Below are 98,934 nucleotides of genomic sequence, written 5' to 3'. Positions count from 1 at the left end.
TTTTGTGAACTTATCGTTCACTAAGAATCATTTCTGATTCGGAATTAACTGGTTTTACCTTTTTCTCTGTTTAATTTTCAAAGACCAATTTTGCGCTACACTGTAGCGTTGTCACCATCTGGCGACTTTTATATCTTATCATCATTTAAAATCTTTGTCAACACTTTTTTTATTTTTAATATTTCTATCAATAATTTAAAAGTTGTTTTAAGTTTTAAGTGTTTTTCGTCCGTTCTTAAGGACAAGACATATCTTATCATAATTAATACCCTAAGTGCTGGTATAATATTTCTTGTAGCTTAAATACTATGATAATATCTAGAAATTCCTTTAAAATCCTCTTTATTTCAACTATTGATACACTTGGAAGTGTTTAGCTTGATATTTTTGTGTTTATATAAAAATAGAGACTAAAATAGATCTTTTCTATCTTAGTCTCTTGAATTTATAAGCTGTTATTCATTTGAAATATTATACTTTGTACTATATTTCATCTTCTAAATCTTTTACTTCTTCTTCAATATCATCTAGATCCTCTACTAAATAATCCTCTGTAACATCTTCACCTTCAAATTCTTCACCATTATCTAGTTCTAATGCCACATCTGATTTATCTTCTAAATTATTTTTAGATTCTTCTAGTTCCATTTCTTCATCTTTTGCATCAGTGTAATTAATCTTAGCTATAGCAACTATATTTACATCTTCACCAGTTTTCATTAGGGTAACTCCCATAGCATTTCTACTAGTTGTAGATATGTCACTTACATTAATTCTAATGATTATTCCATCACTGTTTATAAGCATCATTTCATCTAAGTTTCTAACTACTCTGGCTCCAACTAATCTACCAGTCTTTTCAGTAACTTTATAAGTTTTAAGTCCCTTTCCACCTCTTCTTTGTAGAGTGTACTCAGAAATATCCGTTCTCTTTCCAAAACCTTTTTCACTAATTACTAATAGTTCTTCATTAGGTTTTGCAATAATCATAGAAACTGCAATATCATCTTCTCTTAAGGTAATAGCTTTAACACCTGTTGCCGTCCTGCCCATTTCCCTAACATCTTTTTCATTAAAGCGTATAGAATACCCACATTTAGTTACGAATACTATTTCACTATTTCCTGTAGTAATTCTTACACCAATAAGCTCATCATTTTCCCTAAGGTTTATGGCATTTAATCCATTTTTTCTTATATGTTCATACTTATCAAGGGAAGTCTTTTTAACAACCCCCTCTTTAGTACCCATTACAAGATAGTTATCTTTATCAAAGGTTCTTAAAGATATCACTGCTTGAATAGATTCTCCTGCCTCTAAAGGAAGTATATTAACTATATTAGTTCCCTTAGATGTTCTACTACCCTCTGGAATTTCATAAGCTTTAAGCTTATAAGATTTACCTCTATTAGTGAAGAATAGAATACTATTTAAAGTTGGAGTTATTAATACATGTTCAACAAAGTCATTTTCCTTTGCATTAATACCTTGTATTCCTCTTCCCCCTCTTTTTTGTGCATTATAAGTATCTGCTGGTAATCTCTTTATATATCCAGTGTGAGTTAATGTAATAACTACATCTTCCTCATCTATTAGGTCTTCATCTTCTAAGCTATTTAAGCTTTTCTCAATAACAGTTCTTCTTTCATCACCATACTTAGTTCTTATTTCCATTAACTCATCTTTGATGATTCCTAAAAGAATTTCCTCATTTTCAAGAATTGATCTTAGATACTTTATAGTCTCTAAAACATCTGCATATTCTTGCTCTATTTTATCTCTCTCTAAACCAGTTAATCTTTGAAGTCTCATTTCAAGAATTGCTTGAGATTGTCTTTCAGAAAGGTTGAACTTACTCATTAATCCTTCCTTAGCTTCTTGAGTTGTTTTTGAACCTCTAATTAAAGCTATAACTTCATCGATATGATCTAGTGCTATTTTAAGTCCTTCTAAGATATGAGCTCTTGCCTCGGCTTTATCTAATTCAAATATAGTTCTTCTTCTTACAACATCCTTTTGATGATTTAAGTAATGAACTAGCATTTGTTTTAAGTTTAAAACTTGAGGTTCATTATCCACTAATGCAAGCATAATAACACCAAAAGTATCCTGCATTTTTGTATGCTTATACAATCTATTTAGAGTTATATTTGCATTGGCATCTCTCTTAAGCTCTATGACAATTCTCATACCTTCTCTATCAGATTCATCTCTAAGGTCTGAGATTCCATCAATTTTCTTATCTTTAACTAATTCTGCAATGTGCTCTATTAGATTTGCCTTATTAACTTGATAAGGAATTTCAGAAACTATTATTCTGTTTCTTCCGTTATGTTCTTCAATTTCACACTTAGATCTTACAAGGATTTTTCCTCTCCCTGTTTCATAAGCACTTTTTATTCCTCCCCTACCTAGGATTATACCTGCTGTAGGAAAATCTGGTCCCTTTATTTTAGTCATTAAATCACTTACTGTTACATCACTGTTTTCTATAAGCATTATTACTCCATCTATAACTTCACCTAAGTTATGTGGAGGAATATTTGTTGCCATACCAACAGCTATTCCTGATGAACCATTAACTAAAAGGTTTGGAAATCTTGATGGTAGCACTAACGGCTCTTTTTCCTCTCCATCAAAGTTTGGCCCGAAATCTACAGTCTCTTTATTGATGTCACGAAGCATTTGAGTTGTGATTTTACTCATTTTTGCCTCTGTGTATCTCATAGCTGCTGCAGAGTCTCCATCAACAGAACCAAAGTTACCATGGCCATCTACTAGTGTATATCTTATAGAGAAATCCTGTGCCATTCTAACAAGAGCATCGTATACTGAACTATCACCATGTGGGTGATACTTACCTAAAACGTCTCCGACGATTCTGGCACATTTTCTATAGCTTTTTTCTGGTGTTATTCCAAGTTCATGCATGGAAAACAATATTCTTCTATGAACAGGTTTTAAACCATCTCTAACGTCTGGTAAAGCACGACCTACTATAACACTCATAGCATAGTCTATATAAGATTTTTTCATTTCATGTCTTATATCAACGGGTAATACCCTATGTTCATTATTCATGTACTACACCCTCACTTTATTTCCTAAAGGTTAAATATCTAAATTCACAACCTTTTTAGCATTTTCTTGTATAAATTCTCTACGGGGTTCAACTTTATCTCCCATTAGTATCGTAAATATCTCATCTGCAGCCATAGCATCTTCTACAGTAACTTGAAGCAATGTTCTAACCTCTGGATTCATTGTAGTATCCCAAAGCTGCGTTGCATTCATTTCTCCAAGACCTTTATATCTTTGAATATCAGTATTACTATCTTTACCACCAAGTTCCGCAAGTAATTTTTCTAGTTCTGAGTCACTATAGGTATAATAGTCCTTTTTCGCCTTTGCCACTTTATATAATGGTGGCTGTGCAATAAACACATGACCTTGTTCTACTAGCTCTCTCATATAACGATAGAAGAAAGTTAGCAGTAAGGTTCTAATATGAGCTCCATCTACGTCCGCGTCTGTCATTATAATAATTCTATTGTATCTAAGTTTTGATACATCAAACTCTTTACCTATTCCCGCTCCAAAGGCAGTAATCATAGACCTTATAGTCTCTGAATTTAAAATTTTATCTAACCTTTGCTTTTCGATGTTCATGATTTTTCCTCTTAAAGGAAGTATAGCTTGGAATTTTCTATCCCTTCCTTGCTTTGCAGAACCTCCCGCAGAGTCTCCCTCAACAATGTAAATTTCACATTCCTCTGGATCCTTTGATGAACAATCTGCAAGTTTACCTGGAAGAGTAGTACTTTCAAGAACAGATTTTCTTCTTGTAAGCTCACGAGCTTTCTTAGCAGCTTCTCTTGCTCTTGCTGCATTTAATCCCTTTTCAATAATACTTTTACCTATAGCTGGGTTTTCCTCCAAGAATGCACTTACTGTATCTGAAACTATAGTTTCTACTATCCCTCTAATTTCACTATTTCCTAGCTTGGTCTTAGTTTGGCCTTCGAATTGTGGCTCTGTTAATTTTACAGATATTACAGCTGTCAATCCTTCTCTGACATCTTCTCCAGATAGGTTCTTATCAGTTTCTTTTAAGAATCCAAACTTTTTAGCATAGTCATTTAAAACTCTGGTTAAAGCCGTTTTAAATCCAACTAAGTGTGTTCCACCTTCAACAGTATCTATGTTATTTGCAAAAGAAAATAAATTTTCAATATACGTATCATTGTACTGTAGTGCTATTTCTACGGATGTGGAATCCTTCATTCCCTCTACATACAAAGGTTCATTATGAACTTTTCCTTTATTTCTGTTTAGGTACTCAACAAAGGATTTTATTCCTCCTTCGTAATGAAACACTTGCTTTTTATCATTTCTTTCATCACTTATAGTGATTTTAATGCCCTTATTTAAAAAAGCAAGTTCTCTTAATCTTTGAGATAAAGTATCATAGTCATAATCTACTTCTTCAAAGATTTCTGGGTCTGGTTTAAAATGTGTGGTTGTTCCATGGTCTTCAGTATCTCCAAGGCATTCGAAAGGAAAAGTAGTTTTTCCTCTTGAAAAACCCTGTTTCCAAATATGACCATCTCTTTTAACAATAACCTCACATAATTCAGATAGGGCATTTACAACAGATGCACCTACTCCATGAAGTCCCCCAGATACCTTATATCCTCCACCACCGAATTTTCCTCCAGCATGAAGAACTGTCATTATAACTTCGATAGTAGGAATATTCATTTTAGGATGTATTCCTACCGGCATACCTCTTCCATTATCACTTACTGTAATTGAGTTATCTTCATGTATTACAACGTCTATTTGGTCACAAAACCCTTGCATTGCTTCATCTATACTATTATCAACTATTTCATATACTAGGTGGTGAAGCCCTCTTAGGCTAGTGCTACCAATATACATTCCTGGTCTTTTTCTTACCGCCTCAAGACCTTCAAGCACCTGTATCTGACTCTCATCATAAACTTCTTTATTACTCATTGGCTATCCTCCTAACTTAAACTAAGGTATCTAAAATAACACTTGAAGTATTCTATAGGTACTTTGCATTGACAAAATTAATTGTTTTGTAAGTAAATAGTCCTAATTAGTAGTTGTACTATTAATGAGTCCTATTAACCTAGTTTAATGCCAAACTACACTATGGATCTTACTAGTTATTTTAAAGATACCTAAAGCTCACAATATGCAATATCTGTTCTTTTGCTTAAAGTAGTTGAAGAGATTGGAGAAAGATATATTTTACTCTTTTTATCAACCTCTGCTATTACGAAGGATTTAGGTTTATCCTTTGTGATTCTCTCCACAAACCCATCTTCTTCTGCCATTCTTAAAAACTGACTTGTATCTGGACTATACATAGTGGCTTCTATATCAAAAATTCCTATAACATCTTTAACAGGAACCACTACATTTTCACCTAAATGCAGAAACATTGTAACCCTCCTTAGTTTATCCTTCTTCTATGGTACCATTATTAACTTTAAATATCTTAAATACTTCACTCTTTAAATTCCCTTTAATATCATTAAAGCCCGTACAGGTAATTAAAGTCTGTACATTTTTAATTGAACTTAATATATATTCTTGCCTTTTTGTATCAAGTTCAGACAATACATCATCTAAAAGAAGAAGAGGATATTCACCAGTGAGCTCCTTAATAATATAAAGTGACGCGAACTTAATTGAAAGAACAGAGGTTCTTTGCTGTCCCTGAGAACCAAATATCTTTACATCCATTCCATTTATAAGAATAGATAAATCATCTCTATGTGGACCCACAGAAGTAACTTTTCTTTCAATATCTCTTTTTCTATTATTAATTAATGAGCTATAAATTTCACCTTTAACATCTTCCACTAACTTTAAAGCTGTTATATATTTAAATTCTATACTCTCTCTATTTTGAGTAATATCCTTATGTATGCCACTTCCATGGTGATTTAGCATTTTAATATAGCTTAATCGCTCTCTAACTATATAAGCACCTAACTCAGAAAGTTGAACATCATATATGTCTAGCATATCTGGATTGCTATTATACCTTTTAAGTACCATATTTCTCTCATTAAGAACTTTTTTATACATGGATAAACTATAATAATACCTTGAATTTAACTTACAAAGCTCTATATCCAAAAATTTTCTTCTATGTGAGGGTGAATCTTTTATTATACTTAAATCCTCTGGGGAGAACATAACCACATTTAGTACTCCAACTAATTCTTGAAGCTTAGTTATTTTAATTGAATTTATATTAATCCCCTTTTTTCCCTCTTTGAAAATTTTGATTTGAATTTTTTTATCTAGTCTCTCTTTGGCTATATATGTTTTAATATACGCCTCTTCTTCATTCCATTTTATAAGTTCTTTATCTTTATTTGTTCTATGAGACTTCCCAATACTTGTGTAATAAAGTGCTTCTAAGATATTTGTTTTTCCTTGAGCATTATCTCCTACAAATATATTTGTTCCATTACAAAATTCAAGATTTAATTCTTTATAATTTCTAAAATTTATCAAATTCAAATATTTAACATACATAAAAACACCTATTAAAATTATATCATAATATATTAGTCAAGTGTGCAAATTTGTGGAAAATAACTATATTTAGCTACATGTACTATTTTACTACAACAATTTTAAGTTTCAAATTATTTATATTATATTCATTTAATTTCTTAAAAATCCTAAAGTACAATGAAATTTAAAAGAGGCTGTAACCTTGCAGCCTCTTTAATTTTTTATTTTACTTTATAAGTTTCACCTTGAAACTCTATTTCATCGCCTTTATATAACTTTTTTCCTCTTTGGGTTTCAGGATTACCATTTACTTTAACATCACCATTTTGTATATAAAATTTAGCTTCCGATCCTAAGGTGGCAGCTCCTGTAAACTTCAAGAAAGAATCTAGTTTTATAAATTCAGTGTTTATTTCAACCTCTACCATGTAATCACATCCTAATTATTATTTAAAAGCCTTACTGGTAACAATAAATAAGTGCTATTATCTTCATTTTTATTTTTAACAACGCAAGGAGTTACGGGAGATGTAAGTTCCATTATAACCTCATCTTCCTCCATAATTTTAAATACATCAATAAGGTATTTTGAGTTAAATGCAATTTTTATTCCTTCACCTTGCAAGTTTATGTTTACTTCTTCTCTTGCCTTTCCCAATTGAGAATTGGACGTAACAACCATTACATCATCTTCAATATCTAGCTTTACAAGATTTGTGTTTCCATCTTTGGCCATTAGGGATGCTCTTTCAACACAGCTTAACATATCTTCCCTTCTCACTGCCAATCTTAATTTATACTCTTGAGGAATAATTGAGCTATATTTAATGAATTCTCCTTCTAAAAGTCTAGAAATAACTTTAGTATTTCCAAAGTTAAATAAGATTTGATTACTAGTAAAGGTAATTTGAACCTCATCATCACTATCATTTAGTATTTTAGAGATTTCATTTAAGGTTTTTCCTGGAATAACAGCTTCTCTGTTGTTATCACAATCTATATTTTCGCTTCTAAAGGCTACTCTATATCCATCAAGAGCAACTAAGTTTAATCTTTTTTCCTTTATTTCAAACAAAACTCCTGTAAGTATTGGCCTAGTATCATCCTGAGAAATAGCAAAAATAGTTGATTTTATCATATTCTTTAGGTTTTTTTGAGATATTGACAATACTACATCCTCATCAACTACTGGCAAATTTGGATATTCATCTGCATTCATATGTATTAACTGAACAGTAGATTTCTGGCAAATAATTTCAATATTATTATTTTCTATTGAAGTAACTTCTATTGGAGCATTAGGTAGCTTTCTAACTATTTCTCCAAAAAGTCTAGAATCTAAGACAATTTCTCCTTCTTCTATAATATTTGCTTCTATTTTAGTTTCAATACTCACATCTATATCTGAACCTATTAGTGTAAGTGTATTATTTTTTGCTGAAATATAAATTCCTTGAAGTATAGGCATTGTAGACTTTCCAGTAATTGATTTTTGTACAGTAGATATTGCATCTTGTAATAAACTCTTTTCGGTAATAAATTTCATAAAAAAGATCCTCCTTTATACACATGAAAAAATTCTCAAAGATAGACTAGATAATAATAAAAAAATAGTAGTAATAGTAGTAGGGGCTGTGGGTTTGTGGATAAGTGCCTCAACCCTATACAAACAAACAAAATTAGTATAAAAATAATTGTGGATAAATTCCTATGCAAAATTTACATTTATCCACAATGTTAACAAGACATATATATTAACTTTTTTATTAACAGTACTGATTTGTAAATGTATCAACAGTTGTTAATTAAAGCACTTTTATTTTTGACTAATTTTTTTCGTAAGTTCTGCTACAGTAGCTTGAAGGCTGTCGTCCTTCTTTAAGCTTTGAGAGATTTTCTCATAAGCGTGGATTACTGTAGTATGATCTCTTCCACCAAATTCTTCACCAATCTTAGGCAAAGAGGTATCTGTAAGCTTTCTTGATAAGTACATGGCAATTTGCCTTGGAAAAGCTACATTTCTAGTTCTTCTTGAAGATTTAAAGTCATCTATTTTTAGTCCATAATAAGATGAAACTATATCTTGAATTAGTTCTATTGTAATTTGTTTTGCATTTTTATTTGAAATAATATCTTTAAGTGCTTCAGAGGCTAACTCTACACTTATTTCCTTGTTAGTTAGTGAAGAATAAGCAACTATTCTTATTAATGCACCTTCTAATTCTCTAATATTGGACTTTATATGAGTTGCAATATAAACCATTACTTCATTTGGTACATTAAGATTTTCTACGTCGGCTTTTTTCTTTAGTATTGCAATTCTAGTCTCAAAATCTGGTGCTTGTATATCAGCAATAAGTCCCCATTCGAATCTTGAACGCAGCCTGTCCTCTAATGTATGAATTTCTTTTGGGGGTCTATCACTGGATAGAATTATTTGTTTACTTGCCTCATGTAAAGTATTAAAAGTATGGAAAAACTCCTCTTGAGTACGCTCTTTTCCAGCAATAAATTGAACGTCATCTATTAATAGTACATCTACATTTCTGTACTTACTTCTAAACTCTTCATTTTTATCGTCTTTTATAGAGTTAATAAGCTCATTTGTAAATTTCTCTGAAGACACGTAAACAACTTTAGATTTTGGATTTACGTTTTGAATATAATGTCCTATGGCATGCATTAAGTGAGTTTTTCCAAGTCCAACTCCCCCATAAATAAATAAAGGATTATAGGCCTTGGCTGGAGATTCAGCAACGGCAAGGGATGCAGCATGAGCAAATCGATTGCTATTACCGATGACGAAGGAATCAAAAGTATACTTTGGATTTAGTGTAGCAGACATTTCATCATTAACTACTAATGTAGGTTTTGATCCAGGTGGCTTTTTATTAGGCTCCAATTCAACAGCTTCTTCTGATAAAATGAAAAATTCAATATTGTAAGATTTATTAAATACTGCTTGTATAGAATTCTTTATTAAGTCTTTATATCTATTTTCAAGTATATCTTTTGTAAAGTTGTTAGGAACACCTAATTTTATAGTAGTATCACTTATTGCTACTGGCTCGATGCTTTTTATCCAAGTATTAAAACTTACTTCGGTAAGCTCGCCCTTAAGTGTATTTAAGGTTTTGTCCCATATTTCTCTTACCTGGGTGTTCATTTCACATCCTCCCGTTCTATGAAAAAAATTATTTAAATAAGTAGAAAAAAATATTAACATAAAACTAACAACAAATAAACAATAATATCAACAATTTTATGACACATTTAGAGTTGTTGACAAATGGCAAAAAAATTATTCACATGTTTATAATTTTATGGATAACTATAATTGCAAAAAGTTATTAACATATGTACTAATAATAATTACTAACATTATTAAGTTGCATAAAATCAAGGAATTTAGTCTATAATATCTTAATGAAAATGAGTAATATACAACAAAGAAACAAGTTATACACAGAATTATCAACAAGCTGTGCATAACTTTTTCTAGTATAAGTTATTAACAGTTATGATTACATGATATCAAAACTTAAAAGGCTATTCAAGAAGTTATCCACAAAAAAACATATAACTTATATATTTTATCAACAAATTTCTGTAAAAACTAACAATTATTTGTCACAACAGGTGTCTTGACATTAACAAACCTTGACTATATAATCTAATAGTAAAACGATAAAATAGTAATAACATATTGCTATAAATATAGGAAAAAACAGAAGGGGGTGGAGCACATGTTCATGACATACCAACCTAAAAAGAAACAAAGAAAAAAAGAACATGGATTTAGAAAGAGAATGAGCACTAAGTCTGGAAGAAACGTTCTTAAAAGAAGAAGACTTAAAGGAAGAAAAAGATTGACAGCATAAGGGCCGCAGATGTGGCCTTTTTCTGCAACTTAAAAAGTTACCTTAAGAAAGTAGGACGCAACTTAAAATGAAAGAAGATAGATTAAGAAAAAATCCTGAATTTAGATTAGTATATAGAAGAGGTAAGTCTTTTTCAAATGCTCTATTAGTACTATACATTTTTAGAAATAACAAGAATATAAATAGAGTAGGAATTTCCGTAAGTAAAAAAGTAGGTAAAAGTGTAGTAAGAAGCAGAGTGAAAAGGTTAATAAGTGAAAGTTTCAGATTAAATAAACAAGGATTGAGACAAGGATATGATCTAGTTTTTGTTGCAAGAACTGCTTCTAATAGTAAAGCTTATAAAGAAATAGAAAGTTCAGTAAGGGACTTATTGAGGAAATCAGGTCTTAATAATGTTGAAAAAAATATTACTAAAAGTAATTAAAATTTATAGAAAGTACATATCACCACTGAAGGCACCTTGTTGCATTTATGTGCCTACTTGTTCTGAGTATGCAGTAGAAGCAATAGAAAAATATGGAGCTATAAAAGGTGGTTTTATGGCAATGAAAAGAATTTTAAGATGCCATCCATATCACAAGGGTGGTTATGACCCAGTAAAATAAAATATTAGGAGGGTTTTAATTTTGACAAATTTCTTATCTGGTATTTTTATACAATTTTTTAATGCCATTCATAATTTAGTTGAAGGCATTATAGCAAATCCAGACATTTCCTTCGGTGTGACTATAATAGTGTTTACTATTATCATAAGAGTATTATTATTACCATTAAGTTTAAAACAAACCAAATCCACAGTAAAGATGAGTGCTATTCAGCCAGAAGTAAAGAAAATTCAAGAAAAATATAAGAAGGATCCTCAAAAAGCACAACAAGAAGTTATGAAAATTTATAAAGAAAATGATGTAAGTCCAATGGGTGGATGTCTACCTATGCTTATTCAGTTTCCAATATTAATTGCTCTTTTTTATGTATTTCAACATATCGACTATCAAGGAGCAGGATTTTTATGGCTTACTGATTTAACAAAATCAGATCCGTTATATATATTACCAGTACTTTCAGGAATAACTACCTATTTTTCTACTAGATCAATGCAAGGTAGTGCGGATGAGGCTGCTGCTAAGCAAGCTTCAACAATGAATATAGGTATGTCTATATTCTTCACCTTTATGTCCTTTAAGTTTGCTGGAGCATTAGTACTTTATTGGGTTATTAATAATGGAATTCAATTACTACAAAATTTATTGTTAAAAAAAGAATATAAAAAACCAGAAGTATTATAATTTATAGCCTATTTAAATAGTGGAAAGGCGGTGCCTAGGGTATGAAAACTATAGAAAGCATGGGGAAAACTACTGAAGATGCTATTAAAAATGCATTATCAGAGTTAAAGGTTACTGAAGATAAAGTTACTATTGAAATTTTAGAAGAAGGTAGCAAAGGATTTTTAAATATAATTGGTGTTAAACCAGCTAAAGTTAGAGTCACTGTTAAGAGAGATTATATTTCAGAAGCTAATAATTTTTTAAGAGAAGTTTTAAATTCTATGAAAATTAAGGCCGAAATAAAAATCAAAGAAGAAAACAATGATATAAAAATCAACTTAGTTGGTCCTAATATGGGGATTTTAATAGGCTATAGAGGAGAAACACTAGATTCTCTTCAATATTTAGTAAGCTTGGTTGTAAATAAAGACCATAACATTGAATATAAGAGAGTAATTCTAGATACAGAGAATTATAGATTCAATAGACAAGAAACTTTAAAGAAACTTGCATCTAAAATGGCGTATAAGGTTAGAGTTGGAGGAAAAACTTTAAAATTAGAGCCTATGAATCCATATGAAAGAAGAGTAATACATTCTACATTGCAAAGTGACCCTTATGTTAAAACATATAGTGAGGGTGACGAACCTTATAGAAGAGTTGTTATTGAATTAAAGAAAGCCTAAAGGCTTTCTTTTTATTATGTTTGGATAATAAAAGTGATAATTTGGGAAATTTCAGATTAATTATGGGTTATTACCTATGAAAGAATGCAATAAATTAATGACATAGTTAAAAGGATAATTTATAATAAGTTTTGTATAAAGCAAACTAGCAATGAATATGCATATTGCTAGTTTAATTTATATTTTTATAAGGAACTTATAGGATATAAGTGGAAATAAGGGACAAAATATGAGTAGCTAGTATTTAAGTGTGTAGTAGGTTTTAACTATACATAAAATGAAAAATAAATAGTAATCATGTAGTTGACCTAGATCCAAAAGGTATAAGGATATAGAGATATAAATATATCTTTATAAGAATATATAGTGTTTAAGCGGATTACAGCCTATTAATAAGATGTAAGTATATGAAAATAAGGAAGTGATTAATGCTTAAATTATTGAGCATAATTAATTTAACTTAACCTTATAGGCTTGAATAATGAAGAGATATAACTACAGTATAGATATTTTCACAAATAGGAGTGATAAGAATGAAGGATTTTGATACTATTGCAGCTATAGCGACTAGCTTAGGTGAAGGTGGCATTGCTATTATTAGGGTATCAGGAGATAAGGCATTATCAATTGTTTCGAAGATTTTCAGAGGAAGAAATGATAAAAGTATTGAACATATTAAAACTTATACAATGAGATATGGATATATTGTTGATGAAAACAATGAACATATCGATGAGGTTATAGTATCCTTTATGAAAGGTCCAAGAAGTTTTACAGCAGAGGATACAATTGAAATTAATTGCCATGGTGGAGTAGTAGCTACAAATAAGATTTTAGAACAAGTAATTAAAAATGGAGCTAGACTAGCAGAGCCAGGGGAATTTACTAAGAGAGCATTTTTAAATGGAAGAATAGATCTATCTCAAGCAGAGGCTGTTATTGATATTATCAGAGCTAAAACAGATCTTAGTATGAAATCAGCACTTATACAAAGTGAGGGTGGAGTATCCAAGGAAATTAGAAGGCTTAGAGAAACTTTACTTTCTACCATTGCTCATATTGAAGCTACTGTAGACTACCCAGAGGATGATTTAGAAGAAGTTACTGCAGAAATGGCTGCTAAGCACTTAATAGAAATTAAAAGTGAAATAGAAGAGCTTATTGATACTTCAGAGGAAGGTAAGATACTAAGAGAAGGATTAAGTACAGTAATAGTTGGAAAGCCAAATGTAGGTAAATCCTCCCTATTAAATGCTCTAACAAAAGAAAATAGAGCTATAGTAACAGATGTTCCAGGTACTACAAGAGATGTTATAGAAGAATACATAAACATATCTGGAGTTCCAATAAAAATAATTGATACTGCAGGTATTAGGGAAACAGAAGATGTAGTGGAAAAAATCGGAGTTGAAAAATCAAAGGAAAAAATAGATGAAGCTGATTTAATACTTCTAATATTAGATACTAGCAGACAGTTAGATGAAGAAGATAAGGAAATAATGGGATATATTAAAGATAAAAAATATATAGTGTTATTAAATAAATCTGATTTGGATGGTAAAATAAATAAAGAAGAGTTAAGTGTTCTTAACCCTAAATATATGATTAATATTTCAGCTAAAACTGGAGAAGGAATTAAGGAAGTAAAGGCTGCAATTAAAGAATTATTTTTCAAAGGTGAAATAAACGCAAACAATATTATTATAACTAATACTCGTCATAAAGAAGCTTTATTTAGAGCTAATGAAAGTATAGCTAGTGCTATAGAGGTTTTAAATAATACTTTTGCCATAGACTTAGCTTCTATAGATATTAGAAATGCTTGGTCCTATTTAGGTGAAATAACTGGAGATTCTCTTGAGGAGAATATAATAGATAAGATATTTAAAGAATTTTGTTTAGGAAAGTAGGTGAATCTATGAAGTATTTTGCTGGAGATTACGATGTAGTTGTAATTGGAGCAGGTCATGCAGGATGTGAAGCTGCTCTGGCTACTGCTAGAATGAACTGTAAAACTCTAATGTGTACTTTAAATTTAGATAGTGTAGCTTTTATGCCATGTAACCCTAATATTGGGGGAACAGCTAAGGGTCATTTGGTGAGGGAAATAGATGCATTAGGTGGGGAGATGGGCATTAATATTGACCAAACCTACATTCAATCGAGAATGCTAAACACCTCTAAGGGACCAGCGGTACATTCTTTAAGAGCTCAAGCAGATAAAAAGAGGTACTCTGAAAGAATGAAGCATGTGATTGAAAAAGAGCCTAATTTGTATTTAAAACAGCTTGAAGTTGTAAGCATAGATGTAGAAGACAATAAAGTTAAAGGTGTTCTCACAAGGCATGGAGCTTATTTCAATTGCAAGGCAGTAATTTTAACTAGTGGTACATATTTAAAGTCTCAGGTTATTATTGGAGAAGTAACTTTAAATGAAGGACCTAGCGGATTATTTCCTGCCAATGAGCTTTCAAGCTCCTTAGAAAACTTAGGAATTTCTCTAAGAAGATTTAAAACAGGAACACCAGCTAGGGTCAATAGAAGATCAGTAGACTTTTCAAAGATGGAGGAGCAAAGAGGCGATGAAAAGGTAGTGCCTTTTTCCTTTATTAGTGAAAATATTGAAAGACCTCAAGTATCATGTTATTTAACTTACACTAATGAAAATACTCATGAGGTTATAATGAAGAATATCCATCGATCTCCTCTATATAATGGATCTATAAAAAGTACAGGACCAAGATATTGTCCTTCCATAGAGGATAAAGTAATGAGATTTAGGGATAAGGAAAGACATCAGTTGTTTGTTGAGCCAGAAGGCGAGTATACTGAAGAATTATACCTTCAGGGAATGAGTAGTTCCCTTCCAGAGGATGTTCAAATTGAGATGCTTAAAACAATTCCTGGCCTTGAAAATGTAGAGATGATGAGAACAGCTTATGCTATAGAGTACGACTGTATTGATCCAACTCAACTAAAACTATCCTTAGAATTCAAACATATTGAAGGTTTCTTTTCAGCAGGGCAGGTAAATGGAAGTTCAGGATATGAAGAAGCTGCTGGACAAGGAATATTAGCTGGAATAAATGCAGCTCTTAAACTTCAAAATAAAGAACCTCTAATTTTAAGTAGATCGGATGCATATATTGGTGTTTTAGTTGATGATTTGGTTACTAAAGGCACTAATGAGCCTTACAGAATGATGACTTCCCGATCAGAGTATAGATTGCTTTTAAGACAGGATAATGCTGATTTAAGGTTAACTGAGGTTGGATATGAGGTTGGACTTGTTACAGGGGAAAGATATAAAAGATTTATAGAGAAGAAGGAAGCAATAGATAAAGAACTTAGCAGAATAAAAGCTCTACAAATCACAAATAAAAAAGAGGTAAATGAATTTTTAGAAAGCAAGGGTTCTGTGGCATTAAGAAAACCAATAAGTCTATATGAACTAATTAAGCGTTCAGAGTTAGATTATTATAGTGTAGCAGATTTAGACCCAGAGAGAAGAGAACTTAATGATTCAGTAAAAGAGCAAGTTAATATAACCTCAAAATATGAGGGTTATATAACAAAACAATTAGAACAAATTAATCAATTTAAAAAGTATGAGGAAAAAATCATACCTGAAGACTTAGATTATAACCAAATTAAAGGTTTAAGAATAGAAGCAATCCAAAAGCTACATAATATTAGACCAATTAGTATAGGGCAAGCATCTAGAATTTCAGGAGTTTCTCCTGCAGATATTTCGGTTCTTCTTATATACTTAGAGCAAAGAAATAGAATTATTAATGAGAATAATAAAGAGAAGAGTGAGTAGGCCGCTTTGGAGGTATTTATGAAGTATTATGATATTTTAAATGAAGCTAGTAATAATGAAGGATTAGAGCTTAATGAAGATAAATACAATAAGTTTATTAAATATAAAGAGCTTATTAAAGAATGGAACGAGAAAGTTAATTTAACTGCTATTACAGAAGATGATGAAATAATTCAAAAACATTTTATTGATTCAATTAAGGTTTTTAAGTGTGAAGAGCTTAAGAATGCAAGGAAAATTATCGATATAGGTACTGGAGGGGGATTTCCGGGAATACCTATGAAGATAATTAATCCAGCTTCTAAAATTGTACTTTTGGATTCATTAAATAAAAGAATAAACTTCTTAAATGAAGTTATTAGAGAATTAGGTCTAGAAAATATAGATACCATACATGGCAGAGCAGAAGACTTTGCACAAGAAGCAAAGTATAGAGAAAAATTTGATGCGGCAGTTTCTCGTGCGGTAGCAAATTTAGCAGTGCTTAGTGAATTCTGCTTACCTTATGTAAAGGTTGGGGGATATTTTGTGGCTTTGAAGGGTCCAGCTATAGATGAAGAGATGAAGGATGCGAAAAATGCTATAAAGTTACTAGGTGGAGAAGTAGAAAGAATTCTAAAGGTGGATATTGAAGGAAGCGACTTAAATCACAATTTAGTCGTAATTAAGAAGATTAAGGAGACTCCTAAGAAATATCCACGAAAAGCTGGAATGGTAACTAAAAATCCTCTAAAATAATGTAAAATAATATTTGTTAAATTATAAGAAAAAAGAAGGGATTTTGAAGTTTATATAGAATTGTAAATATAAGGAAATATACAGAGGGATGGTACATTATGGAAAAAAATGTTAATTTTATATCTACAGAGTTAATAGCTCCAAATACTTATCAACCTAGGAAAGTATTTAATGACAACACTATAGAGGAACTTGCTCAATCCATTAAGGTTTATGGTATAATTCAACCACTTACAGTTAGAAAACTTGATGAGAATAATTATGAGCTTGTAGCAGGAGAAAGGAGACTTAGAGCGGCAAAACTTGCTGGTTTATCTGAAGTTCCTGCAATAATTGTAGATATAAGTGATAAGGATTCAGCTGCCATTGCACTTTTAGAAAATTTACAAAGAGAAGATTTAAATTTTTATGAGGAAGCCTTAGCTTATTATAATTTAATTCAAGATCATTCTTATACTCAAGAGCAATTAGCTCAAACCATTGGAAAAAAGCAATCTACTATTGCTAATAAGTTAAGAATTTTAAAATTACAACCCGATATAACAAATACAATAATTGAAAATAAACTAACTGAGCGTCATGCAAGAGCATTATTAAAGTTACCTACTGTAGAACTACAAAAAGAGGTATTAGAAAAGGTAATTGAAAGGTCTTTGAATGTAAAAAATACTGAAGACCTAATTGAAAAAGAACTTTTAAAGCTAGCAAATGGAGAAGTAGCTGCAGATGGAAAGAAAAGAATAAAAGGAATTTTTAATGCAGCAATATATGTAAACACTGTAAAGCAAGTGTTCGATAAATATGGAATTGATGCTAAATATAGATCAAAAGAATTAGAAGATAGTATTGAAGTTACTATTACAATTCAAAAAAAATAAGTAAAAGACATATGTTTCATGTGAAACATATGTCTTTTATTATCTTTTAAAATAAATTTTTGTAATATTATATAATAAGTACTTTAATAAATTTTATTAAAAAGATATAATAATTAATATAAACTATAATTATATTAATTTTAGTAGTAAAAAAGGGCAACGGTTAACCCTTTTTATATTTTAGATACTAACTTAAGGATGAACAGTTTATACAATTCAAATTAATATGAACTTTATATGAAAGTTGCAATAGTAGTTTTATATAATAGTATCTAAAGCAACTTATATTAAGTAGAATGCAAAAATCTATATACTTGGTATAATACTATGCATTCTATAAAAGTTTAAAATATGATTGGGGGTTAGGGTTGTGAAGGTAATATGCGTTTTTAATCAAAAGGGAGGAGTAGGTAAAACTACTACCAATATTAATTTATGCTCATATCTTGCTATGAATGGGTACAGGGTTTTGGTTATTGACATTGACCCTCAAGGGAACACTACTAGTGGGTTAGGATTCGATAAAAGAGCCTTAGATTCCTCTATGTATGATGTACTCACATCAGATACACCGCTAAAGGAAGTTATAAGAAAATGTGAGGTTGTAGAGAACTTTTATATAGCACCCTCAACCATGCAACTTGCAGCGGCAGAAGTAGAATTAATAAATACTAAAAACAGAGAAACAATTTTTAAAAGAAAGTTAGAAGAGCTTGGGGAGGAATATGATTATATATTTATAGATTGCCCTCCATCATTAGGGATACTAACTATTAATGCATTAACAGCGGCTCATTCTGTTCTTATACCAATTCAGTGTGAATTTTATGCACTTGAAGGAGTAAGCCAGTTAGTTAATACTGTGCAGCTTATTAAGAAGTCTTTAAACAAATCCTTGGAAATTGAAGGAGTTGTAATGAGTATGTACGATGCAAGAACAAAGCTTTCTAATGAAGTGGTAAATGAAGTGAAAAAGTACTTTAAAGAAAAGGTATATGATACTACTATCCCTAGAAATATTAGGTTAGCAGAGTCTCCTAGTTTCGGACTTCCAATAATGCTTTACGATGATAAGTGTAAAGGTGCTGAAGCTTTTGAGGAACTTGCAAATGAATTTTTAAAAAGACAAGGGGGAAAGTAGTATGATGAAGAAGTCTGCTTTAGGCAAAGGGTTAGCATCTTTAATACCTGAAGACAATTTTGATAATGACGATAGTAATGCAGTGCTAAAGATGTCAATTAACTCAATAAGACCAAATGAAAATCAACCAAGAAAGTACTTTGATCCAGAAAAAATAATGGAACTTGCGGAATCAATCAAAGAACACGGAATAATTCAACCTATTGTTTTAAAGAAGGATGGAGATATATATACAATTATTGCTGGTGAGAGAAGATGGAGAGCAGCAAAATCTATTGGGCTAAAGGAAGTTCCGGTTGTTATTATGGACTTATCTGACAAGCAAGTGCTGGAAGTTTCCCTTATTGAAAATATAATTAGGGAAGATTTAAATCCTATTGAAGAAGCATTAGCCTACAAAAAATTAATTAAGGACTTTGATTTAACTCAAGAGGAAATAAGTAAGAAGGTTTCGAAATCCAGAAGTGCTATAGCAAACTGTATGAGGTTGTTAAATTTAGATAAGAGAGTTCAGGATTACTTAATTGATGGAGTAATATCTGAGGGACATGGTAGAGCTATACTTGGTGTGGAAGATAACAATACTCAGTATGAAATTGCTCAAAAAGTAATTGATGAAGATCTAAATGTTAGGCAAACCGAAAGATTAATAAAAGTTTATGGGAATAATAAAGTAAAAAATGAAAAGAAGAACACATTAAATCCTTATCACAAAGATATTGCAAGTAAATTAGAAGGATATTTTAATACTAAGGTTGTATTAAGTGAAAAGAGTAATAATAAAGGTAAGATTGAGATAGAATATTATTCTGAAGATGATTTACAAAGAATATTAGAATTACTAAAGCTGTAATGTTTCACATGAAACAAAAGATAGGAAGGATGAGAAATAAATAATGGACAATATATTAACCTTTATTAGCGAGTTTCAAATATACATAACAATTGCATTGTGTGCATTGGTTTTTGTTTTAATTATAATAGTAATTATATGTTTAACAGCATTAAATAAGGTAGAGCGAAAATATAAAAAGCTTATGAGAGGAACTAATAGTAAGAATTTAGAGGACTTATTAATTAACTATTTAGAAAAAGTTGATGAAGTAAAAGCGATTTCAGATGAGGTAAAGGCTGTTTGCGATGAAACTGCAAGGGTAACAACAAACTGTATTCAAAAAGTTTCTATGATAAGATACAAGGCCTTTGAGGATATTGGAAGTGATTTAAGCTATTCTATAGCATTACTTGATGGAAATAACAATGGTGTTCTTATAACAAGTATTTATGGAAGAAATGAGAGCACAACTTATGCTAAGCCAGTAGATAAAGGAATTTCTAGATATGATTTGTCTGAAGAAGAGAAAAAAGTTTTACATCAGGCAATTAATACAAGGTAGAAATTGAAGAATCAAATTATTTTGTATTCATTTAAGTAAATTCATTGGTAGATCATAATAGAGCGGTTATAAAACATTAATAAGAGTTCACAAAACAAAACTCCTATCAGTTTAAATGATAGGAGTTTTGTTTTAGAATTTTATAGTATAAAAAGAAAGTAATTTCAATAGAATTTAATAAAATAGCTATTACTTTAAGATAAACAAACAGTTAATTAGTTTAGCATTATAGGGTTTCATGATAGAAATTTAACTTATTCATCTTCATAACCCCTTAAGGAAATTAGGGTAAGACTCAGGTATAAGCTAAGTTTTAACTCTGGTTCCCTATAGATTTACCACTTGAAACGTTAAAGTACTTTGCTATCGAAGCATTGAAAAAACTTAATTTTATTTAAAGCTATGTCGTGGTTTATCTATACATAGACACTGCACGAAAAATTAAAGCTTTTTCCCTCTCAAGCACTGCAAATACTTAACTTCATTTAAATCTATGCTGTGGCCTATCTATAGATAAGAATACCTAAAATCTTATATAACTTTAAACATAGAAAGCTCTTCAAATTAAGAGCAACTTAGATATTTATAGTACATTCAGGTTGAAAAGAATCAAATATTCCTTGTGATCATATTTTAAGAAAAGTCACTTTTAAAAAGATAGATTAAAAGTTAATGTTGATTCTTTATAGACTTACAAGGTAAAAGTGCATTTTATTCATTTCTAAAAATCCTTAAGGTAGCCAAAGTAGTGTTAATCTATGGGTTAAGTGTTGACTTAGGCTCTTATAAATCAAAGGGAAGTATATAAAGGATTAAATAACTATATTTATGTTAATACTGAGTACTAAGGAGGTCATAAATATGAAAATTGCGGTTTCACGAGAATATAATAATATTGCAAATGAATTATCTAAAAAGGGATATGATGTATATTTGGAAAACGAAAAATGTGGAAACTACGATGTTATTATCTGCGATTTAAAGAATGATGACTTAATTAAATACAATTTTGGAAGTACATATAAAAAGGATGGTACTTTAATTATTGATAAAGGAAGTAAGTCAACTAATGAAATAGAAAATATAATCAAGATGAGAGAGTATAATTTTAAAGATGTGAGTGTTCAAGAGGAAAATACAATATATACATCAGGAGAGCTATAGTGTTTCATGTGAAACATTTAAGAGTTTTGTAGTATTTCAAATAATAATATATTACTTATTGTTAAAAGAATTAATGCCATAGGTATAAGATGAGAGTTTAATAATTAGTAATAGCCCTCTTCTAAAGTTTAACTTTAGAAGAGGGCTATTTTAAGTTTAAAATCATTCTATAAATAATTCTTAAGGTACTTTTATTACTACAAATAAGATTCTAAATATATAAGTTGCAATATTATTTCTACATCATAAAATAATTTCAGGTAACTTATATTAAAGAGAATACAAAATACAATTAGAAATACTTATGCAATATCTTTATTACATTATATATAAGTATTTCTCTTCTTAAATTAGAAGAGAAATACAATAAGAATATTGTGATTTCAGTGACTTATTTGCTTAAGCTATGATAAATAAGTCACTTGATATGTTCTAATTCAATAAGCAATTGAATTAAAAGTATCTTATTTAGAGAAATGATAGGTTGCATATAAAAAAATTATAATTTCTTAATATAGATAGATATAATAGTTAAATAGATAAATTTGATTTTGATAAACTAAGTAAAGGTAGAAGGTATAATCATCTAGCTTTCTAAGTTACTAACTAAATCAGCAACTACATCTTTAGATAAATGGACGGAAGATTTCTTTCCACCAATAGTTTTTAATACAGTATGATAAATTCCAGTTGATATAGCCTCGGCAAGCTTCATAACAACATAAAGTCTAGTATTTTGAAGTACCATGAATTCTAGTGACCCAGATATGTTAACAATTCCAGTTATACTTAAGTCACCTACTTTAGGTAGGTCCTTATTTAATGCAGCACCAGGACTTAGTGGTTTTGATTCTATAACAACTTTTCCTACGTTTTGCAAAGCACCTAGGGAAGCATCAACTGCAATTACAAATGGATCTGTATGTTTTTTATAAATGTTATCTATTATATCTCTTATATTTTTAGCATGAACAGGATTTTCTAAGTTTCCATAAATGTGAATTTTATCTCTTACTAAGAATTTTAATTTATCACCTACTAGGGGACCTAAACTATCACCAGTGGATCTATCAGTTCCTATACATAAGATTACTATGTCTTTATTTAACTTAATTATAGGTAGTAACTCTTTGGATAAAGCTTCTCTAATGTTATAAGCACAATCATGAGATAAAGAATCAAAAGTTAGTTTATTAATCATAAATGAACCCCTCCTATATGAAATTATTGACATAGAAGAGGGGTTGTATACTTTTTAATATAAAATTTTTAAAAACACTTAAATTAACTAAGATATAATTACAAAATGAACAAGTTCATTTTGTGGAGCTGCTTTGGAGCAAATTTAAACTACCACCAAAGCAACTTCCACTTAAAAAAGATGGCAGACTTGAAACTTCCAAGATGTTGTTAAAAGGTTATAGAGTGTTAATTATCTTGTTAATAGAAGAAAGAGCATATTCTACATCCTTTGAATCATTAAAGTAACCAAAACTAAAACGTAGAGCTCCATTTGGATAGGTACCAATAGCTTTATGAGCTAAAGGGGCACAGTGAAGGCCAGTTCTTGTAGTTATGCCATACTGTGAATCTAAATAAAATCCAAGTTCGCTATTATCAATTTTACTTGAGTTCATAGATATAGTAGAAGTTCTATGAGAAGTACCCTTAGAATTATAAATATCTTTATGGCCATAAACCTGGATTGTAGGAATATTTAAAGCACCTTCTATAAACTGCTTAGTTAGGTAATCTTCATGTTCTTTTATTGTAGTTAAGCCCTCAGAATTAATAAACTTAATTCCTGCTAATAATCCTGCAATTGCAGGTCCGTTCATTGTACCACTTTCAAACTTATCAGGTAAGAAATTTGGCTGAAGTATATCTGAGGAAACACTTCCAGTACCACCCTCAATAAGTGAAGTACAAATCTCATTAAACTCATCACTTATTAAAAAGCCACCTATACCCTGTGGTCCAAACATACTTTTATGACCAGTAAATGCAAGTGCACTACAATTAAGTTCATGAAAATCTAAATCTAGAACTCCAGCAGTTTGAGCACTATCTATAATTAAATGAATTCCTCTTTCTTTACATATTTTACCTATTTCTTTCAAGGGTTGTATAGTACCAGTAACATTTGAGCCATGAGATAGTACTACTAGCTTTGAGTTTGATTTAAGTTTTTCCTTGAATTCATCTACACTAATTTCACCTAGATTATTAGCCTTTAGAATATCTAGTTCAATAGTTCCAGAGTTAGATAGGTTATGTAGAGTTCTTAAGGTACTATTATGATCCATAACGGAAGTAATAACGTGCCAGCCAGGCTTAACAGACCCCTTTATAAGCATATTTAAGGAATAAGTTATGTTAGGCGTGAAAATTAAGTTTTCAACTTTTTCAAAGTGAAAAAAGTTTGCTAAAGTATTTCTAGCTTCAAAAATTACCTTATTACCCTTAAGGGATGAACTAGATGCCCCTCTACCAGGATTTGAACCTATATTTGTCATATAGTTCATCATAGCATTATATACAGAAGTTGGTTTAGGAAAGGTTGTAGCAGCATTATCTAAATATATTTGCATAAAAGTAAGTCCTCCTTATTATGTTATTCCAGTTAATAGATTATTTAAATAGATATAAGTTATCTATTCATAATCTAAATAGTTATTACTCAATACCTTTGATATAATTAAATAATACACTAATAGAAATAAAATATATATGTATTAGTATAAGTATTATAGAGTAAAATTTCACTATTTTAAAATTTATTTAATTTAACACGTTAACAATTTAAAGTAGTGAGTTAAGTATTTCAAAAGCATTAGTTTAACATAAGTTTGTTAGTTTATGGTTAGAGTATTTATCTGTTTTGTATATAAGTTATTTATAAATGATTATAGTCTAATAAGGTTATAACTTATATAGTTAGTTATGTGCAAAAATTACTAATATATATAATAGAATAATAACATAATATTAAGGTTAATAAAAATATTTAAAATTCATAAAAACAAAGGGGGAAGACGTTAAGTCGATATTATGAGTAATATAATAAATTGTAAGGGAATGAATTGTCCACTTCCAGTAGTAAATACAAAAAAATATTTTGACACAATAGAAAGTGGAGCTAGCACTACTATAGTAGATAACGAGGTAGCTAAAAATAATATAGTTAAGTTTGCAGAAAACAGTGGATTTAAATATGAGATAGAGGAAAAAGATGGACTTTATCACATAACAATAGCAAAAGGTCAGATACAAGAAGAAGAAAAAGCTGTAGTTAATGAAAACTTAAGTAATGAAAAGTTTACAATTGTGATTGGCTCAGATAAATTAGGAAATGGTGATGATGACCTAGGAATAGCTCTTATGAAAAGTTATTTATTTGCTCTTTCAGAAGCAGATAAAATTCCAAGTAATTTAGTTTTTCTAAATAGCGGGGTAAAGCTTGTTGTAGAAGGTTCTCTAGTGCTAGAAAGCCTTGAAAAACTACAAGAAAGAGGCGTAAAAATCGAGAGTTGCGGATTGTGTCTTGATTTTTATAAGATTAAGGACACAATAAAAATTGGTGAAATTACGAACATGTATGCTATAATAGAGCTTATGAATAGTTCAAGGACAATAAAACTATAGATACATAGCAGGAGAGATGAGAATGAACAATTTTTATATTTTAACTTTTAATAATACTCATGAAGCAATGAAGGCGGAAAGCGCTTGTTTAAGTTCTCAAATTAAAGTTGTTATGATGCCAACACCTACTTATATAACAAAGAGCTGTGGAATAAGCCTTAGGATTGGTCAAAGTGATATCCAAGGTTTGAAAGAATTAGTAAATGATAACAAGTTAACCTATAAAGGTGCATTTCAGTTAAATGAAAATGTACTTAAGCAGATTGAGTTATAAAATATAAGTGATTAAAATAAGTAATATCTTTCATAGGTATTACTTATTTTTATATTTTTAAGTTATAATATTATAAACGTTATAACTTAGTTTTGATTATTTATAGTGGAATAGCTATAAATATAGCTAGATACTTATAGTTTAATCACCATAGATTATGTTAGAGTGAACAATTGAAAATATAAGACGTATGACTTACTATAAACTGAATTTATAACTTATGATAATGCACTTTCCTTTAGGAAACTGATATAATATAATGGAATAAAATAATTTAGCAAAGACCAAGTTCAGATATTTACTACTTAATTAAGGCATCTGAAAATAAATAACAAGTCAAAGATGAGAAGGATATTTTGAGTTAGACACGGAAATAGGTTCCTTAGATAGTAGAGCTATCTAAGGGTTCTGTTGACACAGTATAACACAAAATAGACGAGCATACTGACTTATTTATTTTTGAAGATGCCTAAAGCTACTATAAAAAGTACTTAATTATGTAATTCATAAATAGAGGGGAGAATAGTTAAATGAAAGAGTTTGATTTACATGATGTTGTTGAAACAAAGAAAACTCATCCCTGTGGAAGTAAGCAATGGGAAGTTATAAGAGTTGGAGCAGATGTTAAGATAAGGTGCTTAGGTTGTGATAGAATAGTTATGCTACCTAGAAATAAATTTGAAAATAGCATTAAAAAAATAATTAAAAAGGGCGAAGAAACTAAGGAAGTTAACTAGGCAAGCAGGGCAGTTTAGCTCTGCTTATTTTGTTATGAATAAGAGGAAATACCTGATTATTAAAGAAAGTGAACTCTCTTAAAAAGATTAGCCAATATTTTTAAAAGAATTGGCTAAATAGTGAAAATAAAGAGAATAACTATCTTCCAGTTTTAGGATAATACAAATAGAGAATTAAAATTATAATATATCTTAATTTATAAGTATATGTAATAATGTAAATATATAGTATAATAAGATATATCCATTTATTGTAAAAATATTAACCAGTTGATTTTTCTAATATTGCATAAATATATAAAAATAACTAAAATAGATTTATAGCCTCTGAGAAAGGGTGGTTTAGGTGAGAAAAGAAGATTTTAATATTATGTCCAATGTTAAAGTGGTAGAAGGTTTAAAAGCTGAGCTTCTATGTGCTATAGGAGACATTTTTAAACTTTTAAGTAAGGGCAGTAATATAGCACATGATGCACTACTAGACTGCATATCCGGTGCAATAATAATGTTATATATATTAGCAGAAAAATTAGGATATTCCCATCTAGCCGTTGATGAAAGTATGAAACGTAAGTTGAAAATTGGTATGGTTGAAGATGATCCGATGGAAAGAGAGGGAAAAAGTTTAAGTAAGCTTTACAATCACATAAGAGAAAGAAGTTAAAGGAGGGAATTATGGAAAAATCAAAATATAATACAAATGCCATGGTAGAAGCAGCATTTATGGCAGTATTTATTATTGTTATTATAATTATAACAGGATATGTGCCAGTATTATCTTACTTTGGAACATTGATTTTGCCTATACCCATTGCTGTATTATTTTTAAGACAAAATTTTAAAATCACCATAAGTTGCATAGTAGTAAGCACTATAATTACAGCACTTATGTTTAATCCAATAGTATCAATAAGTTCAGCAATAAGTTATTCTTTAGTTGGATTAACACTAGGGTACTGTATTAAAAATAAGAAAAGTTCTTATTTCACTATAATGCTACTAACTTTAACTTGCATTTTAACAACTATTATCACTGCGGCATTATTTCTTGTATTCGTAGAGAAAACCAGCTTAGTAGCATCATTAAAAGAATCAATGGATATGATTATAAGTAATTTTCAAGCTTCAGCAGAGGAAATAAAAGGTTATTATGCGAATATGGGAATTAGTAGTAAACAACTAGAACAGATGGATAAGAGTTTAGCACTAATAAATATAGAAAATATGTTAATTTTTTTACCTTCAAGTATTTTGGCTTATAGCTTTATATCAGCTTATGTAAATTATGTAGTTTCAATGATGATTTTAAAAAGGTTGAAATATGAGGTAAAGGAAGTTTTACATTTTAGTGAGTTTTATGTTTCTAACTTAATAGGAGCATTTTTAATAGGGATTACTTGTATTGGTATAATACTAAGTGGAAAGAATGTTCATGGAGCACAATTTTTTTATAAGGCAGTTTTTGCAGTAATGGGAGTTGTTTTTCTTTTAAATGGAATTGCAGCAACAGTATATTTTTTACGAAGAAAGAGACTATTATCTAAGAGAGTTACTTTTTTATTAATATTCCTTTCTTTTATCTTTGGATTAGGATATGTATATTTTACCATTGGTTTTGCAGAAATGATATTAGACTTTAGAAGACTAGACCCTTATAGAATGAGAAAGGTGTAGTTTATGGATAATAAAGAATTGAAATATAGTTTTTTTAACCTGGGTAGCAGTAAAGTTTACATGATGTTAATTGCTATATTAATAGGAATAATTTTTTACTTTAAACACTTTATAGTTGGTATTATGGCTTTAGTTTTTTATATTGTCCTCGTAGTTTATAATGTAATAACTATAAAGAATAAGAAATCTGAATTAAAGAAGTTTATTGAATCAGTATCTTCTAAAATGGATATAGCCACAACAAGTACTTTTGTTAAATTACCTTTTCCTTTAATAATGGTTGGTAATAAAGGAAATATACTTTGGTATAATCCTAACTTATCTTCAAAGCTTGAGGGAGAGCAAATCTTAGGAAAAAACATTAAAGAAGTAATAAAGGAATTTAATATAAAGCAGGTAATTGAGGGGAAAAGGGAAGTATATAATAATATCCAAATAAGAGATAGTTTTTATGATATATATATTAATATTATAGATATTGAAATTTCAAGTGATGAAAACGATAAGATAATATTATTATATTTTTATGATGTTACAGAAAAAGTAAAGCTATTAAAAAATATTAATGAAAATAAAGAAAGTATAATGCTCATTGAAGTAGACAATTTGGATGATGTTATAAAAAGTTCTACAGAGGGTACAGCTCCACAGTTAGTAGCAGATATTGAAAGAACTATAAACAGTTATGCTCAAAGCCTAGATGCAATGATTAGAAAATATGCATCTAACAAATATGTACTAACCACTAAAGATAAGCACATTGAGAAAGAAATGGAGAAAAAGTTTGAAATTTTAGACACCATTAGAGAGATTAATGTTGGAAATAAGTTAGCTGTAACATTAAGTATGGGTATTGGTCGTGGAGGAGAAACTCCAGCTCAAAACCATGACTTTGCAGTAATTGCTAAAGACTTAGCTTTGGGCCGTGGAGGAGATCAGGTAGTAGTAAAAAGTTTTGAAAAATTGTCCTTCTATGGTGGCAAAACTAAAGAAGTAGAAAAGAGAACTAAGGTTAGAGCAAGAGTTATAGGTCATGTATTACTTGACCTTATAAATGAAAGTAGTAATATATTTATAATGGGACATAAAAATCCTGACATAGATTGTCTTGGCTCTGCTATTGGAATGTATAGCATAATTAAATCCTTAAATAAGGAATGTTATGTAGTTCTAGATGGTCCTAACAATGCAGTTAAGCAGATGCTAGATATACTTGATGAGGATGAGAATTATGTTGATACCTTTATTAACATTGAAAAAACTAAATTGTATAAAAATGAAAAGAGTCTTCTAATATTAGTAGATGTTCATAATGAGGGGTATGTGCTTTCTATGGATGTGGTTAATTCCTTTGATAAGGTAGTAGTAATAGACCACCATAGAAAAGCTAAGGATTTTATACAAGGAACTTTACTTAGCTATATAGAGCCTTATGCATCCTCTACAGCAGAGCTAGTAACTGAAATGATTCAGTATATGGTAGAAAAGCCAAAACTAAGAAAAATTGAAGCTATTGGATTACTGGCTGGTATTTGCGTTGATACTAAGGATTTTTACTTTAAAACTGGTGTAAGAACTTTTGAAGCAGCAGCATTTTTAAGAAGACTTGGTGCAGATACCATAGACGTGAAAAGAATTTTCACAGATGATTTAAAAGTTTATTTAATGCGTGCTGAAATAATTAAGGCAGCACAGGTGAAAAATGGAATAGCAGTGGCAAAATGTCCTCCAAATATAGAAGATACTGTATTAACTGCCCAAGCAGCGGATGAATTGCTAAATATTACAGGTATCCAAGCATCCTTCGTTATTGTTAAAATGGAAGGAGACGCTTATATTAGCGGAAGATCACTTGGTGATATTAATGTGCAGGTAATACTAGAATCCTTAGGTGGGGGTGGGCATATGACCATGGCTGGTGCAAAGCTTAAATCTATGAGTTTAGATGAAGCTACAGACAGGTTAAATGATGCCATAGATAAATACTTAAGGGAAGGTGAAAAGTAATGAAAGTTATATTATTACAAGATGTTAAGGGAGTAGGAAAAAAAGGAGAGGTGATTAATGCTTCAGATGGATATGCAAGAAACTTTTTATTTCCTAAGAAATTAGCTCAAGAAGCCAATGATGTTAATATGCACATTTTAAATAAAAAGAATGAAGCAGATAGAAAGAAAAAACTTGCTGAAATTGAAGCAGCTCAAAAATTAGCTGGAGAACTTAGGGATAAAATTGTTAAGCTTACGGCTAAAGCAGGAGAGAATGGAAGGCTATTTGGAGCCATAACAAGCAAGGATATTGCTCAGGAACTTAACAAACAACATAATGTAGATATCGATAAAAAGAAAATTGTAATGGATACTATAAAGACTATGGGAACTTTCGATGTAGAGGTTAAACTATATCCAGAAGTATCTACAAAAATAAAGGTTGTTGTTTCAGAGTAATAGTTGCTAATTTTAAGAGCCGAAGGGAGGAAATGCATTAGGGGGCTTACGGTGCCTTCTAATGCGACTTAATTTTGAGATTACAATCTATTAATGAATTTAATACCTTTGATTTTGATAAAACAATATCTGTAGACATGCAAGTAGAAGTAATGTTTGAACTTATGCATAAGGTACTAGACGAAGGAACTATAAAGGCTAGGGTGGTTAAGTATAAGCTACAAAAGTATATTAATAGCAAGGATATTTATAAAAAACTATATGCCTTAAACAAAATTGTTACTAATGGCAAAGGAATAGAAATAACTCCTAACAGTAGTAATGCCTTAGAGGTTTTAGAAGCAACAAGTAAGGCTTTAAGTGATTTGGTAGCTAAAAGATATGTTCAAAATAAAATCGAAACTCAAGTGGAACAATACTTAATTGAAAAGCAAGATAAGTATGTAGAGGAACTAAGATTAGGCATCCTTAAAAAACAAAAAGGACCAGAGAATGCTAAGACATTAAAAAAATATGCAGAGTTAGAAGTTTTAGACTCTAAAAAACTTACAAAAAACATCATGTCCATGCTAAGACCTGAAGGTTTTTCAGAAATTATTGGACAAGATAGAGCTATAAAATCTTTAATTTCAAAAATGTCTTCTCCATACCCACAACATATTATTTTATATGGACCTCCTGGGGTTGGGAAAACTAGTGCAGCAAGACTTGCATTAGAAGAAGCTAGAAAGCTAAAATATACTCCTTATGATAAGGAAGCTAAGTTTGTGGAAGTGGATGGGACAACCTTAAGATGGGATCCAAGAGAAATCGCAAATCCACTTTTAGGCTCAGTACATGACCCTATTTATCAAGGAAGTAAAAGAGATTTAGCGGAAACAGGAATACCAGAACCAAAGCCAGGTCTTGTTACAGAGGCCCATGGCGGAGTATTATTTATAGATGAAATTGGAGAGTTAGATTCAACACTTCAAAACAAGCTATTAAAGGTTTTAGAAGATAAGAGAGTAGAGTTTTCATCTTCTTACTATGATCCAGACGATGAGAATACTCCTCAATATATAAAGTTTTTATTTGATAAGGGAGCTCCAGCGGATTTCGTTCTTATAGGAGCAACCACTAGAGAACCTGGAGAAATAAATCCAGCCTTAAGATCAAGATGTACTGAAGTATATTTTGAGCCACTTTCAACTAAAGATATAGAAAATATTGTATTAAATGCTGCTAAAAAGTTAAACCTTAAGCTAGAGGATGGTATTGCTAGGGAAATCAGTAGATATACCATAGAAGGAAGAAAAGCAGTTAATTTATTAGCAGATGTATATGGATATGTTTTATATAATAAAGGCTATAATGAAGATAAGGATACTCTTATAACTTTTGAGGACTTAAATGAAGTTATCTCAATAAGTAGGATGAAGCCTTATGAAGAGACAAATAACAATAGTGAAAAAGAAGTTGGACAAATATATGGACTTGGGGTTGCAGGATTTTTAGGCTCTACCTTAGAGATAGAAGCCGTAGTGTTTGAAGCTAAGGAAAAGGGAGCAGGAACTGTAAGGTTTAATGAGACTGCTGGATCCATGGCAAAAGACTCTGTATTTAATGCAGCTTCAGTTATAAGAAAAATAACAAATAAAGATATTAAAGATTATGATATACATGTAAATATTGTAGGTGGCGGAAAAATTGATGGACCTTCAGCAGGAGCTGCCATAACAGTATGTATAATCAGTGCGCTACTTAATAAACCTATAAGACAAGATATTGCAGTAACAGGGGAAGTATCTTTAAGGGGGAAGGTTAAACCAGTAGGAGGAATCTTCGAAAAAGTCTATGGTGCTAGAAGAAAAGGTATAAAAACCGTTGTTGTACCAAAGGATAATGAGAAGGAAGTTCCAGTTGGTCTTGAAGATATAGAAGTTCAGGTAGTATCAACTATCGAGGAATTATTAGATATAGTGTTTTAAAATATATTTTATAAATTTTAAACCCTGCTATAATTATATGGCAGGGTTATAATTTATAATTAATTAGACTTATATATTTTAATTTAGAAATACTTTGCAATTTATACATATTACTAGAAGGGAGATGATTACATGGAAGAACCTATTAGAAGTATGCCTCAAAATCTGGATGCAGAACAATCAGTGCTTGGGTCTATGCTTATAGATAAAACAGCTATTGCTCAAGCAGTAGAGGTATTAAATGCAGAGGATTTTTATAGAGATACCCATAAGGTGATTTTTAGTGCTATAAGAGACCTGTATCAGAAGGATACACCAGTAGATATGATAACCCTACTTGACTATTTACGATCCACAGAGAAGCTGGAGGAAGCTGGAGGAATAACTTACATAACAGAGATAAGTAACTCAGTACCAACCACAGCTAACATAAGTTCTTACATACAAATAGTGGAGGATAAATCTACCTTAAGAAAGCTTATAAGAACTTCTACAGAAATAATAGAGCAGAGTTACAATAAACAAGATAATGTTGAAGCAGTAATGGACTTAGCAGAGAAAAGAATATTTGGTCTTTCTCAAACGAAAAATTCAAGTGATTTTGAGCCAATGAATGTAGTGCTAGAAAGAGGATTTTTAGAGATTGAGAGAATGTTCAATAATAAAGGGGATACTACAGGAGTGCCAAGTGGGTTCAAGGATCTTGATGATAAAACTTCCGGTTTTCAAAGTGGAGACATGGTGCTTATTGCAGCAAGACCTTCTATGGGAAAAACTACCTTTGTTCTTAACTTAGCTCAACATGCAGCACTTAGAGCAGGAAAAAAGATAGCTATCTTTTCACTAGAGATGAGTAAAGAGCAGCTTGCCTATAAACTCTTGTGTGCAGAAGCTAATGTAGATATGTTAAGGCTTAGAACAGGTAATCTTGAAGATAAGGACTGGGAAAATATTGCAAGGGCTTCAGGTCCACTTGCAGCTGCTAAAATTTTCATAGATGATACTGCAGGTATTTCGGTTATGGAAATGCGTTCAAAGTGTAGAAGATTAAAGCTTGAACATGGTATAGACATGATAATTATTGACTATCTTCAGCTTATGAGTGGAAGTAATCCAGATAATAGACAACAAGAAGTATCTGAAATATCAAGAAGTATTAAAGCTATAGCAAAGGAAATGAAGTGTCCAGTAATTGCACTATCACAGCTTTCCCGTGCGCCGGAGCAAAGGGCAGATCATAGACCAATGTTATCTGACCTAAGGGAGTCTGGATCTATTGAGCAGGATGCTGACTTAGTTATGTTTTTATATAGAGATGAGTACTACAATAAGGAAACAGAAGAAAAAAATGTGGCTGAGTGTATAATTGCAAAACAAAGAAACGGCCCAGTTGGAACAGTGAGGCTTGCATGGCTTGGTCAATTCAGTAAGTTTGGAAATCTTGATGTGGTACATCAACAATAGATTTTTTCTATGGCTTGAAGCTATCTTAATATAGGAATTAAGTTTATTATTAACTTTATTAATCTTAAATTAAAAGTAATATAAAGATACAAATTAACATAAGGATATATATATAGTTTGATAAGTGAGGTGTTATCCTTATGTTATGTACTAAGTGTAACTTTATTAATGACAGTGGTGCACTTACATGTTCTAATTGTGGTCATAACCTTTTGGAGGAAGATGGACTTAATGAATTTAACTCTAAGGGTCAAGAGGTAAAAAAAGAGGAAAATGATACAATAGACTCATCAGAAAAAGAAGATGTAAGTAATAAAAAGTGGTCCGTAGTATTAATTTTATGTATCCTTTTAGGGTTAATTGGATTCCATAGGTTTTATGTAGGAAAAGGTGGCACTGCAATTCTAATGCTGTTAACCCTTGGTGGGTTTGGAATTTGGACTTTGGTAGATTTAGTGATTATATCCTTAAGTGAGTTTACAGACGAAGATGGAAGAAAAATAAAGAGAAGTAAAAGTTCTATTGAAGAGGCAGCATAGAAAGATGTGATTTTTAGTCACATCTTTTTCTCGATTATTATTGTATATTTTTTTTGAATTTGATAATATTCATTTATGTGATTATGTTTAAGAATATTTTATAATATGATTCTTTAAATTTTGTACTATTAATAGGAAGGGTAATAAAATCTTATTTACTATTTATTGTACAAAGGAATAAATATATTATAATTATAGGTACATAGTAATAATAGCACATAGACTCATTAAATCCAGGTTTGAGGAGAGATTACATGGTGTATAAAAAAATAGTAGATTTTAATAAAAACGATAAGATAGAAGGGTATTTCTTAGTAAAGACTGTAGATTGTAAGGTAACAAATAATAGCAGTACAAATAAATATTTAGACTTTAACCTTACAGATTCTACTGGAGAAATAAATGCAAAACTTTGGGAGTGGAGCAGTGAACTTGAACAAATGTTTAAGGATAACATGGTAGTAAAGGTTAGAGGAGTGGCTAATGAATATAGAGGTAAACTGCAGTTAAAGATTGAAAAAATAAGAAATATAACCTCTGAGGATAAAATTAATATTGATGATTTCGTACTGTCAGCACCCTATAAATCAGAAGATATGTTTGATACTATATTAGAGTTTATAGAGAAGATAGAAAATAAAGATATAAGAGGCATTGTAGAAAATATAATTTTACAATGTAGTAATAAGATGATGCACTATCCTGCAGCAAAATCCAACCACCATGCAATAAGGGGAGGTCTTTTATATCATACAACTACTATGCTAAAAGCAGGAGAAAAGCTTTTAGAAATTTATAGTCACTTAAATAAGGATCTTTTATATGCTGGAATTATTTTACACGACATTGCAAAAATTTATGAAATGGACTCTAGTGAATTAGGTATAGTTTCTCAATATACTACAGAAGGGCAGCTTTTAGGGCATATAATTCTTGGAATTAACCTGATAGATAGAGCTGGTAAAGAGTTAGAGGCAGATACTGAAGTTGTAATGTTACTTCAACATATGATTCTATCTCACCATTACGAACCTGAGTATGGAAGTCCTAAAAAGCCTATGATTCCAGAAGCTGAAATGCTTCATTATTTAGACATATTAGATGCTAGAATGTATGATATGCAAAAAGCATTACATGATGTAAATGAAGGAGATTTTTCAGAGAAAATTTATAGCTTAGAAAACATAACTTTATATAAGTCTAAGGTTAAATAAAGAACACCGTTTAAATTGCTTTTAAAGACAGTTTAAACGGTGTTTTCTGATTTGATAGACTAAAGTTATTTATAAGTATAGGGTTCCATGATAGAATTTCAACTTATTCATCTTCATAACCCCTTAAGGGAACCAGGGTAGGACTCATGTATAAGTTAAGTAATTAAATTAATTGAGCTTGCATATCTCTCTTCGAGAAAACACTGCTTGGCAGAGATAAATTAAATGTTGAAGTGGTTTCTCTATAAAGAACTATAGGTAATTTATAAGAAGTTTATTGTTAATAATTCATATATAAGAAATCACCTTTTGAATTGTTTACAAATTTAGCATAAATCTACGGAAGTAAGTAAAAAATTTAGATAATAACAGGATTTTTTTCACGAATTATTTAATTGTATTAAATATAAATATTCGTGTTTTCATTGACTAAAGTAAGTGAATTTTGTTAATATAATTATGGGGTGATAATAATGAATAACTTATATGATATTATAATCGTTGGCGCAGGCGCTAGTGGAATATTTTCAGCTTATGAGCTTACAGTTTTAAATTCTAAGGCAAAGGTTTTGATGATAGAAAAAGGTAATAGCTTAGAAAAGAGAAGATGCCCTATTAATGGAAAGACTATAAAAAGCTGTATCCATTGCAAATATTGCAATATAATGAATGGATATGGTGGAGCAGGAAGTCTTTCAGATGGAAAATATAATATTACAAACAATTTCGGTGGAGATTTATATAAACATATTGGTAAGGAAGAAGCTTTAGATTTAATGTATTATGTAGATAAAGTCCTTTGTGACAATGGTGGCAGTGATGCAAAACTATATTCTACAGCTAATAGCATGTTAAAAACTAAGGCGCTTCAACATGATTTGCATCTATTAGATGCAAAGGTAAGACATCTTGGTACAGACAGAAATCTTAAGATATTAGGAAATATGTATAATCACTTAAAAGAAAAAGTAGATATGATTTTCAATACAGAAGTCAAAGATATTTGTAAGGATGGAGAAGATTTCATAGTTGCTACTGATAATGGAGAGTATAAATGTAAAGACTTAATAGTAGCAAGCGGACGTTCAGGTTCTAAATGGATATCTAAGATTTGTGAGAAATTAGGAATAGAAACTAGAAGTAATAGAGTTGATATTGGGGTTAGAGTTGAACTTCCAGCTGCAGTGTTTGAACACATAACTTCAGAGGTATATGAGAGTAAAGTAGTTTATAGAACTAAGAAGTATGGAGATTTAGTTAGAACTTTTTGCATGAATCCTCATGGAGAGGTAGTAAATGAGAATACCAATGGAATAGTAACAGTAAATGGTCATAGCTATTCAAATCCAGAACTTCATACAGAAAATACAAACTTTGCACTGTTAGTTTCTAATAACTTTACTGAGCCTTTTAAAAACAGTAATGAGTATGGAGAGTCTATTGCAAGACTTAGCAATATGCTGGGTGGAGGAGTATTAGTTCAAAGATTTGGTGATTTGGTTAAAGGAAGAAGAACTAATGAACATAGGCTTAGCAAGAGCTTTACAAATCCAACTTTAAAGGCTACACCAGGAGATTTGAGCTTAGTAATTCCTAAACGCCAATTAGATGCTATAATAGAGATGATTTATGCTCTAGATAATATTGCACCAGGTAGTGCTAATGAAGATACTCTTTTATATGGTGTTGAGGTTAAGTTCTACAACTCAAATGTGGAAGTAGATAATAATTTAGAGACAAAAATAAAAGGTTTATACGTTCTTGGAGATGGATCAGGAGTAACTCACTCCTTGTCACAAGCTTCAGCTAGTGGAGTGTATGTGGCTAGAATTTTAGGCAAAAAGTATAATTAGTTTTTACCATTAATTTGTTTAATAATATATGATTTAGTAAAAGAAAGAGAGGAATTTTTATGTCATCATACGTAGTATTAGGAGCTCAATGGGGAGATGAAGGAAAGGGGAAGATGACTGATTATTTAGCAGAAACTGCAGAAGTAATTGTTAGATTCCAAGGCGGAAATAATGCAGGTCACACTGTTGAAGTAGGAGATAAACAATATAAGCTTCATCTTATACCTTCAGGCATATTATATAAGGATAAGTTGAATATTATTGCTAATGGTGTAGTGGTAGATCCTGAAGCGCTTTTTAAAGAGGTTGATTACCTAGGAGCTTTAGGTGAAGATATTACTCCAGAAAGATTATTAATTAGTGATAGAGCACAAGTTATCATGCCATATCATAAGTTACTTGATGGACTAAAAGAAGAAGCAAGAGGTAAAAATGATATTGGTACAACTAGAAAAGGCATAGGTCCTTGTTATACAGATAAGGTTGAAAGATGTGGAATTAGAATTTGTGATTTAATAAAACCTGAGGTGCTTAAGGTAAAGCTTGAAGAATATTTAGAGATGAAAAATACACTAATAGCAAAGGTTTATGATGGAGAGCAGCTTAATTTTAATGAAGTTTATGAGGCTTATGTTAAGTATGGAGAAAGAATAAAGCCATATGTTACAGATACTTCAGTTAAAATTTATGATAGCATAAAGGCAGGAAAAAAAGTGTTATTTGAGGGTGCTCAAGGAACACTTCTTGATATAGACTTTGGATCTTATCCTTATGTAACATCTTCTAATACTGTAGCTGGAGGCGTTTGTACTGGTGCAGGAATAGGGCCTACTATGGTTGATGGCGCAGTAGGAATTGTTAAAGGATACACTACAAGAGTAGGTAAAGGACCATTCCCAACGGAATTAAATGATGAAACAGGGGATTGGATTAGAGAAAAAGGCTTTGAGTATGGTACTACTACAGGAAGAAGTAGAAGATGTGGATGGCTTGACCTAGTAATACTTAAAACTGCAGCTAGAATTTCAGGATTAACAAGCTTTGGTATAACTAAGATAGACACTTTAGCTGGTCTTGAAAAACTTAAAGTATGTGTTGGATATAAGTTAGAGGACAAAGTTATAGATTACTTCCCAGCTAGCTTAGAAGATTTAGCTAAATGTGAGCCTGTATATGAAGAGTTTGATGGATGGGATGAAAGCATTAAGGATGCAAGAACCTATGAAGAACTACCTGAGAATGCAAAGATATACTTAAAGAGAATAGAGGAGTTTACAGGTGTTAATATTTCAATTATATCTGTGGGCCCAAGAAGAGATCAAACTATGATGGTGAATAAGTTATAATTAATTAAAACAAAAAAATATATAAAAAGGGCAACTGTTTAAGATAAAAAGTAATTTTTATAGCAGTAGCTCTTTTTGTGCTTAAGATTTATTTTATAATTCTGTGAAGTAATAATCCATTTATAATATTTAAATATAAATTAAGTCTTATACCTAAACCCTTGAATAAACTAAAGTAATTTGCATTTAAACTAAGGCTATAAATAAATTTTATCTATAGAAAAATAAAATGAATCTTGTAACATAAGTTACACTAATTATTTCTCCTTAGTGCTATAATAAGTTCATAGAGAATATTAAAAATACATTATAAACATAATATAATTAAAATAATTTATGAGGTGATATATATGAAAATAGCAAAAACAATGACAATTGGTGAAATAGTTAGAACTTACCCACAATCTCCAGAAATATTAATGAGATTTGGAATGGGTTGCGTAGGTTGCCCATCAGCTCAAGCTGAAACTTTAGAAGAAGCAGCTATGGTTCATGGAATTAACTTAGAGGAACTTTTACAAGAATTAAACAAAGCAGTTGAATAGTTTAATATAAATAATAAAGGTAAGAAGGATCCTTCTTACCTTTATTATTTTAAGTTAATCATTAAACTATAGGTAATTTGCGGTTAGATTTATATAAAAGTTTTAGCTTCAGATATATAGTTAATTAACTTTAGGGTTATAGGATTAATGGATACTTACTTTGAATTTAAAGCATTGTAAATGCTTTTTACTGCTAGATTAGCGCTACTCCAAGCCCATTGAAGGTTAAAGCCACCACAATCCCCATCCACATCTAATATTTCTCCCCCAAAGTAAAGCTTAGAAACTAATTTTGATTCAAGGGTAGTCTCACTCACTTCAGTGGTGTCAATGCCGCCTAAGGTCACCTGAGCGTTGTCAAAGGAGTTAGTTCCACATACACTAAAGTCCCACTCTTTTAATAAATTATAAAGCTTATATCTTATATCATAGGTAACATTATAAGTAATTGAGTGAATATCTTCCACACCAGCTTCTTTAAGAATAATGGGGATGAGTTTTTTATTGATAATGCCCACTAAATTTTCTGAAATGGAACGATGGGAGAACATAGCAAAATGACTTTCTAAAAAATCTATTAAGCCATCCTTAGAATAATCCTTCATCATATCCACTTTAATAGTGACACTTTTTTTATTCAATACCCCTTTAGAAGCAAATCTACTAAGTTGAAGAATAGGAGGCCCAGAAATGCCATAGTCAGTAAATAAAATTTCTCCAGTTTCTACTCTCTTTAAGGTTTCATCTAAAAATATTGACACAGAACCATCAAACTTTATTCCAGATATAGCTTTAAGTCTATTGTATTGAAGCTTTAATTGTACAAGACCAGGGGCCGTGGGAATAATATTGTGACCTAAAGCTTTAGCTAGGTTATATCCAGAGCCATCAGAGCCGGTCTTAGAATAACTTTTGCCCCCAGTACAAAGTAGGACATACTTACTAGTAAATACCTCTCCATTTTGGGAAACTATCTTAAAACTTTTATCTTTCTTAATTTCTTTAACCTTAGTATTAACATAAATGGGAATAGCCTTATCCTCAAGGTTCATTCTAAAAATATCTAATACAGAGGAAGCCTGTAAGGACATTGGGTACATTTTGCCCTCCTCTAGAGTAATTAGATAAAGGCCTAAAGAATTAAAATAATTTATAGTTTTCTCTAAAGGGAAAGCATTTAATGTATATTTAAAAAACAAGTTATTGTCACTGTGATATCTTAAATAACTAAGGCCAGAGTTGGTTATGTTACATCTTCCATTACCAGTAGTGAGAATTTTTTTACCAATTCTATCAGTGCCTTCAATTAAAGCAACGTTTATACCTAGGTCTTTAGCCATAATTGAAGCTGTAATACCACAAGCCCCACCACCTATAATAATTAAGTCATAATTCAAGATTAACTCTCCTTTCTTAATTTGAAGCATAAGTATATATCTAAGAATAATGTTTTTTAGTATTTTTTTCAAGAAATCCTATAGGAAACTTCTCATGTATCGTAGTTTATATTATTTTACAATGCAAATAATAGGTATAATTACTTAAAAAGTTTTCATAAAAACAATATAAAATAGGGAAGAATTATTGATACAGTTATTATTTCTATTTGATAAAAGTAAGGTATGAGAATCCATAAAAATCTTAAAGTGTACAATATAATTATGAGCAATAAATAAATCAATAAACCTATAAAACTTCTTAGGGAAAAAATTACAAAGTGAAAAAATAAAAAAACTTTTAAAATGTTGTTGACATAAGGTGAAATATTTTGTATTATAATACATGTCGGGTGAGCCGGAAGGCAGCAAAATAATCCCGATGAGCAAAAGATAAATGACATATGGCTCCTTGGTCAAGCGGTCAAGACACCACCCTTTCACGGTGGTAACAGGGGTTCGATTCCCCTAGGAGTCACCATTTGCGGTCGCATAGCTCAGCTGGGAGAGCATCTGCCTTACAAGCAGAGGGTCACAGGTTCGATCCCTGTTGCGACCACCACATATGGCCCAGTGGCTCAGTTGGTTAGAGTGCCGGCCTGTCACGCCGGAGGTCGAGGGTTCGAGTCCCTTCTGGGTCGCCATATTTTGCTGGCATGGCTCAACGGTAGAGCAGCTGACTTGTAATCAGCAGGTTGTAGGTTCGATTCCTATTGCCAGCTCCACTTTTAAATTTAATATGGCTCCTTGGTCAAGCGGTCAAGACACCACCCTTTCACGGTGGTAACAGGGGTTCGATTCCCCTAGGAGTCACCATTTGCGGTCGCATAGCTCAGCTGGGAGAGCATCTGCCTTACAAGCAGAGGGTCACAGGTTCGATCCCTGTTGCGACCACCACATATGGCCCAGTGGCTCAGTTGGTTAGAGTGCCGGCCTGTCACGCCGGAGGTCGAGGGTTCGAGTCCCTTCTGGGTCGCCATATTTTGCTGGCATGGCTCAACGGTAGAGCAGCTGACTTGTAATCAGCAGGTTGTAGGTTCGATTCCTATTGCCAGCTCCACTTTTAAATTTAATATGGCTCCTTGGTCAAGCGGTCAAGACACCACCCTTTCACGGTGGTAACAGGGGTTCGATTCCCCTAGGAGTCACCATTTGCGGTCGCATAGCTCAGCTGGGAGAGCATCTGCCTTACAAGCAGAGGGTCACAGGTTCGATCCCTGTTGCGACCACCATATGGCCCAGTGGCTCAGTTGGTTAGAGTGCCGGCCTGTCACGCCGGAGGTCGAGGGTTCGAGTCCCTTCTGGGTCGCCATACTTTGCTGGCATGGCTCAACGGTAGAGCAGCTGACTTGTAATCAGCAGGTTGTAGGTTCGATTCCTATTGCCAGCTCCAAAAACCTTGAATTATATTCAAGGTTTTTTCGTTTTTTGATATATTTAAATTATGAAACTAAGTTATGAAAATTATAATTCAGGAAATAAAGCTAAGACTTAGCTTATCATTATTTCTACCTTGTGTACCCTAAGGCTTCAGGAAGATGAGTAAAATAAGTGTTCACTTTTGAATCCAATAAAAAAAGACAAGGAAGCCCTTGTCTTTTATGCCATCTTCTTTTGTAATCTAATATCATTTCCATAAAACTTAAATAAGTCAAAATTCCCTATAAGTCTTGAAGTTATTCTTTCAGAGTACATGTTTGTAAGGCCATCTAGTGAATAATTAGTGGATACAAGCATCTTCTTTCCCTTTAACAACTTTCCATTTAATAAATTAAATAGTTCAGTCTTAGAAAAATCTGAAGACATTTCAGTTCCTAAGTCATCAATAATTAATAAATCGCAATTTATAAGATGCTCTTCTAATTCTAAGTTACCGTTAAATTTTATGTCCTTTAAACTCTTAATTAGCTCTTCTGATGTTTTATACACTACGAAGTATCCCTTATCTAATAATTCTTTAGCAATGCAATGAGATAAAAAGGTTTTCCCAGTTCCAGAATTGCCGTAGAAAAGAAGATTTTCATCAGTATCTTTAAAGTTTTTTATAAAGCTCCAAGTTTTACTTACGATTTGTTCGATGTTTTCTCTTGGGCTAAACCTTTCTGGGCCATTATTTGAGGTGGAATAGTAATCTAATTTAAAGTTATCAAAATTGTTTTTTTGCAAAAGCTTTGATAAATCTGCATTATTATAATAAATTTTAACTAATTTTTGTTTATAGCAGGCACACTTTGCTTTACCTAAAAAGCCAGTATCCTTACATTTGGGACAGTTATAGTTTAACTCAAGGTAATCCATAGAATATCCGTGAGATACTAGAAGCTCAGATTTTTTAATCCTAAGAGTTGTTATGTTTTCCCTTACTTCATTTAAATACTCATCTCTACTTTCTAAATTTCTAAGAGCATTCAAAGACATTTGAATACATAGCTTACCTATATTATTTTCAATTTGAATCACTTCAGGAAGTTTAGCTTCAATTTCAGCTCTTCTTTTTCTTAGATTATCCTGTTCTTTAGTTCTAATATCTTCATAAATTTTCATTATTTCAAGGTGATGACTGTTAATCATTATTATCCCATCCTAATAGTTTTCTTTCTAATTCATCAAAATCATAAGTACGCTGTTCATAGTTGTTGAAGTTGCCTTTGGAATTAGTGGAATTATTTATAATAGGCTTATGAGTAAGTTTTTTTCTATCTTTTTTCTCAATATCTTCTAAACTCTTGATATTGTCTTTAAACCAACTATTTAATATACCATCAATATATTTAAAGTCTGCCCTGTTTAGTCTTTCAAAACATATATCGCAGGCTTTATAAATAATATTAATAGGAAACTTATAAACACTTAGCCATTTCTCAAGGATTTCTTCTTGAGGCTTCATTATATCAGCATTTTTAACTCCTAAGTATGTAAGTATCTTTCTTATATTAATCCACTTATCCTCATGTTTTTTTATGAAGCTTTGGGCGCCTTCAATGTCCTTTATTTTAGAATCATGCCATGCCATTGCTATTTTTTCTATGTATCTATAATCATTTTTTCCTTTAGATACACAATACTGAATCAATAATAAAATTAACTCAGGGGAAAAATTAAAATCCTTTTGCCAACCTAAGTAAAGGGTCATTTCCTTAGGGGATAGAGGACGGCCAATTAGTTTTTCTATATCTTGTAACATTCCTTTTACTGAAGAATTATCTAGTTCTCTTAAAAGATTTAGATTTTTCTCTCCATCTTCTTGAATATTGCTTAGATTTAGAAATTCAATATTGAAGTTTCCCATATTATCAATAGCAGACATTTTCACTATGCCCTCATCATGCCAATAATTCCAGGCATTTAACACATCTGTCTCTAAAAGAGAAAGAGTTGAAGCAATTAGACCGGAGTTTGCACCAAGTTCTCCACTTATGCAATACTTAAGCCCAAGGAGATAAACCTTGACGTATTCACCTCTAGCCTTTGCCATGTACCTATCTATGAACACATTACTTACAGGAGTATAATCTAAAGTTTTATTCTTAAACATAAAAGTGCTCATGGAATCTCTACCTTTCTCATTATAATGTTAATACTAAAATATTATAATGTTAAACATTATTAATATCAACAGGAAGTATTTTATAATAATTAAACACTTCCATTAGTATTTTATCCATCTAAAACAAAATAAAAAGTTTCTGATATAACTTATATTTTGTGGCTATAAGTATGAATTTGCCAATGAAGAAACAGGCTCTTTCATCACTATAGAACACAAAATAAACTACCCTACTAACTAGTTATTTTTAAAAAGATGACTTAATCCTAGTATAACATATACTCAGAAAACAAGGGAAAAAAATTAAGAATATATGACTTATGTTTAAAATTACCTCATGAAGGGAATATTATCACTAGAGATATGGAGGTATAATATGGTAAACATTAAATCAATAAGTAAGGAAATATTTATAGTAATTGTAACTATAATCTTTATTACTCTTATGATTATGTCAAATAGTAACAAAATTTATACTGGAGCTGTAAGTAATAAAGTGACAAGTAATGAAGTGGATGGACTCATTATGAAGTCTGATGGAATAGAAGTTGGAGTTGTAAATAATGAGGAGGTTGGAAATAAAGCCATAGAGATAGTAAAGGAAAGATATCTAGCTAAGGCAAAAATAAGTGAAATAAAAACTGTGATTATAAATAATAAGATAACTTATGAAAAGATAACTTGTGATGAAAATCAGTTAAATACTGCTGAAACTTTAAGCAATAAAATAGTAGAGTACAACAACAATAATAAAAAAAATATAATATCTTTTACAATTGTTAAAGAAAGCAAGGCAGTACCAGTAATAAGTTCTGGAGGAAATAAAATGGTTACTTTGAATAGTGCCTTACACACTCCAACAATAGGGTGGCTAACCTCCTCCTTTGGGGTGAGAGATGGTGTTATGCATAAGGGCATAGACTTAGCTGCGAATTTAGGAACACCTGTAGAAGCAGCTCTTGATGGTAAGGTTTCCTTTTCAGGAATACTTAAGGGTTATGGTAAAGTTGTAAAAATAAATCATGGTAATGGAATGGAAACAATTTATGCTCACTGCAATAAACTTTATGTTAATAGTGGAGAAGAAGTAAAAAGAGGGGATCATATCGCAGATGTAGGCAGTACAGGAGATAGTACGGGACCACATCTACATTTCGAAGTAAAGATAAATGGAAACCCTGTGGATCCACTTAAATATGGAAATAACAAACAATATTAATTATACATATTGTAACATAGGTTACGGATAAATTTTTAAATTTAGATTATCATATAACTATAGGAAAAATTACTAAGTATATTTACTAAGTAAGACTTTAAACCTTTATTAGAATGAATTTTATAAAATAATATAAGCGAAAAGGAGAATAGTTATATGAGCGCATTTTTAGCACCAATTCATAGTTGGTTATTTAATAAAATACTTATGTTCCAAGATATAGAAATGGATTTAAGAAATAAGTACCTTGAAGTTTATGGTGAAGAGGCAAGAGAAATAGTTGAAAAAACAAAGGAATTTGGAGAACTTATCGACAGAACTAAATCTATTGAAGAATTAATAGATTTAGGAAATATTCATGGATGGCTTCAAAACAAGATTCAAAATGGAGAAAGCAGAGTAGCTATTATTTTAGCAAGATTTATTGATAAATATGGAGATGATGCACTAAAAATCGCAGAAGACATATTTTACAATAATGGAGTTAAGCAAGGTGAAATAGCAAAGCACAAGGAAAGTCCTGAAAATGCTAAGGATATATTTTCAACTTTAAACAACTATATTCTTGAGGGAATGCCATGTGATAGAGTGCAAAAACTAATCCAAGCAGATGAAGATGTAGTGAGATGGATAAACACTTCTTGTGTTCATAGAGGCAATTTCGATAGAGTGGGTGCAGATATAAACTTGTTTTATAGCTTAAGATTTATATATTTAAAAGGATTTGTAAGTTCAGTAAATGATGGGTATAAATTCTATGAAACAAACAATGAAGATGACTATATATACAATATAGAAAGAGCATAATATAAGTTTAGGATAAAGTGTTAATATTCTAAGAAGTAAAAGCTAACAAGGAACCAAAGAAAATTTATACAATAGTAATTTGGTTACCTATAAATATAAACCCTTACCCCTTACCCCTAAAAATAGACTATTAGTAAATACTGATAGTCTATTTTTTTTCTGAAAAATTAGGATTTCAACCAAACTTATTGGTGGTAAATATGGAAAAGGAGTTTAAGGATATAGATCATGGGAAATAATAGGGAAACAGTTAATGCTAATAAAATAGTAGTTAAGTACAGAAATTTTTATGTAAAATTATTACAAAAAAATTTCTGTACTAATAAAAACCATATTGACATATAGTTTTATTAGTTATATACTTTGATTATCAAAATATTTGATTGTCAAAGTAAAGGAGAAGATTAAAAATGTTATCAACTTCTTCAAATAAAAAAGTGTTAAATGAATTATTGGTAGAAACCTTTAATGATATCCTTCAGATAGAGCAAAATGCTCTAAAGGAAGGAGTTCTTAATGATTTGTCAATAACAGAAATACATACAATAGAAGCTATTGGAATGTATGGATCAAGAACTATGAGTGAGGTTGCCCAAGACTTAAATATTACAGTAGGTACTTTAACCACTGCTATAAATAAACTTGTGAAAAAAGAATATGTTGAAAGACAAAGAGGCGAAGAAGATAGGAGAGCAGTAATGATTGCCCTCACTAGAAAAGGAAAACTTGCATATAGAATTCACCAAAAGTTTCATCAAACAATGGTTGAGGAAACTATAAATGGATTAAGTAAGGAAGAAGAGGGGATTTTAATTAAATCCTTAGAAAAGCTAAATTTATTTTTTAAATCTAAGTATCACTTAGATGGCAAGTAAGGAGGCAGAGATGAGAAATATAGAAATTATAGGAACAGGCTCTTATACTCCAAAACATATGGTTACTAATGAAATGTTAGAAACTATAATGGATACCTCTAATGAGTGGATAGTATCCAGGACTGGAATAGAGAGCAGACACATCTCAACAGGAGAGGAAACTTCAGACCTTGCAACAAAAGCCGCTTTAGAAGCCTTAAAGGATGGCAATTTGCAGGCTGAAGAAATTGATCTTGTTATTGTAGCTACTTGCAGCCCTGACTCTTTAGTTCCCTCAGTAGCTTGTAAAGTTCAAAAAAATATTGGAGCACATAATGCTATGGCTTTTGATATTAATGCTGCTTGTAGTGGTTTTGTTTTTGGATTAGATATTGCTAGAGGTTTTATGGCCTCTGGCAGGTTTAAAACAGCATTAATTATTGGGGCTGAGGTTTTATCTAAGATAATAAATTGGGAAGATAGAAGTACTAGCATACTATTTGGAGATGGGGCAGGTGCAGCAGTACTAAAGGAAAGCACTGTTGATGGACTATCTTATATTAATTGTAAAAGTGAAGGCGAGAAGTGGGAAGCACTAACCTGTGGTTCAGTAGCCTTAGAAAATCCATTTATTATGGATACAATACCTGTAAATAGTAAGGTAACTATGGAAGGAAAAGAAATTTATAAGTTTGCTGTAAAAGTTATGGAAAGTGAATTTAATAGAATTCTAAATGAGGCAAAATTAAATAAAGAAGATATTGATTTTATAGTTCCACACCAAGCTAACATTAGAATGATAGAAGCCTTTAGCAGGAAGATAGGTGTATCTTTAGAAAAGTTTATTATTAATTTAAATAGATTTGGAAATACCTCTGGAGCAAGTATACCAATTGCTTTAGATGAAGGTAATAAAAGTGGAGCCTTTAAAAAGGGTAATAAAATTGTAGTTATAGGATTTGGTGGTGGGCTTACTTTTGGAAGTGCACTAATAACTTGGAATAAAGACCTTTAAACCAAATAATAGGTAAATGTATATAATTGATAAAAACAAAACTTAATCATATATAAACAAATTTGAGGAGGAATTTAAAATGGTATTAGAAAAAGTTAAAAAGGTTATAGCAGATCAGTTATCTATGGAGGTAGAGGAAGTAAAAGTAGAATCAACTTTCACAGAAGATTTAGGAGTAGACTCTTTAGAAATATTTGAAATTGTTATGAGCTTAGAAGAAGAATTTAATATTGAAATTCCAAATGAGGATATTGAAAACATTAAAACAATAGGAGATATAGTAAATTACGTGAAGTCTAAGGTTGAAGAATAAGAATTAACCTTAGCTTAGAAAGAGAAACCTCTAATTCTCTTTAAGTAGAGGTCAGTAGCATAATATTAATTTTGAAAGGATTCATTATCCTTTCAAGGTTAATGAACAAAATGAACTTGTTCATTATTTAAGGTCAGATGGAAATACTATCTGACCTTAACCATAGGAGGTAAACATGATTAAATCAGATATATGCTCAATACTTGGAATAAAATATCCTGTTATTCAAGGAGGAATGGCCTGGATTGCAGATAGCAGTTTAGCTAGTGCAGTGTCCAATGCTGGAGGGCTTGGAATTATTGCAGCAGGTACTAATATTCCAGAAAATATAAGAAAAGAAATTAGAAAGGCAAAAGAACTTACTGATAAACCTTTTGGTGTGAACATTATGCTACTAAGTGAAAATGCAGATGAAGTAGCAAAAATAGTTTGTGAAGAAGGGGTAAAAGTAGTTACAACAGGAGCTGGAAATCCTGGAAAGTATATGGATATGTGGAAGAGTCATAATATTAAGGTAATTCCTGTAGTTGCCTCAGTTGCCTTAGCAAAAAGAATGGAAAGAAGCGGTGCTGATGCTGTTATTGCTGAAGGTATGGAAGCAGGAGGTCACATTGGAGAATTAACTACTATGTCATTGGTTCCACAAATCGTGGATAGTGTAAATATTCCTGTAATTGCGGCTGGTGGTGTTGGAGACGGAAGAGGTATGGCAGCAGCATTTATGTTAGGAGCCCAAGGAGTTCAAGTTGGAACTAGATTTTTAGTAGCAAGAGAATGCAATGTCCATGAAAACTACAAGAAAAAAGTTATTGATGCAAAGGATATAGACTCAATGGTAACGGGTAGAAGCACGGGGCACCCTGTAAGAGTCCTTAGAAATAAACTTTCAAGAGAGTTTGTTAACCTAGAGAAACAAGCAGCATCCTTTGAAGAAATTGAAAAGTTAGGATCAGGGGCTTTAAGAAAGGCCGTTGTTGAAGGAGATATAGATAATGGTTCAGTTATGGCAGGACAAATAGCTGGATTAATAAAAAAAGAAGAAAGCTGTGAAGAAATTTTAAAAGACTTAGTAGAAGGTGCTAAGGAAGTTTTAGAAAAGATTTCTTCAGTTAATTTTGGAGGATAATATGAGAAAAGTTGGATTTATATTCCCAGGACAAGGAGCTCAATATGTGGGCATGGGAAAGGAATTATATGATAATTTTTCTGAGGCGAAGGAAGTATTTAATAAGGCTGATAGGATTTTAGGAAGAAATATATCTAACCTATGTTTTCAAGGTCCAATGGAAGAGTTAACGAGTACAAATAATACTCAGGTAGCAATTTTAACTACTTCTATAGCAGCTCTAGAAGTTTTGAAGAAACATGGGATAAAACCTATGATGGTAGCAGGACTAAGTCTTGGTGAGTATTCAGCTCTTGTTGCCAGTGGAGCACTTTCTCTTGAAGAGGCTTTAGTATTGGTAGAAAAAAGAGGAAGCTTCATGAAAGAAGATAGTGATAAGTATAAGGGTGAAATGGCTGCAGTTTTGGGTGTTTCACAGGAAATTATTCAAGAAATTTGCAATGAGTGCAAGGACTTAGGGGTAATTTCTATAGCAAATTATAATTGTCCAGGACAAATTGTAATTGCCGGGGAAATAGAACCTCTAAACAAAGCTATAGAGCTTTTGAATGAAAGAGGTGCTAAAAAGGTAATTAAACTCCCTGTTAGTGGTGCCTTTCACACTGAATTGTTAGAAAATGCTTCTAATAGATTAAGAGAAGAATTAGGTAAAGTAAACTTTAGTGATTTTAATATTAAGTTTATACCCAACCTAACTGGTGAGACTTTAGAAGGAATAGAAGATTTGAAAGATATACTGAAAAATCAAGTTAAAAGTTCGGTACAATGGGAAAAATCTATAAATACAATGATAAGTGAAGGTGTTGATACCTTCATAGAAGTAGGTCCAGGAAAAGCTTTAAGTGGATTTGTAAAGAAAATAAATAGAGCCTTAACGGTATATAATGTAGAGGATTTAGCTTCCTTAAGTAAAGTTTTAGAAGCTTTGCAATAAAAGTCCCAACAACTTTTATAGGATAGCTTTAGCTTTGACTCTCACTGAAATTAAGCATATACCATAGGACATAGTGGGAGTCATATAATAAAGTTCATTAAAAATTTTCAGGTACAGTTAAGTCCTAATGAATTCTTTAAGATTTAACTGCCTATAATTACATTAGGGGAGAGTAGAATATGTTAAAGGGAAAAAATGCAATTATAACAGGAGCAAGTAGAGGTATTGGTAGAGCAATAGCATTAGCCTTTGCCCAAAATGGAGCTAATGTAGTTATTAATTATAGAGGCAATGAAGAACTTGCAGATAATTTAGTTAAGGAAATAGAAGCCTATGGAGTTAGGGCTATAAAGGTCAAAGGTGATATTAGTAATTTTAAGGATGCAGAAAACTTAATTAATACTACTATAGAGGAGTTAAACTCTGTAGATATTTTAGTTAATAATGCAGGAATAACTAAAGATGGACTGTTTATGAGAATGAAAGAAGAAGATTTTGACTCAGTTATAAACACAAATCTTAAAGGAACCTTTAATACGTCAAAGGCAGTAATTTCTAAAATGATAAAAGCTAAAGGTGGAAGGATCATAAATATTTCTTCCGTAGTAGGGGTTATAGGAAATGCTGGTCAGGCAAATTATGCAGCTTCTAAAGCTGGAGTAATTGGATTTACGAAATCTCTTGCTAAGGAAGTTGGTTCAAGAGGAATAACAGTAAATGCCATTGCCCCTGGATTTATTGAAAGTGATATGACTGAGGTTTTAAGTGATAAAGTTAAAGAAGCAATGCTAAATGGCATACCTCTTAAGGCTTTTGGAAAAGGCGAGGATGTAGCAAATCTCGCTGTATTTTTAGCATCAAACATGGCAAGTTATATTACAGGTCAAGTTGTTCATGTTGATGGCGGAATGGTAATGTAGGATTAGGAGGGAATTTAAATGGGAAAAAGAGTTGTAATTACAGGAATGGGAGCTGTAACTCCTATAGGTAATGATGTAAATAAGTTTTGGAATGGAGTTAAAGAAGGAGTTTGTGGTATTGACTTTATTAAGACAATAAACACAGAAAACTTCAAGGTAAAATTAGCAGCAGAAATAAAAGACTTTAATCCAGAAGTTGCAATAGATAAAAAAGAAATCAAGAGAATGGATAAATACACTCAATATGCAATGGTAGCTAGTGAAGAAGCTATAAAGGATGCAAAGCTAGATATTAATTCAGTGGACTCAGAAAGATTTGGTATAGTAGTAGGCTCAGGAATTGGGGGACTATATACTTTAGAGAATGAGCATAGTAAGCTTCTTGCCAAAGGACCTAATAGAGTATCTCCTTTTATGGTACCAATGATGATTGCTAATATTGCCAGTGGACATATTGGTATAAAATACAATGCCAAAGGACCTTGTTTATCAGTAGTAACTGCTTGTGCTACAGGTACTAATAGCATTGGAGAAGCTTTTGAAATGATTAAGGCAGATAGAGCAGATATAATGATTGCTGGGGGCTGTGAAGCACCTATTACTGAAACTGCAGTGGCAGGATTTACATCCCTAACAGCTTTAAGCAGAAGTGAAGATCCTAAAAGAGCTTCTATTCCTTTCGATAAAGAAAGAAATGGATTTGTAATGGGTGAAGGAGCAGGAATATTAGTTATTGAAAGTTTAGAGCATGCTCAGAAGAGAAATGCAAAAATATACGGTGAAATTGTTGGATATGGAACTACTTGTGATGCTTACCATATAACTCAACCAGCTAATGATGGTGAGGGAGCTAGAAAGGCTATGGAGATTGCTGTGAAAGAAGCAGAAATTAACTTAGAGCAGGTTTCATATATTAATGCTCATGGAACAAGCACTCCATATAATGATAAATTTGAAACCATAGCAATTAAAAATCTTTTCAAGGAAAAGGCTTATGACATTCCAGTAAGTTCTACAAAGTCAATGATAGGACACCTTTTAGGAGCTGCAGGAGCAGTAGAGGCTATTGTTTGTGTTAAGGCATTACAGGAAGGGTTTATTCCTCCAACTATTGGACTTATAGAGAAGGATGAAGAATGTGATCTTGACTATGTACCTAACGTGGGAAGAAATGCGCAACTTAAATATGCTATGTCCAATTCTTTAGGATTTGGTGGACATAATGCTACATTATTATTTAAGAAGTGGGAGGAATAATCATGGATTATAAATCTATAGAGCAGCTTATAAAAGCACTAAGTGATTCTACAGTAAAAGAACTAGAAGTTGAAACTAGTGAAATTAAGATAAGAATGAGTAAGAATTCAACAAAGGTAGTTTTAAGTGAGACAACAGTAGATAAATCTAGTTTGGTTGAGGAAAAAGAAAGTTCTGTTGGTGTAGATTGTAATCATATTGTGAGTAAGGAAGAAGTAAATACTTCATCAAGTGAAAAAGAAGTTCCTAAAAAAGAGGTAGAAGATGAGAATTTATACATGGTTAAATCTCCAATGGTAGGAACTTTCTATATTTCTCCTAGCGAAAACTCAGAGCCTTATGTAAAAGTGGGAGATGTAGTTGGAAAGGGAACTGTACTTTGCATAGTTGAAGCTATGAAGCTTATGAATGAAATAGAAAGTGAAGTAGAGGGAACTATAGTAGAAATTTTAGGTAAAAATGGTCAAATGATAGAGTATGGTGAGCCCTTATTCAAAATAAAGCTTTAGGAGATAAGTTATGAAAAATATTGCTTTAGATATAAAACAAATACAGGAAATTATTCCTCATAGATATCCTTTTTTATTCGTAGATTATATTGAATCCTTAGAAAGTGGTAAAAGTGCAGTGGGATATAAAAATGTAACCATGAATGAGTATTTCTTTCAAGGTCACTTCCCGCAAGAACCAGTATTACCTGGAGTAATAATAGTAGAGGCACTAGCTCAAGTAGGAGCAGTTGCCCTTTTACATTCAGAAAAATTCAGAGGAAAGATAGCCTATTTCGGAGGAATTAAGGAAGCTAGATTTAGAAAGAAAGTAGTTCCAGGAGATACATTAAAATTACAGGTTGAAATAATCAAGATGAAAGGACCTGTAGGAATTGGAAAGGCATTAGCTACAGTAGATGGAGAAGTTGCTTGTGAGTGTGAACTTACCTTTGCTGTAGGAATGTAATTTTAATTTAGGATGGTAATAGTATGTTTAAGAAGATATTAATTGCAAATAGAGGAGAAATAGCGGTTAGAATAATTAGAGCTTGTAGAGAAATGGGAATACAAACTGTTGCAATCTATTCAGAAGCTGATAAGGATGCACTTCATACACAATTAGCTGATGAAGCAGTTTGCGTAGGTCCTGCCCCATCAAGAGATAGTTATTTAAATGATAAGAATATATTAAGTGCTACAATTTTAAAAGGTGCTGAGGCTATACATCCCGGCTTTGGATTTCTATCAGAGAATCCCAAGTTTGCAAAGATGTGTGAAGAATGTAATATCAAATTCATTGGACCATCTTCAGATAATATAGAAAACATGGGAAATAAGTCTAAGGCTAAAGAAATAATGATAGAGGCTAAGGTACCAGTAGTACCTGGTTCAAAAGGAATTGTAAAAGATGAAAAAGAGGCCTTAAAAATTGCAAACTCCATAGGATATCCCATAATGATAAAAGCTTCTGCAGGTGGCGGAGGAAAAGGTATTAGAATTGTAAGAGATTCAAAGGATGTTATAAAGGAATTCAACACTGCAAGAACCGAAGCAAAAGCTTCCTTTAATGATGATTCTATGTATATAGAAAAATTTGTTGAGAGGCCAAGGCACGTAGAAATTCAAATAATAGGAGATAGCTACGGAAATGTAGTATATCTTGGGGAAAGAGAATGTTCTGTGCAGAGAAAAAATCAAAAGGTACTAGAAGAGGCTCCTTCTGTAGTGCTAACTGAAGCTTTAAGAAAAGAAATGGGAGAAACTGCAGTTAGAGCAGCTAAGGCTATAGGATACAAAAATGCAGGTACCATAGAATTTTTAGTTGATAAGAATTTAAACTTCTACTTTATGGAGATGAATACAAGGATACAGGTAGAACACCCTGTAACAGAAATGGTAACAGGAATAGATTTAATTAAAGAACAAATTAAAGTAGCCTATGGTGAAGCTTTAAGTTTTACTCAAGAAGATATTGTTTTAAGAGGGCATGCAATTGAATGTAGAATTAATGCAGAAAACCCTTATAAGAACTTCATGCCATCCCCAGGAGAGATAAAAAGTTTATTAATTCCTGGAGGAAATGGAGTAAGACTAGACTCAGGAGTATATCAAGGATATAAAATACCTCCAGTGTATGATTCCATGGTAGGAAAGCTTATTGTTCATGGCAAAGATAGAAATGAAGCAATAAATAAGATGAAAAGAGCATTAAGTGAGTTTATTATAGAAGGAATTCACACTAATATTGATTTACATCTTGAGATTTTATCAAATGAAAAGTTTATTAGTGGAGACTTTGACACAAGTTTTATAAGTAGTGAACTAAAATTATAATGTATATACTTTAAAATATAGAGTCATAATTAGGGATAGGTTATCATAAAAATTTTAAAGTGTAATATTATAAACTTATAAGATAAAAAATTAACAAGTAATGTTAGGAGAACTATGTAGATTTACTTAAAGATAGTTCTCTATATATAACCTAAGAGAGGTATTAATATGTTGGAACTTAAAAGGTTATTTAAGAAGAATGTATACATTGAAGTGAAAAATAATCCACAAGGTGAAGAGAATAAGCCCACAATTCCAGATGGATTGTGGGTAAAATGTGAAGGCTGTGGAAAGATTCTTTATAAAAATGATTTGGAAGAAAATCAGAAGGTATGTAACCTTTGTAACTATCATTTTAGATTAACAGCAAGAGAAAGAATTGAACAAATCATTGATAGTGGAACTTTTATAGAACTTAACAAAGAACTTATTAGCTCAAATCCACTAGATTTTAATGGGTATGAGGAAAAGTTAGAAAAACTAAAAAAGTCAACAGAGCTTGAGGAAGCTGTAGTTACAGGTTATGGCAGAATAAATAATAATAACACTGTAATAGCTGTGATGGATAGTAGATTTTTAATGGGAAGTATGGGTAGTGTAGTAGGTGAAAAAATCACTAGAGCAGTAGAATTTGCTACGGAAAAAGAACTCCCAATAGTTATTTTTACATGCTCAGGAGGAGCTAGAATGCAAGAAGGAATATTTTCTTTAATGCAAATGGCAAAAACCTCAAGTGCTATATCAATCCATAATAAGAAGGGACTTCTTTATATTACTGTGATTACGGATCCAACTACAGGAGGAGTTACTGCAAGCTTTGCTATGTTAGGGGATATAATTTTATCTGAGCCTAATGCATTAATTGGTTTTGCAGGTAGAAGAGTAATAGAACAAACTATTAAAGAGAGTCTTCCAGCTGATTTTCAAAAGGCAGAGTTCCTTCAAAAGAAAGGTTTTGTAGATAGAATAGTAAAGAGAAATGAACTTAAGGAAACCTTAGGAAAGCTACTAAGGCTTCATAGAAGTTAATATAGCATTTGCTATAGGAGTGGTGAATATGGAAAACAACATAAAAATAAAGCTTACAGCTTGGGATAAGGTGAATATTGCAAGAGCAATTTCTAGACCAACCGCCCTAGATTATATAGAAAAAGTATTTGATAATTTCATAGAATTAAAGGGTGACAGAAACTATGGAGATGACGCTGCCATAGTAGGTGGAATTGGAGAATTCAAAGGAATACCTGTAACAATTATTGGTATTCAAAAGGGAAATAATACAAAAGAGAATATTGCTAGGAACTTTGGAATGCCTAAAGCAGAAGGATACAGAAAAGCTTTAAGGCTAATGAAACAAGCAGAAAAGTTTAAAAGACCAGTGATCACTTTTATAGATACACCGGGTGCATTTTGTGGAGTTGAAGGAGAAGAAAGAGGTGTAGGAGAAGCCATTGCTAAAAACTTAATGGAGATGAGTACCTTAAGGTGCCCAATTATTTCTATAGTTATAGGTGAAGGCGGAAGCGGTGGGGCCTTAGCCCTTGCTGTGGCTGATGAAGTATGGATGCTCGAACACTCTATTTATTCAATTCTTTCTCCAGAAGGATTTGCAAGTATTCTTTATAAGGATGCATCTAAGGCAAGAGAAGCGGCAGAAAAGATGAAGATAACATCAAAGGATTTATTAAACTTTGAGATAATAGATAGAGTGATTAAAGAACCTTTAGGTGGGGCACAAGCAGATTTAGAAAAGGCATCTAAGGCTATTAGTAAAAATTTACAGGAATCCCTAATAAGGCTAAATAGTGAACCCATAGATTCCTTACTTACTAAACGCTATTATAAATTTAGGAAAATAGGAGAATTTATAGAGGATAAGATCTAACAAAATGGACTTATTCATTATTTGATCCTAAGATAAAAAGAAAACTTTGAGGAATTAAAATTCCTCAAGGTTTTTTATTTTCTTATTGGGTTAATCTAGTATAGGCAAAAGGTAATTGTAAAAGATAAGTATTTTATAAAAAAATTAATTATTATAAGTTAAATTTTACTTAATATGGAATTCATGATAAAATAAGAGAAAATAAATTAAAGAATAATCATAGTTGAATATAAGATAATTATGTTGAGTTTGAGGAGATGGATTAATATGAATAGGAATATAGTTTTAGTGGTGGATTCAGCTTCCGCCTTACCATTAGAATTTATAGAACAAGAAAACATTATAGGAGCGCCTATAATATGTCACTTTAAAGGGAAAGATGTAGAAGATGATTTTGGAAAAACTTTAAACATAAAAGAATTTTATGAGGGGTTAAGGGCGGGGGAAATGCCTACTACTTCTCAAATTAATGTGTTTAGATTTGAGGAAATTTTTAGACCCTTAGCAGAAGAAAATAAATCGGTTATTTATATAGGACTTTCTTCTGGACTTACAGGAACTGTTGATAGTGCAAAAAGGGCAGTACTTAATATAAAAGAAGAATTTCCACAAGCAGATATTAACGTTATTGACTCCCTATGTGCAAGTTTAGGTCTTGGTTTATTGTGTTATTTAGCTTACGAAAAAATCAAAGAAGGAAAATCAAAGGAAGAAATTATAAGTTTTGTTGAAAATACGAAGATGAAAGTTAATCACTATTTTACAGTTGACGATTTAAATCACTTAAAAAGAGGAGGAAGAATTTCATCCTCTGCAGCAGCAGTAGGTACTTTACTAAATGTAAAACCTGTACTTCATATGGATAAGCAAGGGAAACTTGCGCCATTGATGAAGGTAAGAGGACGTAAGAAGGCAATTGCAACTCTAGCAGAAAAGTTTATTGAAAGAACAGATAAGAAGGAAATGCAAACTATTAGCATAGTACATGGAGATTGCCTAGAAGATGCACTTCATCTTGAACAGTTATGTAGAGAAAATGGCAATGTGGAAAAGTGCTTAATAAATTTTGAAGGACCAACGGTTGCAAGCCATACAGGAGCAGGGTTAGTGTCTTTATATTTTATTGCTAAGGAAAGAGAATAAAATATAAAAAAAACAACAAAAAATGCTATCAAATATAATAAATATGCATATATAGTTAGTAAACTAATTATTTTTTAGGTTTTATAGATATGTTTTTATAAGTAATTATATTTAAGGTAGGAGGGGAATTATGAAAAGAAAAAAACTTTTAACGCGGATAAAAGATGCCATAATTACGCCTCTACTTAATGATGAAATAATCAATAGGCAAATTACTGTATATAATCGAAGTGCTGCTAAGGCTTATGCAGAGGCCTATGCAGAATCCCCTAACATTAAGGAATATCCTCTTTTTAAGGAGGATGATTGCACTAATTTTATATCCCAAGTACTAAAAGCTGGGGGAATGATAATGAAGGGGCGGGATTATACAAATTTTAACCATTGGTTTTGCTATACAAAGGATGTAAAAAATTTGAGCAAGATATCCTTAACTTGGAGAAGTGCTAGGTACTTTAGAAAATACTGGGGAAATGAAAATGGAGTTGGAAGAAATGCGGCAAGGGAATACAGGGAATTAATTGTATTAGATGCACTTACAAATTTTCAGGATTTATATGATTATTTAGAAATAGGTGATGTAATTCAGTATGGAGATCCTAAAAAGAATAATTATCCATATCATTCCCAAGTGATACATGCAAAAGAATATAATGTAGCTCTTAACAGGTATGATTTATTTATAGCTCAGCATACTGCAAATAGGAAAAATGTATCTTTATATGAATACTTAAAGTTATTACAAAATAAAGCTAATAGATATATTTATATATATCACTTCTAAAATATAAGATGGGGTAACTACTCCATCTTATATTTTTGTTTTTTCCAATATTTTATACTATAATGAAAATGAAGAAATTCTTAATATTACCTAAGTCAATGAAGAATACTATATTGCAAGTAATAATATGTAACAAAATCAATATTGGAGGAATTAGTATGGATAAGATAAATAGAAATGATTTATGTTGGTGTGGAAGTGGCAAGAAATATAAAAAGTGTCATATGGAACAAGATGAATTTATAACAAAATTAGAAGCTAAAGTGGGATACCAAATCCCAAGAGAAAGCATAAAAACAGAGGAAGACATAGAGGGAATAAGGAAAAGTTGCAAATTAACCCATGAGGTACTGGATATGGTGGGAGACCGAATTAAGGCTGGAATAACTACTGAAGATATTAATAAGTGGGTTCATGATTATACTGTAGAGCATGGAGCATATCCAGCACCATTAGGATACCATGGTTTTCCTAAGAGCACCTGTGTATCAATAAATGAGGTGGTTTGTCATGGAATTCCTAGTGAAGATAGGGTTATAAAAGATGGAGATATTGTGAATGTAGATGTAACTTGTATCTTAAATGGGTACTATGGTGATGCTAATAGAACTTACATAATAGGAAATGCAACAAAAGAAGCAGAAAACCTAGTTAAAGTAGCTAAGGAATGTTTAGACTTAGGAATACAGCAGGTTAAACCATACAATACCTTAGGTGATGTTGGTTATGCTATTCAAACTCATGCTGAAAGTCATGGATATTCTGTAGTATATGATTACGGTGGCCATGGAATTGGAAATGAGTTTCATGAAGAGCCTTTTGTACCACACCTAGGCAAAAAGGGTGAAGGAATGATATTGCTTCCAAATATGATTTTCACTATAGAGCCCATGATTAATATGGGAAGGCCTGAAACTACCGTGTTAGAAGATGATTGGACTGCAGTTACTGAAGACGGGTCTTTATCTGCTCAATGGGAGCATACTATAAGAGTAACAGAAGATGGGTATGAAATTCTCACATAGGTAAAAGGTAAATAATAGAAAAAAATGGTAATTTAATTTGTTTTTTTACAAAGCTGTGTTACAATATTCTTAAGGTATTATATGGGAAGGGTTGAGATAAAGTGGAGATTATTAATAATAGATACAGAATTGTAAATAATTTAAAACAAAATAGATTATGCTCAGTTTATGAAGCTATAGATATTCAAAAAGGCTTTAGCACTGTAAAACTTTATATTCTCAATTCTAAGCATGTACCTAAGGAATTTATTGATTTTTGCACTGTAAATTTTGAAAGCTTAGGAAGTTTAAATAATCCATATATGATAGAGGTTCTTGAGTTTGGTATAGTAAAACAAATAGATAATAAAAAGTCTTATTATAGAACTTATTATTATACTACTGAATTTATAGAAGAAAGCGAGAAGCTACTAAATAGCACTCATATAATAAAAGATATAAACCTGCTATATTATTTTATTAATATATGTAAGGCTGCAAATTACTTTTGGATATCAGGAGAGCCATACAATGGACTTAATATTGATAATATATATATTAAAAATAAAGATTTTAATATTAAGTTAAAGGATATTATAACCACAGAACTAGAGAAAAGTGAATTTAGTTCAGAAGTAGAACTAATTAACTTATTTAATGCACCAGAATATATAAGGGGTGAAAGCTTAAGTCTTTCAGCCCAAATATACTCTTTAGGTGTAATTCTTATAGTATTAGCTTTAAAAAGTAAGGGGTTATACAAAGATAATAGACAGATAATTGAGATTATTAACAACTTTCAGAGTTGTAGTTGCAATCAGTACAAAGAAGTATTCACAAAAAAGCTTTATACAATAATACTAAAAATGATAGATTTTCAACCAGAAAATAGATATAAAAGTATAGAAGAAATTATATTTAGCATAAACAGTATTTATGGAACAAATTATAAGGTATATGATAAAAATGAATTAGAAAAATTAAATTTTGATATAAGAATTATTGGAAGAGAGGAAGAGATTTCTTCAATTTTGTCCATTAAGGATTCTATATTTAAATATGATTCATCGAAAAAAGTTACTACAGTACATGGGGAAGTAGGTATTGGAAAGACAAGGTTACTAAAACATATACAATATATACTGTCTTTAAAAGAAGACTATGTATTTAGTTCCTTTGATAATGTGAAAATTAATAATCAGTATTCTAACAAACCTCTTGTGGATATACTAAAACAAATGGTTCCTTTGGCTAATAAGGAGCTAATAAATAAGTATGCTCAAGAGCTGGTAAAGTTTGTACCAGAGATTGCAGATAAGAAAAATGCAGTAACTGTTAATCCGTTAAAGGGAAACAAGGAGAAATATAAGATTATCAGCAAGATTGCTTCTTTTATAGGAGAATTTTTTGCTGACAAGCAGGGCATTATTATAATAGATGATGTAGATAAAGCAGATGAATTTACCATAGATTTTTTCCTATATGTGATTAGTAAATATAATAAAGTTTCAAAAATTATGATTTTACTATCATATAGGGATGGTGAATGTTTAGAGAATAAAAAGTTTATAGAATTTTTGAAAAAAGTTAGGGACAATGTTAAACTTGAGTTTTTACTTAAGCCCTTAAGTAGCGAACAAATAGGACTTATGTTGAAACAAGTTTTAAATACAGGAGAAATTTCAACTAAGTTTCCAGAAGATATATATAGTCATACTAAGGGAAATCCACTATTCATAGAAGAAACCATAAAAGATATATTTGCAAGAAAAATGATTTATATAAAGGAAGATCAGGGAAAATGGTATAGAGTAGATGATGACAACTTTTTTCTTCCTCAAAATATGTACGAAGCTTATAAGAATCAAGTGGACAAGCTAGATTTTGTATCTTGGGAGATCCTTTCTACTATTGCTATATTTGAGAACCCGGCTTCTATAGAAGTTATGAGGGAATTTATTAGTGAAGATGTGCAAAAAATCACAGCTATAATTGATAACCTTATAATAAAGGGATTGTTATGCAGAAAAATTGAGGATAGAGGCTTTGTTTATGATTTCTATAATAGATTTTTAAAAGCTTATATTTATGAAAGCATAGAGAAAGAAGAGAAAAAGAAAAAGCATAGGCTAGCATCAGAAATACTAGGCAAGTATTACGAGGAAAATAATAACGGCTTTATTAGCGAACTTATTTATCATTTAGAAAAATCAGAACAACACAACAAGCTCTTATACTACTATATGGAAAATGCTGAAATAATGATAACTCTAAAAAATAGAGAGGAGGCTATAAGAAACCTTTCCAAAGCTGCGAGATTGTTAGATGAAGAAAACCTAACCTATGAAGGCCATTGTAGCACAAATAAGTTGAACTTATTATTAAAAATTGGAGATCTTTATTTAGAGGATGGTAATAGAAATGAAGCTTTAAAGCACTATGGTAGAGGAGAAAAAATAGCTGGAGAATATAAACTTTTAAAGCAACAAATAGATATAATTTTTAGAATTCTAGATATTATTATTTCTACTAGTAACAAAGATAGAGTTAACTTCTATATAGAAAAAGCGAGAAACTTATTAGAGCACATTGATTATAAAGAGGGGCAGTTAAGCTATCTAAAAGTTCTTTGTCAAAGATATTTTTCACAGCAAAGGTATGATGATGTTTATAAAGCTTGTATGGAGGGAATATCCCTTTGTGATGGAGAACATATAAAGCATAAGGTGATATTTAATACTTTTCTATGTAACTTACTTATAGTTAATAGTGAAGCTCATGAAGCACTAAAGAATATCAATCGCTGTTTAGAGCAATGCTATGAGACTAATTATACCAATGGGGTAGTTAGATGCATGAACAATTTAGGGGTAATTTATAGTGATTACCTCCAAGACAATCAACAGGCACTTACTTACTTCAAGCAAGTATATGAATTAAGTAGGGAAGACAATGATATCTATAATGAAATAATAGCTTTAAGCAACATAGGGTTTACTTACTATATGTTACAGCAATATAATACTGCCTATAACTATTTTATTAAATCTATTAATAAGGCCAAACAATATGATTATAGTAATATGATTTTTTATGATTATACCTACCTAGCAAGTATATATTATAAATTTGGTAACTACGGAGAGGCATACAGATATTATGTTCTTTGTAGTGAACAACTAGAAAAGTGGCCTAGCCATGGGCAAGAAGTAGTGCCATACTATCTTTTAGCTTTTAAGATAAATTTATCATTTGGTGATAAGGAAAAGGCAAGTAGCTATATAGAAAAAGCAAGAAAAATCTATGAGTACTCCGATTCAATATTGAAGTGGGAGCTAGAGGTATTATCCTTATTTAATGAGTTTTTAATTAAAGAAGATTATAGTCTGGATATTTCTCAGAGGATAATAGATATTAGCAAAAATATTACAAATACCAATGAAAAACTAAGTATTTTATATGAAAGTGCAATCATTCTAAATGATACTAATCATATAAAGGAAGCAAAAACTATCCATGAGTATATTGAGGAAGAAAACTTTAACAGCGATAGTAGCAGAATTATATGTAATAGAATATATATGGAAAGTACTCTTTACAACAAGCTAAATATTGAAAATTTAACTAAAGCCATAGAGCTTTGTAAGAAGTATGAACAAGCTCAAATACTATGGAGAATATATTCAGAAATAGGAAATTATTATTTTAATGATAAGGAGTATTCCTATGCTGCTACTTATTACTTTGAGGCTTGTGGATTAGCTTCTGACTTAGTACTTCAAGTGCCAAAAGAGTATAGAGTAAATTTTATCAATAACAATAATATGACTAAGCCTTTCTTGAGATTTATGGATATAGAAAACTACTTTGAGAGTGGAAAGTTATTCTCTAAAATAAATGCAAGTTCAATCTCCTTAACCAATGAAGGGGATATTGAAGTGCTATTTAATTACTTAAATAATAACAAAATTTTAAAGAATAAAAGTTTTATAAAGTCTTTAAAGAAATTGTGGTCTTTTTCTTCTGGAGAGGACATTCAGGGTATAGAAGGGTTAGTCAATAGACTAGGTTATAATAATATAAACAATATGGAGCTTATTATTGAATATATCAGCTATACTACCTTAGCGACAAAAGCGAGTATAATTATAGAAAAAGATAAAAAGTTTGAGGTTTTAGCAAGTAGCAACAAAGATAATGAGTTACCAAAGGATTTAAGCATCATTCAAAGGTGTAGAGACTCCCTAAAACCCATTATCAGTAAAGAAAATTTCTTAGAGGGACTAAATTTGAAAAGCTGCAAAATATCGAGCAGCAATACTAGAGCGACTATGTGCATTCCTATAATCATAGACTCTAAAGTGCAGGTGATTAATGAAAATAGAAGAAACTCTGATATATATCACTATAGTGATAGCGTTCTTGGATATGTTTATGTGGAATCAGAAAGAATTCTTAATAATATTAGTGAAGACTCTTTAGAGGAATGTATAAGAATTAGTAAATTATTAGGGATTATAATAGACAAGCATAATATTAAAATTAGTTCTACCATTGATAAGTTAACTGGGGCCTTTACAAGAAAGCACCTTGAGAAGTCTATTCAAAATCAAATAGAAAGATCTAGTGAGGTTAATTCTCAATTTTCTTTAATTATGTTTGACTTAGATAAGTTTAAAGATGTTAATGATACTTTTGGACATAGGACAGGAGATAAGGTGTTGCAGAGGGTTTGTGAGGTAGTAATAAACAATATAAGGCAAACAGACCTTATTGGAAGATATGGTGGAGAAGAGTTTATTGTAATACTTCCTAGTACTGATATAGAAGGTGCAAAAGAAGCGGCAGAAAAAATTAGATTCAAAATTCAGCAGGAGAGGATATTGGGGGATAAGAGGGATGTTACCATAAGTCTTGGAATATCAAACTACCCTTATCATACAGTGATTTATGAAGAGTTGATTGAAAAAGCTGACCAAGCCCTTTATGCTGCAAAAAACAGTGGAAGAAATACTTTTAAGGTATGGAATGAAAGTTACTCTCTAAAAGGTAATACAACTAATAAGTTGAGTGGAATTTTAACAGGTAGTACTAATGGCGACTTTAGAAATGTTTCTACCTTAATAGAAGTTGTAGACTTAGTAAATGAAAGTAATCCTTTCGAAGATAAAATATATAAAATTTTGGGAAAGGTAAGTGAAATAGCAGAGGCTGAAAGCATAGGTCTATTTATAGTTGATGAGGGTAATATAGCTAAAACCTTTGTAAGAAAACAGTTTTCTCAAAACTGGGAAGTTTTAGAGAACTTTAATGAAAATATAATCTATAACTCTATAGCTTCAGGAGAAAATATTTGTTCTATAGATTGGGATAATATAAGTGAGTATGATTCCCTAACGGTAATACCAGAATGGAAATCTCTTATGGTAATTCCACTCAAAAAAGGGGATAAGGTGTTGGCAGTTTTATACTTATCTGTATCTTCAGAAGTGAAGGAGTTTAATGGAGATGAGCTTAACTTTGTGAGCACTCTAGGGAAAATTATTACCACAATACTATAGATAATATTTAAAGTTTTTTGAAGAGATTAGCTTCATCTATATAAAGAGGCTTTAAGGAATTCAAGTGAGGTTTGGGCATTGGTTGATTTTAATTACCTAAAAATAGGACACTAAATGTCCTATTTTTTATAAGCCAATGAGGATTTTCATAAGCTTATATGGAGGAATAGGTAAACTTGAATAGGGTTAACCTACTTAGGTAATATATAGATATATAATTTAATAAGATACTAGTAGTTTTAAAGTATACAAGGAGGAAAATTATGGAGTATAAAATAGGTGGTCTATATCATGGTTTTAATCTAAAACATATAGAGCATATCAATGAAATTAATTCAATAGCTAGGGTATTTGAACATGAAAAAAGTGGTGCAAGGCTTTTACATTTAGAAAATGATGATGATAATAAAGTGTTCTCAATAGGGTTTAGAACACCGCCACAGGATAGCACGGGGGTAGCTCATATTATAGAGCATAGTGTACTTTGTGGCTCAAGAAAGTTTCCAACAAAAGAGCCTTTTGTAGAACTTATAAAGGGGTCTCTTAATACTTTTTTAAATGCTATGACTTTTGGTGATAAAACTATTTATCCATTAGCAAGCAAGAATGAAAAGGACTTCTTTAATTTAATGGATGTGTACTTAGATGCGGTATTTTATCCTAACATATATAGCCAATCTGAAATATTAATGCAGGAAGGATGGCATTACGAATTAGAGAATAAAGAGGATGATTTAAAATATAAAGGTGTTGTATATAATGAAATGAAGGGCGCATTCTCATCACCAGAGGGCGTGTTAATGAGAAAAATTCAAGAAACTCTTTTCCCTGACAATACCTATGGTTTTGAGTCTGGTGGAGATCCAGATTATATACCAGATTTAACTCAAGAGGAGTTTTTAGGGTTCCATACAAAATATTATCATCCATCAAACAGTTATATCTTATTATACGGAGATTTGGATTTAAATAATGCATTAACCTTTATTAATGATAATTATTTACGCAATTTTGATTTAAAAACTATAGAGTCATCCATAGAAATTCAAAAACCTTATAATGAAATGAAGGAATTCACTGAAGAGTATTCTATTTCTAGCGAAGATAGTGATAAGGAAAAAACCTTCTTAGCTCTAAACTTTGTTACAGGAAAAGCTACTGATCCAGAAATACATTTGGCTTTAGAAATTATTGAGTACTTACTTCTTGAGACTCAGGGAGCTCCACTTAAAAAGGCTCTTTTGGATGCAGGTATAGGTAAGGATGTTTACGGAAGTTTTGACAATGGAATTCTTCAACCTGTGTTTAGTATTGTAGTAAAAAATAGTGAAGAAAGTAAAAAAGAGGAGTTTAAAAACATAGTTTTTGATACTTTAAATAATTTAGTTCATAAGGGCATAGATAAAAAACTCATAGAAGCTTGTATTAATATTACTGAGTTTAAGCTAAGAGAAGCTGATTTACAAGGATTTCCAAAGGGATTATTCTATTATATAACAGCTATGGACAGTTGGTTATATGATGAGTGTCCATTAATTCACTTGAAGTATGAGGATACTATAAAGAAAATGAAAACAGCCCTTACTTCAAACTATTTCGAGGACCTAATTAAAGAATATATTTTAAACAATAGTCATTCTTCTATGTTGGTGTTAAAACCTAGAAAAGGCCTAGCAGAGGAAAAAGAAAAAGCTCTTTCAGAGAAGCTTAAGAAGTATAAGGAAGGGTTAAGTGAAGAGAGTATAGAAGATATAATAAAGAAAACTAAATCTCTTATGGAGAGACAAAACACTCCAGATACAGAGGAAGTCCTAGAAACTATACCTATGCTATCTTTAGAAGATATAGATAAAAAGGTTGAGAATCTGGAAATCATAGAAACTATGATAAGTGATGTTAAAGTTCTGCATCATGAAACTTTTACAAGCAAGATTGCATATATAAGTTTTATGTTTAAAACTGAGGGAATAAAACAAGAAGATATACCTTATATTAGCCTTTTATCAAATTTATTAGGAAAAGTAGATACAAAGGAGCGTAACTATATAGATCTTTCTAATGAAATATTAATTAATACAGGGGGAATATACTTCAAATCGGAAGTTTATGGTGATGATAAGGATGTACTTAAGTATCATCCATTCTTAGAGGGTCACTGCAAAGCTGTTATAGATAAAGTTCCAAGAGCTTTAGAGTTAGTTGGGGAAATTATAAAAAGTACAGTGCTTGAGGATAAGAAAAGAATAAAAGAAATAGTTCAAATGTTAAAATCTAGAATAGAAGGAAGACTTATTGAAAGAGGACATATTGTAGCATCCTTGAGACTTGCTTCATATTTCTCACCTGCATCCTTATATCTAGAGCATACTGTTGGATATGACTACTATAAATTCTTAGAAGATATAGAAGAAAATTATGATGATAGAATTGATGGGGTTATTTCTAAACTTTACCAGGTTATGAAAACAGTGTTCAATAAGGATAACCTAATTGTTACTGTAACTGGTGAAGAGGAAGAGTACAATGTACTTAAAGATAACATGGATATAATACTACACTCTGTTAACAATAATAAAATTTCTAAGGAAGAATATACTTTCACAGAAGTTCCTAAGAATGAAGGATTACTAACTCCTTCTAATGTTCAATATGTAGCTAAAGGCTATAATTTTAGAAGACTTGGCTATGAGTATAGTGGTAAACTGCTAGTATTAAAAACTATTATGAGTCTTGACTATCTTTGGAATAGAGTACGTGTTCAAGGTGGAGCTTATGGGGGATTTGCAAATCTAGTGAGAAGTGGTAACCTTGCCTTTGTGTCTTATAGAGATCCAAACTTAAAAGAAACATTAGAAGCCTATGATAAGGTTGTAAATTATATAGAAACCTTTGATACAACTGATAGAGAAATGACTAAGTATATCATAGGAACTATTAGTGAGCTCGATTCGCCTCTTACACCTTCAATGAAGGGAGAAAAGGCTGTTAGCATGTATATAAGAGGAATTACTAAGGAAGATAGACTAAGAGAAAGAGAAGAAGTGCTTCAAACTACAACAGAAGACATTAAGTCTTTTGAGCAATTACTAAAGGATGTTATGAATAAAAATTTCTTTGCTGTTCTCGGAAATGATGCTAAAATTAAAGAAAACAAGAATATTTTTAATAGTTTACAAAGTGTGTTTAAATAAAAATTCAAGCTCTAATCCCTAAGGATTAGAGCTTACCTTTATATGGGAGGAATAATATGAGATGTGAAATATTAGCAGTTGGTACTGAAATATTACTTGGGGATATTGTAAACACCAATGCTCAGTACATAGCAAAAAGATTAAGTGATATTGGAATTTTTGTTTATCACCAATCTGTGGTTGGTGATAATCCAGAAAGACTAAGAGAGGCCTATGCTCTTGCATTTTCTAGAGCAGATTTAGTCATTACTACAGGAGGACTTGGACCTACTAAGGATGACTTAACTAAAGAGACTGCTTTTAATTACTTTGGAAAGACCAGTGTACTACATGAAGAGTCTTTTAAGCATATTGAGGATATTTTTAAAAGATCTAATAGGACTGTATCTGAAAGTAATAAAAAGCAGGCATTTTTTCCAAGTGATGCTATAGTTTTAAAAAATAATAATGGTACTGCCCCAGGATGCATAATTGAAGAAGGCAAAAAAATCCTTGTAATGCTACCAGGACCACCAAGGGAAATGAAGCCTATGTTTGAAGAAAGTGTAATTCCATATTTAAAGGAATTTAGTAAGGATATACTGGTATCAAAGGTTTTAAGAGTCATTGGCATCGGTGAAAGCGCAGCAGCGGACATGCTAGGAGCCCTATTAGATAACGAGAATCCAACAGTGGCGCCTTACGCAAAAGAAGGGGAAGTAACTTTTAGAATAACAGCAAAGGCAGAGAATGAAGAAGAAGCAAGAGCACTCATTAGGCCTATAGAAGAGCGTATAAGAGAAATTCTAGGTGACAATGTATATGGAGAGGGAAATACCTCCTTAGAAGAAGTCTTAGGAGACTTATTATTGGAAAATAAGCTAACTATAGCTACAGCAGAATCTTGCACAGGAGGAATGGTAGCAGCTAGATTGATAAATTATGGAGGAATATCAGCAGCCTTTCTTGAAGGTGCAGTAACTTATAGTAATGATGCAAAAGTTTCTAGACTAGGAGTAAAAGAAGAAACTCTAGAAAGCTTTGGGGCAGTTAGTCATGAAGTAGCCGAAGAAATGGCTATAGGTATTTGCAGAACTTCTGGTGCCCATATTGGGTTAGCCACTACAGGAATAGCAGGGCCAGGTGGGGGAACGAAAGAAAAACCAGTTGGACTTGTTTATATAGGGATTTGCTATAAGGGTCAGGTAATTACGAGAGAGTTAAATTTAACTGGGCATAGGCAAAAAATAAGAGAAAGAGCTACTATAACCATTTTGGATATGTTAAGACGTGAATTACTTAATAGCAAATAAAATAATGAAATAATAGAAATAGCAAGGAAATATTCCTTGCTATTTTAGTTTTTTAGGAAGTATATTATCTAAGTTAATATGTCCATTTCCTTGCTTATATTTCTTATCATTAATTAAGGTAGCACTGTGTTTTAAAAGACCATAAATATCAGCTGCCTTATAATCCATATTATGCTCATAAAGTAGAGCACAGACCCCAGCAATGAAACCACAGGCTAAAGAAGTACCACTGGTATCTTTATAAAGATTTTTCAAATGGGAAGGGTAAATCTTCAAGCCATTACGTTCGGAAATGTAACTTGTATCACAACATAAACTAATAATATTTTCACTGGCTGCTATAAAATCAGGTTTTTGAAGGGATTTAGTTGAGCCACAGGAAGAATAAGAGGGAACCACATATTCTAGGGTGGTATCCATTCCCCCTACGGTGATTGCACTAGACAAAGTAGCAATCCCTTTAATAGAATCCTCATCATTACCATTGTGACCAGCAGGAACAATGGTAACTACATTTCTGTCTTTAAATTTTTGAAAAAGCTTATTATATAAATAAAGTATAAATTTAGACATATTAAAGGTTTCAAAAGGAAGGCATAAAACTTTTATGTTAAATTCTTCCATATCATTGTATAAGGATTCAAGAGCAAGTAAAGTAGTTGAGATATATGCTCTTCCTAGCTTATCAAAAGCCTTTATCATTACTATGTGGCTGTTAAGTGCAATTCCTTTATTCTTGTCCTTAGACCCATAACCACTACCACAAATTTCACCAGCCATAAGAGTACCATGGCCATTATCATCGTAAGGATAATTATAGCCATTAATTAAATCCATAAATTTCTTTATTTTATTTTTAGGATTTAATAGGTCAGGATGGGGGTAAACACCACTATCGATAAGCCCTACACCTACTCCATTTCCACTTAGGTTATATTCGCCTTTCAATATTGTAGAACTACTTTGAAGAGAGATTCCATTAGCTGATAAAAGATTTCTACTGCAAAGTTGTGCAAAGTCATCTAAAGCAACATAACGAATTTCAGGCAATTCAACTAATCGCTTAATGGAATTACCATTCATTATTGCAGTAATACACTTTACTGAAGGAACGGTAAAGATTACTTTACCTCTAAGAGATTTAATTTTCTTTTCTATGTTTTCTCTAAGAGATTTGTACTCAATAATTATTCTATAGCTATTATATAAACTACATGAAATTGCATGTTTTAGTGTAGGATCAAGTTTTCTACCAAAAAACAACATGAGAGCCTCCAAATACATTGTTACACTAGTATTATTATATGAAGGAGACTCTCAAATGTTAAACAATTATTTTAAATTATATATTTCCTTACACATATTGAAAAATGCTGAACCAATAGGAGATAGGGTTCTCTTAGAACTAACAACTAAATAAATACTACGCTTAAGAGCGATATCTTCTAGGGAAGTAGATTTTAGTAAACCACTATGGAAATACTCCTCACAAAGACCACGGCTCATAATAGAGATTCCCATGCCAAGCTTAACAAACTTTAGTTGAGCATCTAGAGTATTAACTTCACAAAGCACCTTAATTTTATTTAAGTCCACATTAGAATGAGCTAAAGATAATTCTAATGTTTGCCTAGTAGCAGATTCCTTCTCTCGAATTATAAAATTATATTTTAAAAGTTCATCAATAGTCACTTTATCGGGCAAGTTTAGTTTAGGGCTTGAAACTATAACTAACTCATCCTCCATGATTTTAAAGCTTTTAATTTTTGCATTTTCAATGCTTGTACCAACAAGGCCTATCTCACAGTTTAAATCAATAATGTCCTTTATTATTCCAACAGAACCTTGTTCCTTAACATTAAACTTTACGTTAGAATGAAGTTCGTTGAATTTATTGATAAGAGTGGGCAAAATGGAATTACAGGGAGTTGTACTAGCTGAAATATTCAATTTTCCTGAGATATTATTATTAAAGTTTGATAGCTCAGTTACTGCATGATTTCTAGTGTTTATTATGTCATTGGCATACTGAAGGAAAGACTCTCCAGCAGGGGTAAGGTTAACTTCCTTAGAAGTTCTATCAAAAAGTTGAATATTTAGGTCTCTTTCCAAGCTAGAAATATGAGAGCTTATCGTTGGTTGAGAGAGGTAAATAGCGTTTGCTGCCTTAGAAAAACTTCTAAGTTTAGCAACACTTATAAAAGCCTCTAATTGCTTAAAATCCATATATGTCACTCCTAACACTAATTTAAAATTCATTATAATTATCTCTTTAAGTATTATAAATTTCAATAGGAAATATTTAAATTTATAATAAAAATGTTTTTTGTGCAATAATTTCTAGTAAAAGAAAGGAAGCAAGTTGAATTTTAAGCATAGAAGATTAGATACTAAAGACAGCTATAACCCAAACAATTTATAGCATGAATCTCTTTATGTTGTAGGCTTTCAAAAAATAAAAATGGAAAAGCATTAATTAGCTTTTCCACTTAAAAATAATAATTCCAAGTATCATTATCGCTACACCCAAAAATTGTCTAAATCCACAACGTACACACTGTGCACCAAACCACCCAAAGTGATCAATCGCAGCTGCAGCAGTAAGTTGAGCAACTAAAATTATAGCTATTGCCAGAGTAGTACCTAGAGCACCTATTCCACGCATAACTGTAAAAGTTATAACTGCACCGAGGACACCACCTAATAGGTATAACTTATTAGCATCCTTAATAGCCCTAAAGCTGCCATCACCCATAGCAAAGGCTGCAACTAGTGAGGATATAAGAGCTATACCTTGGACAAACACGCTAGTTTCCCAAAGTCCAATTTTTTGGCCTAATCTTGTGTTAAACACTCCTTGAAGGCTCATGGCAGCACCTGCCACAATGGAGAAAATAATACCTAACATAAAATCACCATCCTAAAGGATAGTTTAACCAAGAAATATAACAAATATTTATTAATTAATAACCTTGATTTTGTCTTTCATGATTAATTTCATTTTTACTTACATAAGCCTTTTCTATATCTTCTTCATTGAAGCCTAACATATTTCCTAAGTTTAGAAAGTTATTAAATAGGTCTATGTAGTTTTCTCTAGTTTTATTGCCTAGAAAATTAGAAATAAGACAACTTAATTTTAGAAAGCTATCAGTGGCATCATCATGTGAACTTTCAGGAGCACTTAGCAAAATATCCTTAAAGTTACTGGTAATTCCTATGCTTAAAATGAAATGAAGGCAATCTACATATTCTTCTAAAATTACTTCCTTGGGAGAAGCAGTTTTTTTGCTCCAAAACTTAAAGCATCTTGTTTCGTTTGCAAGTTCACCAACCTCCACAAAAAGAGCTAGAACCTTCTTATTAATTAAGCATTGATTTTCAAGGTTATGTTCATTTTCAATTCTTTTATCTAAAACTTCCTGCATTGAAAAAAGTTTATTTAAATCCATTAGTTTTCCTCTCTTTTAACTTAAGTTTATTTCAAAGTTTAAGAAAGTACATAGGTATAAACTACCATATCACTCTCATCCATGGTTGGTTTCCATAACTCCAAGGTTTTAACTTTGATTTTTATATTATAACATAGGTTATGAGCTACGCTACAAGCAGTTTCATAATCAAAATCACTCCATTGATTTTTTGAAAAGTATGAATTAGCCAGAGAAATATGAAGAATATAGTTATCTAAGTTTTCTCTAACCTTAAAGCCAGTTTCTTTCAATTTAGTGTTTAAGTTGTAGGATAATTTCTCTAGAGGACCACCTTTCAATAAATTTAAATTAACAGATTTGTGAGGTGGTTCAAAGCAAACAACACCATTTGATTCAGCTTCAAAGGGCTCATAGTTTTTAATAACCTCTTTAATCCATAAATCTAAGGATTTTAAGTCAGGATCCTCAATAGTTTCTACAGTAATGTGAAGCTTTGGAAGCTTTTCATCAGGGGTAAACAGTTTATATTTTGTACATAGGTCTCTTTGAATAATTTCTACTTCCTTATAAGAATCACAATCCAAATTTGCTACTAAGTAATAAATCATTGTATAGCCCCCAATATTTAAACTTAATAATCTTTTAGGGTATAAGTTTTCACAATAGAGTCCTTTTTACTATTTAATGCTTTCCAAATTTCAATTCTATTTATCTTTGCAAACTTAAGGAAATCTTCTTTACTCTTTGAACTATCAATAATCAAAGCATTATTGGAAGAAGCCTTTCTTATATTATGATTTGCAGTAGACAACGGAATGTTAAAGGTATTTGGATTAAAATCTCTAACAGAAAAACCGTGCAAGTTTAATGTGTCAAACATATTTCTCCAGATTCTATTTATATAACCCTTATCTTCTACTTTAAGGTTTACTGTGTTTAGCTCATCGCTAAGTATAAGATTGTTATCTATACCAACTTTAAACTTTTTATAAGGACTAATTATTTTAGTAATAACTTCATCTAGTTTTTCAAAATCTGCATTAGTCACTGATCCAAGAGGAATATATAAACATGGAGTGTTTTTAAACAACTTATATTTTCTGCTTACATTCTTTTGTATATTCACAATATCCGTGGAAGAGTTTTCATCCAATATTGCAACTAAATAATATTTCATATCTTTCCTCCAAAAATAACATAATATTAACGTATAATATATAGGGAGTCTAATTATAAATCTAAGTAATACATAACTTACCTGTCAAACCCTATAAAGTGGCATATCTAGTGGCATATAGAGAGCCCCTATTAATTTGTTAATTATAAGATATTATAACATATTTAAAATCTATTGTAATAGATTAGTAGAATTACATGGAAAAACTATAACCTTTTTTATTATTTACACTAAGTTGGCAAAAAAAACCTGACACATATTTTAAATTTAATGTTAAAATATCAGCAGTATATGATATAATAAAAAATGTATGACCTACAGATGTGAAAATTTTGTGAATTAAAGGCATATAAATTAGAAATTTGATATATAAATGTTGAAAAAATCTTAAGGGAACCAAGGAAGACTTATGAATAAATAAAGTTTAAAAGTGGTTTACCTATAGTATAGATAAAAAAATAGTGAGGATGATACCTAAATGGAGAAACTGGTTATTAACGGCGGTAAATCTATATTTGGAAAAGTTAATATAAATGGAGCTAAGAATGCAGCTGTAGCTATATTACCTGCAGCGATTATAGCAAGCAAGGGAGTTTCAACTATTGATAACATACCAAATATTGAAGATATAAATTGCATAGAAAAAATTTTAAAATACTTAGGATGTAAGGTGGAGAAGACTTTAAACTCCATTACAATAGATAGTACAGAAATTACAACTACTAATGCTGATATTGAAGAAGTGAGAAAGATGAGAGCTTCTTACTATTTTCTAGGAGCATTACTTGCTAGATTTAAAGAAGCAAGAGTAGAATTGCCAGGGGGATGCCCTATTGGGGTAAGACCTATAGACCAACATATCAAGGGATTTGAAGCTCTAGGTGCAAAAGTTGTTATTGAACACGGAGCTGTAAATATAAAAGTAGAAGACGAGTTAATAGGGACTAGTATCTACTTTGACGTAGTGAGTGTAGGGGCTACAATTAATGTGATGCTAGCTGCTACCTTGGCTAAAGGTGTGACAGTTTTAGAAAATGCAGCAAAGGAACCTCATGTAGTGGATGTAGCTAACTTCTTAAATAGCATGGGAGCTAACATTAAAGGTGCAGGAACAGATATTATAAGAATTACAGGAGTAGAAGAACTTACAGGATGTAATTATTCTGCAATTCCAGACCAAATTGAAGCAGGTACTTTTATGATTGCTACTGCAGCGTGTGGTGGAGAAGTAATCATAAACAATGTAATTCCAAAACACCTTGAATCTATTTCAGCAAAATTAATTGAAATGGGAGCTGAGGTAATAGAGCATGATGATGCAATCACTATAAAGTCTAATGGGAAATTAAAAGGGGTAAATATAAAAACTCTACCTTATCCTGGATTCCCAACGGATTTACAACAACCAATGAGTACACTTTCAACTATAGCAGGTGGAAGAAGTATAATTAACGAAAGCATTTATGAGAGTAGATTTAAACATGTAGATGAACTAAAGAAAATGGGTGCTAACATAAAAGTTGAGGGAAGAATTGCAATAATCGACGGGGTAGAGCTTTTAACAGGGGCTCAAGTTAGAGCAACGGATTTAAGAGCTGGAGCTGCCATGGTTATAGCAGGGTTAATTGCAAAGGGAACTACTATTGTAGAAGGAATTGAACATATTGACAGGGGCTATCCAAATATTGAAAATAAATTCAAGGCTTTAGGTGCAGACATAAAGAGAATATATGAGTAAATCTTTGAATTCTTCTTTTAAAGTCAACTAGAAGGAGTATAACATGAAATTTTGTCCGTTATTTAGTGGTAGTAGTGGAAATAGTATATTTGTAGCTAGTGATAATACAAGAGTTTTAATAGATGTGGGAATGCCAGGGAAATCCATAGAAAATGAACTTTTAAACATTGAGGAAAACCCAAAAGAAATTGATGGAATTTTTGTTACCCATGAACACTCAGATCACATTAAAGGAATAGGAGTTCTATCAAGAAGGTATGATATACCTATATACGCTAACGAGCTAACTTGGAAAGCAATGTTTGATAAAATTGGTAAGGTGAAAGAGCATAATATTAAAATTATAGAAGGAAACTTTACAGAGATTAAAGACATTACTGTGGAAAGTTTTGAAACAGCTCATGATGCTGCAAAGCCATCAGGATATAAAATTCATTCTAAAAGGGGGAAAGCTTGCATTGCTACAGATTTGGGACATTTTTCCCATAGTGTGAAAGAAGCATTAAAGGATGCCGATGTAGTGCTTTTAGAAAGCAATCATGATGTAGAAATGTTAAAGTTCGGTCCTTATCCTTATCCACTAAAGAAGAGAATCTTAAGCGATATAGGACATCTTTCTAATGATGCATGTGGAAGGGCTATTTTAGACATCCTAGGAAATAGTTATAAGACTATTTACTTAGGACACTTAAGCAGAACAAATAATTATCCTGAACTTGCCTATGAAACAGTACTTAGTGTGCTAAGAGAAAACTCTGTGGAATTAGGGAAAGATATGACTTTAAATATGGCAAGTAGAGACAAACATAGCTTAGTAACACAGCTATAAGGTTGTAGAGGGTTAAACTTCTACACTAACTAGTTCATGTAGGCTTCCAAGATTAAAATTAAATGAGTAATTTCTAAAAGCCATAAGGAAATCAAGGCATATTTAGATTGAAATTTAATTTGATTTCCTAGAAAATAATATAGTTAGGAGGAAGTTATGAGTAAAAAATTAGTAATAGCAGTAAGCATATTATTGGTAATCATTACAGCAGGAATTATTTTTAAGGTTACTGATGGGAAAAAAGATAAGGTAAGCATTGCAACGAAAGAAAAATTAGAAAATAGTAAATTTCCTTCAGAAAAAGATGGATTTATTCAAGTTGACCTTTATTTTAATGATTCTAAAGATGAAAATAAGAGCCTTTTAAAAGAAGAAAGGCTTCTTAATAAAGAGGAGCTTGTTGGTGAAATTATAATGCAACAGCTAATTAAAGGGCCAGCAGTGGTTAGTAGCTCTAAACCAACACTGCCTAAAGAAACTAAGCTTTTAAGTTTTTCTATTAAAGAAGGAATTGCGCATGTAAATTTAAGCAACAATGTAGAACTTGCTATGACAGAAACTCAGGAAAAGACTTTATTGTCATCAATAGCAAGCTCACTAACCCAATTGCCTTCTGTGGAAAAGATAATGATTACTGTAGAAAATAAGAACATAGAAACTTTAGGTGGAAATTATAATATTTCAAAACCTTTTACAAAAGATAATATTGAAACATTAAAAATTCAAAAATAAGTAATTGTTGAAAAAAGTAGGTATTTTTATTATAATTAACTAACAAAGGTGTAATACATTGAATAAAAAGGAGATAAGAACATGGGTTTATATACAAACTGGACGGATTATGTTGTAGATTTTGTTAGAGAAAATGGTGAGCCAGCATTCTGGAAAGAGTATGCGCAAGTTGAAACTAACATATATAGCAAGGTACTAGCTAACCATAGTGGTGAATTAAAAGGTATACTAAGTGAATTATCAAAGCAATTTGGTGTAACTGACATACAATTCATGGGATTCTTAGATGGAATAAATGAGAGTTTAGAAAATGATCTTGATCTTGAAAAAATCGAGGGCGATTCAGAAGTAGAACTTAAAATAAACTTTGAAAAATTATATTTCAACATGTTAGACTCTAAAGCAGACTATCTTTATTCATTACCACAATGGGATGGAATATTCTCAGAAGAAAAGAGAAAAGAAATCCAAAGACAATGGAGAAGTTCAAAAACTGTTGTTAATGAAAGCAAAGTTGGAAGAAATGAACCTTGTCCATGCGGAAGCGGAAAAAAATATAAGAAATGCTGTGGCAACTAATTAGTTTAGCACAATAATTTTAGAATTTAAGCATCCTTATGAGTTATAAAATAAATAACTTATAGGGGTGCTTGTTTTGCATTAAATCAGGTTTTCATTGGCAACATAGTGTTACAACAAGCTTGAAGTATAGAAAACAACACATTAAATAAAACTATTACATATTTTGAAAAGAAATAATTACATAAGGAGATATCATGAACATAACAGTGATTTCAGTGGGAAAATTAAAAGAAAAGTATTTAAAAGAAGCTATAGATGAGTATGCTAAAAGACTTCAAAGATATTGCAAAATATCAATAATTGAACTTCAGGACGAAAAAACTCCTGACAATGCCTCAGAAAAGGAAGAATTACAAATCAAAAATAAAGAAGGGGAAGCAATACTAAAGGCTATTAAAGATAATAGCTTTGTAGTAGCTCTAGACCTGAAAGGAAAAATGCTAACTTCAGAGGAATTTAGCTCCTACATAGAAGAATTAGGGGTAAGTGGGAAAAGTGACTTAGCATTTGTTATAGGTGGTTCCTTAGGGCTTTCCCAAGAGGTACTAAATAGAGCAAACTATAAGTTGTGCTTCTCCAAGATGACATTTCCACACCAATTATTTAGAGTAATGTTACTAGAGCAGATATATAGAGGCTTTAGGATAATGAAGGGAGAACCATATCATAAATAAATGAGGTTTTTCCATAGAAGTTAGTAGTGCCATAACCCAATGAGATTTTTTTAGCAACTAATTTTGTAGTATACAAGCTGGAGGGTTAATAAAATAATCATAATTCTTGTTCTGATTGGTGATGCATAACTTAGATATAGAATATGATTAAGGTAAAAGCGAGGCTAATAGAAAATTGTAAATATATAGGGTATAATAACATAAAATAAATAATCATAGGGAATTTATACCTTATTAGTTTGGGAGAGGATATTTTGAATAACGTTGAAAGTTTAGTTAGGGATTACTTATGTGAAAATTTAGATTTTATATCTCAAGACCTAAGCTTAGTTGAAAAAGAGTACAAGCTTGAGAATGCATTTGGAACAAGAGGATTTATTGATATACTGGCAAGAGATGCAGAAGATAATTACGTTATTATTGAAATTAAAAGAAGTAATCAAGCATCTCGTCAGGCTATTCACGAAGTGTCTAAATATGCTGCACTTTTGAAATATAATTTAAAAGTTAAGGATAGTGAAATTAGATTAATGATAATTTCTACAACTTGGGAAGAGTTGATAGTACCATATTCTGAGTTCTATAATAACAATAATTACTATTTAGAGGGATATAAGATAAGATTAGATAATAACAATGTACCGATTGATAAAGAGAAGATAGAACCATTGAACTTGGATATAACAAGAAGTATATCAAAATCCCAGCATATATTTTTATATAGGAATAAAGATAGATTAGATGAAATGATACATAAGATAAAGACAATGTTGCCAAAATACGGTATAGAAGATTTTATAGTTATACAGATGTCTATAAATAAATCAATACCATACCCGAATGCATTATATTTAGCACATCAAAGGTATTCAAAAGAGTATTATTTAAATTTATTAAAAGCAAGGTCAAATAAAAACAATAGTCTTTTAGATAAGTTTAATGATTCATATAGCGAAGCGTTGGAACTAGAAGAAAACTACAAATCGGCTTCAAAAGAAGAAATGGAATGGTACTTTATATCTCTTGAAGGAATCTTTCTTGAAAACTTTTTGCATGAAATAGATAGCGATGATTATGAAATTGGATACCCAGAAAAATTTATGATTAATATAAATTCTGGATGGGGTATACAAAAGGTTATGTGTAACGGTTTTTTTGAGAGGGATAAATTATTTTCAAGTGTTAAGGCTATAAGAGAAATTATGAGCATAAATGAATCAAATACCATCATGTATTATAATCAATCGCCTTCAAGTAATAATGCTAAAATTAATGAAATTTTTAATAAATCACTTAATATATTTTATAACAATAGAGTTTGGAAGTATCATATTTCTCGGATTTATCATGAATTGGGAAAAGAAAAAAAGGACTACAATATATCGGTGATGATTTTTAATCCAGAAAATATTTTAGAGTGTATAGTAAACAAACTAGAACCTAAATATGAAATTATTGTTGATTATATTAATGAGAGCAGAGTTAGTATATATAGAGGAATGATAAGATGTGTAAGAAAAGAAATAAATTTTAACGATATAGTTGATAAGTATTTTGAACGTCAAGAATTTAATATTTTTATGGATATGCATCTACATACTATTCATAGTAAAGATTTAGGTATAATGAGTGATTTAGGTATGGAGTATGTAAGTGAATTAATTACATTAAATTATGATGATAGAAGGATTTATAGTTTGTTGGTAGATTATGGTGATATTGTTCTAAATGAAAAGAAAAGCTTAGGAGAAAACTTTATAGACTATTTAAGTGAGTCGAATAAGTTTCGAAATGAATTGGTTGAGTGCTTTAAAAGATTAGTAGTTGGATATTTTGAATAATAGTTGAAAAATATTAAATCATATAATTCCAAAATGTAATATGTACTTTGAAGTATAAAAAGAATAATGTAACTTCCAAATGTGCAAAGGGCACTTGTCTTGTCTTTTCATTTTTTTATTAAAGTTATTGCTATTCTATTACTATCATAAGGGAATGTATGTCCCAATGCAAAGGCTCGAGATATGATAAACTATCTAAGTTAAACAAAGAAGAAGGGTTGTTAGTTGATATGCCCCTTCTTCTTTTTCAACTATTTATATAGCTCTGTAATAAGTTTTGGTCTGGTAGAGTAGAACTATAATGCAGATTCAAATAAATGATGACCATAGCCAAGTATATCGTCATCCATATTACCTAGTATTACTAATGACTTAGCTCGATTAGGCGTTAGTAAGCTGTAAGAGCTGCCAGTATGTATCACAAAATTATTATTTCTTAGGCGTACCTGATAGGTCAAGTACTGACAGTGTATATCCATTAAAAACATGCCATGAAGAATAGTGTTTCCATTGCTATCCCTAATATTTGTAGAGTAGTCCATCACAACCTCTTTGCTCCAAAAGTAATATTAATATAATGTATATTTTGATTATGATACCAAAGAACATATTTTATACTTCAAAATCAGTATATTATTTGCCTAAAATGTGTTAATATTTGAGATATAATGGTAAATAGTAGAATATAATGGATAATGAAGAGAGAGGTAACATGAAATGTGTCGAGATGATGGGGGATATTATGCTATTAAAGGATTTCTATATCAATTCGATAAAACAATGATTGAATTGATAAAAAATAATGAGAATACAGTAGTATGTATCGAAAAGATACAGGACATTAACTATGAAAATCACATAATCCAGGTAAAACATAAAGAAACTGCAGATTTTTCAAATTCTAAAGTTAGAGACCCTATAATACAGCTTTTGGAGTTATACAGTAAGGGCTCAAGTAGAAAGTTTTGCTTGTATGGATATTTCAAAGATATGAAGCCAAATGTTCTTAAATTTACGAAGATTGAACAGTTGGATGAAATTTTAAAATATAGGGATACCACTAAGACAGCTGAGCTTCAAGTTAGATTTCCTCAAGATTTAAGGGAAGGATTTATTAATAACTTTACTTTATGTTTTGGAGAAAACTTTGAAAATCAATTTAAGTACTTGGTTGGTGAAATTAAGCAATACTTTGGCTTAAAGACCATTGATGATGCAATAATATATCATTCATTAATTAGAGAAAAATTATTTGAACTTGCAATTAAGTCTGATGAAGGGGATAGACATATTACTGGAAGACAATTAAAAGAGTACATAAGTCAATGCAATAAAAACATTTTCTATGGGTATTATGATATATTTATGGGCAGAGAGAGGTATATTGACCTTGTTAAAAAGCAATACTTCACTATAAAATCTGCAAATTTAAATAAATTTGAAAGACTTTTTGTAATTGATTGTGTAGGCAGTTATAATGAGACAACGGTTAGAAAAATATTGGATAATATAAGTAATAAGTACTATAAGAAAGACAAGTCACCAGCGCCCTATATTTGTTTTAGGGGGATAGGTCATGAAGTATTAGATAATGTTAAGAGAGAAATGTTGGATGATGAAATAAAGTTCTCTGATGGTACGTATTTTGATGGGGATAGATTCAGAGTTAATAACTTAAAAAATGATGGTGATATAAATGGTATAAAAGTTAAGATAATTAAGGAAGGAAATATTGGAGATGTAGTAGCTGCAATAACCTTCAAGGAGTATTACCACTTGTTTGTAGACAAGCCCATAAAATTTAATTCAGCATTTTTGGAAACAAGGGTACAGATAAATGATATTACAGAAGTTAGTAAAATGATTAGCTAAGGGGGGAATTTTAATGCCTAATGCTGAGGTTATTTCAGTATTGCCAGATAAAATAAGAATCAAGGTAAACAATATTGATGATTTTAAAGTGGCGGAAGAAAAATTTGCTGTTGGTTCTTATTTAAGGGTGTCTGACTCACAGGACTGTGCGATAATAGCAATGATTGAGAACTTTATCATTGAACAGGTAGAACCAGGAACTGAAAAAAGGTATATTCTTGAAGCTGTTCCAATTGGGTTTCTAGATAGTACAGGAAAGTTCATGAGGGGTGGAAATAATATAGCTATACCACCAACTGGCGTTGAACCAGCTAAAAAAGAAGAAATTCGAAAGATATATAATCAGATTGAAGAGGTTAAGAAGTTTAATTTTGCACGATTATTACAGAATGAAGATATATTAGTACCAGTTAATGGTGACAAGTTTTTTAATAAGCATATAGCTATAATTGGCTCAACTGGCTCCGGTAAATCACATACTGTAGCAAAGATATTACAAGAAGCAAAAGTTGCCAAAGAAAGTAATTATGAAGGTCTGAATAATTCACATATTTTTATCTTCGATATACACTCTGAGTATAAAAGTGCTTTTCCAAGCTGCAATTATATAGATGTATCAACTTTGCACTTACCTTACTGGTTAATGAATGGAGAGGAGTTAGAAGAAATTTTTGTGGAAACTGGAGAAAATCAAGCATATAATCAAGTGAATCTTCTTAGAAGAGTAATAACAAGAAATAAGCAGATAAAAAACTCTAGTGAAAAAGATGTATCTTTTGATACACCAGTAACATTTTCTATGCATGAAATACTAACAAGCATTATAAATCTTAGTAAGGAAACAAGAAATTCTAAAAACTCAGATGAAATAATGATTAAAGATGCTAAAAAAGAATTTAAGAATGACGATGAAAAGTTTGACTCATATTTTACTAATGAGTATGAATTCGATGAACAGAAGAATGGTTCTGTTAGTAAAGGAACTTACAATGACGGCTCACTAGAGAAATTTATATCTAGGATTAGAAACAAGCTTAATGATAAGAGATTAGAATTTCTTTTTGGAGCGGAAGCAATTAATATGAAGTTTAGTGATGTATTAACTGAACTTCTTGGATATAAATCTGAAAATAATAGTAATGTAACAATTATTGATTTAAGTGGAGTTCCATTTGAAGTTTTAAGCATAACTGTTTCATTAATATCTAGATTAATGTTTGAGTGTGGATATTACCTGAAGCAACTTAATGGAAAGGATTGCGTTGCTCCGTTATTACTCGTATATGAAGAAGCGCATAAATATGTACCAAAGTTAAAAGATACAAAATATAATTCATCAAGAATTTCAATTGAAAGAATAGCTAAAGAAGGTAGAAAGTATGGGGTAACTTTAGCTATAGTAAGTCAAAGACCTTCCGAGATTTCTGAAACTATTTTCTCACAGTGTAGTAATTTTGTTGTTATGAGATTGACAAATCCTCAAGACCAGGGCTATGTAAAAAGACTACTTCCTGATAGTCTTGGAACAGTAACAGACACATTGCCATCACTGGGGAGTGGTGAGGCTATCCTAATTGGAGATTCAGTTGTGATGCCATCAATTATAAAGGTAGAAAGATGCTCACCAGAACCAGAGTCAAATGATATTAATTATTTACAAGAGTGGAAAAAGACTTGGAGAGGTTTAGACTTTGAAGCTATAGTAAAAAAGTATAGGAAGTAGATGAATAAGGGGTGTGTCATAACAGTGATATACTCTTTATTTTGTAAAAACCTCCAATAGTACTGTTACGGTGAACCGTACCATAAGTAAATGCAAATGATTGTAGAAGGCATTTAATATGCTATTAATAATAGATGTAATTAGAAAATAAAATTTACACCTATTATTTTTTTATTTAAAGGCTACCTATAGTTGTCAACTTTGCTATATTCAGTTGGTAGAAGGATACCAAAAATGGTAGTATACTGATTTTAGAGGTGAGTAAAAGTGAGTTTTCAAGAGCAATTGCAAACATTGAGAAAAGCAAGGGGATTATCACAAGAGAAATTAGCTGAAATTATAGGTATTTCAAGACAAGCAGTTGCCAAGTGGGAAGTTGGTCAGTCCTATCCAGACATTGCACGGTTAATTTCCATAAGTGATTTCTTTAATGTAAGTATTGATAAATTAGTTAATGATTATGAAGAAAATAGCCATTTAAATATAGTATCCAATAAAGTTAATGATTTAAATGGAGACGTAATTGATTTTTTATGTAAGGCTAAAAAATCCACATATGCAGGAAATGGTGAGGAAATTAAGGCATCAAGACCTAATTCTCATGATTTTGAATATGTAGAAGGTGAATTAAAATATATTGATACATATTTAGGAGGGAAACAATTTTCTGGAGAAGAAGCATTATGGAGAAATGATATTCCATTGTGGTCAATGAATTATGCAGGAAGGGTTTTAGATGAGGCATTTTCAGAAAAATTTTTAAAAGAAGTATTAAGTTTGGTTTCTAAAGATAATCCTTATCGTGGACCAATTATACATGAAAAAGGTCAGCATAAATATCATTGCATTATCAAAGGGAAATTTGAGTGGTTTCAAGGCTATGAGGAAATTTATTTCAATAATAATAAAGTTTATGAATGTTTTTTTCATGGTGGAGTAATTAAATAATGGATAAACGGAGAGAAGATTATGGTATTAAATAGAAATGACCTTTGTTGGTGTGGAAGTGGTTTGAAATATAAGACATGTCATTTAGGATTTGATGAAAAATTAATAAGCTTAAAAAGAAAAGGACACATAGTACCAACAGGAAAACTTATAAAGACTAAAAAGCAAATTGAAGGAATAAGAGAAAGTGCTAAGATTAATAATGGTGTTTTAGATTTAATTAGTGACAATATTAAAGAAGGTATGACAACACAAGAAATAGATGATTTAGTATATAACTATACAGTATCTAATGGAGGGACACCAGCAACTCTAAATTACGATGGATTCCCTAAAAGTGTTTGTACATCAATAAATAGTGAGGTATGTCATGGAATACCAAGTAAAGATGTAGTACTTAAAAGAGGAGATATTATAAATGTAGATGCAACAACTATGCTTAATGGATATTATTCAGATGCTTCAAGAATGTTTATGATTGGAGAGGTAAATGAGGAGGCTGAAGAATTAGTTAACACCTCTAAGGAATGTTTAGAAGTAGGAATACAAGAAGTTAAGCCGTGGGGATTTTTAGGAGATATTGGAGCTGCAATTCAAGAGTATGCGCAAAGTAAGGGCTATTCAGTAGTTAGGGATTTTGGAGGTCATGGGATTGGATTAGATATTCACGAAGAGCCCTTTGTATATCATTTTGGAAAAAGAGGAACGGATATGATTTTAGTTCCAGGAATGGTTTTTACAATTGAACCTATGATAAATGCAGGAAGTCATGAAGTGTTTATCGATGAAGATGATGGATGGACTGCATTTACAAAGGATGGCTCTCTTTCAGCACAATGGGAGCATACAGTTCTTGTAACGGAAGATGGTGTAGAAATAATTTCAAGATAAAGTATATAAAATGTTTTTAGATATGACAATATGTCGTATAGCTTAACAGAGTAAAAAATATAAAAACATTTGCACTTGTAACTGATAGAGAGAATCGTACCATAAGTGAATGAGATTTCTACAAATATCATAAAAGGTATAGAACTAAGTATAGTTATATACCTTTTACCATATTAATTATGGGGATTTTTATGAATTAAGTAATAAAGACTTAAGTTCATTAAAATTAGAAATTTCATAGGTAGGTTTTATTGATGTTTCATTTGAAATTTTATTAGGGTTGTACCAGCATGTATCTATGCCAAAGTTTATTCCACCTTGTATATCAGAAGTTAAGCTATCCCCTACCATTAATACTTTGCTTTTATCAATATGATTTATATTTTTTAAAGCATGTTGAAAAATTTTAGGGTTTGGTTTCGATATTAATATTTCTTCAGATATCACTATATCAGCAAAATATTTTGATATAATGGACTTTCTAATCCGTCCATTCTGAACAAAGGTAAGACCATTAGTTACTATAGAAAGCTTGTAAGATTTACTTAAATTCTTTATAAGATCTATACTATCATCATACAGAAATGATGCATTAGCTAAATGTACCATATATGACTTTGCAAAGTTATTTTCATCAAAACTTATATGCAATCTATTTGATAGTCTTTTAAATCTTTCCACCTTTAGTTTTTCCTGTGTGATAAGTCCTTGTTCAAATTCTTTCCATATAACTGCATTTATTTCTTGGTAAGTTTTTAAATGGTTATTTTCATCATATTCCATATTAAATTCTAGTATAGTATTCTTAAAAGCCTCTCTTTCAGACTTTTTAAAATCGAATAAAGTATCATCTGCATCAAATAATATCACTTCATATTTCATAATATATCCTCCAGCCTTTTATATAAATAATTTAATTATTGAGAGATTTAATTTGATTTTGTTTATATTTTTCATTAGATTTGGCATTAAGTATAATACCTATTAAAAAAAGAATACAGCCTATGACCTTCCCCATAGAAAAGATATTGAAATACCAATAATCTATAATAGCACTTGTAAGCATTTGACCAATAAATCGAAGTATAACTGTAGATACTATTAAAATTAGTATAAATCCAAATATATGGTGAATTAATGTACTATTATATAATCCTATCTTTTTTGATAAAACACTATTTAAGAATATCATTATTGCAAGAAGAATACCGTTTAAAACAGCTAGATTTCCATACATACTCAAATTAATTCACCCCTTTACAAGTCATCACTAATAAAATAATATATTTATAATAATTTGCACATGACATTGGTCATGTTAGGAGGAGTTATGAGAAAAGTTTTTGATGATATACTTTTAAATAATTATATAAAAAAAAATAATATTGATAAGATATTTGATGATGAAATATTAAAACAGAGTCAACTTTACTTCTACGAAAAGGAAGAATATATACTAGAAGCAGGAGAAGAACTTAAATATTATTATTTACTTGTAGATGGTAAAATTAAAATTTATTATCCTTTTGAAAATGGAAAGTCAATGCTTTTAAAATTTTATACAGCTTTTAATACCATAGGGGATTTAGAACTTTTAAAGGATATTCCTATACTTTGCAATGTTGATGCAGTAGAAGATACTTATTTAATAGCGATACCTTCAGAAATACTTAGAGAAAAGTACATTAATGATGTAAAGTTTTTACACCATTTAGTAGATTCTTTGAGTGAAAAGCTTTATGGGACTATTAACAATAGTTCATATAATTTTATATACCCACTTACTAACAGATTATCTAGTTATTTAATTGAACATTTAACAGATAAGGATTGCATAATTTTGAATTCATCATATTTAGATATTGCACAGTTTTTAGGTACAACATATAGGCACTTAAACAGAACACTTAAAGAAATGGAAACAAAATCAATTATAAAATGTGAGGATAAAAAAATATATGTATTAGATATAGATGAGCTTAGAGAATTGTCTAAAAATGTTTATATAAAACCACTTTAGATTATAATTTTATATAAATGTTTGCTTATTAAACTTTATTTGCAACTTATAAGATGAACCGTACAATAAATTGCGTAAGCAATCCTTTCAACAAATTGTCAACTTCTAGATTTTTCAAGAAGTAAAGATATGAAATACATTTGAACTTTATAAGGGATTGTTGTATTATAATAGTAATATAATTTTAGGAGGAAAGTTATGAGAGTACTTAGTATTGTTAAACAAAACAACATACATCATCATTACTAGAGACTTGATCTGTAAAAAAGCAGATACAAGTCTATTAGCATTAGGCTTGTATCTCTAGGTAATGATAAATTAAGTGCAATCGTAATTTATTAAGCCATGTGGGATATATGCCTACATGGCTTTTGTTGTATTTAAAAATGTTTTAGAAGGATAATTCTCCCTTAGTTTTCAGGTGGGAGTCTTATGCTAAAAGTTAAACTTTGTTGTAATAAAGGTGATTTTGTTTAGTAAAATGTCCTTCCAAAATTGACCTACAAAATGAACTTGTTCATTATTAAAAAATATTTATAGGAGTGATTAAAGTGAAAAACAATGTTATTAAACCAAGTATATTACCAGGATTTATGGAGCTATTACCTAAGGATCAAGCAATATTTGATGATATAGTAAATAAGATAAAAGGTGTATATGAAAGAAATGGGTGCATGGCAATAGATACACCAATAATAGAAAAGGCAGAGGTTTTGCTTGCTAAGACAGGTGGGGAAACCGAAAAGCAAGTGTATAGTTTTCAAAAGGGTAAAAATAATTTAGCTTTAAGATTTGATTTGACAGTTCCCTTTGCGAGGTACGTAGCTCAGTATTATAATGAGTTAGTTTTTCCTTTTAAGAGATATCAAATAGGAAAGGTATATAGAGGAGAGAGGAATCAAAAGGGAAGATATAGAGAGTTTTATCAATGTGATATTGATGTTATTGGCAAAGGGTGTTTAAGTATAAATAATGATGCTTGGGTTATAAGTTTAGCCTCTAAGGCATTTAAGGAAATAGGGTTAAGTAATTATAGATTTCAAATAAGCAATAGAAAAATATTAAGGGGCATATTAAGTGAATTAAATATAGAAAGTACAGCTGAGGTAATGATATTAATTGATAAATATGAAAAAATAGAAAAACAAGTATTTATTAATGAGCTTAGTATTCTTATAGGTAATGAAAAAAGTGAGTATTTAAATAGGTTGTTAAGCATTAAAGGAACTAATGAAGAAGTATTAGAAGAGCTCACAAATTTTAATATTAAAAACCAGTATTTTATTGAAGGTGTAGAAGAGTTAGGAAAAGTTAACTTTATGCTAGGAATTCTAGGAGTAGATAGTAGTGAATTTGAAATAAATCTAAGGATTATAAGAGGATTAGATTATTATACAGGAACGGTTTTTGAAACAGTATTATTAGGAAATGAGAGTTATGGTTCTATATGCTCTGGTGGAAGGTATGATAACTTAGCAGAGAACTATACAGAAAATATATTACCTGGAGTTGGGATTTCCATAGGAATAACCAGACTATTTTTTGTGCTAAAGGAAATTGGTTTTATTGATAAATATGAGGTGAAAAATAGGCTAGATTATCTAATAGTACCAATAGGAGAAACAATAGAATATTGTGGAGAAGTGCTAAAATACCTACAATTAAGGGGTTATGGTGCAGTAATATACTTTGAGAATACGCCTTTAAAGAAGACCATGAGTTATGCAAATAAGATAGGGGCTGAAAATGTTATATTAATTGGCGAAGAAGAAGTTGCAAAGGGTAAAATTAAGATAAAGAATATGAAGCTTGGTAGCGATATTAGTAAAAGTTACAAGGAATTATAGTATGAAGAGAATCCTTAGTTTTACCTATTGATGAACCTATTAACAAAAAATATGCTTATTATTACTTCAACTGAAAATAATAATAAGCATATTGATTTAAGACTTAAGATATACTTTTATTTATGATTTTTTCATAGGAGTATTTTTAAAATGTATAATTATCTTCAAATAAATTGTTAAGCTCATTATCATTTAAAACATCTAATTCTTCAAGTTCATCTGCACTATTTGAATCTAATTCAATCATAACACTTCTTTTTTTATTTCTTGACAATTTTCTTTGATTCTTATCATCTAAGGCCATTTTTATTAATTTTATTGATTCAGTAGGGGTTTCACATCCACCAAGAACTACTATATTGTGTTTATCATTGTATGTCATATAGGTACTTTTATAAACTTCAAATAACTTAGAAACCTCATATGGATCATAACCATCAATTTTTAAATTAACACCTAGGTAATCACAATCATATACATCTGGTTGAACAAAAACGCTATTTTTTATGGCTAAATCAACTGCAGTTTTTACATCCTTCAAGCCATCATATAATTTCAAAACAAGACCTGAGCCATCTGCTGTATTTATTCTAAAAGAATCCTTATTATCAATGCTACCATCAGCATGGATACCTGTTATATTATAGGATAAATCTAAACTCTCAATTACTTCGTTATTTATTTCTTTATATGTATTTCGCTTGTTATTATCTACAAATTTAACATCATTTATTAAATTCATTATACTATTTATATCGTTCCAACATTCTAGAGTGTTTTTAAAGGCTAATTCATCCTCTTTTAAGCTAGGTAGGATAGCTACTACATTAATTTTAGAATTTGGTAATGCTTTTTTTGCAATTTGGATAAAGGTTTTTATTGCTCCAGAACCTGTTCCCCCAGCCATAGTTGTAAATATTACAATTGATTCTGTTATAGGATACTTTCTTAATAATAGCCCTATAGAGTTAGCATTATCTTTTATCATGTCCTTAGATTTATTTCTATCTCTTCCTGAGCCATCTGTTCCTGGATAAATATATACATTTTTACCGATGTGTGCATTTTTTAATGGCTTAATATCAAACAAGCTACTATTTAAAAATAAGCCGTTGTATCTTGGGTTTTTACTTAATAATCCATCTACTATATTTCCAGCGCCTTGACCTAATGAAACTAATAACATTTTACCTTTTTCCATAACTAATCTCCCTTATCATATTATCTAGTAGTATTATCGAAAAAAATTATAACAACATTATACTTTATATAATTTTTGCGTGATTTTCCACAATATTTCATTTATCACTTAAGTTTAATTTTGTTAACTCGAAAAAAGAAAGGGGGAGGAATAATTATATGGATTATAACGCTAAGTATATAGATGTAGAGAATGTTACTCATAAAATTCAGAATAAAAAAAGAGGGGAAATATCTTGCTATTCCATTGAACAAGTTTCTGATTTGTTAAATGAGGATATTAGTAATATCAAATATTATACAAAGTTATTTGATGATCTTTTAAAAATTGAAATAGTTGGTAAGGAATTACGTTATACTAATGTGGATGTTGATAAATTAGAATTTTTAATAAAGTTAAAGAATAAAGGGATGTCACTTAAGGAAATTCAAGATTATTATAATATGTTACCCTTAAATGATGTTGAATTTCAGGGGAGTGAAAGTAACTTGTTGTCTGTTGAAGAGCTTATTGACTCAATAAAAAAAGAAAATCAAGTTCAACTTAATGATTTTAAAGCTCAACTAATCCATGATATAAAAAGTGATAATTTGGTGTATTTAGAAAAAATTACATCAACAATTATTGAAACTCAAAATAAAGGGTTTCAGCAGTTAAAGGAAGAATTAACTAATGAAATTAAGGAAAAACTAAATAAAAAGTTTGATGAAGTTAATGAAACTAATATAAGTTTAAATAATAAATTTATCAATAATACTACTGAGTTTATATCTGAAAAAATAGACGCAAAAAATGATGAGTTAAGAACTGATTTTCAGAATAACTTTAATAAGTTCGATGAATTAGCTAATACGAATAATGAGCGTCTAGTAAAAGAAGTTAAAGATTTTAAAAGAGTTATGCAAGAAGCTTATTATACTCAATATGACATAGCTATGGAAAATGCTAATAATAGTTTTATCAATAAATTAGCTCAGTTACTTAAACGTAAGTAGACTTATATATTTAAGTTTTATTTGATATCAGCTACTTTGTTATAAGTAAGACCTAATAAACTGAGATTACTTATTTGTTTTATCAAAAGTTCTTATAGTGAATTATTAATAAGATTAGTCCTAATAATCATCTCATATGAAGGAATAAGGTTCCTTTTATACATAAACTTATTTGCAGTGAGAAATGATTAGAAACCTTAGGTCATGGTAAATAATATAAAGATAGTTTAATGTAGTAAGAAAAAATAAATAAAGCCTTGAAAAGATTATAATAAATGATAAAATATGATATTATAGTGGATAATAAATTATAAGCTATGTAGTTACTTAGAACTATTTATAAGCTTAAATAATTAAAACAAAATTGTACATAAAAGAGCAGCTATGATGAAAGCTACGATTTTAAACTTTTTTCAGAGAGTCCATGGGTGGTGTGAATGGATGAAAGGTAAAATCTCTCCACTTTTGGAGCTGCCGGTGATGAATCGAAAGGCTAGTAACCTTTATCTTACTATATCGAGTGGCTGGATTAATTATTATTTCAGCAATTTGGGTGGCAACGCGGTGTACTTCCGTCCCATTTACATGTGGGACGGGAGTTTTTTGTTTTATAATTTTATAATAATAAATTTTAATCAGGAGGGAATTTTATGTTAGATTTAAGGTTTGTAAGAGAAAACCCAGAAATAGTTAAGCAAAATATAATAAACAAATTTCAACATAACAAGTTGGGTTTAGTAGATGAGGTAATTGCTTTGGATGCTGAGCATAGAAGTGCAAAACAAGAAGCTGAAGCTTTAAGAGCTGGAAGGAATAAAATTTCCAAGGAAATAGGTAAATTAATGGCCCAGGGAAAAAGAGAAGAAGCAGAAGAATTGAAAAAGAAGATAAATACAGATGCCCAGCGTTTAGCTGAGCTGGAAGTAAAGGAAGATGAACTAGATAAAAAGGTTAAAGATATTTTAATGGCAATTCCAAATATAATTCATCCAAGTGTACCAATTGGGAAAGATGATAGTGAAAATGTAGAAGTTCAACGCTATGGAGAGCCTATTGTACCTGACTTTGAAATTCCATATCACACTGAAATTATGGAGAAGCTAAAGGGTATCGATTTAGATAGTGCTAGAAAAGTTGCAGGTAGTGGGTTTTATTACTTTATGGGTAACATTGCTAGACTTCATTCTGGGGTTATTTCCTATGCAAGAGACTTTATGATAGATAGAGGTTTTACTTACTGTATACCACCTTTTATGATTCGTAGCGAAGTTGCAACTGGAGTAATGAGTTTTGCAGAAATGGATGCCATGATGTATAAGGTTGAGGGTGAAGATTTATACTTAATTGGAACTAGTGAGCATTCTATGATAGGTAAATTTATTGATACAATTTTACCTGAGAGATCTTTGCCACAAACCTTGACTAGTTACTCTCCTTGTTTTAGAAAGGAAAAGGGTGCCCATGGACTTGAGGAAAGAGGAGTTTATAGAATTCATCAATTCGAGAAACAAGAGATGATTGTTGTATGTAAGCCTGAAGAAAGTATGATGTGGTATGATAAAATGTGGAAGGATACAGTGGATTTATTCCGTTCTTTAAACATACCAGTTAGAACTTTAGAATGTTGTTCTGGAGATCTAGCAGACTTAAAAGCAAAATCAGTAGATGTGGAAGCATGGTCACCTAGACAAAAGAAGTACTTTGAGGTTGGAAGTTGTTCTAACTTAGGAGATGCACAGGCTCGTCGTCTTAAAATTCGTGTAGAAGGTGAAAATGGAAAGTACCATGCACATACCTTAAATAATACAGTGGTAGCGCCACCGAGGATGCTAATTGCATTTTTAGAGAACAACCTAAATGAAGATGGTTCAATAAATATTCCAGCTGCATTACAACCATATATGGGAGGAATGACAACAATAAGATAAGAAAAACCATAGTGTAGGAGGTAAAACTTTCTGTGCTATGGTTATTTTTATATGATTTTAAAGAAAGGCATAGGGGTTAGGATTAGTGAAATAAAAAGTTTATCAAGATGATAAGTTTCTTATTTTCTAGCCAAAGAAATTTAAATAACTGAGATTCATTAGCTTATAAAGGCTATAACTTTCACTCTTATGAAAAATTTCTTAAGAGTTTAATTGTTTTCACAAGTACAAGTAAGAATTTTAATATTACAATACTCTCGTAAGTTTTAAAGTTAAAAGTATAAGCATATTATTAGATAGTTATTATTTTAAAATAAATGTATTTTGGGTGAAAGGTATAAACCAGTATGAAGGATCTTAGTGCAAAGAATTTTTTAAAGGGTAAAACATTAGGAAATGTTGTTATTGCAATAGTTTTAATTGTGCTACTATACATACTTATTTCCATATATTTTGCTAAGCATTTCTTTTTTAATACAGTAATAAATGGAGTAGAATTATCACTAAAAGCACATAGCGATGCAAATGGAATAATTAAAAATCATACTAAAGATTATAAATTGCAATTAATAGAAAGAAATAATGAAATAGAAGAAATAGAAGGAAAAGATATAGGGATGCTTTATAATGAACAAAATAGCATTTCTAAAGTTTATGAAGCACAAAAACCTATGAAATGGATAAGTTCTTTATTTAAGAAACAAAAATACTATGTAGAGGATTTGTTTAGCTACAATGCAGAGGATTTAGAAAGTAAAATAATCGGACTAAACTGTTTAAATAGAAATATTATAGAGCCAAGGAATGTAAGTTTTAAATATTCCAATGGGTCTTATGAGGTAATTGAAGAGGTTTATGGAAATAAAATAATCAAGGATAAGCTAGTTGAAGTAATAAAAAGTAGCATAATAAAAGGAGAAACAAAGTTAGATTTAGACCAAAATCAATGCTACGAAAGCCCAAAATATGTTGCAGGAGCTGATAAGGCACTTCAAACTAAGAACTTGCTAGATAAGTGTATAAGGACAAAGGTAACATATTTATTTGATAAGAACAGTGAGGTTTTAGATGAAGGTCTAATAAATCAATGGTTAAGCACTGACGAGAATTTAGATGTAGTAATCGATAAAAAGGCAGTTTTTCAATATGTGTTAGAGCTTCGTAAAAAATATGATACAGCTGGAACTGTAAGAAAAATAAAGACTTCCCTAGGAAAAACCGTAGAAGTTAAAGGTGGATTTTATGGATGGAAAATTAATACCTCCTCTGAAACAAAAGCTTTACTAGAAAATATAAGTAAGGGGGATGTAGTTGAAAGGGAACCAGTATATACTCAAAGGGCTATAACTAGAGGTGAAAATGATATAGGCAATACTTACGTAGAAATTAATATAACAAGGCAGCACTTATGGTTCTATAAAGATGGGAAACTGGTGACCCAAGGTGCTGTAGTGACTGGGAATCCTAATAGAGGAAATGCTACAAGTGTTGGAATCTATATGCTAAATTATAAGGAAGAGGGCTCTACTCTGAGGGGAGCAAATTATGAAGCAGAGGTCACCTATTGGATGCCTTTTAATGGGAATATAGGCATACATGATGCCAGTTGGAGATATTCTTTTGGTGGGGAAATATATAAAAATAATGGAACTCATGGCTGTGTTAATGCTCCCACATACTTAGCTAAAACTATTTTTGAGAAAATAGAACCAGGTACCCCTATTATTTGCTATGAGGAAGAGAAATTAAAGTAATAGAAGAGATTATTATAGCTAAAAGCCTATTGGAGTTTTACCTGTGCAAGTTATAGAAAAAACAGGATTAACTCTAGGAACATTAAAAAAGTTTAATCATTAATATAAGAGGTTGTGTCAGTATATTTTTATGCAAAATACTTTGACGCAACCTTTGTTTTTTTAGTTTTATAGATTTATATATAGATTTTATAAAAAGACATTTTAGGGTTAGGTAAAGCAAAGGGAGCTATTAAAAACATATGACCATGCATTGGTAAGGAACTGAATTTGCTTAAATTAAGTGTTCAATAAATTCCTTCAAGGAATATCTCATATGCTCATTTCTACCAAGGGTAGTATCAGCACAAATGAGTGAATTCAAAATAGCTTCTTCTATACTTTCAGCAGCAGCGTTGAAAACTAAATCTATTTTATTATCACTTAAAATCTTCATGTCACAGATAGCATTTTCTTCATAGTGACTAACCTTATTAGCGGTTGAAAAGCCAATAACAATATCTCCACTTCCATTTCCAATGAAGGAACCTGTTCTTGAAAGTCCTACAACTGCACGTTTGCATACTCTTTTAAGTTGTCTTTCACTAAGGGGTATATCAGTAGCAATTATCATAATAATAGATCCCTTATCTCCTTCCTCACTTCTTTTAGAGAGTAAAGATTTTATTTTTTCACCAGCTTTAATTCCGTTTATTAAGAGCTCTTCTCCAATACCAAAATTGGATAACACTAGGCTTCCAAGAATATATTTTTTATTATCTAAGGGAATAACTCTTGAAGCTGTTCCAATACCTCCTTTAACACCAAGGCAACACATACCAGTACCAGCACCTACCGAACCCTCTTCAAATTCTACATCAGCCTTTTTTATAGCTTCTAGTACATGAGATTTTTCAACTACTCTTTTTCTTATACTATTTAAGTAACCATCATTACATTCACAAACAATAGGATTTATAGTACCAGTTGTAGTACCAATATCCTGATTTTCCTCTAGTATATAGTCTAAAACCCCATCAAAAGCAGTTCCAATACTTAAGGTATTAGTTAAAACTATAGGACTTTCAATGGTGCCCAATTCATCTATTTGAATCAGTCCCATAGATTTTCCAAAACCATTTATAACATAACTAGATGCCATAACTTTTTCCTTAAAAAGATTGCCACTATGAGGGAGTAAAGCTGTTACCCCAGTTTTAATTTCACCACTATTTAGAGTAATGTGGCCAACTTTTATTCCGTCTACATCTGTAATAGAATTTAGTTTTCCCGGAAGCATTCTTCCAATTGATACTCCATAATCTCTAATTCTTTTTTGATTTTTCATAACAATCCCACCCAACATACCTGTAATATAGTTATATTGTACCATGGGTTAGTGACTTAAGATATGTGGATATATAGTGAACCAGGAGTAAAACTTAAACATCTATATTTTAGTTGGGATAAAGAGTAACTTTAAAGGTTATTTCAATATTATGATGAATATTATATAATTATCAACACCTTTAGAAAAATGAGGATTCTTTAGATGTTGAATTTAACTTAAGTGTGTTAGGGGGAGATTCTTATGTATGAGTACAAATATGTTAAGTGTTCTATGGGGGGAATGTTTACAGGAGATAATCACCAAGAGATCATTAATGAATTTGCAAAGCAAGGGTGGAGGCTTATTCAAATTTTACCTTTATATTATAGCTTAGAAGGAAGAGGCAAGGACTTTGAAATTATCTTTGAGAGAGAGATAAAGTAAAAGAAGATATAGGAAAAGGCAGCTGGAAAATTATCATAAAAGTAAGTGCATTATAAAACACATAAAAAAGTAAAGATGCATATCAAAATGAGACTAATAAAAATGGAACTAGGTGCTATACACCTAGTTCCATTTTTGTTACATTATTCTTGGTAGTTAGAAAGTGTGTTATTAACTGATTGCATTGCATTTTCTACAGAGCTAAGTGTGCTTTGTATTTTTTCTCTGTTTTCTGGTTTCTCAACAGATTGTAAAGCTTGGTTTAAGCAACTTGAAGCACTTTGAAGATGATTTTGTACATCTTGAACATGTTGTTTAGCATTTTTTCCTTGGTTGTTTCCTTGATTGTTTTGCATGGGAATCTACCTCCTAAAAATTTAAATTTAAGAAATGAAGTGAAATAATTATTACTAAATCCATTTCTTATAATATGGATGTTAATTCTCCCTAGAGTTTTTACTGAAGTAAAAAGTTTAGCAAGCATTAACTACAATCTTATTATTAGTTTTTAACTTGAAAAAATACTTGGTAACTTTAATTTGTTAAGGAAAAAAATGTTGAATTAATAATTATTTTGTCAAATAACCTAACTAATTGTGGAAAGAACTCTTGTTAATCAGTGGTTAAACTATCTTAACAAAAAAATAAATTATCATAGAATCCTAAAGTTTATAGCCTTAAAAGAATTAGAAATACTAAGGTTGCATCAAGTGTGAAGTCTTAACAAAAACTTTAAAAAGTATATTTAAGTAGTTATATGTATGTAGGAAAATGAATATAAATAGAATTAAATGGAAAATAAAAATTTTTACATGATAAGTTACAATATTAGCTTTATGCTGGAGAAATATTCTAAGTTACCTTAAATTGAAAAAATGCAAATTGAAATCACCATCTAAGAACAACTTTTATAAAGTCTATGAACTTAAGAATTTGGCTAATATAGATATACTACGTCATAGCTTTAAATAAAATTAAGTTTTTCAATACTTGGATAGCAAAATACTTTAAGGTTTCAAGTAGTAAATCTATAAGATAAGAATTACTTATGTGAGTACTTAATTAAAGGTACAAATACATAGACAACCTAGTTAACAAATAATTAACGAACAATATATATTGATTTATTTCA

The 98,934-nt window shown here is 30.8% G+C and carries 86 protein-coding genes and 12 tRNA genes; 75 read left to right on the top strand and 23 right to left on the bottom strand.

The features are described 5' to 3' along the window. Positions 1-483: 483 nt before the first annotated feature. From gyrA to dnaA, 7 genes are all read right to left on the bottom strand, one after another. Positions 484-3,081: a DNA gyrase subunit A gene (gyrA, locus tag C661_RS0109960; RefSeq protein ID WP_017415164.1), complete on the bottom strand. Its 2,598-nt coding sequence runs from the start codon at positions 3,079-3,081 to the stop codon at positions 484-486. A gap of 30 nt (positions 3,082-3,111) precedes the next feature. After that, on the bottom strand, positions 3,112-5,019 hold the full coding sequence (gene gyrB, locus C661_RS0109955) for a DNA topoisomerase (ATP-hydrolyzing) subunit B (RefSeq protein ID WP_017415163.1): 1,908 nt from the start codon (positions 5,017-5,019) through the stop codon (positions 3,112-3,114). A 191-nt stretch (positions 5,020-5,210) separates the two neighbouring features. After that, a complete protein-coding gene (remB, locus tag C661_RS0109950; protein ID WP_017415162.1) occupies positions 5,211-5,474 on the bottom strand; it encodes an extracellular matrix regulator RemB in 264 nt (87 codons plus the stop codon). Between the two features lie 16 nt (positions 5,475-5,490). Then, positions 5,491-6,582, bottom strand: a complete 1,092-nt coding sequence (gene recF, locus C661_RS0109945; RefSeq protein WP_017415161.1) for a DNA replication/repair protein RecF — start codon at positions 6,580-6,582, stop codon at positions 5,491-5,493. A gap of 203 nt (positions 6,583-6,785) precedes the next feature. Further along, a complete protein-coding gene (yaaA, locus tag C661_RS0109940; RefSeq protein ID WP_017415160.1) occupies positions 6,786-6,992 on the bottom strand; it encodes a S4 domain-containing protein YaaA in 207 nt (68 codons plus the stop codon). Positions 6,993-7,003: 11 nt separating this feature from the next. Further along, complete coding sequence (gene dnaN / locus C661_RS0109935; RefSeq protein ID WP_017415159.1) at positions 7,004-8,110, bottom strand: DNA polymerase III subunit beta; 1,107 nt, start codon at positions 8,108-8,110, stop codon at positions 7,004-7,006. 270 nt (positions 8,111-8,380) lie between these two features. Beyond that, positions 8,381-9,730: a chromosomal replication initiator protein DnaA gene (gene dnaA / locus C661_RS0109930; RefSeq protein ID WP_017415158.1), complete on the bottom strand. Its 1,350-nt coding sequence runs from the start codon at positions 9,728-9,730 to the stop codon at positions 8,381-8,383. Positions 9,731-10,310: 580 nt separating this feature from the next. Here dnaA and rpmH point away from each other — a divergent pair. The 13 genes from rpmH to C661_RS21650 all read left to right on the top strand — a co-directional run bounded on the left by rpmH (position 10,311) and on the right by C661_RS21650 (position 21,543). After that, positions 10,311-10,445, top strand: coding sequence for a 50S ribosomal protein L34 (gene rpmH, locus C661_RS0109925; RefSeq protein ID WP_017415157.1), 135 nt, complete (start codon positions 10,311-10,313; stop codon positions 10,443-10,445). Positions 10,446-10,512: 67 nt separating this feature from the next. Further along, a complete protein-coding gene (gene rnpA / locus C661_RS0109920; RefSeq protein WP_017415156.1) occupies positions 10,513-10,872 on the top strand; it encodes a ribonuclease P protein component in 360 nt (119 codons plus the stop codon). Further along, positions 10,841-11,053, top strand: coding sequence for a membrane protein insertion efficiency factor YidD (yidD, locus tag C661_RS0109915; protein WP_017415155.1), 213 nt, complete (start codon positions 10,841-10,843; stop codon positions 11,051-11,053). Before rnpA ends, yidD begins: the two co-directional genes overlap by 32 nt. A gap of 21 nt (positions 11,054-11,074) precedes the next feature. After that, positions 11,075-11,734: a membrane protein insertase YidC gene (yidC, locus tag C661_RS0109910; protein ID WP_017415154.1), complete on the top strand. Its 660-nt coding sequence runs from the start codon at positions 11,075-11,077 to the stop codon at positions 11,732-11,734. A gap of 41 nt (positions 11,735-11,775) precedes the next feature. Continuing rightward, positions 11,776-12,402: an RNA-binding cell elongation regulator Jag/EloR gene (jag, locus tag C661_RS0109905; RefSeq protein ID WP_017415153.1), complete on the top strand. Its 627-nt coding sequence runs from the start codon at positions 11,776-11,778 to the stop codon at positions 12,400-12,402. Between the two features lie 533 nt (positions 12,403-12,935). Further along, positions 12,936-14,312: a tRNA uridine-5-carboxymethylaminomethyl(34) synthesis GTPase MnmE gene (gene mnmE / locus C661_RS0109900; RefSeq protein WP_017415152.1), complete on the top strand. Its 1,377-nt coding sequence runs from the start codon at positions 12,936-12,938 to the stop codon at positions 14,310-14,312. Positions 14,313-14,320: 8 nt separating this feature from the next. After that, positions 14,321-16,225, top strand: coding sequence for a tRNA uridine-5-carboxymethylaminomethyl(34) synthesis enzyme MnmG (mnmG, locus tag C661_RS0109895; RefSeq protein ID WP_026051005.1), 1,905 nt, complete (start codon positions 14,321-14,323; stop codon positions 16,223-16,225). Positions 16,226-16,243: 18 nt separating this feature from the next. Then, entirely contained in the window at positions 16,244-16,963 is a 720-nt protein-coding gene (rsmG, locus tag C661_RS0109890; protein ID WP_017415150.1) for a 16S rRNA (guanine(527)-N(7))-methyltransferase RsmG, read from the top strand. Positions 16,964-17,061: 98 nt separating this feature from the next. After that, on the top strand, positions 17,062-17,841 hold the full coding sequence (gene noc / locus C661_RS0109885) for a nucleoid occlusion protein (RefSeq protein ID WP_017415149.1): 780 nt from the start codon (positions 17,062-17,064) through the stop codon (positions 17,839-17,841). A gap of 370 nt (positions 17,842-18,211) precedes the next feature. Beyond that, positions 18,212-18,982, top strand: coding sequence for a ParA family protein (locus tag C661_RS0109880; RefSeq protein WP_017415148.1), 771 nt, complete (start codon positions 18,212-18,214; stop codon positions 18,980-18,982). Between the two features lies 1 nt (position 18,983). After that, the gene (locus C661_RS0109875; RefSeq protein ID WP_017415147.1) at positions 18,984-19,835 is read left to right on the top strand and encodes a ParB/RepB/Spo0J family partition protein; all 852 of its coding nucleotides are present in this window, start codon (positions 18,984-18,986) and stop codon (positions 19,833-19,835) included. Between the two features lie 43 nt (positions 19,836-19,878). Beyond that, positions 19,879-20,379 (top strand): DUF4446 family protein, encoded by a 501-nt coding sequence (locus tag C661_RS0109870; RefSeq protein WP_017415146.1) that lies wholly within the window; start codon positions 19,879-19,881, stop codon positions 20,377-20,379. Positions 20,380-21,240: 861 nt separating this feature from the next. Beyond that, entirely contained in the window at positions 21,241-21,543 is a 303-nt protein-coding gene (locus C661_RS21650; RefSeq protein ID WP_017415145.1) for a YkuS family protein, read from the top strand. A 586-nt stretch (positions 21,544-22,129) separates the two neighbouring features. On the opposite strand, the gene yyaC is transcribed toward C661_RS21650, so the two are convergent. Next, a complete protein-coding gene (gene yyaC, locus C661_RS0109860; protein WP_017415144.1) occupies positions 22,130-22,744 on the bottom strand; it encodes a spore protease YyaC in 615 nt (204 codons plus the stop codon). 217 nt (positions 22,745-22,961) lie between these two features. Then, on the bottom strand, positions 22,962-24,134 hold the full coding sequence (locus C661_RS0109855) for an aminotransferase class V-fold PLP-dependent enzyme (RefSeq protein ID WP_017415143.1): 1,173 nt from the start codon (positions 24,132-24,134) through the stop codon (positions 22,962-22,964). Positions 24,135-24,594: 460 nt separating this feature from the next. Between C661_RS0109855 and yedF the strand changes: the two genes are divergently transcribed. The 14 genes from yedF (at position 24,595) to C661_RS0109785 (ending at position 39,251) form a co-directional block, all read left to right on the top strand. Continuing rightward, positions 24,595-25,188, top strand: a complete 594-nt coding sequence (gene yedF, locus C661_RS0109850; RefSeq protein ID WP_017415142.1) for a sulfurtransferase-like selenium metabolism protein YedF — start codon at positions 24,595-24,597, stop codon at positions 25,186-25,188. A gap of 22 nt (positions 25,189-25,210) precedes the next feature. After that, on the top strand, positions 25,211-25,462 hold the full coding sequence (locus C661_RS0109845; RefSeq protein WP_017415141.1) for a putative Se/S carrier protein: 252 nt from the start codon (positions 25,211-25,213) through the stop codon (positions 25,460-25,462). A gap of 530 nt (positions 25,463-25,992) precedes the next feature. Then, on the top strand, positions 25,993-26,199 hold the full coding sequence (locus tag C661_RS0109840; RefSeq protein ID WP_017415140.1) for a DUF951 domain-containing protein: 207 nt from the start codon (positions 25,993-25,995) through the stop codon (positions 26,197-26,199). Between the two features lie 346 nt (positions 26,200-26,545). Further along, a complete protein-coding gene (locus tag C661_RS0109835; RefSeq protein WP_017415139.1) occupies positions 26,546-26,863 on the top strand; it encodes a MazG-like family protein in 318 nt (105 codons plus the stop codon). An 11-nt stretch (positions 26,864-26,874) separates the two neighbouring features. Beyond that, positions 26,875-27,873, top strand: coding sequence for a DUF2232 domain-containing protein (locus C661_RS0109830; RefSeq protein WP_017415138.1), 999 nt, complete (start codon positions 26,875-26,877; stop codon positions 27,871-27,873). Positions 27,874-27,876: 3 nt separating this feature from the next. Continuing rightward, the gene (locus C661_RS0109825; RefSeq protein WP_017415137.1) at positions 27,877-29,880 is read left to right on the top strand and encodes a DHH family phosphoesterase; all 2,004 of its coding nucleotides are present in this window, start codon (positions 27,877-27,879) and stop codon (positions 29,878-29,880) included. Then, positions 29,880-30,320, top strand: coding sequence for a 50S ribosomal protein L9 (gene rplI, locus C661_RS0109820; RefSeq protein WP_017415136.1), 441 nt, complete (start codon positions 29,880-29,882; stop codon positions 30,318-30,320). The genes C661_RS0109825 and rplI overlap by 1 nt, the downstream gene beginning before the upstream one ends. A 137-nt stretch (positions 30,321-30,457) precedes the next feature. After that, positions 30,458-32,290 (top strand): Lon family ATP-dependent protease, encoded by a 1,833-nt coding sequence (lonC, locus tag C661_RS0109815; protein ID WP_083861652.1) that lies wholly within the window; start codon positions 30,458-30,460, stop codon positions 32,288-32,290. Between the two features lie 132 nt (positions 32,291-32,422). Further along, entirely contained in the window at positions 32,423-33,754 is a 1,332-nt protein-coding gene (locus tag C661_RS0109810) for a replicative DNA helicase (RefSeq protein WP_017415134.1), read from the top strand. A 140-nt stretch (positions 33,755-33,894) separates the two neighbouring features. Further along, a complete protein-coding gene (locus C661_RS23120; RefSeq protein ID WP_017415133.1) occupies positions 33,895-34,293 on the top strand; it encodes a TM2 domain-containing protein in 399 nt (132 codons plus the stop codon). Positions 34,294-34,547: 254 nt separating this feature from the next. Then, positions 34,548-35,507: a 3'-5' exoribonuclease YhaM family protein gene (locus C661_RS0109800; RefSeq protein ID WP_017415132.1), complete on the top strand. Its 960-nt coding sequence runs from the start codon at positions 34,548-34,550 to the stop codon at positions 35,505-35,507. 473 nt (positions 35,508-35,980) lie between these two features. Next, on the top strand, positions 35,981-37,360 hold the full coding sequence (locus tag C661_RS0109795) for an NAD(P)/FAD-dependent oxidoreductase (protein WP_017415131.1): 1,380 nt from the start codon (positions 35,981-35,983) through the stop codon (positions 37,358-37,360). Between the two features lie 59 nt (positions 37,361-37,419). Then, positions 37,420-38,706 carry an adenylosuccinate synthase gene (locus C661_RS0109790; protein WP_017415130.1) on the top strand — a complete coding sequence of 429 codons (1,287 nt, stop codon included), beginning with the start codon at positions 37,420-37,422 and terminating at the stop codon, positions 38,704-38,706. Between the two features lie 350 nt (positions 38,707-39,056). Then, positions 39,057-39,251 carry a DUF1858 domain-containing protein gene (locus tag C661_RS0109785; protein ID WP_017415129.1) on the top strand — a complete coding sequence of 65 codons (195 nt, stop codon included), beginning with the start codon at positions 39,057-39,059 and terminating at the stop codon, positions 39,249-39,251. 155 nt (positions 39,252-39,406) lie between these two features. On the opposite strand, the gene C661_RS0109780 is transcribed toward C661_RS0109785, so the two are convergent. Then, complete coding sequence (locus tag C661_RS0109780; protein WP_439328873.1) at positions 39,407-40,678, bottom strand: BaiN/RdsA family NAD(P)/FAD-dependent oxidoreductase; 1,272 nt, start codon at positions 40,676-40,678, stop codon at positions 39,407-39,409. A 415-nt stretch (positions 40,679-41,093) separates the two neighbouring features. On the opposite strand from C661_RS0109780, the gene C661_RS0109775 reads away from it, so the two are divergent. The 12 genes from C661_RS0109775 (at position 41,094) to C661_RS0109720 (ending at position 42,080) form a co-directional block, all read left to right on the top strand. Continuing rightward, a tRNA-Glu gene (locus tag C661_RS0109775) sits at positions 41,094-41,168 on the top strand. A 5-nt stretch (positions 41,169-41,173) separates the two neighbouring features. Beyond that, positions 41,174-41,249: transfer RNA gene (locus tag C661_RS0109770), tRNA-Val, on the top strand. Between the two features lie 5 nt (positions 41,250-41,254). After that, positions 41,255-41,331: transfer RNA gene (locus tag C661_RS0109765), tRNA-Asp, on the top strand. Positions 41,332-41,337: 6 nt separating this feature from the next. Beyond that, a tRNA-Thr gene (locus tag C661_RS0109760) sits at positions 41,338-41,412 on the top strand. Between the two features lie 16 nt (positions 41,413-41,428). Then, positions 41,429-41,503 (top strand) — tRNA-Glu (locus C661_RS0109755). Between the two features lie 5 nt (positions 41,504-41,508). Then, positions 41,509-41,584: transfer RNA gene (locus C661_RS0109750), tRNA-Val, on the top strand. Positions 41,585-41,589: 5 nt separating this feature from the next. Further along, positions 41,590-41,666: transfer RNA gene (locus tag C661_RS0109745), tRNA-Asp, on the top strand. A gap of 6 nt (positions 41,667-41,672) precedes the next feature. Beyond that, a tRNA-Thr gene (locus C661_RS0109740) sits at positions 41,673-41,747 on the top strand. Positions 41,748-41,763: 16 nt separating this feature from the next. Next, positions 41,764-41,838: transfer RNA gene (locus C661_RS0109735), tRNA-Glu, on the top strand. A gap of 5 nt (positions 41,839-41,843) precedes the next feature. Next, a tRNA-Val gene (locus C661_RS0109730) sits at positions 41,844-41,919 on the top strand. Between the two features lie 3 nt (positions 41,920-41,922). Continuing rightward, positions 41,923-41,999: transfer RNA gene (locus C661_RS0109725), tRNA-Asp, on the top strand. Between the two features lie 6 nt (positions 42,000-42,005). Next, positions 42,006-42,080, top strand: a tRNA-Thr gene (locus tag C661_RS0109720). A 206-nt stretch (positions 42,081-42,286) separates the two neighbouring features. On the opposite strand, the gene C661_RS0109715 is transcribed toward C661_RS0109720, so the two are convergent. Continuing rightward, the gene (locus C661_RS0109715) at positions 42,287-43,258 is read right to left on the bottom strand and encodes an ATP-binding protein (RefSeq protein ID WP_017415127.1); all 972 of its coding nucleotides are present in this window, start codon (positions 43,256-43,258) and stop codon (positions 42,287-42,289) included. Beyond that, on the bottom strand, positions 43,251-44,234 hold the full coding sequence (locus C661_RS0109710; protein WP_017415126.1) for a DnaD domain protein: 984 nt from the start codon (positions 44,232-44,234) through the stop codon (positions 43,251-43,253). Before C661_RS0109710 ends, C661_RS0109715 begins: the two co-directional genes overlap by 8 nt. Positions 44,235-44,610: 376 nt before the next feature. Here C661_RS0109710 and C661_RS22735 point away from each other — a divergent pair, with 376 nt between their 5' ends. The 20 genes from C661_RS22735 (at position 44,611) to C661_RS0109605 (ending at position 69,863) form a co-directional block, all read left to right on the top strand. Beyond that, a complete protein-coding gene (locus C661_RS22735; protein WP_017415125.1) occupies positions 44,611-45,453 on the top strand; it encodes a M23 family metallopeptidase in 843 nt (280 codons plus the stop codon). Between the two features lie 156 nt (positions 45,454-45,609). After that, positions 45,610-46,260: a hypothetical protein gene (locus C661_RS21640; protein ID WP_017415124.1), complete on the top strand. Its 651-nt coding sequence runs from the start codon at positions 45,610-45,612 to the stop codon at positions 46,258-46,260. Between the two features lie 410 nt (positions 46,261-46,670). After that, entirely contained in the window at positions 46,671-47,135 is a 465-nt protein-coding gene (locus C661_RS0109690; protein WP_017415122.1) for a MarR family winged helix-turn-helix transcriptional regulator, read from the top strand. A 10-nt stretch (positions 47,136-47,145) separates the two neighbouring features. After that, a complete protein-coding gene (locus tag C661_RS0109685; protein WP_017415121.1) occupies positions 47,146-48,129 on the top strand; it encodes a beta-ketoacyl-ACP synthase III in 984 nt (327 codons plus the stop codon). A 79-nt stretch (positions 48,130-48,208) separates the two neighbouring features. Next, on the top strand, positions 48,209-48,442 hold the full coding sequence (acpP, locus tag C661_RS0109680; RefSeq protein ID WP_017415120.1) for an acyl carrier protein: 234 nt from the start codon (positions 48,209-48,211) through the stop codon (positions 48,440-48,442). A 175-nt stretch (positions 48,443-48,617) separates the two neighbouring features. Continuing rightward, positions 48,618-49,568 carry an enoyl-[acyl-carrier-protein] reductase FabK gene (fabK, locus tag C661_RS0109675; RefSeq protein WP_017415119.1) on the top strand — a complete coding sequence of 317 codons (951 nt, stop codon included), beginning with the start codon at positions 48,618-48,620 and terminating at the stop codon, positions 49,566-49,568. 1 nt (position 49,569) lies between these two features. Further along, a complete protein-coding gene (fabD, locus tag C661_RS0109670; RefSeq protein WP_017415118.1) occupies positions 49,570-50,502 on the top strand; it encodes an ACP S-malonyltransferase in 933 nt (310 codons plus the stop codon). Between the two features lie 179 nt (positions 50,503-50,681). After that, entirely contained in the window at positions 50,682-51,422 is a 741-nt protein-coding gene (gene fabG, locus C661_RS0109665; protein WP_017415117.1) for a 3-oxoacyl-[acyl-carrier-protein] reductase, read from the top strand. Positions 51,423-51,440: 18 nt separating this feature from the next. After that, positions 51,441-52,679, top strand: coding sequence for a beta-ketoacyl-ACP synthase II (gene fabF / locus C661_RS0109660; RefSeq protein ID WP_017415116.1), 1,239 nt, complete (start codon positions 51,441-51,443; stop codon positions 52,677-52,679). Between the two features lie 2 nt (positions 52,680-52,681). Beyond that, positions 52,682-53,188 carry an acetyl-CoA carboxylase biotin carboxyl carrier protein gene (gene accB / locus C661_RS0109655; protein WP_017415115.1) on the top strand — a complete coding sequence of 169 codons (507 nt, stop codon included), beginning with the start codon at positions 52,682-52,684 and terminating at the stop codon, positions 53,186-53,188. 10 nt (positions 53,189-53,198) lie between these two features. Further along, positions 53,199-53,636, top strand: a complete 438-nt coding sequence (gene fabZ, locus C661_RS0109650; protein ID WP_017415114.1) for a 3-hydroxyacyl-ACP dehydratase FabZ — start codon at positions 53,199-53,201, stop codon at positions 53,634-53,636. Positions 53,637-53,659: 23 nt separating this feature from the next. After that, entirely contained in the window at positions 53,660-55,003 is a 1,344-nt protein-coding gene (locus C661_RS0109645) for an acetyl-CoA carboxylase biotin carboxylase subunit (protein ID WP_017415113.1), read from the top strand. 168 nt (positions 55,004-55,171) lie between these two features. After that, positions 55,172-56,032 (top strand): acetyl-CoA carboxylase, carboxyltransferase subunit beta, encoded by an 861-nt coding sequence (gene accD / locus C661_RS0109640; RefSeq protein WP_017415112.1) that lies wholly within the window; start codon positions 55,172-55,174, stop codon positions 56,030-56,032. 28 nt (positions 56,033-56,060) lie between these two features. After that, positions 56,061-56,888 carry an acetyl-CoA carboxylase carboxyltransferase subunit alpha gene (locus C661_RS0109635; RefSeq protein ID WP_017415111.1) on the top strand — a complete coding sequence of 276 codons (828 nt, stop codon included), beginning with the start codon at positions 56,061-56,063 and terminating at the stop codon, positions 56,886-56,888. Between the two features lie 267 nt (positions 56,889-57,155). Next, complete coding sequence (locus tag C661_RS0109630; RefSeq protein ID WP_017415110.1) at positions 57,156-58,031, top strand: DegV family protein; 876 nt, start codon at positions 57,156-57,158, stop codon at positions 58,029-58,031. A gap of 130 nt (positions 58,032-58,161) precedes the next feature. Then, a complete protein-coding gene (locus C661_RS0109625; protein ID WP_017415109.1) occupies positions 58,162-58,815 on the top strand; it encodes an amidase domain-containing protein in 654 nt (217 codons plus the stop codon). Between the two features lie 158 nt (positions 58,816-58,973). Beyond that, a complete protein-coding gene (map, locus tag C661_RS0109620) occupies positions 58,974-59,840 on the top strand; it encodes a type I methionyl aminopeptidase (protein WP_017415108.1) in 867 nt (288 codons plus the stop codon). A gap of 101 nt (positions 59,841-59,941) precedes the next feature. After that, positions 59,942-65,380 carry a diguanylate cyclase gene (locus C661_RS0109615; protein ID WP_017415107.1) on the top strand — a complete coding sequence of 1,813 codons (5,439 nt, stop codon included), beginning with the start codon at positions 59,942-59,944 and terminating at the stop codon, positions 65,378-65,380. Between the two features lie 263 nt (positions 65,381-65,643). After that, entirely contained in the window at positions 65,644-68,571 is a 2,928-nt protein-coding gene (locus tag C661_RS0109610; protein ID WP_017415106.1) for an insulinase family protein, read from the top strand. A 56-nt stretch (positions 68,572-68,627) separates the two neighbouring features. Continuing rightward, positions 68,628-69,863 carry a competence/damage-inducible protein A gene (locus C661_RS0109605; RefSeq protein WP_017415105.1) on the top strand — a complete coding sequence of 412 codons (1,236 nt, stop codon included), beginning with the start codon at positions 68,628-68,630 and terminating at the stop codon, positions 69,861-69,863. 39 nt (positions 69,864-69,902) lie between these two features. Here C661_RS0109605 and C661_RS0109600 read toward each other — a convergent pair whose 3' ends face one another. The 6 genes from C661_RS0109600 to C661_RS0109575 all read right to left on the bottom strand — a co-directional run bounded on the left by C661_RS0109600 (position 69,903) and on the right by C661_RS0109575 (position 74,474). Continuing rightward, a complete protein-coding gene (locus C661_RS0109600) occupies positions 69,903-71,129 on the bottom strand; it encodes a S8 family serine peptidase (protein WP_017415104.1) in 1,227 nt (408 codons plus the stop codon). Between the two features lie 66 nt (positions 71,130-71,195). After that, on the bottom strand, positions 71,196-72,089 hold the full coding sequence (locus tag C661_RS0109595; RefSeq protein ID WP_017415103.1) for a selenium metabolism-associated LysR family transcriptional regulator: 894 nt from the start codon (positions 72,087-72,089) through the stop codon (positions 71,196-71,198). 250 nt (positions 72,090-72,339) lie between these two features. Next, a complete protein-coding gene (locus tag C661_RS0109590) occupies positions 72,340-72,771 on the bottom strand; it encodes a DMT family transporter (protein ID WP_017415102.1) in 432 nt (143 codons plus the stop codon). Positions 72,772-72,826: 55 nt separating this feature from the next. Continuing rightward, positions 72,827-73,315 (bottom strand): dUTP diphosphatase, encoded by a 489-nt coding sequence (locus C661_RS0109585; protein WP_017415101.1) that lies wholly within the window; start codon positions 73,313-73,315, stop codon positions 72,827-72,829. A 38-nt stretch (positions 73,316-73,353) separates the two neighbouring features. Then, on the bottom strand, positions 73,354-73,905 hold the full coding sequence (locus tag C661_RS0109580) for a 2'-5' RNA ligase family protein (protein ID WP_017415100.1): 552 nt from the start codon (positions 73,903-73,905) through the stop codon (positions 73,354-73,356). A 23-nt stretch (positions 73,906-73,928) separates the two neighbouring features. Then, the gene (locus C661_RS0109575; RefSeq protein WP_017415099.1) at positions 73,929-74,474 is read right to left on the bottom strand and encodes a hypothetical protein; all 546 of its coding nucleotides are present in this window, start codon (positions 74,472-74,474) and stop codon (positions 73,929-73,931) included. A gap of 478 nt (positions 74,475-74,952) precedes the next feature. Between C661_RS0109575 and murA the strand changes: the two genes are divergently transcribed. The 10 genes from murA (at position 74,953) to C661_RS0109520 (ending at position 86,304) form a co-directional block, all read left to right on the top strand. Further along, positions 74,953-76,212, top strand: a complete 1,260-nt coding sequence (murA, locus tag C661_RS0109570) for a UDP-N-acetylglucosamine 1-carboxyvinyltransferase (protein WP_017415098.1) — start codon at positions 74,953-74,955, stop codon at positions 76,210-76,212. 43 nt (positions 76,213-76,255) lie between these two features. Then, positions 76,256-77,041, top strand: a complete 786-nt coding sequence (locus C661_RS0109565) for an MBL fold metallo-hydrolase (RefSeq protein WP_017415097.1) — start codon at positions 76,256-76,258, stop codon at positions 77,039-77,041. A 156-nt stretch (positions 77,042-77,197) separates the two neighbouring features. Continuing rightward, positions 77,198-77,773, top strand: a complete 576-nt coding sequence (locus tag C661_RS0109560) for a GerMN domain-containing protein (protein ID WP_017415096.1) — start codon at positions 77,198-77,200, stop codon at positions 77,771-77,773. Positions 77,774-77,854: 81 nt separating this feature from the next. Next, entirely contained in the window at positions 77,855-78,352 is a 498-nt protein-coding gene (locus tag C661_RS0109555) for an SEC-C metal-binding domain-containing protein (RefSeq protein ID WP_017415095.1), read from the top strand. 197 nt (positions 78,353-78,549) lie between these two features. Further along, positions 78,550-79,029 carry a 23S rRNA (pseudouridine(1915)-N(3))-methyltransferase RlmH gene (gene rlmH / locus C661_RS0109550; protein ID WP_017415094.1) on the top strand — a complete coding sequence of 160 codons (480 nt, stop codon included), beginning with the start codon at positions 78,550-78,552 and terminating at the stop codon, positions 79,027-79,029. A 254-nt stretch (positions 79,030-79,283) separates the two neighbouring features. Then, a complete protein-coding gene (locus tag C661_RS22730; protein ID WP_017415093.1) occupies positions 79,284-80,870 on the top strand; it encodes an endonuclease NucS domain-containing protein in 1,587 nt (528 codons plus the stop codon). Between the two features lie 717 nt (positions 80,871-81,587). After that, the gene (locus C661_RS0109535; RefSeq protein ID WP_017415091.1) at positions 81,588-82,742 is read left to right on the top strand and encodes a hypothetical protein; all 1,155 of its coding nucleotides are present in this window, start codon (positions 81,588-81,590) and stop codon (positions 82,740-82,742) included. A 13-nt stretch (positions 82,743-82,755) separates the two neighbouring features. After that, on the top strand, positions 82,756-84,465 hold the full coding sequence (locus C661_RS0109530; protein WP_017415090.1) for an ATP-binding protein: 1,710 nt from the start codon (positions 82,756-82,758) through the stop codon (positions 84,463-84,465). A gap of 267 nt (positions 84,466-84,732) precedes the next feature. Next, entirely contained in the window at positions 84,733-85,413 is a 681-nt protein-coding gene (locus C661_RS0109525; protein ID WP_017415089.1) for a DUF5680 domain-containing protein, read from the top strand. A 21-nt stretch (positions 85,414-85,434) separates the two neighbouring features. Further along, positions 85,435-86,304: a methionyl aminopeptidase gene (locus C661_RS0109520; protein ID WP_017415088.1), complete on the top strand. Its 870-nt coding sequence runs from the start codon at positions 85,435-85,437 to the stop codon at positions 86,302-86,304. A gap of 189 nt (positions 86,305-86,493) precedes the next feature. Here the strand turns inward: C661_RS0109520 and C661_RS0109515 are convergent, their stop codons facing one another. After that, positions 86,494-87,186 (bottom strand): YjjG family noncanonical pyrimidine nucleotidase, encoded by a 693-nt coding sequence (locus C661_RS0109515; RefSeq protein WP_017415087.1) that lies wholly within the window; start codon positions 87,184-87,186, stop codon positions 86,494-86,496. A 31-nt stretch (positions 87,187-87,217) separates the two neighbouring features. Further along, positions 87,218-87,541 (bottom strand): DMT family transporter, encoded by a 324-nt coding sequence (locus tag C661_RS0109510; protein WP_026051002.1) that lies wholly within the window; start codon positions 87,539-87,541, stop codon positions 87,218-87,220. Positions 87,542-87,634: 93 nt separating this feature from the next. On the opposite strand from C661_RS0109510, the gene C661_RS0109505 reads away from it, so the two are divergent. Continuing rightward, positions 87,635-88,324, top strand: coding sequence for a Crp/Fnr family transcriptional regulator (locus C661_RS0109505; protein ID WP_017415085.1), 690 nt, complete (start codon positions 87,635-87,637; stop codon positions 88,322-88,324). A gap of 551 nt (positions 88,325-88,875) precedes the next feature. Beyond that, on the top strand, positions 88,876-90,171 hold the full coding sequence (gene hisS, locus C661_RS0109500) for a histidine--tRNA ligase (protein WP_017415084.1): 1,296 nt from the start codon (positions 88,876-88,878) through the stop codon (positions 90,169-90,171). A gap of 145 nt (positions 90,172-90,316) precedes the next feature. Here the strand turns inward: hisS and C661_RS0109495 are convergent, their stop codons facing one another. Further along, complete coding sequence (locus C661_RS0109495) at positions 90,317-91,372, bottom strand: FtsZ/tubulin family protein (RefSeq protein WP_017415083.1); 1,056 nt, start codon at positions 91,370-91,372, stop codon at positions 90,317-90,319. 158 nt (positions 91,373-91,530) lie between these two features. Here C661_RS0109495 and C661_RS0109490 point away from each other — a divergent pair, with 158 nt between their 5' ends. The 3 genes from C661_RS0109490 (at position 91,531) to C661_RS0109475 (ending at position 96,049) form a co-directional block, all read left to right on the top strand. Further along, the gene (locus C661_RS0109490) at positions 91,531-92,367 is read left to right on the top strand and encodes a helix-turn-helix domain-containing protein (RefSeq protein ID WP_017415082.1); all 837 of its coding nucleotides are present in this window, start codon (positions 91,531-91,533) and stop codon (positions 92,365-92,367) included. Positions 92,368-93,017: 650 nt separating this feature from the next. Beyond that, a complete protein-coding gene (gene serS, locus C661_RS0109480) occupies positions 93,018-94,295 on the top strand; it encodes a serine--tRNA ligase (protein WP_017415080.1) in 1,278 nt (425 codons plus the stop codon). 347 nt (positions 94,296-94,642) lie between these two features. Further along, complete coding sequence (locus tag C661_RS0109475) at positions 94,643-96,049, top strand: L,D-transpeptidase family protein (protein WP_017415079.1); 1,407 nt, start codon at positions 94,643-94,645, stop codon at positions 96,047-96,049. Between the two features lie 274 nt (positions 96,050-96,323). Here C661_RS0109475 and C661_RS0109470 read toward each other — a convergent pair whose 3' ends face one another. Continuing rightward, positions 96,324-97,376: a DmpA family aminopeptidase gene (locus C661_RS0109470; protein WP_017415078.1), complete on the bottom strand. Its 1,053-nt coding sequence runs from the start codon at positions 97,374-97,376 to the stop codon at positions 96,324-96,326. A 243-nt stretch (positions 97,377-97,619) separates the two neighbouring features. On the opposite strand from C661_RS0109470, the gene C661_RS0109465 reads away from it, so the two are divergent. Beyond that, entirely contained in the window at positions 97,620-97,802 is a 183-nt protein-coding gene (locus C661_RS0109465) for a DUF4177 domain-containing protein (RefSeq protein WP_017415077.1), read from the top strand. Positions 97,803-97,945: 143 nt separating this feature from the next. Here the strand turns inward: C661_RS0109465 and C661_RS0109460 are convergent, their stop codons facing one another. Beyond that, the gene (locus C661_RS0109460) at positions 97,946-98,158 is read right to left on the bottom strand and encodes an EscE/YscE/SsaE family type III secretion system needle protein co-chaperone (RefSeq protein ID WP_017415076.1); all 213 of its coding nucleotides are present in this window, start codon (positions 98,156-98,158) and stop codon (positions 97,946-97,948) included. Between the last annotated feature and the right edge of the window lie 776 nt (positions 98,159-98,934).

It is taken from the genome of Clostridium tunisiense TJ (assembly GCF_000300195.1).
GTDB classification, from domain to species: domain Bacteria; phylum Bacillota; class Clostridia; order Clostridiales; family Clostridiaceae; genus Clostridium_J; species Clostridium_J tunisiense.
Note: the sequence above shows the minus strand (reverse complement) of the source record. Positions and strands in the feature narration are given on the sequence as shown.

What these genes read in the sequence shown, in the direction of transcription:
- C661_RS0109465 (WP_017415077.1), top strand. Translation starts at nt 97,620, where the DNA reads ATGTATGAGTACAAATATGTTAAGTGTTCTATGGGGGGAATGTTTACA.
- C661_RS0109490 (WP_017415082.1), top strand. Translation starts at nt 91,531, where the DNA reads ATGGATTATAACGCTAAGTATATAGATGTAGAGAATGTTACTCATAAA.
- C661_RS0109475 (WP_017415079.1), top strand. Translation starts at nt 94,643, where the DNA reads ATGAAGGATCTTAGTGCAAAGAATTTTTTAAAGGGTAAAACATTAGGA.
- C661_RS0109585 (WP_017415101.1), bottom strand. Translation starts at nt 73,315, where the DNA reads ATGGATTTAAATAAACTTTTTTCAATGCAGGAAGTTTTAGATAAAAGA.
- C661_RS0109690 (WP_017415122.1), top strand. Translation starts at nt 46,671, where the DNA reads ATGTTATCAACTTCTTCAAATAAAAAAGTGTTAAATGAATTATTGGTA.
- C661_RS0109630 (WP_017415110.1), top strand. Translation starts at nt 57,156, where the DNA reads ATGAATAGGAATATAGTTTTAGTGGTGGATTCAGCTTCCGCCTTACCA.
- fabG (WP_017415117.1), top strand. Translation starts at nt 50,682, where the DNA reads ATGTTAAAGGGAAAAAATGCAATTATAACAGGAGCAAGTAGAGGTATT.
- C661_RS21640 (WP_017415124.1), top strand. Translation starts at nt 45,610, where the DNA reads ATGAGCGCATTTTTAGCACCAATTCATAGTTGGTTATTTAATAAAATA.
- C661_RS0109810 (WP_017415134.1), top strand. Translation starts at nt 32,423, where the DNA reads ATGGAAGAACCTATTAGAAGTATGCCTCAAAATCTGGATGCAGAACAA.
- rplI (WP_017415136.1), top strand. Translation starts at nt 29,880, where the DNA reads ATGAAAGTTATATTATTACAAGATGTTAAGGGAGTAGGAAAAAAAGGA.
- fabK (WP_017415119.1), top strand. Translation starts at nt 48,618, where the DNA reads ATGATTAAATCAGATATATGCTCAATACTTGGAATAAAATATCCTGTT.
- C661_RS0109685 (WP_017415121.1), top strand. Translation starts at nt 47,146, where the DNA reads ATGAGAAATATAGAAATTATAGGAACAGGCTCTTATACTCCAAAACAT.
- C661_RS0109580 (WP_017415100.1), bottom strand. Translation starts at nt 73,905, where the DNA reads ATGATTTATTACTTAGTAGCAAATTTGGATTGTGATTCTTATAAGGAA.
- C661_RS0109645 (WP_017415113.1), top strand. Translation starts at nt 53,660, where the DNA reads ATGTTTAAGAAGATATTAATTGCAAATAGAGGAGAAATAGCGGTTAGA.
- yidD (WP_017415155.1), top strand. Translation starts at nt 10,841, where the DNA reads ATGTTGAAAAAAATATTACTAAAAGTAATTAAAATTTATAGAAAGTAC.
- lonC (WP_083861652.1), top strand. Translation starts at nt 30,458, where the DNA reads ATGCAAGTAGAAGTAATGTTTGAACTTATGCATAAGGTACTAGACGAA.
- accB (WP_017415115.1), top strand. Translation starts at nt 52,682, where the DNA reads ATGGATTATAAATCTATAGAGCAGCTTATAAAAGCACTAAGTGATTCT.
- dnaN (WP_017415159.1), bottom strand. Translation starts at nt 8,110, where the DNA reads ATGAAATTTATTACCGAAAAGAGTTTATTACAAGATGCAATATCTACT.
- C661_RS0109590 (WP_017415102.1), bottom strand. Translation starts at nt 72,771, where the DNA reads ATGTTAGGTATTATTTTCTCCATTGTGGCAGGTGCTGCCATGAGCCTT.
- mnmE (WP_017415152.1), top strand. Translation starts at nt 12,936, where the DNA reads ATGAAGGATTTTGATACTATTGCAGCTATAGCGACTAGCTTAGGTGAA.
- C661_RS0109625 (WP_017415109.1), top strand. Translation starts at nt 58,162, where the DNA reads ATGAAAAGAAAAAAACTTTTAACGCGGATAAAAGATGCCATAATTACG.
- C661_RS0109535 (WP_017415091.1), top strand. Translation starts at nt 81,588, where the DNA reads ATGTGTCGAGATGATGGGGGATATTATGCTATTAAAGGATTTCTATAT.
- C661_RS0109460 (WP_017415076.1), bottom strand. Translation starts at nt 98,158, where the DNA reads ATGCAAAACAATCAAGGAAACAACCAAGGAAAAAATGCTAAACAACAT.
- C661_RS23120 (WP_017415133.1), top strand. Translation starts at nt 33,895, where the DNA reads ATGTTATGTACTAAGTGTAACTTTATTAATGACAGTGGTGCACTTACA.
- remB (WP_017415162.1), bottom strand. Translation starts at nt 5,474, where the DNA reads ATGTTTCTGCATTTAGGTGAAAATGTAGTGGTTCCTGTTAAAGATGTT.
- C661_RS0109845 (WP_017415141.1), top strand. Translation starts at nt 25,211, where the DNA reads ATGAACAATTTTTATATTTTAACTTTTAATAATACTCATGAAGCAATG.
- rsmG (WP_017415150.1), top strand. Translation starts at nt 16,244, where the DNA reads ATGAAGTATTATGATATTTTAAATGAAGCTAGTAATAATGAAGGATTA.
- fabZ (WP_017415114.1), top strand. Translation starts at nt 53,199, where the DNA reads ATGAAAAATATTGCTTTAGATATAAAACAAATACAGGAAATTATTCCT.
- mnmG (WP_026051005.1), top strand. Translation starts at nt 14,321, where the DNA reads ATGAAGTATTTTGCTGGAGATTACGATGTAGTTGTAATTGGAGCAGGT.
- C661_RS0109610 (WP_017415106.1), top strand. Translation starts at nt 65,644, where the DNA reads ATGGAGTATAAAATAGGTGGTCTATATCATGGTTTTAATCTAAAACAT.
- rpmH (WP_017415157.1), top strand. Translation starts at nt 10,311, where the DNA reads ATGTTCATGACATACCAACCTAAAAAGAAACAAAGAAAAAAAGAACAT.
- C661_RS0109790 (WP_017415130.1), top strand. Translation starts at nt 37,420, where the DNA reads ATGTCATCATACGTAGTATTAGGAGCTCAATGGGGAGATGAAGGAAAG.
- C661_RS0109560 (WP_017415096.1), top strand. Translation starts at nt 77,198, where the DNA reads ATGAGTAAAAAATTAGTAATAGCAGTAAGCATATTATTGGTAATCATT.
- C661_RS0109575 (WP_017415099.1), bottom strand. Translation starts at nt 74,474, where the DNA reads ATGAAATATTATTTAGTTGCAATATTGGATGAAAACTCTTCCACGGAT.
- serS (WP_017415080.1), top strand. Translation starts at nt 93,018, where the DNA reads ATGTTAGATTTAAGGTTTGTAAGAGAAAACCCAGAAATAGTTAAGCAA.
- C661_RS0109555 (WP_017415095.1), top strand. Translation starts at nt 77,855, where the DNA reads ATGGGTTTATATACAAACTGGACGGATTATGTTGTAGATTTTGTTAGA.
- C661_RS22735 (WP_017415125.1), top strand. Translation starts at nt 44,611, where the DNA reads ATGGTAAACATTAAATCAATAAGTAAGGAAATATTTATAGTAATTGTA.
- C661_RS0109710 (WP_017415126.1), bottom strand. Translation starts at nt 44,234, where the DNA reads ATGAGCACTTTTATGTTTAAGAATAAAACTTTAGATTATACTCCTGTA.
- C661_RS0109520 (WP_017415088.1), top strand. Translation starts at nt 85,435, where the DNA reads ATGGTATTAAATAGAAATGACCTTTGTTGGTGTGGAAGTGGTTTGAAA.
- fabD (WP_017415118.1), top strand. Translation starts at nt 49,570, where the DNA reads ATGAGAAAAGTTGGATTTATATTCCCAGGACAAGGAGCTCAATATGTG.
- map (WP_017415108.1), top strand. Translation starts at nt 58,974, where the DNA reads ATGGATAAGATAAATAGAAATGATTTATGTTGGTGTGGAAGTGGCAAG.
- rnpA (WP_017415156.1), top strand. Translation starts at nt 10,513, where the DNA reads ATGAAAGAAGATAGATTAAGAAAAAATCCTGAATTTAGATTAGTATAT.
- C661_RS0109830 (WP_017415138.1), top strand. Translation starts at nt 26,875, where the DNA reads ATGGAAAAATCAAAATATAATACAAATGCCATGGTAGAAGCAGCATTT.
- rlmH (WP_017415094.1), top strand. Translation starts at nt 78,550, where the DNA reads ATGAACATAACAGTGATTTCAGTGGGAAAATTAAAAGAAAAGTATTTA.
- C661_RS0109515 (WP_017415087.1), bottom strand. Translation starts at nt 87,186, where the DNA reads ATGAAATATGAAGTGATATTATTTGATGCAGATGATACTTTATTCGAT.
- C661_RS0109565 (WP_017415097.1), top strand. Translation starts at nt 76,256, where the DNA reads ATGAAATTTTGTCCGTTATTTAGTGGTAGTAGTGGAAATAGTATATTT.
- C661_RS0109505 (WP_017415085.1), top strand. Translation starts at nt 87,635, where the DNA reads ATGAGAAAAGTTTTTGATGATATACTTTTAAATAATTATATAAAAAAA.
- C661_RS0109875 (WP_017415147.1), top strand. Translation starts at nt 18,984, where the DNA reads ATGATGAAGAAGTCTGCTTTAGGCAAAGGGTTAGCATCTTTAATACCT.
- C661_RS0109715 (WP_017415127.1), bottom strand. Translation starts at nt 43,258, where the DNA reads ATGATTAACAGTCATCACCTTGAAATAATGAAAATTTATGAAGATATT.
- fabF (WP_017415116.1), top strand. Translation starts at nt 51,441, where the DNA reads ATGGGAAAAAGAGTTGTAATTACAGGAATGGGAGCTGTAACTCCTATA.
- acpP (WP_017415120.1), top strand. Translation starts at nt 48,209, where the DNA reads ATGGTATTAGAAAAAGTTAAAAAGGTTATAGCAGATCAGTTATCTATG.
- yedF (WP_017415142.1), top strand. Translation starts at nt 24,595, where the DNA reads ATGAGTAATATAATAAATTGTAAGGGAATGAATTGTCCACTTCCAGTA.
- jag (WP_017415153.1), top strand. Translation starts at nt 11,776, where the DNA reads ATGAAAACTATAGAAAGCATGGGGAAAACTACTGAAGATGCTATTAAA.
- C661_RS0109785 (WP_017415129.1), top strand. Translation starts at nt 39,057, where the DNA reads ATGAAAATAGCAAAAACAATGACAATTGGTGAAATAGTTAGAACTTAC.
- recF (WP_017415161.1), bottom strand. Translation starts at nt 6,582, where the DNA reads ATGTATGTTAAATATTTGAATTTGATAAATTTTAGAAATTATAAAGAA.
- gyrB (WP_017415163.1), bottom strand. Translation starts at nt 5,019, where the DNA reads ATGAGTAATAAAGAAGTTTATGATGAGAGTCAGATACAGGTGCTTGAA.
- C661_RS0109470 (WP_017415078.1), bottom strand. Translation starts at nt 97,376, where the DNA reads ATGAAAAATCAAAAAAGAATTAGAGATTATGGAGTATCAATTGGAAGA.
- murA (WP_017415098.1), top strand. Translation starts at nt 74,953, where the DNA reads ATGGAGAAACTGGTTATTAACGGCGGTAAATCTATATTTGGAAAAGTT.
- C661_RS0109510 (WP_026051002.1), bottom strand. Translation starts at nt 87,541, where the DNA reads ATGTATGGAAATCTAGCTGTTTTAAACGGTATTCTTCTTGCAATAATG.
- C661_RS0109635 (WP_017415111.1), top strand. Translation starts at nt 56,061, where the DNA reads ATGGAAAACAACATAAAAATAAAGCTTACAGCTTGGGATAAGGTGAAT.
- C661_RS0109795 (WP_017415131.1), top strand. Translation starts at nt 35,981, where the DNA reads ATGAATAACTTATATGATATTATAATCGTTGGCGCAGGCGCTAGTGGA.
- C661_RS0109600 (WP_017415104.1), bottom strand. Translation starts at nt 71,129, where the DNA reads ATGTTGTTTTTTGGTAGAAAACTTGATCCTACACTAAAACATGCAATT.
- C661_RS0109855 (WP_017415143.1), bottom strand. Translation starts at nt 24,134, where the DNA reads ATGCAAATATATTTAGATAATGCTGCTACAACCTTTCCTAAACCAACT.
- C661_RS0109800 (WP_017415132.1), top strand. Translation starts at nt 34,548, where the DNA reads ATGGTGTATAAAAAAATAGTAGATTTTAATAAAAACGATAAGATAGAA.
- yyaC (WP_017415144.1), bottom strand. Translation starts at nt 22,744, where the DNA reads ATGATTAATAAACTAACTTTTGATTCTTTATCTCATGATTGTGCTTAT.
- C661_RS0109780 (WP_439328873.1), bottom strand. Translation starts at nt 40,678, where the DNA reads ATGCTTCAAATTAAGAAAGGAGAGTTAATCTTGAATTATGACTTAATT.
- C661_RS0109840 (WP_017415140.1), top strand. Translation starts at nt 25,993, where the DNA reads ATGAAAGAGTTTGATTTACATGATGTTGTTGAAACAAAGAAAACTCAT.
- C661_RS0109595 (WP_017415103.1), bottom strand. Translation starts at nt 72,089, where the DNA reads ATGGATTTTAAGCAATTAGAGGCTTTTATAAGTGTTGCTAAACTTAGA.
- yaaA (WP_017415160.1), bottom strand. Translation starts at nt 6,992, where the DNA reads ATGGTAGAGGTTGAAATAAACACTGAATTTATAAAACTAGATTCTTTC.
- gyrA (WP_017415164.1), bottom strand. Translation starts at nt 3,081, where the DNA reads ATGAATAATGAACATAGGGTATTACCCGTTGATATAAGACATGAAATG.
- accD (WP_017415112.1), top strand. Translation starts at nt 55,172, where the DNA reads ATGTTGGAACTTAAAAGGTTATTTAAGAAGAATGTATACATTGAAGTG.
- C661_RS21650 (WP_017415145.1), top strand. Translation starts at nt 21,241, where the DNA reads ATGAAAATTGCGGTTTCACGAGAATATAATAATATTGCAAATGAATTA.
- C661_RS0109530 (WP_017415090.1), top strand. Translation starts at nt 82,756, where the DNA reads ATGCCTAATGCTGAGGTTATTTCAGTATTGCCAGATAAAATAAGAATC.
- C661_RS0109825 (WP_017415137.1), top strand. Translation starts at nt 27,877, where the DNA reads ATGGATAATAAAGAATTGAAATATAGTTTTTTTAACCTGGGTAGCAGT.
- noc (WP_017415149.1), top strand. Translation starts at nt 17,062, where the DNA reads ATGGAAAAAAATGTTAATTTTATATCTACAGAGTTAATAGCTCCAAAT.
- C661_RS0109870 (WP_017415146.1), top strand. Translation starts at nt 19,879, where the DNA reads ATGGACAATATATTAACCTTTATTAGCGAGTTTCAAATATACATAACA.
- dnaA (WP_017415158.1), bottom strand. Translation starts at nt 9,730, where the DNA reads ATGAACACCCAGGTAAGAGAAATATGGGACAAAACCTTAAATACACTT.
- C661_RS0109605 (WP_017415105.1), top strand. Translation starts at nt 68,628, where the DNA reads ATGAGATGTGAAATATTAGCAGTTGGTACTGAAATATTACTTGGGGAT.
- C661_RS0109495 (WP_017415083.1), bottom strand. Translation starts at nt 91,372, where the DNA reads ATGGAAAAAGGTAAAATGTTATTAGTTTCATTAGGTCAAGGCGCTGGA.